Source organism: Chitinophaga rhizophila (assembly GCF_019492185.1).
Lineage (GTDB): Bacteria > Bacteroidota > Bacteroidia > Chitinophagales > Chitinophagaceae > Chitinophaga > Chitinophaga rhizophila.
Window position 1 is genome coordinate 1,095,754 of record NZ_JAICCF010000004.1, and the last position, 115,343, is coordinate 1,211,096.

Annotated in this window: 91 protein-coding genes (1 of these 91 running past the window's edge); 41 read left to right on the plus strand and 50 right to left on the minus strand. The window is 46.7% G+C overall.

Annotated features, from left to right (window positions below; genetic code table 11):
• Positions 1-176, minus strand: the 5' portion of a protein-coding gene (locus K1Y79_RS23865) for a SusC/RagA family TonB-linked outer membrane protein (protein ID WP_236059787.1). The gene continues 3,010 nt to the left of window position 1, outside the view; 176 of the gene's 3,186 nt are visible here — the first part of the coding sequence; it begins with the start codon at positions 174-176; the stop codon falls past the left edge of the window.
• Positions 177-790: 614 nt separating this feature from the next.
• Here K1Y79_RS23865 and K1Y79_RS23870 point away from each other — a divergent pair.
• From K1Y79_RS23870 to K1Y79_RS23885, 4 genes are all read left to right on the plus strand, one after another.
• The gene (locus tag K1Y79_RS23870) at positions 791-1,579 is read left to right on the plus strand and encodes a helix-turn-helix domain-containing protein (protein ID WP_220252707.1); all 789 of its coding nucleotides are present in this window, start codon (positions 791-793) and stop codon (positions 1,577-1,579) included.
• 225 nt (positions 1,580-1,804) lie between these two features.
• Positions 1,805-3,931: a tetratricopeptide repeat-containing sensor histidine kinase gene (locus tag K1Y79_RS23875; protein WP_236059788.1), complete on the plus strand. Its 2,127-nt coding sequence runs from the start codon at positions 1,805-1,807 to the stop codon at positions 3,929-3,931.
• Between the two features lie 177 nt (positions 3,932-4,108).
• Positions 4,109-6,346: a tetratricopeptide repeat-containing sensor histidine kinase gene (locus K1Y79_RS23880; RefSeq protein WP_220252709.1), complete on the plus strand. Its 2,238-nt coding sequence runs from the start codon at positions 4,109-4,111 to the stop codon at positions 6,344-6,346.
• The gene (locus K1Y79_RS23885) at positions 6,346-7,719 is read left to right on the plus strand and encodes a sigma-54-dependent transcriptional regulator (protein WP_220252710.1); all 1,374 of its coding nucleotides are present in this window, start codon (positions 6,346-6,348) and stop codon (positions 7,717-7,719) included. Before K1Y79_RS23880 ends, K1Y79_RS23885 begins: the two co-directional genes overlap by 1 nt.
• Here K1Y79_RS23885 and K1Y79_RS23890 read toward each other — a convergent pair.
• From K1Y79_RS23890 to K1Y79_RS23900, 3 genes are all read right to left on the minus strand, one after another.
• Complete coding sequence (locus tag K1Y79_RS23890) at positions 7,709-9,349, minus strand: sigma 54-interacting transcriptional regulator (RefSeq protein WP_220252711.1); 1,641 nt, start codon at positions 9,347-9,349, stop codon at positions 7,709-7,711. The genes K1Y79_RS23885 and K1Y79_RS23890 overlap by 11 nt on opposite strands.
• Before the next feature lie 187 nt (positions 9,350-9,536).
• On the minus strand, positions 9,537-11,048 hold the full coding sequence (locus K1Y79_RS23895) for an RICIN domain-containing protein (protein WP_220252712.1): 1,512 nt from the start codon (positions 11,046-11,048) through the stop codon (positions 9,537-9,539).
• Positions 11,049-11,079: 31 nt separating this feature from the next.
• Positions 11,080-12,789 (minus strand): RICIN domain-containing protein, encoded by a 1,710-nt coding sequence (locus tag K1Y79_RS23900; protein WP_220252713.1) that lies wholly within the window; start codon positions 12,787-12,789, stop codon positions 11,080-11,082.
• A gap of 353 nt (positions 12,790-13,142) precedes the next feature.
• Here K1Y79_RS23900 and K1Y79_RS23905 point away from each other — a divergent pair, with 353 nt between their 5' ends.
• Positions 13,143-14,543, plus strand: a complete 1,401-nt coding sequence (locus tag K1Y79_RS23905; protein WP_220252714.1) for a sialate O-acetylesterase — start codon at positions 13,143-13,145, stop codon at positions 14,541-14,543.
• 83 nt (positions 14,544-14,626) lie between these two features.
• Here K1Y79_RS23905 and K1Y79_RS23910 read toward each other — a convergent pair whose 3' ends face one another.
• Positions 14,627-15,472: an AraC family transcriptional regulator gene (locus K1Y79_RS23910; protein WP_220252715.1), complete on the minus strand. Its 846-nt coding sequence runs from the start codon at positions 15,470-15,472 to the stop codon at positions 14,627-14,629.
• 41 nt (positions 15,473-15,513) lie between these two features.
• A complete protein-coding gene (locus K1Y79_RS23915; protein WP_236059790.1) occupies positions 15,514-16,458 on the minus strand; it encodes an NADP-dependent oxidoreductase in 945 nt (314 codons plus the stop codon).
• A gap of 538 nt (positions 16,459-16,996) precedes the next feature.
• On the opposite strand from K1Y79_RS23915, the gene K1Y79_RS23920 reads away from it, so the two are divergent.
• The 4 genes from K1Y79_RS23920 to K1Y79_RS23935 all read left to right on the plus strand — a co-directional run bounded on the left by K1Y79_RS23920 (position 16,997) and on the right by K1Y79_RS23935 (position 23,853).
• A complete protein-coding gene (locus K1Y79_RS23920) occupies positions 16,997-17,671 on the plus strand; it encodes a response regulator transcription factor (protein WP_220252716.1) in 675 nt (224 codons plus the stop codon).
• Complete coding sequence (locus tag K1Y79_RS23925) at positions 17,668-18,711, plus strand: sensor histidine kinase (RefSeq protein WP_220252717.1); 1,044 nt, start codon at positions 17,668-17,670, stop codon at positions 18,709-18,711. The genes K1Y79_RS23920 and K1Y79_RS23925 overlap by 4 nt, the downstream gene beginning before the upstream one ends.
• Positions 18,712-18,867: 156 nt before the next feature.
• Positions 18,868-20,112, plus strand: coding sequence for an exonuclease SbcCD subunit D (locus tag K1Y79_RS23930; protein ID WP_220252718.1), 1,245 nt, complete (start codon positions 18,868-18,870; stop codon positions 20,110-20,112).
• Between the two features lie 6 nt (positions 20,113-20,118).
• A complete protein-coding gene (locus tag K1Y79_RS23935; protein WP_220252719.1) occupies positions 20,119-23,853 on the plus strand; it encodes an AAA family ATPase in 3,735 nt (1,244 codons plus the stop codon).
• Here the strand turns inward: K1Y79_RS23935 and K1Y79_RS23940 are convergent.
• The 4 genes from K1Y79_RS23940 to K1Y79_RS23955 form a co-directional block, all read right to left on the minus strand.
• A complete protein-coding gene (locus tag K1Y79_RS23940) occupies positions 23,850-24,794 on the minus strand; it encodes a lysophospholipid acyltransferase family protein (RefSeq protein ID WP_236059791.1) in 945 nt (314 codons plus the stop codon). The genes K1Y79_RS23935 and K1Y79_RS23940 overlap by 4 nt on opposite strands.
• Before the next feature lie 253 nt (positions 24,795-25,047).
• The gene (locus K1Y79_RS23945; RefSeq protein WP_220252720.1) at positions 25,048-25,467 is read right to left on the minus strand and encodes a response regulator; all 420 of its coding nucleotides are present in this window, start codon (positions 25,465-25,467) and stop codon (positions 25,048-25,050) included.
• Positions 25,468-25,592: 125 nt separating this feature from the next.
• On the minus strand, positions 25,593-27,362 hold the full coding sequence (locus tag K1Y79_RS23950; protein ID WP_220252721.1) for a hypothetical protein: 1,770 nt from the start codon (positions 27,360-27,362) through the stop codon (positions 25,593-25,595).
• 29 nt (positions 27,363-27,391) lie between these two features.
• Positions 27,392-27,799 (minus strand): hypothetical protein, encoded by a 408-nt coding sequence (locus K1Y79_RS23955; protein WP_220252722.1) that lies wholly within the window; start codon positions 27,797-27,799, stop codon positions 27,392-27,394.
• 167 nt (positions 27,800-27,966) lie between these two features.
• Here K1Y79_RS23955 and K1Y79_RS23960 point away from each other — a divergent pair, with 167 nt between their 5' ends.
• Entirely contained in the window at positions 27,967-28,440 is a 474-nt protein-coding gene (locus K1Y79_RS23960) for a hypothetical protein (RefSeq protein ID WP_220252723.1), read from the plus strand.
• Positions 28,441-28,449: 9 nt separating this feature from the next.
• Here K1Y79_RS23960 and K1Y79_RS23965 read toward each other — a convergent pair whose 3' ends face one another.
• Entirely contained in the window at positions 28,450-28,938 is a 489-nt protein-coding gene (locus tag K1Y79_RS23965; protein ID WP_220252724.1) for a YdbT family protein, read from the minus strand.
• Between the two features lie 577 nt (positions 28,939-29,515).
• Here K1Y79_RS23965 and K1Y79_RS23970 point away from each other — a divergent pair.
• Genes K1Y79_RS23970 through K1Y79_RS23985 form a run of 4 tightly spaced genes read left to right on the plus strand, consistent with a single transcriptional unit; the run spans position 29,516 to position 32,185 of the window.
• Positions 29,516-30,070: a phage tail protein gene (locus K1Y79_RS23970; protein ID WP_220252725.1), complete on the plus strand. Its 555-nt coding sequence runs from the start codon at positions 29,516-29,518 to the stop codon at positions 30,068-30,070.
• Between the two features lie 40 nt (positions 30,071-30,110).
• A complete protein-coding gene (locus tag K1Y79_RS23975; protein WP_220252726.1) occupies positions 30,111-30,662 on the plus strand; it encodes a phage tail protein in 552 nt (183 codons plus the stop codon).
• 24 nt (positions 30,663-30,686) lie between these two features.
• Positions 30,687-31,265 carry a phage tail protein gene (locus K1Y79_RS23980; protein ID WP_220252727.1) on the plus strand — a complete coding sequence of 193 codons (579 nt, stop codon included), beginning with the start codon at positions 30,687-30,689 and terminating at the stop codon, positions 31,263-31,265.
• A 14-nt stretch (positions 31,266-31,279) separates the two neighbouring features.
• Positions 31,280-32,185 carry a methionyl-tRNA formyltransferase gene (locus tag K1Y79_RS23985; RefSeq protein WP_220252728.1) on the plus strand — a complete coding sequence of 302 codons (906 nt, stop codon included), beginning with the start codon at positions 31,280-31,282 and terminating at the stop codon, positions 32,183-32,185.
• A 2-nt stretch (positions 32,186-32,187) separates the two neighbouring features.
• Here K1Y79_RS23985 and K1Y79_RS29345 read toward each other — a convergent pair whose 3' ends face one another.
• Genes K1Y79_RS29345 through K1Y79_RS24000 form a run of 4 tightly spaced genes read right to left on the minus strand, consistent with a single transcriptional unit; the run spans position 32,188 to position 35,495 of the window.
• Entirely contained in the window at positions 32,188-32,316 is a 129-nt protein-coding gene (locus K1Y79_RS29345) for a hypothetical protein (RefSeq protein WP_262903188.1), read from the minus strand.
• 25 nt (positions 32,317-32,341) lie between these two features.
• Entirely contained in the window at positions 32,342-34,183 is a 1,842-nt protein-coding gene (locus K1Y79_RS23990) for an asparagine synthetase B family protein (protein WP_220252729.1), read from the minus strand.
• Positions 34,184-34,186: 3 nt separating this feature from the next.
• Complete coding sequence (locus tag K1Y79_RS23995) at positions 34,187-34,597, minus strand: lasso peptide biosynthesis B2 protein (protein ID WP_220252730.1); 411 nt, start codon at positions 34,595-34,597, stop codon at positions 34,187-34,189.
• Position 34,598: 1 nt separating this feature from the next.
• Positions 34,599-35,495 carry a P-loop NTPase family protein gene (locus tag K1Y79_RS24000; protein ID WP_220252731.1) on the minus strand — a complete coding sequence of 299 codons (897 nt, stop codon included), beginning with the start codon at positions 35,493-35,495 and terminating at the stop codon, positions 34,599-34,601.
• A 75-nt stretch (positions 35,496-35,570) separates the two neighbouring features.
• On the opposite strand from K1Y79_RS24000, the gene K1Y79_RS24005 reads away from it, so the two are divergent.
• The 8 genes from K1Y79_RS24005 (at position 35,571) to K1Y79_RS24040 (ending at position 50,443) form a co-directional block, all read left to right on the plus strand.
• Positions 35,571-35,870, plus strand: coding sequence for a PqqD family peptide modification chaperone (locus K1Y79_RS24005; RefSeq protein ID WP_220252732.1), 300 nt, complete (start codon positions 35,571-35,573; stop codon positions 35,868-35,870).
• 4 nt (positions 35,871-35,874) lie between these two features.
• On the plus strand, positions 35,875-36,981 hold the full coding sequence (locus K1Y79_RS24010) for a nucleotidyltransferase family protein (RefSeq protein ID WP_220252733.1): 1,107 nt from the start codon (positions 35,875-35,877) through the stop codon (positions 36,979-36,981).
• A gap of 110 nt (positions 36,982-37,091) precedes the next feature.
• Positions 37,092-37,577: a dual specificity protein phosphatase family protein gene (locus K1Y79_RS24015; protein ID WP_220252734.1), complete on the plus strand. Its 486-nt coding sequence runs from the start codon at positions 37,092-37,094 to the stop codon at positions 37,575-37,577.
• Positions 37,578-37,847: 270 nt separating this feature from the next.
• Positions 37,848-38,360 (plus strand): DUF4402 domain-containing protein, encoded by a 513-nt coding sequence (locus K1Y79_RS24020; protein ID WP_220252735.1) that lies wholly within the window; start codon positions 37,848-37,850, stop codon positions 38,358-38,360.
• An 87-nt stretch (positions 38,361-38,447) separates the two neighbouring features.
• On the plus strand, positions 38,448-39,275 hold the full coding sequence (locus tag K1Y79_RS24025) for a fimbrial biogenesis chaperone (protein ID WP_220252736.1): 828 nt from the start codon (positions 38,448-38,450) through the stop codon (positions 39,273-39,275).
• 59 nt (positions 39,276-39,334) lie between these two features.
• Positions 39,335-47,281, plus strand: a complete 7,947-nt coding sequence (locus tag K1Y79_RS24030) for a T9SS type A sorting domain-containing protein (protein WP_220252737.1) — start codon at positions 39,335-39,337, stop codon at positions 47,279-47,281.
• A gap of 8 nt (positions 47,282-47,289) precedes the next feature.
• Complete coding sequence (locus K1Y79_RS24035) at positions 47,290-47,793, plus strand: DUF4402 domain-containing protein (protein ID WP_220252738.1); 504 nt, start codon at positions 47,290-47,292, stop codon at positions 47,791-47,793.
• 7 nt (positions 47,794-47,800) lie between these two features.
• On the plus strand, positions 47,801-50,443 hold the full coding sequence (locus K1Y79_RS24040; protein WP_220252739.1) for a hypothetical protein: 2,643 nt from the start codon (positions 47,801-47,803) through the stop codon (positions 50,441-50,443).
• Here K1Y79_RS24040 and rhaM read toward each other — a convergent pair whose 3' ends face one another.
• From rhaM to K1Y79_RS24105, 13 genes are all read right to left on the minus strand, one after another.
• On the minus strand, positions 50,444-50,755 hold the full coding sequence (gene rhaM / locus K1Y79_RS24045; RefSeq protein WP_220252740.1) for an L-rhamnose mutarotase: 312 nt from the start codon (positions 50,753-50,755) through the stop codon (positions 50,444-50,446). It abuts the gene before it with no gap.
• Between the two features lie 17 nt (positions 50,756-50,772).
• Positions 50,773-51,354: a LutC/YkgG family protein gene (locus K1Y79_RS24050; protein ID WP_220252741.1), complete on the minus strand. Its 582-nt coding sequence runs from the start codon at positions 51,352-51,354 to the stop codon at positions 50,773-50,775.
• Between the two features lie 48 nt (positions 51,355-51,402).
• A complete protein-coding gene (locus K1Y79_RS24055) occupies positions 51,403-52,776 on the minus strand; it encodes a lactate utilization protein B (protein WP_220252742.1) in 1,374 nt (457 codons plus the stop codon).
• Between the two features lie 98 nt (positions 52,777-52,874).
• On the minus strand, positions 52,875-53,615 hold the full coding sequence (locus K1Y79_RS24060) for a (Fe-S)-binding protein (RefSeq protein WP_220252743.1): 741 nt from the start codon (positions 53,613-53,615) through the stop codon (positions 52,875-52,877).
• 5 nt (positions 53,616-53,620) lie between these two features.
• A complete protein-coding gene (locus tag K1Y79_RS24065; protein ID WP_220252744.1) occupies positions 53,621-55,003 on the minus strand; it encodes an FGGY-family carbohydrate kinase in 1,383 nt (460 codons plus the stop codon).
• Between the two features lie 55 nt (positions 55,004-55,058).
• Positions 55,059-56,333, minus strand: a complete 1,275-nt coding sequence (locus K1Y79_RS24070) for a TIM barrel protein (protein ID WP_220252745.1) — start codon at positions 56,331-56,333, stop codon at positions 55,059-55,061.
• 146 nt (positions 56,334-56,479) lie between these two features.
• Positions 56,480-58,603 (minus strand): bifunctional aldolase/short-chain dehydrogenase, encoded by a 2,124-nt coding sequence (locus K1Y79_RS24075; protein ID WP_220252746.1) that lies wholly within the window; start codon positions 58,601-58,603, stop codon positions 56,480-56,482.
• Positions 58,604-58,645: 42 nt separating this feature from the next.
• Complete coding sequence (rhaT, locus tag K1Y79_RS24080) at positions 58,646-59,698, minus strand: L-rhamnose/proton symporter RhaT (protein WP_220252747.1); 1,053 nt, start codon at positions 59,696-59,698, stop codon at positions 58,646-58,648.
• A 156-nt stretch (positions 59,699-59,854) separates the two neighbouring features.
• Entirely contained in the window at positions 59,855-60,454 is a 600-nt protein-coding gene (locus tag K1Y79_RS24085; RefSeq protein WP_220252748.1) for a hypothetical protein, read from the minus strand.
• Between the two features lie 44 nt (positions 60,455-60,498).
• Positions 60,499-62,478, minus strand: a complete 1,980-nt coding sequence (locus tag K1Y79_RS24090; RefSeq protein WP_220252749.1) for a sensor histidine kinase — start codon at positions 62,476-62,478, stop codon at positions 60,499-60,501.
• Between the two features lie 91 nt (positions 62,479-62,569).
• Positions 62,570-62,803: a hypothetical protein gene (locus K1Y79_RS24095; protein ID WP_220252750.1), complete on the minus strand. Its 234-nt coding sequence runs from the start codon at positions 62,801-62,803 to the stop codon at positions 62,570-62,572.
• A gap of 95 nt (positions 62,804-62,898) precedes the next feature.
• Complete coding sequence (locus K1Y79_RS24100) at positions 62,899-65,106, minus strand: helix-turn-helix domain-containing protein (protein WP_220252751.1); 2,208 nt, start codon at positions 65,104-65,106, stop codon at positions 62,899-62,901.
• 53 nt (positions 65,107-65,159) lie between these two features.
• Complete coding sequence (locus K1Y79_RS24105; RefSeq protein WP_220252752.1) at positions 65,160-66,053, minus strand: SAM hydrolase/SAM-dependent halogenase family protein; 894 nt, start codon at positions 66,051-66,053, stop codon at positions 65,160-65,162.
• Between the two features lie 366 nt (positions 66,054-66,419).
• Between K1Y79_RS24105 and K1Y79_RS29200 the strand changes: the two genes are divergently transcribed.
• Together K1Y79_RS29200 and K1Y79_RS24115 are read left to right on the plus strand one after the other, a co-directional pair.
• Positions 66,420-66,554, plus strand: coding sequence for a four-helix bundle copper-binding protein (locus K1Y79_RS29200; protein WP_236059825.1), 135 nt, complete (start codon positions 66,420-66,422; stop codon positions 66,552-66,554).
• Entirely contained in the window at positions 66,554-67,108 is a 555-nt protein-coding gene (locus tag K1Y79_RS24115) for an HD domain-containing protein (RefSeq protein WP_220252754.1), read from the plus strand. Before K1Y79_RS29200 ends, K1Y79_RS24115 begins: the two co-directional genes overlap by 1 nt.
• A 44-nt stretch (positions 67,109-67,152) precedes the next feature.
• Here the strand turns inward: K1Y79_RS24115 and K1Y79_RS24120 are convergent, their stop codons facing one another.
• The 3 genes from K1Y79_RS24120 to K1Y79_RS24130 form a co-directional block, all read right to left on the minus strand.
• On the minus strand, positions 67,153-67,584 hold the full coding sequence (locus K1Y79_RS24120) for a helix-turn-helix domain-containing protein (RefSeq protein WP_220252755.1): 432 nt from the start codon (positions 67,582-67,584) through the stop codon (positions 67,153-67,155).
• The gene (locus tag K1Y79_RS24125; protein WP_220252756.1) at positions 67,577-68,029 is read right to left on the minus strand and encodes a hypothetical protein; all 453 of its coding nucleotides are present in this window, start codon (positions 68,027-68,029) and stop codon (positions 67,577-67,579) included. The genes K1Y79_RS24120 and K1Y79_RS24125 overlap by 8 nt, the downstream gene beginning before the upstream one ends.
• 390 nt (positions 68,030-68,419) lie before the next feature.
• On the minus strand, positions 68,420-70,405 hold the full coding sequence (locus K1Y79_RS24130; protein ID WP_220252757.1) for an alpha-L-arabinofuranosidase C-terminal domain-containing protein: 1,986 nt from the start codon (positions 70,403-70,405) through the stop codon (positions 68,420-68,422).
• 434 nt (positions 70,406-70,839) lie between these two features.
• Here K1Y79_RS24130 and K1Y79_RS24135 point away from each other — a divergent pair, with 434 nt between their 5' ends.
• Positions 70,840-71,508 (plus strand): hypothetical protein, encoded by a 669-nt coding sequence (locus K1Y79_RS24135; protein WP_220252758.1) that lies wholly within the window; start codon positions 70,840-70,842, stop codon positions 71,506-71,508.
• Positions 71,509-71,576: 68 nt separating this feature from the next.
• On the opposite strand, the gene K1Y79_RS24140 is transcribed toward K1Y79_RS24135, so the two are convergent.
• The 5 genes from K1Y79_RS24140 to K1Y79_RS24160 form a co-directional block, all read right to left on the minus strand.
• Positions 71,577-72,119 (minus strand): hypothetical protein, encoded by a 543-nt coding sequence (locus K1Y79_RS24140; RefSeq protein ID WP_236059792.1) that lies wholly within the window; start codon positions 72,117-72,119, stop codon positions 71,577-71,579.
• 69 nt (positions 72,120-72,188) lie between these two features.
• Positions 72,189-72,557, minus strand: a complete 369-nt coding sequence (locus K1Y79_RS24145; RefSeq protein WP_220252759.1) for a hypothetical protein — start codon at positions 72,555-72,557, stop codon at positions 72,189-72,191.
• Between the two features lie 263 nt (positions 72,558-72,820).
• On the minus strand, positions 72,821-73,027 hold the full coding sequence (locus K1Y79_RS24150) for a heavy-metal-associated domain-containing protein (RefSeq protein ID WP_220252760.1): 207 nt from the start codon (positions 73,025-73,027) through the stop codon (positions 72,821-72,823).
• 11 nt (positions 73,028-73,038) lie between these two features.
• Positions 73,039-75,285: a heavy metal translocating P-type ATPase gene (locus K1Y79_RS24155; RefSeq protein ID WP_220252761.1), complete on the minus strand. Its 2,247-nt coding sequence runs from the start codon at positions 75,283-75,285 to the stop codon at positions 73,039-73,041.
• Positions 75,286-75,399: 114 nt separating this feature from the next.
• Positions 75,400-75,963 (minus strand): helix-turn-helix domain-containing protein, encoded by a 564-nt coding sequence (locus tag K1Y79_RS24160; protein WP_220252762.1) that lies wholly within the window; start codon positions 75,961-75,963, stop codon positions 75,400-75,402.
• 138 nt (positions 75,964-76,101) lie between these two features.
• Here K1Y79_RS24160 and K1Y79_RS24165 point away from each other — a divergent pair, with 138 nt between their 5' ends.
• Positions 76,102-76,953: a hypothetical protein gene (locus K1Y79_RS24165; protein ID WP_220252763.1), complete on the plus strand. Its 852-nt coding sequence runs from the start codon at positions 76,102-76,104 to the stop codon at positions 76,951-76,953.
• Between the two features lie 56 nt (positions 76,954-77,009).
• Here the strand turns inward: K1Y79_RS24165 and K1Y79_RS24170 are convergent, their stop codons facing one another.
• The 3 genes from K1Y79_RS24170 to K1Y79_RS24180 form a co-directional block, all read right to left on the minus strand.
• A complete protein-coding gene (locus K1Y79_RS24170) occupies positions 77,010-80,072 on the minus strand; it encodes a response regulator (protein WP_220252764.1) in 3,063 nt (1,020 codons plus the stop codon).
• Between the two features lie 351 nt (positions 80,073-80,423).
• Complete coding sequence (xrtN, locus tag K1Y79_RS24175) at positions 80,424-81,785, minus strand: exosortase N (RefSeq protein WP_262903189.1); 1,362 nt, start codon at positions 81,783-81,785, stop codon at positions 80,424-80,426.
• A 4-nt stretch (positions 81,786-81,789) separates the two neighbouring features.
• Positions 81,790-84,312 carry an XrtN system VIT domain-containing protein gene (locus K1Y79_RS24180; protein WP_220252766.1) on the minus strand — a complete coding sequence of 841 codons (2,523 nt, stop codon included), beginning with the start codon at positions 84,310-84,312 and terminating at the stop codon, positions 81,790-81,792.
• A gap of 217 nt (positions 84,313-84,529) precedes the next feature.
• Here K1Y79_RS24180 and K1Y79_RS24185 point away from each other — a divergent pair, with 217 nt between their 5' ends.
• Genes K1Y79_RS24185 through K1Y79_RS24210 form a run of 6 tightly spaced genes read left to right on the plus strand, consistent with a single transcriptional unit; the run spans position 84,530 to position 90,982 of the window.
• Positions 84,530-84,811, plus strand: coding sequence for a DUF427 domain-containing protein (locus tag K1Y79_RS24185; RefSeq protein ID WP_220252767.1), 282 nt, complete (start codon positions 84,530-84,532; stop codon positions 84,809-84,811).
• A 27-nt stretch (positions 84,812-84,838) separates the two neighbouring features.
• Positions 84,839-86,221: a mercuric reductase gene (locus K1Y79_RS24190; protein ID WP_220252768.1), complete on the plus strand. Its 1,383-nt coding sequence runs from the start codon at positions 84,839-84,841 to the stop codon at positions 86,219-86,221.
• Positions 86,222-86,266: 45 nt separating this feature from the next.
• Positions 86,267-87,253, plus strand: a complete 987-nt coding sequence (locus tag K1Y79_RS24195) for an ABC transporter ATP-binding protein (RefSeq protein ID WP_220252769.1) — start codon at positions 86,267-86,269, stop codon at positions 87,251-87,253.
• The gene (locus K1Y79_RS24200) at positions 87,228-88,796 is read left to right on the plus strand and encodes an ABC transporter permease/substrate-binding protein (RefSeq protein ID WP_220252770.1); all 1,569 of its coding nucleotides are present in this window, start codon (positions 87,228-87,230) and stop codon (positions 88,794-88,796) included. The genes K1Y79_RS24195 and K1Y79_RS24200 overlap by 26 nt, the downstream gene beginning before the upstream one ends.
• Before the next feature lie 12 nt (positions 88,797-88,808).
• Positions 88,809-89,960: an ergothioneine biosynthesis protein EgtB gene (gene egtB / locus K1Y79_RS24205; RefSeq protein ID WP_220252771.1), complete on the plus strand. Its 1,152-nt coding sequence runs from the start codon at positions 88,809-88,811 to the stop codon at positions 89,958-89,960.
• A gap of 29 nt (positions 89,961-89,989) precedes the next feature.
• Positions 89,990-90,982 carry an L-histidine N(alpha)-methyltransferase gene (locus K1Y79_RS24210; RefSeq protein WP_220252772.1) on the plus strand — a complete coding sequence of 331 codons (993 nt, stop codon included), beginning with the start codon at positions 89,990-89,992 and terminating at the stop codon, positions 90,980-90,982.
• Positions 90,983-91,051: 69 nt separating this feature from the next.
• Here the strand turns inward: K1Y79_RS24210 and K1Y79_RS24215 are convergent, their stop codons facing one another.
• On the minus strand, positions 91,052-91,546 hold the full coding sequence (locus K1Y79_RS24215; RefSeq protein ID WP_220252773.1) for a DinB family protein: 495 nt from the start codon (positions 91,544-91,546) through the stop codon (positions 91,052-91,054).
• A 103-nt stretch (positions 91,547-91,649) separates the two neighbouring features.
• On the opposite strand from K1Y79_RS24215, the gene K1Y79_RS24220 reads away from it, so the two are divergent.
• Both K1Y79_RS24220 and fabF read left to right on the plus strand, forming a co-directional pair.
• On the plus strand, positions 91,650-92,219 hold the full coding sequence (locus K1Y79_RS24220; protein ID WP_220252774.1) for a TetR/AcrR family transcriptional regulator: 570 nt from the start codon (positions 91,650-91,652) through the stop codon (positions 92,217-92,219).
• Positions 92,220-92,390: 171 nt separating this feature from the next.
• The gene (gene fabF, locus K1Y79_RS24225; RefSeq protein WP_220252775.1) at positions 92,391-93,647 is read left to right on the plus strand and encodes a beta-ketoacyl-ACP synthase II; all 1,257 of its coding nucleotides are present in this window, start codon (positions 92,391-92,393) and stop codon (positions 93,645-93,647) included.
• 15 nt (positions 93,648-93,662) lie between these two features.
• Here the strand turns inward: fabF and K1Y79_RS24230 are convergent, their stop codons facing one another.
• Positions 93,663-93,890 (minus strand): DUF3820 family protein, encoded by a 228-nt coding sequence (locus tag K1Y79_RS24230; protein WP_220252776.1) that lies wholly within the window; start codon positions 93,888-93,890, stop codon positions 93,663-93,665.
• 409 nt (positions 93,891-94,299) lie between these two features.
• On the opposite strand from K1Y79_RS24230, the gene K1Y79_RS24235 reads away from it, so the two are divergent.
• Positions 94,300-95,454 (plus strand): sensor histidine kinase, encoded by a 1,155-nt coding sequence (locus K1Y79_RS24235; RefSeq protein WP_220252777.1) that lies wholly within the window; start codon positions 94,300-94,302, stop codon positions 95,452-95,454.
• A 16-nt stretch (positions 95,455-95,470) separates the two neighbouring features.
• Positions 95,471-95,887 (plus strand): response regulator, encoded by a 417-nt coding sequence (locus K1Y79_RS24240; RefSeq protein ID WP_220252778.1) that lies wholly within the window; start codon positions 95,471-95,473, stop codon positions 95,885-95,887.
• Between the two features lie 19 nt (positions 95,888-95,906).
• On the opposite strand, the gene K1Y79_RS24245 is transcribed toward K1Y79_RS24240, so the two are convergent.
• The 4 genes from K1Y79_RS24245 to K1Y79_RS24260 form a co-directional block, all read right to left on the minus strand.
• Entirely contained in the window at positions 95,907-97,130 is a 1,224-nt protein-coding gene (locus K1Y79_RS24245; RefSeq protein WP_220252779.1) for a hypothetical protein, read from the minus strand.
• Positions 97,131-97,270: 140 nt separating this feature from the next.
• The gene (locus K1Y79_RS24250) at positions 97,271-97,951 is read right to left on the minus strand and encodes a DUF3823 domain-containing protein (RefSeq protein WP_220252780.1); all 681 of its coding nucleotides are present in this window, start codon (positions 97,949-97,951) and stop codon (positions 97,271-97,273) included.
• A 20-nt stretch (positions 97,952-97,971) separates the two neighbouring features.
• Positions 97,972-99,858: a RagB/SusD family nutrient uptake outer membrane protein gene (locus tag K1Y79_RS24255; protein ID WP_220252781.1), complete on the minus strand. Its 1,887-nt coding sequence runs from the start codon at positions 99,856-99,858 to the stop codon at positions 97,972-97,974.
• 21 nt (positions 99,859-99,879) lie between these two features.
• A complete protein-coding gene (locus K1Y79_RS24260) occupies positions 99,880-103,047 on the minus strand; it encodes a SusC/RagA family TonB-linked outer membrane protein (RefSeq protein ID WP_220252782.1) in 3,168 nt (1,055 codons plus the stop codon).
• Positions 103,048-103,646: 599 nt separating this feature from the next.
• Here K1Y79_RS24260 and K1Y79_RS24265 point away from each other — a divergent pair.
• Complete coding sequence (locus K1Y79_RS24265; RefSeq protein WP_220252783.1) at positions 103,647-104,411, plus strand: hypothetical protein; 765 nt, start codon at positions 103,647-103,649, stop codon at positions 104,409-104,411.
• A 267-nt stretch (positions 104,412-104,678) separates the two neighbouring features.
• On the opposite strand, the gene K1Y79_RS24270 is transcribed toward K1Y79_RS24265, so the two are convergent.
• Positions 104,679-105,101, minus strand: coding sequence for a hypothetical protein (locus K1Y79_RS24270; RefSeq protein ID WP_220252784.1), 423 nt, complete (start codon positions 105,099-105,101; stop codon positions 104,679-104,681).
• A gap of 336 nt (positions 105,102-105,437) precedes the next feature.
• Between K1Y79_RS24270 and K1Y79_RS24275 the strand changes: the two genes are divergently transcribed.
• Positions 105,438-109,694, plus strand: coding sequence for a sugar-binding protein (locus K1Y79_RS24275; protein WP_220252785.1), 4,257 nt, complete (start codon positions 105,438-105,440; stop codon positions 109,692-109,694).
• A gap of 165 nt (positions 109,695-109,859) precedes the next feature.
• On the opposite strand, the gene K1Y79_RS24280 is transcribed toward K1Y79_RS24275, so the two are convergent.
• Positions 109,860-110,252 carry a hypothetical protein gene (locus tag K1Y79_RS24280; RefSeq protein WP_220252786.1) on the minus strand — a complete coding sequence of 131 codons (393 nt, stop codon included), beginning with the start codon at positions 110,250-110,252 and terminating at the stop codon, positions 109,860-109,862.
• Between the two features lie 11 nt (positions 110,253-110,263).
• The gene (locus K1Y79_RS24285) at positions 110,264-110,617 is read right to left on the minus strand and encodes a hypothetical protein (protein ID WP_220252787.1); all 354 of its coding nucleotides are present in this window, start codon (positions 110,615-110,617) and stop codon (positions 110,264-110,266) included.
• A gap of 201 nt (positions 110,618-110,818) precedes the next feature.
• On the opposite strand from K1Y79_RS24285, the gene K1Y79_RS24290 reads away from it, so the two are divergent.
• The gene (locus K1Y79_RS24290; RefSeq protein WP_220252788.1) at positions 110,819-111,715 is read left to right on the plus strand and encodes a LysR family transcriptional regulator; all 897 of its coding nucleotides are present in this window, start codon (positions 110,819-110,821) and stop codon (positions 111,713-111,715) included.
• Positions 111,716-111,793: 78 nt separating this feature from the next.
• Positions 111,794-112,063 carry a hypothetical protein gene (locus K1Y79_RS24295; protein ID WP_220252789.1) on the plus strand — a complete coding sequence of 90 codons (270 nt, stop codon included), beginning with the start codon at positions 111,794-111,796 and terminating at the stop codon, positions 112,061-112,063.
• 5 nt (positions 112,064-112,068) lie between these two features.
• Here K1Y79_RS24295 and K1Y79_RS24300 read toward each other — a convergent pair whose 3' ends face one another.
• A complete protein-coding gene (locus K1Y79_RS24300; RefSeq protein WP_220252790.1) occupies positions 112,069-112,539 on the minus strand; it encodes a hypothetical protein in 471 nt (156 codons plus the stop codon).
• A 2-nt stretch (positions 112,540-112,541) separates the two neighbouring features.
• Positions 112,542-112,922 (minus strand): SRPBCC domain-containing protein, encoded by a 381-nt coding sequence (locus tag K1Y79_RS24305; protein ID WP_236059793.1) that lies wholly within the window; start codon positions 112,920-112,922, stop codon positions 112,542-112,544.
• A gap of 1,238 nt (positions 112,923-114,160) precedes the next feature.
• Between K1Y79_RS24305 and K1Y79_RS24310 the strand changes: the two genes are divergently transcribed.
• The gene (locus K1Y79_RS24310) at positions 114,161-115,060 is read left to right on the plus strand and encodes an IS256 family transposase (protein WP_220252791.1); all 900 of its coding nucleotides are present in this window, start codon (positions 114,161-114,163) and stop codon (positions 115,058-115,060) included.
• The last annotated feature ends 283 nt before the right edge of the window (positions 115,061-115,343 follow it).

The following is a 115,343-nucleotide window of genomic DNA, read 5'->3' on the forward strand; positions in this document are numbered from 1 at the left end:
CCAGACAAGGGCTTCCCTGTCTCATCCAGTACTCTGCCTCTTACCGGCTGGCCGTTCTGGGCATAGGCTGTCGTCAGCATCAGCATTGCGGCTATTGTCAGCAATGCATGAAGCGTCCGTTTCTGTTTGTCTGGAGACAGACAACTCCAAAAAAAAGCTCGTAAAGAAAGCTTCATAACGCGTGGGATTGATAGTTTATAAATGAAAATATGTCAACAGATCTCTATATTGTCAGTTAAACACACATTAAGTATTTCAGTGAGTAGTCCATGCCACCTCCGGGGAACACTGTATTTCATACGGGAATCATGCTGGTGTTGCATTTTATCGATCCTCACCTTCCTAATCAGATGTGAAGTACCTACTAAATTGCCAGATTATTTCGTCTCAGATTATCAATAATTGGTTAATATTTCTCAAATCGCAATCGGTTGCGTAAATTGAGGAAGAATCGTCTTCAATCAGGGCCTGTGACTTGTCAGACTACTGATTGCCAATACATTGCCACGTCAAAAACAACAATATGGAAAACACGTTATAAAACATTGATTATGTTAATCTTACAAACACCCACCTGACTACAGGTATTGCTCCACATTCAACAACACAGGGTATAGTTTCCTATCAGATATAGTACTATCCCACTACTTGCCAGTACCCATCCGTTGGCCGACGGAAACACATGGCAACGATTACCATACAGAAAAGCGCCAAGAGTTGAGCCCACGACTACTGAACAGGAACGCTATACATAGACTGACTACTCACCGCATCTTTTATCTGACCACGTATGCAAGACACACTCTTAATCGTAGATGATGACCAGCACATGCTGCAACTACTCGCTGAAGAACTGGGTAATGATTACCTGATCTTCACCGCAGAAGATGGCCAGCGCGCACTGGAAATCACTGCCAACTATCCGGTACGTATCATCATCGCTGCCGCGATAACTCCCGTTGTAAATGGCTTTGAGCTCTGCCTCCAGCTGAAAAAAAGCCCCCATTATGCCCATATACCCATCATCCTGCTGACAGGCAACAAAGCCATGCAACACCGCCTCGAAGGACTGAAAGCCGGCGCTGATGCCTGTATAGAAAGACCCTTCCCGCAAGAGCTGCTGAAAGTCCAGATTGCCAGTCTGCTGGATAACCGGAAGAAAATTCGCGCCTATTATACGCAACATCCGCTGGCACATATGAGCGTGGCGACTACGAAATATACCTCTGAAGATTTCCTCGCCAGTCTCAATAGCCTGATCCTGGAAAACATAGAAAATACTGCCCTGGATATAGACCTGCTGGCAAAAAAACTGAATATCAGCAGACCAACCCTCTACAGGAAAGTCAAAGCCCTCTCTGACCTGACGCCCAACGAACTGGTCTCGGTCGTAAGACTGAAAAAAGCAGCTGAACTGCTAACAAGTACCGGCTACAAAATATTTGAAGTGGCAATGATGACAGGGTTTAACTCCCAAAGCAGCTTCGGAAAGGCCTTTCTCAAACAATTCCGGATGACGCCCACGGCCTTTCAGCAAATGCGTAAATCAACTGAAATAACCGGCTCTCCGCTTTTATAAGAAAAATAGCCCTTCTTTTGCTATCTTTCCGCCTCGCCGTTAAGTGAACACTGCCACTTTGAGGTAAACGGACGAACTGTGAACATTAATTTCTAAACCAGCATGGGCGGTAACCGCTACTTACTTTTTACGCTTTTCCTGCTTTGCCTTCTTTGCGGGAACTACTATTCAATTGGCCGGACTTTCGATAACGATGACAAAGAAATCGCTGCAATAAGACAACTCATGTCCAGGGGAGAAATGTACCTGGCAAAACCAGGCACTGTACAAGCAGATATGGACAGCGCCATGGCGATCGCCAACCGGATGGAGCAGCTAAGCCGCCATAGAAATACTGCATTGGGTCAAGGGCTGAGTAAATTACTGAGAGCCAGAACGATGGTGCAGAGCGGCCACCCGCAGGATGCCAGGATAATTGCACAACAGGCTGTATCCATCTTTGAAAAACTGAACACTCCCCGGGAGAAAGCAGATGCGCTGATCGAACTGGGTGGAACATATAACAATACTGACGAAGATATACCCGCTAAAATCTCCTGCTACCAGCAGGGTATTGACATCTACCATCGCCTGGGCGACAAAATGAAGGAAGCCTCCATGCTGGAAGTACTGGGCGACATTAACCAGGTAAAGCAGGACTATAACGCCGCCCTCTCCCACCTGCACCAGGCATTAACCATTTACCAGTCCATCGGCTATAAGAAACTACAGGGTGTATACGCCCTCCTGGGCAGTGTACATAATGAAAAGAGCAATTACATCGAAGCGCTTCGCTATAACCTGCTGGCAGTTAAAACCGGCGAAGAACTGGGCGATTCCGGCATGCTGATGTCTACCGTCTACAACCGGCTGGCCATGAGCTATTACAACATCGACTACACCCGGCAGTCTATGGAATATTACCGGAAAGGTATGTACCTCGCCCGGATTAATAAAGATCCAAATGCGATACAGAACTTCCTTTTCAATATCGGTGAGCTGCTGGGTAAAATGGGCCGCTATGAGGAAGCGCTTGATAGTCTGAATGCTGCATATACCCAGTTTCCTGTAGCCGATGCCAACGACGAAGGCTTCTTCATGATGCGGTTTATCAGGATGTACCTCCAGTTGAATGATCACCAGCAAGCAGAGAAGTGTTACCGCAAAATGCTCGGTATATACGGCCAGGTCAATGAACTTATGAGGCAGGAACTCCGTCTTAGCCTGTCTACCTATCTCGTGAAGAAAGGACGCTTTGCAGAGGCAGCCCCCTACCTCGATACCTTCGCTGTTATGGAGCAGACCTACCCTTCTTCTGTACTCAGAAATGCCAGTATAGCCCAGCTGCAATACAAAACTGATTCTGCCCTGGGTAACCTGTCTGCCGCCATCGCACACATGGTCAGGCATAAAACCCTGTCTGACTCTGCCCGTAACCTGGCACAGTCCAGACAACTGGGCCAGCTGCAACTGCAGTTTGAGACTGACCAGAAAGATAAAGACATTAAACTGCTGGTACAACGTAACGAGCTACAGGAAGCTTCCCTCCAAAAAGAAAGGGTGATCCGTTATGTGATCATCGCCGGGGTGATCATTTTAATTGCCTTCCTCGGACTGATTTACAGCAGATACCGGAATAAAAAACGGACGAACATCCAGCTTGAAAAACAGCAAAACGAGATCAACGCCCAGAACGATATGCTGAAAGGGCTGCTCGATGAAAAAGAATGGCTGCTGAAAGAAATACACCACCGCGTAAAGAACAACCTTCAGATCATTATCAGTCTGCTCAACACACAGTCCCAATACCTGAATAACAAAGACGCACTGGCAGCCATCCGTAACAGTCAGCAGCGCATGTACTCCATGTCGCTGATACATCAGCGGCTGTACCAGACTGATAATCTTGGTAAAATCGATATGCACTGGTACATACCTGAGATGATCGGGTATATGAAAGACAGCTTTGAGACTGACCGCAGGATCACTTTTCACCTGGCCTGCGCACCTATAGAACTGGACGTGGCACAGGCAGTTCCCGTAGGACTGATACTCAACGAAGCAGTCAGCAATGCCATTAAATACGCCTTCCCAGGCGGAAGAAAAGGCCATATTGATATTCAGCTGATGCAGACAACAGAAGACTGCTGTGAACTGGTCATTGCTGACAATGGAGCAGGAATACCTCCCGGTATGGACGCCATGGCGACAGCTTCTCTCGGTATGAGCCTGATGCAGGGTCTCAGCATGCAGCTGGACGGTCAGTTCGAGCTGACTGACAACCATCCGGGTGTCCGTATTTCGCTGGCATTCAGGTACCAGAACTTTGCATCAACCGACAGATTACCTACATTTGCCGAAGAAGCATCCTGACCGGTACAGTTCCTCTATTTCTGACGCTTATCATAAAAGCACGAAATATCGTCATAAATCACTCCGCCATATTACGACTATTGAACTGATAATTAACACCTTACAATTTGGTATCTATATTGCCAGGTACTACACTTCGCTACATCTCAGCGCACTGACCAAATTGAATAAAACAGCATGAGCGGCATCCGCTATATACTTTTCATCACTTATCTGCTATTTACGTTCCATGGATGGGCAACCACCTATACCTATTCCTCTGATCAGAAAGCACCCACTGACATCCCGGCTGTACAACGCCTCTGGGAACTGGGAGATAAACTGCTGAATAGTCCACATCCCTCGCCGGCGGCGATAGATAGTGTGATGCTGCTGGGCAGGCAGATAGTGGCGCAGAGCCGGCACCTGCAATACCTGCAGGGAACAGGTCTTGGCAGTTTGCTGATCTCCCGCGCTCATCGTCATAAAGGACTGAATGAGGAAGCTAAACCATTTGCCCGTGAGGCGCTCCGTATCCTGCGCACTGCCGGTACCGACGCGCAGAAAGCCGAAGCCTTTATAGAACTGGGCAACTGTTACAGCAATTCAGAAGCCGATCTCCCTGAGAAAATACATCTGTTTGAGGAAGGTATTGCTGTATGGCGGCAGATCGGCGATACCCTTAAACAAGCTTCGCTCCTGGAATTTACCGGAGATCTGTATCACCTCAAACAGGACTACCGCAACTCACTGGACCGGCTGGAAAAAGCACTCGTCCTATACAAATCCATCGGTCATAAAAACTTACAGGGGGTATATGCGCTGATCGGGGCTGTACACACCGACAACAGCAATTTCGTAGAAGGATTACGCTATAACCTGCTGGCGGTCGAAACCGGTGAACAACTCAAAGATTCCAGCTCACTCATGGCGTCTATCTATAACCGGCTGGCGGTTGCCTATTATGGCATCGACTATAATAAGCAGGCCATGGAGTTCTATCAGAAAGGACTGGCGCTATCCTACAAGAATAATGACGCAGTCTCTATACAGAACTTCCAGATCAATATCGGCGAACTGCTCATCCGGATGAAACAGTACAAACAAGGTCTGGACAGTCTGGATGCCGGTGTATATACGCATCCGCTGACGGATATCTACGACATCAGTTATGTCACCATCCGCTACCTGCGCACCTACCTGTACCTGCATGATTATAAAAACGCTGCCATCCATTACCGCAAGATGCTGGATATCTACAACAGCGGTAAGATCAATGAGCAAGAACGGTCAATATTAAGCGCTTACCTATCTTTGTACCTGGTAGAAACGGGTAATTATACAGCAGCGATTCCCTACCTGGACAAACTAGCCGTACATCAGACGCCTTTCCTCATTACCAACAGCATGGTGGCTCACCTGCGCTTCAGAACAGATTCCGCATTGGGCAACCTTTCTGCTGCCATCAAAGACTTCCAGGTATACAAAGGGCTTGCTGACTCACTCACCAATCTGGCCCAGGCCAGACAACTGGGACAACTGCAACTGCAGTTTGAGACGGACCAGAAAGACAAGGACATCCGGTTGCTGGTGCAGAAAAGCCAGTTACAGGAAGCCTCTCTGCAAAAGGAACGGGTGATCAGGTATTTCATCATCGGCGGTGTCGTAGGACTGATCATCTTCCTCGGGTTGGTATATGCCAGGTACCGCAGTAACAAACGCACCAATATACAGCTGGAAAGTCAGCAGGGCGAGATCAATACCCGTAACGAAACCCTGAAAGGCCTGCTTGAGGAAAAAGAGTGGCTGTTAAAGGAGATCCACCACCGGGTAAAGAACAATTTGCAGATCATTATCAGCCTGCTGAATACCCAATCACAATACCTGAACAATAAAGACGCGCTGGCGGCTATCCGCAACAGCCAGCAACGTATGTATTCGATGTCGCTGATCCACCAGCGGTTGTATCAGACAGAAAATCTTGGGAAAATAGATATGTACTGGTATATTCCCGAAATGATCGGGTATATCAAAGACAGTCTTGAAGCCGACCAGCGTATCAGTTTCTTCATGGAATGCGACGATATAGAGCTGGATGTAGTGGAAGCGGTTCCCATAGGCCTGATCTTGAATGAAGCCGTCAGCAATGCCTTAAAATACGCCTTTCCCGGGGGTAGAAAGGGCAGCATACAGATACGTTTCCAATCACACCCGGCAGGAATGTGCCAGCTGTCAGTGGCAGACAATGGCGTAGGCATTCCTCCAGGTAAAGACATCCTGGCTTCCGCATCCCTCGGTATGAGCCTGATGCAGGGGCTTAGTCAGCAGCTGGATGGCGATTTTGAGCTGACAGACAATCAACCCGGTGTATCTGTAAAGGTCACTTTCAGATGCAGGGAATTTATATCCAACGAACAAACAGACACGCTAACCTGATGAATAGTAAAGGAACCATACTGATAGTTGAAGATGAATTTATCGTTGCTAACGACCTGCGGCTGATGCTCCAGAAAGCAGGATACCTCATATGCGGTATCGCGGCTTCAGTAGTACAGGCCCGCGCACTGATAGAAAAACATCATCCTGACTGGGTGCTGCTCGATATCATCCTCAAGGGCGATCATACAGGTATTGACCTCGGAAAGGAACTGATGGTGAAGAAGATCCCTTTCCTTTACATTTCTGCCAATACCAACCACCGTACGCTGGAAGCGGCTAAACAAACCCAGCCCTATGGTTTCCTGGTAAAACCTTTCCGGGAAAAAGACCTGTTTGTGATGCTGGATATTGCCCGTTACAAACACCAGACTGAAAACGTACGTCTGCAAAGGGAAGCTGCGGTAAAAGCAGATGCCAATTATCTTGACAACATTATCGGTACGAGTCCCCGCACCAAAGAACTAACGGAACAGATCAAAATAGTGGCTCCTTCTGACACTTCTGTGCTAATCAGCGGTGAAAGCGGTACGGGTAAGGAGCTTGTTGCCCAATGCATCCATAAGTTGTCTACCCGGGCCAACCGGCCTATGGTGGTCGTTAACTGTGCTGCCCTTCCCCTTTCCCTGATCGAGACAGAACTGTTCGGTCATGAAAAGGGCGCATTCACCGGCGCAACACAGAAACGTACCGGCAGGTTTGAGCAGGCCGACAAAGGCACGATCTTCCTGGATGAAATCGGGGAAATGCCGCCGGATGCCCAGGTAAAACTGCTACGGGTATTACAGGAAAAAGAGATTGAACGGGTAGGTGGTGAAAGTCCGGTGAAGGTAGATGTGCGTATTATAGCTGCTACTAACCGGCACCTGGAGAAAGAAGTAGCTGAAGGCCGCTTCCGCCTGGACCTCTATTACCGCTTAAGCATATTCCCCCTGGAATTACCTCCGCTCCGCTCCCGGAAAGAAGACATCCATGCGCTGGCCTACCACTTCCTGCGCAAATACGCCCAGAAGAACAACCTGCCAGTTGAAACCATCAGTGAGCATGCCATGCAGACGCTAATGACGTATGACTGGCCCGGAAACATCCGGGAACTGGAACATGTTATAGAAAGACATGTATTGCTGTCAACCGGCAATGCTATCGACGTAATCGACATGCCTTCCGCGTTGATGCGCGAAACGGAAACTTTTCAGTCAGGTAAAATGAAGACCATGGAAGAAGTAGAGCGTGAGCATATTATCAATGCATTAAAGGCAGGCAAAGGGAAAGTATCTGGCCCGGGGGGTGCAGCAGAACTACTTGGTATGCCTGCTCAGACGCTCTATTCCCGTATGAAAAAGTTAGGTATCAAACAGACCTTCAAAGGATAAAAGTGTCATTTTGCGGCATCTCTGGTTCTTCAGAACTGATATAATGTGCTTTTTTGATGCCCAGTTTCTTCATACGCGAGTTCAGCGTAGTAGAAGGCAGTTTCAGTTTTGCCGCGGCTCCGTTAGGTCCGGCAATTCTGCCATTGCATAACCTGAGTACTTTCAGGATGTATTCTTTCTCCATCAGGTTCAGCGGCAGCACGGCAGTACTTTCTGTATCCTTTGCGGCTGATACGGGTACTCCCGGTAGTGGAATCTTGGTAATTACTGGTGTGGTAGTAAGCAACAGTGTCCTTTCCATCAGGTGCTCCAGCTCCCGCACGTTACCTGGCCAGTCGTAATGTACCAGGCTTTCCATTGCTTTGGCGGATATAGTCGGGGCCTGTTTCCTGCTTCTGGCAGCAAAACGTTGCAGGAAATGTGCTGCAAGCGCCGGAATGTCGCTCTTCCGCTGCCGGAGCGCGGGTATCGCTATCGGGAAAACATGTAACCGGTAGTACAGATCACTCCTGAACCGGCCGGCCCGTACTTCTTCTTCCAGGTTCCTGTTGGTTGCCGCTATAATACGCACATTGACCTTTATAGTGCTTTTTCCCCCGATACGTTCTATCTCCTTTTCCTGTAATACCCTGAGCAACTTCGACTGAAATTCCAGCGGTAGTTCGCCTATTTCATCCAGGAACAGGGTACTGTTATCTGCCAGCTCAAACTTGCCGATCCTGCGTTGTGTAGCGCCTGTAAAACTGCCCTTCTCATGACCAAACAACTCACTCTCTATCAGGTTAGGCGGCAAAGCGGCGCAGTTCACCTTAATCATCAGGTGTTCCTTCCGGGGTGAGGCGGCATGGATGGCCCGGGCAAATACCTCCTTGCCGGTGCCTGTCTCGCCCAGCAACAATACCGTTGACTCGGAGGGCGCTACCCGGGATAGTATGTGGATGCGTTCCTGTATCTCTGCCGACCCGCCAATGATGTCTGCAAAGGTATTCTGCAAGCCCTGCTCTTCCTGCAGGTACCTGTTCTCATTCTCCAGGCGCTGTTTGAAACGCTCTATTTCCAGCAGCTGTCGCTCTATTGTCTCATTCGCAAGAATGTTACTGATACCTATTCCCAGCATATCTGCAATCGCCCTTACAAACCTGTCATCCACATTGACAAATGCATTTTTCTTCTCCGTAAACAGGTACAATAAACCTTTAGGCTGATTCCCATTACAGATCCTGACTGCCAGCATCTCGACCACCCCTACGTTAAACCAGCGGTATACATAAGGCGGCACTTTATTTCCTTTCATCACCTTCTGCAGCTCAAATACTACAGGACCTTCTGCTGATAGTACAATATTGAATACGCCATCTTCCACCGGATGGAGATCTGCCATAATAGGCGTCTCTCCCGTCCTGGAACTGATGGTGGATTCCTGGCTGTGAAGAAAAGGTGTATGTGTAGCGCCGTCTTCATTCAACATACAGATAGTATAGTATCTGCTGTTGAACAGTTCCAGCAGCTGGTCTGTGATAACATTCCACAGGTCTTCCCTGCGTCTGGCGGCAGCGATCCGCGTACTCAGTTCCAGTAAAATGGATTGTTCTTTCTCTTTCTGTTCAAGTTGTTCCGAAAACATCTCCATACATGAAAATATTTAGTTCACTGTTAGCAGTGGGAATACTCCCTTTCTGTTCACCCGATTGCGATACACCGGACAAACTTACTCAGAAAACATGATATCCGGTGCATTTCCAGGGCTACCTTTTCCATAAATACAAGGAGGCAGCATCTGTGCAGATGCCACCTCCTGATAATATACTTCGTTTCACTTACAGGCGTTTGAAAGCCCACTGCTGATGAGCACCGCCATTATTGCGATACTGTGCTACTGTCACTCCCGGTGCTGTTGACTGTGCAGGGATCTCCAGCACTTTGCCACTTTGCACACCGGTGATGTAATAGTACCCGTTGGTCACTGCTGACAATATCCATTGCTGGTTGTCGCCGCCGTTATAGTCGTACAGTTGCAGGATTGCAGCATCCGCAAGGGACTGCCCTGTTACATCCAGTGATTTCCCACTCTGTACGCCCACAATCCGGTAACGGTTGTTACCCAGGTAGCTTACCTGCCAGTGCTGGTTCACACCGTTGTTGCCTGTCCACTGCTGTACGGCCGTACCGCTGGCAGTACCCTGGCCTGCGGCATCGAGTACCAGCCCGCTGTTACGGTTTTCAATGCTGTAGGTACCATCCGGTAATGCTTGCGTACCGTGCACATACGGCGCAAGTACGGCTTTGAGCAGTCCGGCGACCTTAATATGACCTGCCTCACTGGGATGCAGGTTATCTGCCAGGTAATCAGACGTGTTCTGACTGATCCAGCCGGCGGTATTCACGTAATGTATCTGCTTATCTCCTGCTGCAATACGTGCTGCTACTGCCGCTTCAGTAGGTATTGCCCGGATGCCGAGGAATGTGCGCATTACGAAGATCTCCGCCTGCGGGAATCTGGTGCGGATGTCCTGCAGCAACTGGAAGTAGACTGCCTGGAACACACTATCTGTATCTTCATAATCACTGTCATTCGTGCCCAGGTTCAACACGATGGCCTGTGGCGTATACCGGCTGAAATCCCAGTTTGGCGAGGATGGGTGATTCGGCGTTTTCAGCTTGAAATACTGCCTGTCCATCGCAACGCCATGTCTGGGACTGCTTACCAGTGCAATACCCGGGTAGGCAATCTGTGTATGTTCTGTGCCCAATGCTTCTGAACAGATCCAGGCATAATCAGACACGTTTGCCTGATCGTCGAGGTAACCGGCCGTAATGGAATCTCCGATGTATTCAATGAGATAAGAGGAAGTATCCGGTTTACTGGTTACCGCACCTGCATCAAGGATCAATCCTTCAAAAGCAAACAGGTAATCATAATCCCGGCCCTGCGCCACACTCAGGGTATGCTGGCCGCTGTGAAGGGCTGCCGGCGTTAAGTCTATCACACCGCCTGTCTGCTTGTATGAGATCCAGGGGCCTCCGTCAATGCTGGCGTAGAAGTTACTGATATTGCCGGTCTTGATTTTCACTGTAGTTCCGGTAAAGTTCACCCGGACGTAAGCGCCACCCCACCAGGAGTTATACCGGGTGCTGTCGCTGAAATCCCAGCGGCCAAAGTATTGGATATTCTCATCCTGCAGGCTGCCATATCCGTTTGCAGGTACTGCTGCTGCTATGTTATCTGCGTTCATCTTCAGAATTGCTTCATTAGCCTCCTTCTTGGCGCATCCGCTCATGAAAAAGGTAAGCAATAGTATGACAAATCCGCTTAGTCTGCGTAACATCATATTATGTTGTGTAGTTTACGGTTCACAATCCTTAAGGGATGCTGATCTGCCATTGCTGATTAGCGCCGCCATTACCACCGTACTGCACGATCTCCATGCCTGCGGTTGTTGAGAATGCAGGTACTTCCAGGTACTTGCCGCTCTGTGCTACCTGGATGGTATAAGTGCCACCTGCAGCAGGAGATATTACAAACTCCTGGTTGCCGGCTGCTGTATAGTCATACAGTTGCAGCGCTGCTCCATCCAGCAATGAGGCTCCTTTTATATCCAGTGATTTTCCGCTTTGCACACCAATAATCTTATAATGATCGCCACCAATGCTGGTGATGGTCCACTGCTGGTTGGTACCACCGCTATAGCCCCATTGCTGTATGCCTGTTTCATTCACCGTACCTTGTCCTTTTGCATCAAGCGCCAGGTTACTGTTACGATTCACGATCTTATAAGTGCCGTTTGCCAGCGGACCATTACCGCCAATGATATGTGGCGTAGGGTGTGTTGCCTGGTAAGGGATCTGTCCTTTGATCATTTTTCCTGCATCATTGACAAGGCGCAGGTAAAAGTCTGCAGATACAGCTACTCCATCCTGGTCCAGATGCACGAAGGTAGTACCGGCAGGAGCCTGTGAGGCATTCTCTGCTACTTTGAAGATAGCAGTACCTTCGTTCACTTCATCAAACATGGCGATGTAAAGACTCTTAGCGCCAACCTGTTTCATTACGGCCACCTGCGCCCACATAAAGTCACCGTGATTACGGGGAATTTCATTCAGCGGACTGTTGGCATTGCTGTTATGGAAAGAGAAGCCAGGATAAGCAATCGGTTGATAATCGATACCGTGTGCTTCGCAATATTCATAGTCGCCTTTGATCCATGGCTCATACGTAGGACCTACCTGCGCAGCTACTGCCCAGGGGGCCAGCATATCAAAAGACTCATACACACTCATGAAGTTATCGCGGGTAAATACGCCTTTCGGTGTACGCCAGTCCATCGGTACACTACCAATCACATAACATCCCTGGCTCTTAAACCAGTTAATGACATCCAGGCACTGTGCAGAATCGCCTGCGCCGGGTATTTTCGCGCCGAGGTATCCCATACCGAATATGCAGATAACAGGCTTACCATTCTGCTTTGCATAGGCAGGAGAAGACAACAGGTTCAGGGTACCTTTGATGGTATTGGTGAAGTCTGCTTTAAGACGGGTCAGCATATCAGCATCACCGGAAATATCGTACATGATATAGAACTTACGGCCGGTAGCTTCTGCAGCGGCACGTACCTTCTGCGCCATACCATCGCGCATGGACTTAAACGGGGGGTCAGACAGTTCACCGGTAAAACGTTGCAGGGCGGCGCAGTCAATACCATTCTCCTGCATCCATCTGAAATGTACATCTACGGTTGACTGATCATACGAAGAGAACATTTTTGCTGGCTGTCCGCCGGGAAGCGCAGGGTATGTCGTCTGATAAGTGGTGGTATACTCCTGCATATAAGGCCACATTTCAAGATTCTGATGTGTCCACCTGTTAACGGCAGAACCGTCGCCTGGTGCGGTGAACCATCCCTGGTAACCTACCGTTACCTTTCCTACTACGTCTCCTACCGGAGAGCCGGCAATCACTGCATCGGCTTTAAGAGACGAATTGTCTAAAGCATTGTCGCTGGTTTCTTTCTTCGTACAACCTGATAAAAGGGCCAGCAATAGCCCCGAGGCGAGAAAGGTTTTCTTCATAAGATAACTGGTTTGTAATGGTTATTAAACTCCGGTGCATGCCGGTATCAGGTGGCCCCCTATTGCAAAAGACAAGCCATCTTCATAAATAATTGCAGCTGAGTAAGTTCGGTATGATGATCAGAAATGTGATTGACGGTATTTCGGGAATTAACGACTATTTTTATGAAATATCATACAGCCCTTATCCGTTAGGGCTTTGCAGGCTGTAATGATAGTAATATTATTTTAATTAAAACAGGTATAATTTTCCGGCCTTACTTTTCCCGGATACAGATGCAGCAAATATGTTTTAAATTGATACCGCTATTGCACATACAGCTATCTACTCATCTAAAAAACGTTATGATAAAATGAACCGTCTATTTACGATGTTATCCCTCCTGGCCGCACCACTTGCGCTGCATGCCACAGTAAAACCACATAGTCTTTTCACGCACCATATGGTGCTGCAGCAGGGAATGCCAGTGCCGGTATGGGGTGAAGCCGCGACCGGAGAAAAAGTAACTGTTTCCTTTAACGGGCAACAGGTCTCGACGGTAGCGCGTGATGGTAAATGGATAGTAAAACTGTCACCTTTACCCTATATCACCAAACCTGCTACCCTGACTATCAGCGGAGAGAATACTGTAACTATCAAAGATGTGCTGGTAGGAGAAGTATGGATATGCAGCGGCCAGTCCAATATGGAGCGGCAACTTGGTCCAAGACCTCCTCAGCCGCCGGTGACAGACTGGGAAAAGGAAAGAGACCAGGCTAACTTTCCGCTGGTAAGAGAATATTATGTACCGTTAAAATACTCGGCAACGCCACTGGATGATGTAAACCAGCAATGGCAGGTCTGTTCTCCGCAGACAGTCAGTGATTTTTCTGCCGTAGGCTATTTCTTCACCAGTGAACTGTATAAGAAGCTGAAGGTACCGGTAGGTTTCATCTTTACAGCCTATGGCGGTACACCTGCGGAAGATTGGACCAGCGCGGAAGCCATGACCAGCAACCCTGCGCTGACCGATTTTGTGCAGCACTATGATCAGATAAAATATAGTTATGTGCCGGCAGGTAAGCTGAAGAACGGCTTGTACAATGGTATGATACATCCCCTGCTGCCTTATGCCGTCAAAGGGGTTGCCTGGTACCAGGGCGAAGCCAATGCAGAACATCCTGCTATTTATCCCGAACTGCTGTCAAATATGATCAGAAACTGGCGTACTGACTTTGCAAGGCCGGATCTGCCCTTCCTGATTGTACAGATCGCGCCGTTTCAGCACATGCCACCTGAGATCCGCGAAGCGCAGCTGAAGGTGGTACAGAAAGTACCGCATACTGCCCTGATCGTCACCACCGATTGCGGAGATGCGAATGATATCCATCCTTCCAATAAACGACCGGTAGGCGAACGACTGGCTATTGCAGCTGCCGGTATGGTCTACAAGCAGCCAGGCGAATATGCAGGGCCGATGTACAAAGGATTTGCTATAAAAGGCAACCAGGTGGTATTACAGTTTACACATACCGGAAAAGGTTTAAAGACAAAGGATGATGCCCCATTGAAAGGATTTACCATTGCAGGAGCAGATAAGCAGTTCCAGCCTGCAACAGCGGTGATTAAAGGTAATACAGTGATTGTATCTGCAGCAGGAATTAAAAAGCCGGTAGCAGTAAGATACGGCTGGTCTAATGTACCGGATGTGAACCTGTACAACAGTGCAGATCTGCCGGCATCGCCATTCCGTACGGACATGGCGGACAAATAAGCCAGGTGCAGGAAAATTAAACGGCGGATCACATACTTGTGCAATCCGCCGTTTTATAATCAACTGATAGCAATACTAATCTTTCAGACGCCCACTTTCGACGTACACGTAGTCTCCGGCGGATAATACTTCCTGATTACCTTTGCCATATGGCTGGCATCAGTAAAGCCCAGTTCATAGGCAATCTCCTTTGCACTCTGATCAGAATGCTGCAACCTGCTCTGCGCCACGTTAACCCTTGACTTCAGGATATATTCCTTCAGGTTCTCACCGGTCTTTTTGCGGAAGTATTCGCTGACATATTTCGGGGACAAATTAAATTGAGCAGCCAGCGACTCCACCCGCAACTTCTCATTATCAAACAGATTGAACTGAATATACTGCAGGATATCATTTACCTGCTTATCGCCTGACTGGTGCTCGCTTTTAAAGGTTTGCTCGAAGTTGCGGCGCAGGATGTTCAGCAAGGCAAACATGTGTGCGCGGATGATAGAATCTGACTGCGCTCGCTTATTCGTATATTCATCATATATACCCCGAATCAGCGAAATCAGCATATGCTTATCTGACGTATTGTGAATGATATCTCCCGGCTGCCGGTTGTAACTGCTGAGTATATAGTGCAGGTGTTGAAACCACTCTGTATAATCCATCATCTGCATGCTGTCTTTCCTGAAAAACAGCGCATTGAAGCGGATAAAGATAAATGTCGCAGGCTCCGCCAGCTCAAACCAATGGCAGTCATACGGTGGCAGGAGAAAAATATTATCCTGCGCAAAGGGTATCAGGCTGTGATTAATACACTGTTTACCACTGCCCTTCTCAATATACACCAGTTCAAAAAAGTTATGCTGATGCGGACGATGCGTCCATTCCGTCAGTTCCTCTCTGGTAACAAAAAACGGCCGCACTGAATTTTCTACCTGCATGTCTTATCATTTTTCCTGGCGTCAAAGTTAGCGTATATTTCCTATGCAATAGTGAGTACAATCTTTCCACGTGTACTGCCACTCTCCTGTTGCTGATGGGCAAGATCCATCTGAGAGAAGTCATAGTGATTGACATAAGGATGTAATACACCTTTTTCCAGCAAATCGGCAATTGCCTGCATATCCTCACCGGATGACTGTACCAGAAAGAAGAAAGCGCGTACGTTCTTTTCTGCCGCCTGTGCAGCAACTTCCGGCTGCACGCCCGTAGGAATGCTCACAATTGCACCACCCGGTTTCACTACAGGAATAGAACGTACTATGTTATCGCCGCCCAATGCATCAAACACCACATCTACGTCTTTAACAATGTCTTCAAATGCATGACTTTTATAGTCGATATGTTCATCCGCGCCAAGTGCCCGTACAAAATCTTTGTTGCCCGCAGAGGAAGTACCAATGACGTGGGCGCCTATATGCCTGGCCAGCTGCACCACAAAATGACCAACCCCGCCTGCTGCTGCATGTACAAGTATCCGCTGACCGGGTTGCAGGTTTACCTGCTGGTACAGGGCCTGGTATGCAGTGAGTGCGGCCAGTGTGGCTGCCGCTGCTTGCTGATGCGTAATGTTAGCCGGCTTCAGCGCCAGATGTGCAGCGGGCGCTGCCACATACTCTGCATACGCCTTTCCATGGCCTGGAAAGTTAACCATGCCAAATACCTCATCGCCGGTTTTAAAAGCAGTTACTGCACTACCAGTGGCGGTGACAACGCCAGAGATATCCCATCCTAGGGTAATAGGGAATGCTGACTTCAGTTTGCCCGCCATGCCTTTCCCCGCACGTGTTTTCGCGTCAACGGGATTGATACTGATAGCGCGTACCTGCACCAACACTTCATCGTCCTTTATTTCCGGGATTGCTACGTCTGTATGGATCAGTTTGTCTGTGCCGCCAAATTCATTTATAATAATCGCTTTCATCATTTTATTGAATATATTTTTTGTTAATAATTACCGATTGCCCTTAAACGGACACAAAGATCATGCATTCTTAGCAGGTAAAGGCGTAGGAAAACAGGTAAGAAAAGTACATTTGAGGGTTTCGCCCTGCCCGTGTAAAGAAAGTGACCGGGGATACATAAAACCCCTACCAGCCTACCCGCATATATAGCCTGTCATAGTTAGCCTCCGCGCCAGGTCTCTATACTTCGGGCGCTCAGATACCCTATGATCAGGCCTTGTTATTCATATTATCAGGCTGCTAGGAGGTCACTAAAAGGTCACTTCAATATCCCCGGGATATTGAGGTGACCTTTTAGTGACCTCTAAGCGAACGGAAAGTGTAAAACACTGAGCGGCGACACGCCCTATCCGGAAGGCGAGGAATAACCTACCGGACACTGGCGGCAAAATGCGCGCTATATTACCTAAAACATTAACTTGCAACAGGATACGCTACAAAAATACATACTGACAGCACGCGTCTTCAGGATGTGTTCAGATTCGCTTAATACATTCGCGGATGAAGATATTGATCATAGAAGACGAGCCATCACTGGCAAAAAGCATCGGCGCCTACCTGGCGGATGAAAGCTATCGTTGTGAGTTTGCGGCAGACTTTCCGCAGGCCCTTGACAAGATCAGCATGTACGATTATGACTGCATACTGCTGGACCTGATGCTGCCGGGTGGCGATGGACTGAGAATACTTGAAGAGATCAAAGCCCTGCAAAAGCAGGACGGCGTCATTATTATCTCCGCCAGGAACTCCCTTGATGACAAGATAAAGGGCCTGCAGATAGGAGCAGATGACTACCTGACCAAACCCTTTCACCTGCCGGAGCTGGTAGCGCGCATTTATTCTGTTATCAGACGGAAACAGTTTGGAAACAGCAATGTTATAGAACAGAATGAACTGAAAATAGACCTTCTGGCCAAAACAGTCACCGTGAATGAGACGAATGTGGTGCTTACCCGGAAAGAATTTGACCTGCTGGTTTACTTCGTCAGCAACAAAAACAAAGTCATTTCTAAAAGCGCTATTGCAGAACATCTCTCCGGTGATGTGGCAGATATGTTTGACAACTACGACTTTATTTACGTACATATCAAAAACCTGAAAAAGAAACTGGCAGAAGCCGGCTGCGACAACTACCTGAAAACATTGTACGGTACCGGTTACAAATGGGAGCTATGAGCAAACTACTGAGCCTTACCATGAAGCGCTTTATGCTGTATGCAGGACTGGTACTCATCGCCAGCATCCCTGTGTATTATTACATGATCAATATGCTGTGGCATCACGAACTGAACGAGCATCATATTGCGCTGACAGCAGCGGCGGGGCGGGAAGACAAGTATCTTATCATAGCCTTCGTGACGCTGCTGACGGTACTTTTCTTTCTCCTGCTCATGATCGGGTTTATACTCCTGAACCGCAGTATATCCAGGAGCCTGTGGCAGCCATTCTATAAAAGCCTGGCGCAGATAAAACATTTTAATCTTGATCAGCAGCAGCCGCTTGCTTTTGAACAGACAGACATTGAGGAATTTGCGGAACTTAACCAAAGCTTAAGTAAGCTCATTGCAGGAAATATTGCCGTGTATAATCAGCAGAAAGAGTTTGCCGACAATGCCTCTCATGAACTGCAAACACCGCTGGCCATCATACAATCCAAACTGGATCTGTTATTGCAGACTAAATTCATGACTGATACACAATATGAACTTATTGAGGAAGCGAACAAGGCGCTTTCCAGAGTAACGCGCATCAACAAGAATCTGCTATTACTGACAAAGATTGAGAACAGTCAGTTTATGGATAAGGAGCACATTGATCTGTCGCTGTTACTGGAGAATACCCTGGTCCTCTTCTCAAATTTCTCTGATGACAAACACCTTTCGTTTGATCAACAGATTAAGCCCGCAGTGTTCATAGAGGGTAATAAGATATTGCTGGAAATATTACTGAATAACCTCATCACCAATACAATCCGGTATACTGCCCCTGGTAACACGATTCTTGTTCAGCTAACGGATAGCAGCCTTACTATGGCAAATCCGGGTACAGCCGGCCTGCAGGAAGAGCAGGTATTTAAACGTTTCGGCGCTACCTCCGTGCAAACGCCCGGTACTGGTTTAGGGCTTTCACTGGTCAAACAGATCTGCAACCGTTACCAGTGGAAAGCAACGTATACCTATGCCGATGGCCGGCACATTTTCACCATCACCTTTTAATATCTCATCCAGCGATCAGTTTTTCCTGACGAATTATTAATTCTTAATCTCCCTCTTGCTGACAATACTTATTTTTGCAGTGACTAACCGGTTGTGCCGCTCATGCAATATGGGTAGCCAACCGGTTAGGTATTTAATTTCTGCAAAAAAGATCTGATGAAAATATTGCATACTGCGGACTGGCATATCGGGCAAACCTTTTATCAGTATGACAGAACGTATGAGCACCAGCAGTTTCTGCACTGGCTGGTCAATACCATTAAGGAAGAAGACATTGAGTTGTTAATTATCAGCGGGGATGTATTTGATGTAGCCAATCCTTCTGCTACTTCCGTAAAATTGTTTTACACCTTTCTCAATAATGCCGTTAAGGCACAACCAGGCCTGCAGATTATTGTAACTGCAGGCAACCATGATTCTGCTGCACGGCTGGAAGCGCCTAAACCGCTGCTGGAATCGTCTGACATACATATTGTAGGCGTCATTGAACGCAGGGAAGATGGGACGATTGACTATGATAAGCTGGTGATTCCGGTAAAGGACCGCAAAGGAGGAATAGCCCTCTGGTGTATGGCCATCCCCTTCCTGCGTATGGGCGATTACCCGGCCGTGGCTGAGAGTGCGGCGCTGTATGCCGACGGCGTGACTGCCCTTTACAGGGAAGCCTACGAATATGCACTTACACGGCAACAACCCGGACAGGGTATTATTGCTATGGCACACCTGCACACCCTGGATGCGGAATTGTCAGATCATGATAAAACAGAAAGGCTGATCATGGGTGGTGTTGAACTGGTACCGGCCCACGCCTTCCATGAAAACATTCTGTATACAGCACTTGGACATATACATAAAGCACAGCGCATCGGTGGAAAAGATAATATCCGGTATAGTGGCAGTCCGTTGCCGATGTCTTTTTCCGAGATGAATTACAGGCATCAGGTCGTTACTTTTGACATCACTGACGGCATACTAAGCCATGTAGCGATGCTGGAAATTCCGTTGACGACAGCCCTCTTACGCGTACCTGCCAAACCACAACCCATTGCAGCCGTGTTGGAAGCGCTGCAGGCGTTACCCGCATCAGCAGCCGCCATCCATACCGCGCCTTACCTCGAAGTGCGGGTATTGCTGGAAGGACCTGAGCCAGCATTACGGCACCAGGTAGAAACCGCACTTGCCGGTAAACATGTACGACTGGCGAGAATTGATGTACGCTATCCTTCTGCGGATGGTGGCGAAACCGAAGAGGCGACCACCGGGACCGAGCAGCTGCAGGAGTTAAGTCCGCTGGACATCTTCAAAAAAGTGTACCGGAAGGATTACAACAACGAAGCGCCGGAAGACCTGGTGAAATTATTCAACCAGGTACTGCAGGACATCACCACAAAAGAGCATTAACAACAGATGAAGATATTAGCCATCCGCTTTAAGAACCTGGCATCACTGGAAGATACCAACGAAATAGACTTTACGAAAGAACCGCTGAGCAAGGCAGGCATCTTCGCTATTACCGGTCCTACAGGTGCTGGCAAATCGACCCTGTTAGACGCATTGTGCCTGGCCTTGTATGCCAGAACGCCGCGTTATCAGCAGGCAAAAGAGACCGGTATTGAGGTACAGGATCTCTCGGGCAATAAGATTAACCAGGGAGATGTGCGTGGCATCCTGCGGGATGGCACAGCCGATGGCTTTGCAGCCGTGTCATTTGCCGGCATTGATGGGAACAACTATAGAGCTACCTGGTCAGTGAAGCGGGCACGCAACAGGGTTGATGGCAACCTGCAATCTGACAATGTGGAGTTGTTTAACCTGACCACCAATACCCCTGTTCCCGGTAAGAAGACGGAGACCCTTAGGGAAATTGAACGGGTGGTGGGGCTTAATTTCGAGCAATTTACCCGGTCGGTACTACTGGCACAGGGCGACTTCACCGCATTTCTGAAAGCAGATAAAGACGCCAAAGCCTCTCTGCTGGAAAAACTGACCGGTACTAATATCTATTCCGCCATATCAGCAGGCATTTTTGAGCACTTTAAACAGGCAGATACTGAGTTAAAAAACCTGCGGCAACAGGTAGCAGGAATTGTTAGTCTCTCTGCCGATGACCACCTGACGCTGACGAACCGGCAGGAGGTCCTGGAAGAAAAGATTGCAGCGCAGCAGACTACCATCGCAGCATTAGAAACAGCTATCAACTGGTACAATACCCTTAGCGTATTGGAACACAGCCGGGAAGACGCCGCCACACATCATGCAGCAGCCATACAGGCGCTGGAAGAGGCAGCGGAACGCATCCGGCACTTTCACCTGGTAGAACGCGTACAGGCAGCCCGCGGACCCGTAGAAGCGCAGAAATCATATGAAGCACAGCTTTCTCTGAAGGCACAGTCCCTGCAGGATATCGAAACCAGGATTGCGCAGACAGCCGAACTTCACCAGCAGGCGACAGCCGCACTGGCCACCGCCAACGCAGCCGTACATCAGGAACAGCAAAACGCTGTGCAGTACCAGCCGGCTATTGACCGGGCCAAAGCCCTTGATACGCTGATCGGTGAAAGAACAATGCAGGTAAAACAGGCAGCGACAGCCGTTACTGCTGCCCAGAACAGGCAGGATCAGCACATGCAGGCCTATGAGCGAAAAGAGCAAGAGATAGAGGCCGTTGTACAGACTATCAGCAAATCAGAGACCTGGCAGCGGGATAACCTGAGCAGAAAGGATATTGCTGAGAATATTACCGAGATCACCCATCACCTGAGTCATGGGGCCAGACTATTACTCCAGCAGCAACAGGAGCAGCAACAACAACAGGAGAATACCGCCTATATCCGCCAGGTGCAGGAACAGCTGACAGCACTGGAAGAGAAGGCTGCCGCCGGACAAACACAGTGTGCAGCGCTGCAAGCCAGATTACAGGAGCAGCACACTATTATGCAGCACATACCGGCAGATACCCTGAAAACCACAGAACAGGACCTGTTGCTCCGCATACGGGAAGCTACGGCCGCCAGCGCACACTGGTCCTTACTGTATAACAACCACAAGGAAAAGGAGCACGTTCACGGTAAACTGGCGGGTTGTCAGCAGGAACTGGCAGCTAAAACAACCGCCCTTCGGCAGCAACAGGAAGCGCTGCTGGCAGCCCAGGCAAAAAAGGAACTGTCAGATAAGCTGCTGCATCAGGCAAGGTTGCAGATAGCGGACAATGTAGCCTCCCTGCGGGAACAACTGGTAACCGGTGAGCCCTGCCCTGTTTGCGGCAGCAAAACGCATCCTTTCTCAGAAGAGAACCCGGTGGCCCATGCCATCCTGCATACCCTGGAAAATGAATATGCAACTGCGCTCAGCGACTATAATACCCTCTTCGGAGAAATAGCCAGTCTGACGCAACTGTGTAAGCGCCTGGAGCAGGACACTGCAGAACTCACCACTACTCTGCAGGAAAGAACAGCAGCAACAGACCTGCTGACGGAGAAGTGGACGTCCTTTTCGCTCGCAGCAGCGAGTGAAGCACTATCTGCCGCAGACAAAGCAGCATGGCTGGAAGAGCAGGTCAGACGTTTGCAGGACAAGCAGCAGCAGGTAACCGCACAGCTACAGACATATGAAGTGGCACGAAGAACAGCCGACACCTTGCGAGCACAGCTGGATGAAAAGCAGCAAAGCCTGGCAGTCATTGCAGATCAGCAGAAAGATAAACAACGGGAAAAGACCAGTAAAGAGGAAGCCCAGGCACGCATCACACAACAGCTGGAGCAGATTGCGGAAAGGCTGCGGAGTATGACAGAAGAGCTGGCCCCGCACTTTAACTCACCGGCATGGGCCGACAACTGGATGGCGAATCCGCAGGACTTTGATCTGAAAATCCGCCGCTTTGCAGAGCAATGGACACAGCACGTCAAAGCCATCAGTGATAATACCCAGCTATTGCGCGAGCAGCAATCAGCCCTGAACGAGATGAGTAAACAGGGACCGGCTATTGCAGCAGAACTGACCGACAGGATCAATACTCATAAAGATCTGCAGGCAGCATTGCAAGCCCTGACTTCAGAACGGCAGACACTCCTCCATGGAGGCTCCGCCGCCGGTTTTGAGCAGCAGCTGAAGCAGGCCATTGAAGCCGCCATTGAACAGCAACGCACGGCTACAGACACTGTCAATGCCCGCAAAGAAGATCTTCGGGCCTATTATGCCAGCCAGGAACAGACCAATACCGACATTACCCAGCTGAAGGATAACATTGCCAGACAACAGCTGGCTATCCAGGAATGGATACAGCAATACGCCGACAATTACGGTCAGCATTTGTCTGCCGGGGAACTGGTAACATTGTTGTCGTACCCTGCTACCTGGATAGATACCGAGCGCAAAGCCATCACAGATATGCAGCATGCGATTGCGACCGCCAAAGCTACCCTGGTGGAGCGGGAAAGACAGGTAAGCCAGCATATGCAGCAACGCACCAGCACACATACGCAAGAAGAGGTCACGACCTTGTACAATGAGGCTAAGCAGCTCCGGGATGAGCTGGTGAAGGAGAAAAACAACATAGACTTCCAGCTGTTACGGGATGCAGAAAACAAGTCAAGAATAGGCGATCTGCAGAAAGATATTGACGCCAAAAGTACGATACATGAAAACTGGAGTAAGCTGAACGAGCTGATTGGCTCTGCCGACGGTAAAAAGTTCAGGCAGATTGCCCAGGAATATACACTGGACATCCTGCTGGGATATGCCAACATGCACCTGGCGATGCTTACCAGCAGGTACAAGCTATTGCGCATACCGGGCAACCTGGGGTTACAGGTATTGGATAAAGATATGGGCGATGAGTTACGGACAGTGTTCTCACTGTCAGGCGGGGAATCTTTTCTGGTGTCGCTTGCGCTCGCACTGGGACTGGCTTCTTTGTCATCCAGCAAAATGAAAGTGGAATCGCTCTTCATTGATGAAGGGTTCGGCGCGTTAGATCCTGACACGCTGAATGTGGCAGTAGACGCATTGGAACGGCTTCACAATCAGGGCCGTAAAGTAGGTGTGATCTCGCATGTGCAGGAGATGACAGAACGTATTCCCACGCAGATTAAGGTTATCAGGATGGCTAATGGCAAAAGCAAAGTGGAGGTAACGGGCAATTAATGCTCTTCCCGCTCCCATTGCCTGTGTGTCCACAGCCAGTATTCCGGTGCATGCATGATATCATGTTCGAGGTACCAGGCAAATGCTTTGGTAATTTCATATGATTCCACGTCAGCAGGTTCCTCTGCGATAAGCGAGAAATATACGTTCCAGCCGTTACCGGTGCTGCGCTTCCTGACAGAAGCATACAGTACCACTGCATCCAGTGACCGGGCCAGGTGTTCAGCGCCGGTGAACAGGCCTGTAGGCTGATGGAGGAAGTCTGTCTGGTACCTGGGCCTTGCTGCGGGCGACTGATCAGCAATGAAGACATACGCATTGGGCTGGTCACGGTTGGATAGCATAAAGCGGGCAGTCTCTCCGGTGGTCAGAAGTCTGATACCAAAACGTGAGCGGATGCGGTATAACAGTCTGTTCAGGAAGTTACTGGAAGTAGGTTTATACACAGCATACACATCAAACGACAGATACCTGGGCAGTATATTCAGACATTCCCAGTTACCATAATGGCCCATCAGGATAACTATATTTCTGCCCTGCTGATGGCAATGTTCCAGTACTTCAGGGTTGTGCAGGTGTATGCGTTGGCGATGTTCCTTTTCCGACATGGATAGCAGCTGTAAGGTTTCCACCAGTAGTTCGCTGAAATGCAGGTAGAATGAGCGTGCAATGGCCTGTATCTGCCGGTAGTCTTTTTCAGGGAAAGAGCGGGACAGATTCTGTATCACCACATCATAGCGGTAGGTAGCCAGTTTATACACTGACCAGTAAACGATTTTCCTTATACCATGGAGGAGCCAGGATGGCAATAAACTTATCAGGTACAGGATAACAAACAGCGGTTCATATACCAGGGAGCGATGTTTAAGCATTCCGTAAACTTTCATCTCCTGGCTGGCATACGCCGATGGTCTTCGGATAGAATCAGCAGCGTTGTACATAGGCATCTTCTTTGGCCTTGAGGGTTTATTATTCAGACGTGTTCGTGAATTAACGCAAATTTAGCACCGAATAATATGGGTTTGCAAATCTTAACTTTTCTTTGCGGCACATGACAATTTACTGTTTTGCTATACTATTGAACCACAGGCATCCATAATAAAACGCACGTATATACTATCCGGAAGACCATTTCCTGCTGATGTGGAAGGATTGCGCAGCCTGTGGAATCTTACCAGTCGCTCATATGTACAATTATTCATTCGGATGCCTGGCAATTACCCAGTATTCCAGTATCACGCGGATCTGTTTCTCTATATCACTGTAGAATGATTTCTTGACGAAGTAACCTTGTACAGTAAGTGCGTACACTTCATCGACAATCTCTTTTGACTCTATAGTGGTCAGGAATACGAAGGGTATACTTTTCTGACGTAGTTCAGGATCTGCATTTATCTGGCGGCGCAGTTCCAGTCCGTTCATCCGCGGCACGTTAATATCCGCCACAATAATCAGTGGTTTTTCCGTCGTGTTTTTAATATATGTGAGCAACTCATCACCTGAATCAAAAAAGCAGACTTCATTTTTCATACCCAGGGTGTCCATAACATTCTGAAATATTTCCCTGTCATCTTCGTCGTCTTCCAATACCAGCAGCGGACCATTCTTTGCCATATCTATATTTTTTTCGGAGTTAAATCTGTTAGTGACAATAAAGGCACATTAGTCATGCCAAAAATAAGAAAAAGGCTTTCCGCCGGAAAGCCTTTTTAAAAAGATGGCATTGTGATAACCTGTTATTATTGAACGCCGTTACCCTTATTACCGAGACTCATGGTAGGTATTGGCAATCTGAATCCGACGAAGATGTAGTTAGCGCCGTAAAAGAGGTTATAGGCCCATCCTACCTGCAGGTAATCGTGCAGTGTGGAAGCTACAATACCCAATCCTAATTCGGGCACATCGTCTTTATCAAAATCCGGCGACGATACATGAAGGCCGAAGTTCAGATCCAGGAGGTTATTGGGCAGGGAAGATGTACGTTTCCATTGTTGGCTCATCCCCAGTATTCCTTTAAACAGCACATTATAATAGGGTGCCATCTGCACATCTTTCTGGATGCTGGTAGTGGTAAGCGGGTGTGCAAAAATCACCCCTACCGTTGCTTCTACATGTGCCAGGATACGATATAGTGTTAATCGATGGGTTTCTTCCCAGAGCGTTCTCTTAGAACCGGTATTAGTGACCTCCATTTTGATAACTACACGATCTCCTGAGGTGCGGTAGCCGGAATACAGAAGGTCTGTGGTTGCTTCAGCCGGTATATTACCTAAAGCCAATGAAAATACTTTATCTGAGAAGCGGAGGGCTAGTTCTGCCAGTCTCCTTTCTTCAGCGCCGAACTGCAACACATCATTGGGGATAACGGTAGTGGCCAGCGCTGAAATTTTGCCGGAAGCAAGCGCCAGGAGGTCAGCACACTGCTGCTGTACGGCCGGTGATGCAGCCGGAATATCTGTACGTAGGGTAGTGAGCAGCCCGTTCAGCTTACTAAATTCACTGTTTAACCCTGTTACGTCTGACTGTAGGCGGGTAAGGAATAATGATAGCGAAAAGTCAGTATTGTCATCCAGTGTCTGATAATATTTTATTTTTTCATTGAGCAGATTCCTGATGACTTCACCCTGTACCAGTACCTGCCTGATATCAGCCACAATCTGCTGATGTTGCAGGGAAGCGGCTACCTTTTCAGCTTCTTTTCTGAAGTCTTCATAGTCAGCCTTCAGCCGTTGCTGAAGAATGTCAGTAAACTGGCGGACGTATTCGCCTTTCAGGATTTCATTGACGTTCATCTCCCGTTGCCTGCTGTCGCGTACCCAACGCTGGATCTGTTCCAACTGGGCTACCTGGTCATCGGTGAGGGTAAACTTCCAGCGTTCTACCTCATAATATTCACCCTGGGGATTATTATCCAATCCGTTAAAATGCAAGGGAGAAGACTGGTTGTTGTGCATCAGCCATCCCCCGATCTGCACGCGAATGTCACTATAAGCCCCGTCATCTGTAAGTTGTTGTTCCAGGTCGCTGATACGTTTGTTCAGTGCATAGGTAATACCGCCCCATATATCTTTAAGATCCTTATAAGACTCAAAGTAATCGCGGGTAGCGGGATCGCGGTCAAAGATAGCCGTGATTTCGCGTGCAACAGCCGAAGTGCGTTGCAGGAAAGCGGGCACACTGTTTTTATCACCGCGCGTGTGCAGGCGTACAGCGTCTTCCATTGCTTTTGACCAGGTGTCTACCTTACCTGTTGCCTCATAGAGTGTGTTCAGGAGGTTGACAGCATCGGGCGGCAGTGGTTTGCCGATACCAGTAGCATTGACCTTGCGGATAAATGCAGCGCGGTCGAAGCGGATAACCAGCTGACTGTTGATGTCAGCATTGTTTTTATTGTCGTATTTATTATTGTTCTGATCAATTTCCCGGATAGTGATGACAGACTGCGCGTAGGCGTTGCAACAGCATATTACAGAAAATAGTACAGCGCATGGCAATGTAAGTAGTCGCATATTAGCATTTCATTAAGGTAAACAGGAACTTAGCCGTTGGCATAAGCCGTCATAACAGCGGTGTGCATGCTGCCACGGCCTTTCATAAAACGGGCACGGGTTACACCTTCTGAGATAATGTTTCTGAATGGGGAGACAGAAAGCAGTACAAAGTTGTGATAGTCGGACGGCTTTACACGGGGGTGCCATTCCATTTTCCGGAGAACAGGCAGCAGGAGTTGCGGTTGGGTAACACGTACGAACATGACCATGTCATACATTCCCATACCGTTACTCCCGATTCCTGATCTGATAAAGTTAGCGGTATCATTGGCTTCAGCAGCCACTTCGTCGTCTCCCAGAATAAGTAGTAGCAGCAGATCAGGTTGATCCAGCAGGTCCTGAAAGACTTTTTGTGCCTCGGCTTCCTCCGCAGGAAGCACTACATAGTTTTGCATTTGCAATCAGTTGAGTGTGCAGTTGGGGAAAAAGTATGAAAATATAGAATAAAACGAGAAATTTAAGCATTGCCAGAAGAAAGTGATAAAACTTGCCGGCGGCAATACCCTTTCAGTAAATTTCCCTACATTTAAGTTATTAACCCTGCATATACGCCATAACGGGTATGTTTAACGCTCAAATCCGTAACAATTCCATGATGACAACTGACGAAGTAATCCAGGCTTTAAATTCCTTCGTGCCTGAAGAGCGCTCTGCTGATGACAACATCTCTTATTTCCACGAACTAATGGAAGCGCTGAAACACGATGCCGACAGAGAAAGAGCAATAGAACCTATTTTCCGGCTGATTGAAAGGCACCCTCACATTGATTATGGTTCTCCGGGGCCATTAGCGCATACGCTGGAATCGTTCCATGAACTGTATCATGAACACCTTTTTGCATCGCTGGACCGGCTTCCTACACCATTGACAGTATGGATGCTCAACCGGTTGACCAACGCCGATCAGAACTACCTGGAACACAAGATGCTGATAGAAAAAATGCATGCGCTGCTGCAACATCCCCGGCTAGACGACCTGACGCGGGGAGCAGTAGAAGACTTTGTAGACTTTCAGGATCATCCCGGCGAAGAGTAGCCCTCCGGATCAGGCCCGGTTGGCCTGAATGCCAAGTTGCCGGAGCTGATGGATCAGCGTATCCGGAAAGGAAGCATTACGGGCAATACGGTACTCATAATACCTGCTGTGTGTCTCTATCAGCAGGAAAGTACTTTTACGTCCATACCCTGCCCTTCTGATAGTTACTTCCTTTATTTGATCCAGCGGAATGACAGTGGTTGTAGCAGACAGTCTGGTAAGCGGCTTCCTGATGATCAGCCGGTCGGTATAAAGGTGAAAGGTATGCGGCGTGAAGAGTATCCAGACGGCAACAGCCAGGAAGAAAACAGCCAGGGTAAGCTGACCACCCCAGGATCCGGACGACATATGAAAGAAGCAGAAGAGGGCAGCTATGATTGATAGTGCGGCGAAGGATATACCAATTAGTATATCTCCAAAATAGACGTCTGTCTCAAGTAAAGGGGTAGACGATCGGTTAGCTGCAATTGCAGACTCGTGGGTTGCAGGTTCGGGCATCGGCAAATAAGGTTATTTCAAATTTAACGAAAAAAAAGGCCATTCCCTATAGGCGGAACGGCCTTTTTCTTTGGACAGAAGCGTCCTCTTCTTTGCAGGGTGTGATACGGGATGTGGGGATGATGCAGAGGGCTGAAGAAAGGGTCAGCCAGCGGGCAAAGATGAGGCTAATTGGCGAAGCAGTAAGTCGCTCCATACAATACATGCCTACTGTGAAAGAAGTACGATGCAGCATATCTTCTTTACCGGCTTCATTGTAGTAAAAAGACTTTCCGGAAATTATCTATACACGAAACAGGTCCGTTGATAGCGGTGATTCAATTGCTGTACGTCTTAAATTATATTTACCGATTTTAATGGGAAATAAAAAGTCTTTTATTTACAGTTTGATTTTTATTTCCGGTTCAGGCTTATTAACTTAGTTTACACTTATCACAGAAATCATACCTGCTAAAGAGTCGAGAATATTTCCCTGAATAATCACCAAGTCCATGAAAAACAGAATGCGCTAACTCCACTTTATTTCTTGTAATCATACATTTTGTAACCTTTATTATTCACCCAAAAATCACCCCTTATGGCAGATGCATATGTAGGCGAAATAAGAGCCTTTGCATTTAATTTTACCCCCTCGGGATGGCTTCCCTGTAATGGAGACCTCTATTCCATCCAGACACATTCCACCTTATTTTCGTTATTGGGCACGTATTACGGCGGCAATGGAAGTACTACTTTCGGTGTCCCTGACCTGCGTGGTGTTGCAGCAATTGGTATCAATGTGCAGAATCCCTCATTCGGTACTCCCGGCATAAAAGGCGGCAGTGAGGGCGTTACACTGACAACCAATACCATACCCGCACACACACACATGATGCAGGCAGTGGTACGTACAGCGCAACCGCAAACGGCAGCCGCTACTCCGACGCCAGGTCCGAATGCCTACCTCACTAATGCGTACACTACAGGTCTCAACAGAGGTATTGTGGTATACTCCAATAATGCAGGAGGTATTGCGCTTAATCCACAAACGATTGGTGTTACTGGTGGCACAACACCACACGAAAACAGAGACCCTTATCTGGCTATGACTTACTGTATATGCGCCGAAGGCGTATACCCTCAACGCCCCTGATTATTCTTCTCATTTACTCACCTTATCTTACCCAACACACATGGAAAATTATCTCGGAGAGATCCGTCTGTTCCCTTATACTCAGATACCCAGAGGCTGGGTGCCCTGTAACGGACAAACGCTTGGCATTGCACAGAACCAGGCACTGTTTGCCCTCTTGGGCGTATACTATGGCGGTAATGGCACCACCAATTTTCTGCTGCCTAACCTCAACGGGCGCACTATAGTAGGCACTGGCCAAAGCACCAGCAGCACTACCTATAATATCGGCCAGGCAGGAGGCGCAGAAACTGTCACGCTGACAACCAGCAATCTTGCAGCACACTCCCACCCGCTTAGAGCAAATGTCTCTTATGACCAGGGTAGCCCTAACACCAATTTCTTCGGTAACGCTAATACGCCTACCAGTCCGACTCAACCTGCGCAGAACACGGGTACCGTTAACCTATACGCCCCTGCCGGCACCGGTCTGGTTAATATGGCACCATGCATCACGAGCACAGGTAACAACCTGCCGCACGAAAACAGGATGCCTTACCTCGCATTGATCTACTGCATCGCTACACAGGGCATTTTCCCATCACGTAACTGATTACTAAACGACAAAACTTATTCTATGGATAATTATATAGGAGAGATCAGATTGTTTGCCGGAAACTTTGCACCTGTAGGGTGGGATGTATGCGACGGCAGACTACTCGCCATTAGTCAGTATGAAGCACTCTTTGTACTGCTGGGTACTCAATATGGCGGAGATGGCATCACTACATTTGCCCTCCCCGACCTTCGTGTGCGGATACCTGTTGGTACAGGGCAAATGAACGGCACTGGCGGAAATGGCAACTATATACTTGGACAGTCAGCCGGCACTCCGAATGTCACATTACTGACAAGCAACCTGCCTGGTCATACACATCCGCTGGTAGCAATAAATACAGCCGCTACAACCGGAGATCCTAACAATAATATGCTGGCTGTCTCCAATGGCAACAACAATACCGGACCGACAGCCTATCCTGACGTGAATCTGTATACCACCCTGCCGCTGCCTGCAGGCGGTACCACTGTACCCAATGCCTTGTTGGATCCGTTGGCGATATCTCCTGCCGGAGGTACACAGCCACATGACAATATGATGCCTTATCTCACGATCAATTACATCATAGCATTATACGGTATATTCCCAAGTAACTAATTGTACTATCATTCATGAAAATAGGCATTATTTCCGGCGGGGATCACTTCCTGCAGCTCGCCTACACACTTGCAAGCCAGCGCTTGCAAGTGTGTATCTTTTTTTCACCTACCGAAGACATTCAGGCACAGCATAAAGTGCAGGCTTTTGCACAATCGTATAGTTTATCTGTTCAGTTAGAAAAAGACACGGCTAACGATGTCTACAACTGGATAGAGCGTATACGTCCGGATGTACTGTTTGTATATGGTTACCGCTATCTGCTGGATGTAAAACGGCTGGCTGCTACACCGGCATTTAACATTCACCCCGGACCATTACCTTCCTTCCGCGGACCATCGCCCGTGTTCTGGCAATTGAAGATGGGACAACCAATGCTAGGTTTTTCCATTCACATACTATCAGACAAGTTTGATGCAGGGCAGGTAGTCTGGGAGCGAACAATACCCGACCAGCCGCATTATCATTACGCAGCAGTTCAACAGGTGTGCAGTCAGTTATGTATAGAAGGAGTGATCAGTATACTGGCAATGCTGAAGCAAGGTATGCCATTGCCCAATGTGCAGACTGTACAACGCATGCACAAGTATTATAAACGGCCTTTGTTAAAGGACGTGATGATTGATTGGAACAGGATGTCTCCGGTAGAAATATGCAACCTGATAAGAGCCTGCAACCCTTGGAATAAGGGAGCCATTACTGTGTTTAATGGCCAGGAGCTGAAGCTGATGGACGGCTCCCTGACAGGTACGCAGACAGATATGCTACCAGGTACTATCCTATGGCAGGATGATAGCTTCCAGATAGCCTGTGCCGGGGGCCGCACAATCAGAACTAATATGCTGTATCTAGCCGATGCGTACCTGCCCGCTTATCACGCCGGCATGTACGGATTACAACATGGCATTAAACTCGGTTAAGGTCAGGTGCTGATTTCAGAAGCAAAGTCAAATCCTGCTTCTCCTGCGCCAAGTGTGACCTCATTGATGGGAAGTACTGTCATGTCCGGGGTCTCCCAGGTAAGTTTCGGTTGAGCTGTTTCGTTTTTCATATTGTGAGATTGGTATTAAATGAAGTTATGAAAACTTATCCTCAAAAACATAACCATTTTTCTGTAGTCGGTCAATAATCGTACTGCATATTGAGGCCTGTGTCATTCTGATCATAGCGAGTTCATCTCCGCCGGCTAAACGTTGCAGGGCCGCCTTTGAGAAATAACGATTAAATGGCAGTGTATTGTCAGCAGCAGCTATCTCTGCTTTCACCCTGGGAATATCCGCTTTAATGCGTGAAAGGAAATCAGGCGCATACATACCTTTATCCCTCCGCCAGCATATCTTATCAGGCAGCAATTCCTGCATAGCATGGCGTAGCAGGCTGCGTTTGTAACCATTGTGGATGAAGGTCTGTTCAGGAATATCCATCATTAACTCGAGGATGTGCCTGTCAAGTAAAGGCACTGCAGAGGATATCCCATATCCCCGGTTGCGCCCTGCAAGTACCGCGGGCAACTGACCTGTACGCCCACTGACAATATTCTCCATCATATAGGTTTGAATATTACGCACTGGTCTGAAGTCGAGCGAGGATTTGTATTGCTGCAAAAAGGCAGGTTGTAAGGCTGTATTTTTAACCATTTTTCGTTGTCTGCCGCGCCACATCCGGTACAAGGCGGCGTGTACAGCAATCTCCCGCTTCATCACCTGCAAAGGGTGTAAATTTTCTTTAGCTACAAACGAGCGGATCATTGTATATACATCTTTTACGCGGCCTTTCATCAACATATTGTAGATCACAGGATGCCCCTGCCAGGACACCCAGTGATCGCCGCCATAGCCGGTGAAGAGCACGCCTGTCTCTTCCTGCTGCGCTGCTTTGAGGATGGCATGGTCCATATAATGAAATGCATTAGGAAAGGTCTCATCATAATTGAAAGCATTGAGTGTATTATCAAGGGGACTACCGTCACTGGCATGGACATACATCTGGATAATATTATTGTAATGTTCGCCCATTATGTCGATATAGACACGCTCATCCTTTCCTGCTGTATTATCGGGTAGAACAGAAGAAAACGCATACAGCGGTCTGTTTTGCTGAGCCAGTTCCTTTGCTAATATAGCAGCGATTGCAGATGAATCGAGTCCGCCGCTTAAGGTTATACCTACCTTACCAGATGCAGGTATTCTATTACGTATGGCAGTATGCATGACTTCGCGCAATGCGGTTGCACATTCATTGAAAGAAGTGAAGGAATATTTACCTGGAGCCGGTTGCCAGTATTTTTTGATGGAGGTTGTTTTGTTTTCCAGCCTCAGATAATTTCCTCCGCATAAGGCATAGACATCTTTTGTAAAGGTAAGTGCAGGCGAACCCTGGCGAAAATGATAGGCGATCAGACTGTCTGCGTTAAAGACGTGTGGCAGTGGCTTTACTGTCAATATTGCATTAAGTGTAGAGCTGAATATGAATACATCAGGTGCATCATAATAGTATAGCGGCCTGAATCCGACATGATCTGTTGCCAGCAGCAACCGTCGTGTCGCCTGTTCCCAGATGCAGAATGCATATTCTCCTTCGAGGTGATGCAAACAGCTACTCCCCCATTTCCGGTATGCGCCCAGCAATAGTTCTTTATCTGTGGCAGATGGATCTGCACCGGTCTGGCGCAATATATACATACGGTTATCAATACGCACATCCGCCGCTACGACCAGGCCATCAGTAATTAAAGGAGCAGCAAGATGATTAGCTGTACTTAAGGCACCAGGATGCCATTGTCCGATGAGGACGTGACCGTCTATCCAGTTTGCGCCGTGGGTGAGTTGCCGCTGATGGAACACATGAGTGATTGTTGTGTCGATGGCAGGAGTAACTGGTTGTCCGCTTTTGTAGATAATACCGAAGATGCCCGTCATGTATCAGTTTTTAAAGCGTGCAATGACCTTATACTGTTCAGTGCCGTTACCACCAGTGATGATGATCCCTTCACTCTCCAACCATGCATGTGCCTTTATAGCATCCCCTGTTTTATTGACGCCAAAGAAGACAATACCAGACATCCGCCGGTAGCGCAGCATGAACTTTCCTGCCAGCGCCTGTTCAAAACATCTGGTACGCCAGGGGGCACAGGCAGCAGCTCTGCTGATAGCCGCCCTGATACGCTGTGAACGGGCAGTGGTCCGAAGAGGAGCTGGCGGTGATGAAGATATGTTCTCTCCCAGGAAAGGAGCGATTTTTCTGAAGGGCATACATATAAGCATCACACGGGCAACGCCAAGGCAACACCAGGCTTCAGCAAACAGACAGGATGCGCGCACAAATTTCTTCATATTAAAATATGGATGTAACAGTAGCTAATAATTCCTCAGGCTCGCAATGCAGAGGTCGCGTAATAAGATGCGTATCAGCCTGCCGTGTCAGGGCGCTGATGGTATTAAAGCAAACACCACGTATAAATGGTTGTCTGAAAAGGGCCGGTTTATAGATATGCTGCACTACTTGCGTGAACGCATTGCTACCAATCAGCCTTTGATGGTCTATAGCCGTCACATCTCCGGTAGCCAGTAAGATGATCCTGTTGACGGGATAAGGCTCTGTATCAAAGTCCTGGTGGAAGAAAATGCCGTATTTCTCTATTCCTGGCATTACGGGAAACGAGCGATCTTCCAACTGCAGGGTCTGCAGCGATTGTTCCCATAGCTTTAACATAGGATAAGCCGCGATACCACTTACCTGTTCATCACCAGGTAACTGCCTAAGTACGGTCACATCATCTGTGAATATGCGATAATGCTTATCCTGCAAACCAGCAAGCGTTGTTGACTTACCTGCCCCTGACCGGCCACAGATCAATGTAAGCGCTCCCGCTTCTACAATTCCGGCAGCATGCAGCGGTACCTGCTTGCGTTGTTGCAAAACACCGGCCATGGCTCCTGCTAAAACAAACATCCGTAATATGCGCTCTTCAATTTTTGCAGTAACTGGCGCAATAATAATCTGTTTACCATGTGCTATATAGTAGGAGGCTATACCGGGTACGGTGAACAGCAGTTCGTAATCATTGAGAGTATAGGTGATATGACCTGTTGAAAATGAAGCCGACGCATGTATAAGTGGAATACTTCCGATAGTGATCGTGACATCCGTATGCGACGAAGTGGCCGGCATCAGCTCAGGGAATTTGATAGAGGAAGTAATGAGTAGGCCAAAGCCCCAATATTTATACATGGATGATGAACTATTTCGGGTCGTGTGATGTTACAAATACTATATACACGCAACTTATCATTAATGTTCAAACATATGTCAGAAAGTGTACAATTGCCCCTATGTAAAGAGACGATCATACGTCGCAACGAGCGCAACTTCCTGGTCAGTCGCGTAGGCGAAGAGGTGGTACTGATGGACGTCCACAACGGGCAATATATAGGTCTCAATGCAATTGGCAGCGTTATCTGGGAAAAGCTGGAACAACCTGTATCTGTTCACGACGTAGTGCATGCATTAACACAGGAATATGCCATCAGCATGCAATTGTGTGAACAGGAAACCCTATTATTCCTTCAAAAGATGATGCAGCACCGCATGCTGATTGTTGACTAACCTTATGCTTAATAACGAAGTCGCTGTAGTATGCCTATGCTGCAGGGTATACCTGCAAACCAGCACCATTTCCGAACTAAAAGCCTTCTTAAGCCTGCATCCCATCCGTTGGAAACAGGTATATCAGCTCTGTGCTATGCATAGAGTAAGACCAGTTGTTTTGCAGGTATTGTGTCAGTTGGCGCAGGAAGTACCAAAGGAAATCTTACAGCTCTTCCGGAATTATTGCCGGGAGTTCCTGTTATTTGCTGCAGATCGTAAAATGGAAGCAGACAGGATTGTTGGATTATTACAGGCACAGGGAATAGCAGCCAGGTTGTATAAAGGGACTGAATGTGCCATGCTGCTTTACCGGGATATTGGCATGCGGGAGTTCACAGACATGGACATTATTATTGAGGATAAACAGCTCCGGGCGGTGACTGACCTGATGCTGGCGGAAGGGTATGAGATGCAGCAGGCAGCTTATTTCAGGCGCTTTCCAACCCGTTACAAACGCCAGCTAAAGGATATTGCATTTGGAAAGCGTTGTCCGCGAGGCAGGCGGTTCAGCTTTGAATTTCACTATCGCCCTACTAAACCGTTGATGCCTGTACAATATACATTCAGCGAATTGCTGGGTCCTGATTACCTAAACCGCAATTACAACAACCAGGATTATTATACCCTGTTACTGCTTAATAATGGGGCCAGCGATTTCTTTCCGCATTTGCGTTCTCTGCTGGATATGGCATTAATCTGGCAAAAAGAGCAAGTTACTCCGCCAGCAGGACTAAAACCCTATGATATCCTTTGGCGACAACTGGCACACACATTACTGGGCTTTGATACCCACCAGCAACCACCGGCCCACAATAATACATACCACTTGCTGCTTCGGCGCTTGCAACAGCCGCAACTACCGGGAAAATATACCTTTTTGCAACAAGCATATGTAAATCTGGCAAATGCAGAAACAGTTAAGGAAAAAAGCCGGCTGCTACAGCAGTATTTACTGTTCCTGCTGCGACCGAATGGGAACGATATCGAAACATACAAGTTACCTTATCCCGCGTATTATTTCACTAAGCCGTTACGGCTGACTTTCAATCTGCTACGCCGCATTGGATAACCTTATAAGCCTGATTTATCCATAGGTATCCCCGGGATGACCATATAAAGCAATTCGCATATGTTCACTGGTTTCTGTATTTTTACTGTGGACAAACCAAAGACACAACTATGTTACAGGTATACAGGAATCTTTATGTAGGGACAAATACTGATTGCCATGACGAGCAGCTGGGATTTGCAACAATTCATGCCTGTAAAGAGCCTTGTCACCGTCAGGCGGTGGGATACAAAGGAAACCTTAAGTCGAGTCATGCTTCTTACCTGATGCACCTGCATGGCGACCGTCATTTGTATCTAAACATGGTAGATATGGACCAGGAATTTCTGCCGCAATATACCCACCCGATTATGGAAAGATGTATGTTATTCATTGACCGCCATATAGCGGACAAAAAGGTGTTGGTACACTGTAACTGGGGTATTTCCCGCTCTCCTTCCATTGCTTTATTATATATGGCCAGAAAAAAAGCCATTAGTGACATCAGTTATGATATGGCCAGAAACGATTTCAGCGCCATTTACCAGGCATATACACCTGGCAACGGTATATCTGCTTACCTTGACAGATATTGGCAAAATCTGCTTTCAATCTGATAATCAGGCGCAATAATGCGCCTTGCGAACTCCACTGTTGACCAAAAAAAGTCATGCATTAAAGAATAGATGACTGCTTTTTTTCTATATTCGTTATGGATTTAGTTAATCCCACCGCCCTAAGCGGTACCTACTGTCTATATAAAATGCAATAAGTAAGCCTGCTGCGCCGGGAACCGCAGCACAATTTATCAACCTCGTCTCTCTCAAATAGGCGTGACAGATCCGTCATGCATACATTTTTACAGTTAACAATCTAAAAAAGCAAAAATGAAAAGAACACGACTGCTTTTCGTTGCTTCGTTTGCCTTGGTATGCGCAGCAACATCAGTGCGGGCACAGGAGACGGCATCGGCCACGGTGACGGCGACTATTGTCACGCCAATCAGCATCACTAAAGATGTTGATATGAACTTCGGCAACGTGGCCGTACAATCCACTACAGGTGGTACCGTAGTGCTTACGCCTGCAGGTACACGCACAACTACCGGCGGCGTAACGCTTCCTACCACAGCCGGAACAGTGACAGCGGCCTCGTTTACTGTAACCGGTACATCCGGCTACACGTATACCATCACTCTGCCCACTACGCCGCTCACTATTACCAGCGGTGCTAACACCATGACCGTTACAGCCTTTACCAGTGACCCTTCAGGTACAGGTACGCTGACAGGCGGTTCGGAAGTGGTGAACGTAGGTGCCACATTAAATGTGAGCGCTGCGCAACCCGCAGGTGTATACGTATCTGATACTCCATTTAGTGTGACTGTAAACTATAATTAACGTCGCACTGATTTCACCCTGGAAGCCCTCCCGGTTGTCAGACATGCCCGGGAGGGGCTGACCGGGTATTCACTTTTAATTGTGTTTATGCGTACTATCCACTTACTGACATTCCTTATAGCCCTTTGCCCCCTGTATGTAGCTGCGCAGGGTAATCTGCTTATTACACCCATGCGGGTTGTCTTCGACGGACAGAAAAAGTTACAGGAGCTTAATCTTGCCAATACCGGCCAGGACACGGCCCGGTATCTGATCTCACTTATTGAAATACGCATGAACAGCAACGGGACATTTGAAAAGATCACTGAACCTGATTCAGGTCAATTGTTCGCCAGTAACTTCCTGCGATTCTTTCCTAAAAGCGTCACCCTTGCTCCCGGTGAAGCACAGCTGGTTAAGGTACAGCTGATAAAATCAGGGCAACTACAGCAGGGCGAATATCGCTCTCACTTTTATTTCAGGGCAGTTCCCGATACCAGAATACAGGGAGAACCTGAAAAGCCAAAAGATTCCGCCAGCATATCGGTAACACTGACACCGATATTTGGTATCAGCATACCAGTGATTATCAGATCAGGCAATACCGATACCAGGGTAAACCTGACAGATATTTCCTTACAGGCCCCTGAAAACGCGCCGGCACAGTTAAACCTGATTGTGCGCCGCTCCGGCAACCATTCTGTGTATGGAGACATCAATGTTGACTATGTATCTGAAAAGGGAAAGATTACCACGGTAGCCAGCGCAAAAGGTCTGGCTATCTACACACCAAATGAGTTCAGACAGTTCCGCATGGAGCTGGACAAAAAAATGGGTATTGACTATCATAACGGTAAGCTGAGAATTTCTTATGCCAGAACCTCAAAAGATGCATTACCGGAACCAATGGCGCAGACAGAATTGCAGCTGCAATAGTTAGTGACAAGGATTATCACGGCATGAGTACGGCATGCCGCAGCACAATAACCAAACGCATGAATACCGACAGAAGATTTACACCCTATTATTTTACAATTCTTATCTTATTGTTAGGTCTGCCGGCAACCGTCTGGTGTCAGACGAGCTGGAGGGGAACGGTAAGTACAGTATGGAATGATGCAAACAACTGGACGGCAGGTATTCCTACCGCCTCTATTGATGCAGTTATCGGTGATGCTGCATTTACCGGCTCGTTTCAGCCTACGATCAGTAGCGTAACAGCAGCCTGCCGAGCACTTACACTTGTTGCGGGTGCTAAAAGTCCAGTACTGACAGTTGCAAAGGGCCTTACCGTATCAGGCACTCTCACCAACGGCAGCGGTTGCACCATTTCACATAGAGGTGTAACCATTACAGTAAAAGGAGATTTCATCAACAATGGTACTTATACCACTACAAGTACTTCTTCCCGCGTAACCATGGCCGGTACTACGCAAAGTATCAGTGGGACAGGCATTTCTTTCAGACGTCTTACCATTAACTCGGGCGCAACAGTAACACCCGCTGTTAGTTTCCCCGTTACAATTGCGCTGTCTGTCAGCGGCAACCTTATCCCTTCCGAAAGTACAACCACACTGATTTCCGGCGCTGGTACGCTCAGTGTTACTGCCACCGGAGTATTACATGTAAGGGGCGCTACGTTCGCCAGCAATTATAGTCTTACCGGCACCAATACATTAAGTGCCGGCAGTACAGTAGACTACAGTGCAACACTGATCAATCAGACAATCCGCAATGATATTACTTATTCGACCTTACGCATTAGTGGCGCGCTTGTTAAAACACTTGCCGGTAACCTGAACCCTCTCAATTCTACCACTAGTACCGCCGGTAGAATTGTAGTGGCTAGTGGAGTGCTTAACCTCTCCTCCTTTACCGCAAACAGGGGCACGACCGTAGCTGGTGGTGCCTTGTCGGTAGCAAATGATGCCACCTTACGCATTGGAGGAACCAACACCTTTCCCAGTAACTTCGCTACGCGCTCATTATCATTGACGAGTACAGTCGAATACAATGGAGCAGCGCAGACCATTTCTGCTGAAACATATGGAAACCTGGTTCTGTCTGGCTCCAGCGGTGCTGTTATAAAGACAATGCCAGCTACAGCATTCACAGTAGCGGGCAATTTCACCACAACTGCAGGAAGCGCGACGAGTCTAGCTGCTACCGCTGGTGCAAATATGATTGTAACGGGCAACACGATTATCGAAACAGCAACGACCTTCAATGCAGGCAGCTTTACATTAGATCTCAGCGGCAACTGGGTGAATAATGGTGTCTTCTCCGGCGGAACAGGAACGGTTAACATGAATGGACCGGGAACGAACATCAGCGGCACAGGCGTACATGGTTTTAATAATCTTAATATCACAGCTACAAATATTTCTGCGACTGCGAATGCAGCGGTCACTGTAGCCGGTAACCTGGCAACGACAGGGCCGGGAGCGTTTACACAGGCAACTGGTGGCACGCTTACCATGACCGGCGCGAGCAAAACAATAACAGGGGCAAGTCTGACTTTCGATAATCTCACAATATCCGGGACCGTCAGTACAACCAGCAGCTTGCTGTTAAACGGCAATCTTGTTGTCAGTGGCACTTTCAATAGCACAGGGGGAACGATTACCATGCAGGGAGCCGCAAAGACTATCTCTGGGGCAGGGACGATTATATTCGGATCCCTGGTCATACCCGGTACAGTCACATCAGCTGTATCATTCTCTGTAAGTACCACTATGGACATCAGCGGCACTTTCAGTGCCAGCGCAGGTACAACAACCTTTACAGGAACCAGCACGCTTAACGGTACGGCCAACCTATTTAACGTTACACTCAATGGAACTTCTCTGCAGTTGTCTACCAATGCAGTGCTGGGCATTGCAAATACGTTTACCGTAACAGCCGGTACGCTTAATGTCACATCCACTCCACCTAATACCGTAAATTTCAACGGCACCGCAGCACAGACGATCAACGCACTAACCTATAACAGATTATTACTTTCCGGAGGCAGTGTAAAAACGGCAGCGGGAGCTATTACAACCAGCTATTTTACGCTAGGCGCTAATACAACGTTCAATGCAGGTGCATTCACACATACCGTACTGCTGGACTTTATAAACAGCGGTACATTCAATGCAGGCACAGGTACATTTGCTTTTACAGGCGCAAATATTTCTACTATTACAGGCATTACCACTTTTAACATTCTTACGCTTAATAAAAATGCACAGTCTACCCAGGTGAACCTGAACAATGATGTCAATGCAGCTACAATCAATATGACATCAGGCACGATGAATACCGGTGTAAATGTGGTTAACATGACTGTAGACAGAACCGGACCGGGGATCATTTTAGGTAATATCCGCCGTACACAGTCATTTGGCCTGGGAGGCGTTTATGCATTTGAAAGCCCTAATACCACACTTACGATACTTGGCCTGCCGCTGACCGGATCTATTACTGTTTCAGTGGCAATCGGCCCTATTAATGACTTCCCGCAGGGTAGCGCTATCAATCGTGTTTATACTATTAATACCGGTCTGACAGTGGGGCTGACTACTGTCAGATTACACTACGAAGATGCAGAGCTGAATGGTAATAATGAATCTACCATGGGACTATGGTATTACAGCCTGGGTAGCTGGGGATCAGCTGGAAAGTCAGGTAACAGCACAACAGCTAATTATGTAGAAGTTGGTGGGCGGTTAGCTATTAATGGTCGCTGGACGATATCTGACAACTCGAATGTCGTTCGCTGGAATGGGTCGGTAAGTAATGAATGGACAAACGCCAACAACTGGACAGTGGTGCAGGGTAGCCCATCGCGCCCACCGGGAGTGAATGATATCGTAGAAATAGGGACATCGGCTTTTACCAATCAGCCAGTTATCAGTACGGCAGTTGCCGTTAAAGCAATCTCTCTTGGCAGTACACAGGCCGTTAACCTCTCCCTAGCATCGGGTGGCAGTCTGACTACGCAGGGTAACATTGCAGGCAGATGGTCAGGCAATGCAACTCATACTATCAATACAGGTGCACAAACATTGACCGTCAACGGAGATTTGCCGCTTAGCGACGGAACTTCCGGACGTGCCATTAACCTCAACATTGGCTCCGGCACCGTGACAGTTGGCGGATCCGTCACACAGACTGGAGGAGCAGCAGTTGTGTTTTCTGGTGCAGGCACGTTGAATATCGGTAGCAACTATGACTATTCAAATGGGACATTTACAGCTGGTAATGGTACTGTTAATTATAATGGAAGCGGAGCGCAAACAGTGGCAGGGCTGGCTTATTACAATCTGCAGATCGGTAAGAGTGCAGGTGACGCGCTGTTAAGCGGCGAGGCAAGCGCCAGCGGAAGTCTGAATATAACTGGCGGCGCTTTGACCATGAATGGTAACACAACTGTAACAGGTGATCTGAATATATCTCCAGGAGCAACATTGAATAGTGGTACCATCGGGCTAAACGTGGGAGGCAACTGGAATAATAGCGGTACATTCTCTTCATCCGGTGGTACAGTCACACTAAACGGCTCAGGTATACAAACCGTTTCAGCTACTACTTTTAATAATCTCGTTATCAGCAGCGGAGGAACAGTGACCCTTGCAGGGAATAGCCCAATAAATGGCAATCTAAGTGTCAATAGCGGCATTCTGAACCTGTCAACCTTCAGCGCCAATAGGGCATCAGCTGGGGGTACCTTTTCGCTGGCAAACGGAGCTACGCTACAAGTAGGAGGAACGAACAACTTCCCATCAGGGTATTCTACCTACACACTTGGTAACACCAGTACTACCAACTATAATGGTTCAGTAGCACAGGCAGTAGCGGGCGTTGCGTATGGCAACCTGGTCTTTAATAATAACGGAACGAAAACACTCGCTGCGACATGCATCGTAAATGGCGATCTAACCATCAACAGTGGCGCTACTTTTAGTGGAGCGGCTAACACGATCAATCTGTTCGGCAACTGGAACAACAGTGGAACCTATACTCCTGCCAGCAGCACAGTGACGCTGAACGGTAGTAATAAAACAATTACAGGTAATACCACCTTTAACAGGCTAACTGCCTACGGCAGCTATATAGTAAATGGAAGCGATATTACGTACAATGGGCTACTGACTATTGCTAATGGCGGTTCGTATAATGGTGGCAGCGGTACGGCAATAGTAAATGGAGACCTGACAAATAATGGCTCGCTTACCAGTAACGGAGTAACTACATTTACTGGTACAACCCTACAAACTATCCGCTTCGTCAACGCCCTTGTATCCAACTCAAGTGGAGTGATCAATTTCAATGGCACTGTGCCTCCGGTACTCAACTCTACCAGCACGCCAACCTACGCTACCCTGAATATCAACAACACAGGCGGTGTCAGTGCAAGTGTAGGATGGATTGTACAAATTGCATTTAATATCAGCAATGGTGCAACGTTCAACGGGGGCATATCTACACATAATGTATTTGGCTCGTTTACTAACAACGGTACGGTTACCAGTAGCGGAACTATGAACTTTACTCCTACAGCACCACAGACAGTCAGGCTCACGGGAACCGCATTTACCAGTACAGGAACCGTACAATTTGGCGGTAGCGGTGCATTGAGTGTTACCGGCGCCCCTACAGCACTAAATAACGTCCTGATCACCAATACTACTGGCGTAACACCTTCGGCAAACTGGCTGGTGAACGGAGACTTTATGATTGCCAACAATGCAATATTCAATGCAGGTAGTTATACTTATACTATTGCAGGCGACCTGGAAAGTAATGGTACGCTGAACGGCGGTACATCCACCTTCACACTGACTGCTGCAGATGCACAATTGACCGGTAGTCCTAGCACTACTTTTTACGACCTGACCATCACCGGGTTCACAACAGCATTATCAGATTATGGTGTAGGTCGCAACTTTACAAATAATGGCACTTATGACGGCACGGTAGGCGCTTTGAATATGGTTGGCAACTTACCCGGTACCATCTCAGGGGCAGCAACTTCATTCAACCTGGCGCAGGTAACTATACAGAAAGATCCAGGTACCACTGCATTTTTAGGAAAAGCAATAACAGCCGTAGAAGATATTACTGTGTTTACTGGCACATTAGATGCAGCAGGTTTCGCAATTACACCTACAGCAACAGCTTCCCTGACTATTGAGGATAACGCGCGACTCATTCTACGCGGTACGCAAACACTACCTACATTCAGCTCGTTCACAGTAGATACCTTCAGTACTGTTGAATATGGCGGCAGCACGCAAGCTGTTTCAGCCGCTACCAGTTACGGTAACCTGGTGATATCATCTTCTGGCACAAAGACGGCATCTGCGATATTAAAAATACTCAATGACTTTACATTGTCTGCGGGCACCTTTGTACAAGGCAGTTTTACAGATACCCTGGGCGGTAACTGGACAATGAGCGGAGGCACTTACAACAATACGGGGGCTACAATATACCTAAATGGTGCAGGCACACAAACCATTACCTCCACCGGCGCATTTAATAACCTTACCGTGAACAAAGCTACAGGTATAGTCTCCCTGGGATCCAACATTACGGTTAATAGTGTACTCAACTTTATTCTGAATAAGATTGTTACGGGCGCTACATTTGCTGTAATTCAGCCTACAACCGGCGTCGTTACAGGTGCTTCTCAGTCCACCGGGTGGGTTGTTGGACGGCTGCAGAAGGCATTTCCAACAGGCAGTGCGGTCCGGAACTTTGAAGTAGGAGATATTGTATACTACAGTCCGGCCTCCATCGCTTTCGGAAATGTAACCGTGTCTGGCAGCATACTGGTTGGAGTGACACCAACAGATCACCCGAATGTAGCTACCTCGCCACTCAATCCAAACAGAAGTGTAAACAGATACTGGTCATTTACAAATAACGGTGCTAATTTCAATTCCGCAACTGTGACCATGACATGGAATGCTACAGATGTAGATCCAGGATCCAATACCAGCAACTTCAAAGTATCCAGTTATAACGGCAGTACCTGGGCCACACCGGCATTTGCCAATCCGCTGCCTACATCCATTCAGGCTACAGGTTTAACAAATCTGAATGTTGCGCTGGCTATAGGACAACTAATCGCAGACAATACCTGGACAGGCGCAGTAAATGTTAACTGGTACGTGAGCGGCAATTGGTCTAATAATAGCATACCGGTAACCACGACCAATGCTACCATACCCAGTGGACTGACCAACTATCCTCAAATAAGTACTGGAACCGCCACAACTAATAATCTTATTATTCAGAACGGGGCGTCTGTTACGGTGAATGGCGGCATTCTTCAGATATACGGCGCTATTACAAACACCGGGAGCTTTACTGCAAGTAACGGTAGCATTGAGATGACAGGAACTGCAGCACAGATAATACCTGCAAATACATTTACAGGCAATACTGTTCTTAATCTAACTACCAACAATGTAGCAGGAGTTACCTTGCTTGGTCCACTGAATATTTCGGGAGTACTAAAGGCTAATATTGGCTTATTCGCAACAGGCGCAAATCTCACTTTGTTGTCCACCGCTGCACGCACTGCTCTCATAGATGGCAGTGGTAACGGATCTGTATTGGGCACCGTGACCATTCAACGTTACCGTCCTACGAGCTTCGGGTATACTTATTTTAGCTCTCCATTCAGCGCGGCTACAGTCAGCGAGTTCTCAGATGATATCAATCTTAATGCCCCATTCCCAAATTTCTACCGTTATATTGAAAACCGTGCATCTTCGGGCTGGGTATCTTACACTTCGATAGTAGGTATACTTACGCCAATGGTTGGTTATGCTGGTAATCTCGGCGTTGGTTCCTCTCCTGTCACTATTGATATGACAGGAGTAGTAAACAATGGTACAATGACTGCGCCTACACCTACTAACAATAATCAGCCATATACACAAGGATTCAACCTGGTGGGTAACCCCTACCCTTCTCCGATTGACTGGGACGCAACGAATGGCTGGACGCGAACCAATATTGACGACGCCATCTACTTCTTCAATGCGGGCAGTACCAATCAATATACAGGCACATATAGTTCATATATCAATGGTGTATCCAGCGATGGGATCGCCAACAATATCATCCCGACCATGCAGGGATTCTTTATACATGTGACTGACGGGACCTACCCAATAGCAGGTCTATTACGCGTTACAAACGCAGCAAGGGTAAATAACCTGACGCCGAGTTTCCGAAGAGAACGACCATTGACAGAACCATTGCTGAGACTAACTGCCGCCTACGCAGATGAAGGACATCCGGCAGATCCGGCTGTTATCTACTTTGATGATAGCTATTCCAAAGAATTTGAACCTGATATTGACGCGCTGAAGATGCTAAATACAGATGAATTTGTCCCAAGTTTGTACATCATGGCAGGAAAGCAGCGTCAATCTATCTCCGCCTGGCCGAATAGTATAGACAGCACAGAGATGATACCATTAGGCATAACAACAGGTAAAGAAGGCTACGTCAGTTTCTCATTACCGTTGATGGAAAGAATGCCTGCAGACAGACATTTCTATTTATATGATAAAGAAGCAGATATTACTCACGATCTGCATCAGGCTACACCTTATCGCCTCTTCCTTCGTAAGGGCAGTTTCGATAACCGTTTCTTCCTGGTACTGAAAGCAGGCGAGGGTACAATACCTTCTGGCGAACAGCCTTTTTATCATGCTTATAGTACGGGTAGCAATCTGTTTGCACAATTTGATAAAGTTCCGGGAGAAAAATGTACGATCACTGTCAGCAATATATCGGGACAAGTACTTCTGCAAAAAGATTTTACCGGCAATGGACGGTATTTGCTGGGATCACAATACAGTAGCGGAATTTACATTATCACTTTCTCCGCTAACAGGCATAAGATATCTAAGAAAGTGTTTATTGCTCACCAATAAAACGATGAATGAAATTTATCAAACATAGCTATCATCTGCTTTACCTCGCTTTGCTGCTGATCACATCAGCAGTATACGCACAGGAACAACCGCCCAGACCTATCACTGTATACGTGAATCCAGCCCAAGGATTGATTTTCGGAGCATTCTTCCAGGGAGTAACCGGTGGTACCGTAATTCTTTACCCCGATGGTTCCCGGTCTGTTACTGGCAGTATTGTACAGGCAAACCTGGGATATCCCTTTTCCCCTGCCATATTTGAAGTAGATGCGAATCCCGGGACGCTCATTTCGATATTGAACGGCCCTGACGTAACACTCACCGGTAGTAACGGGGGGACTTTATCATTACATATAGGTACGTCCAGTACAGGCTCCCCATTTATAGCAACGGCAACGCCTCCAGCCCGCACAATCGTGCGTATAGGAGGTACTCTTACCGTAGGACCACCACCGGCGAATCCTGCAGGCAATTACAGCGGCGTGTTTTCGGTCACATTCATCCAGGAATAAAAGTTTAATGACAGGCATTACTATCCATACCATCCCATTGTTGCGGCAATACTGTAAAGCGGTTTTTACGCTGCTGCTGGCCGCCTGTGTACTTCCCCTCTACGCGAACGATAATGAAGGTGATAATGACGAAGATCCTAAGTATGATGAAACCTCTATCATGGTCGTATTACAGGGAATAGGCGGCGCTGAGATACCTGCGGTAATACGAGAAGAAGTCGCGTATCTCTCAGTTACAGACGTATTCAATTTTCTGAAGATACGCAACGTCCCTTCTGAGTCAATGGACTCCATTTCAGGCTTCTTCATTACCCAGGATGCAGGCTTCCTGATAGACAAGAAAAATAATCAGATCCGTTTTCGGGAGAAGTTATTTAATCTTGGACCAGACGACCTCGTAAAGATGGAAACAGGGCTTTATCTGCGAACAGACTATTTTACCAAGGTGTTTGAATTGGGTTGTAACTTTAACTTTCGCAGCCTATCTGTTAAAGTGGATTCCCGAGTTGAACTACCTGCTATCCGAGAAATGCGGCAGCAATTGATGTACCGCAACCTCAACAAGCTGAAGGGAAATATCGAAGCTGACACTACTATTGGCAGAAGTAAGCAGTTGTTTAAGTTTGGTATGGCCGACTGGTCTGTCGTATCCACCCAAAGACTACAAAGCGTTAATGACACCTGGCTTAACTTGACTATGGGAGGCACATTCGCAGGTGGAGAGGCCACAGTATCCCTTAACTACAACAACTACGCGCGACAACAACTCAAACCGTTGCATCCAGACAGTAATATTGTGCACCCTTTTGACCAGCGGCAGCAATATTACCGTCTCCGCTTTGTAAATAATGACCGCCCATGGCTCCGGCAAATTATAGCAGGCAAAATATTTACGCCGACCATTTCATCTCTTTTTGCGCCGGTAGTTGGTGTGCAAGTGACCAACGCCCCTACAACTTATCGCCGTTCTTATGGCACTTATACACTTAGCAACTTCACTGATCCGGGATGGACTGTTGAATTGTATATCAATAACGCACTAGTGGACTACACTGTAGCGGATGCCGCTGGGTTCTATACCTTTCAGGTGCCATTGGTTTATGGTAACTCACAAATCAGATTGCGCTTTTATGGTCCATGGGGCGAAGAGCGCTTCCTGGAAGAAAACATAAGCATTCCTTTTAACTTTATTCCAGCCGGGCAGTTTGAATATACGGCTAGTGCAGGCGTTGCTGAAGACACCGTGAACAGTAAATTAGGACGTGTACATGCCAACTATGGCGTTACTAATACAATTACCGTCGGCGCTGGTATAGAGTATCTTTCTTCCATCAGGAAGGCCAATACCATGCCATTTATTACTGCTTCCATGCGCATAGTATCAAACCTCCTGTTTTCCGGGGAATATACATATGGCGTAAGAAGTAGAGGTATTGTAAGCTACCGTAGCAAGACTAACCTGCAGGCAGAAGTAAGTTATACAAGGTACAAAAAAGGCCAGACAGCCATTATCTATAACTGGTTAGAGCAACGGAAAGCAGTGGTATCTAAGCCTTTTATGACCAAAAACTTCTCATTATTTACCAGACTTACGTTGGATCAGATAATCCTACCTAATTCTTATTACACAACTACTGAATGGCTAATGTCAGGGGCGGTGTATAAAGTAGGTACCAGCCTGTCAACCTTCGCTATCTTTATTAAAGATGAAAATCCTTTCGTGTATAGTAATCTTGCACTTACTTTCCGTATACCCGGCAACATTCTGTTGACCCCACAGGCACAGTATGAATACAATAGTAACAGGTTCATGGCGGTGCGCTGCGAAGCGGGTAAATATCTTTTCAGAAACGGATACCTGAACGTCTCCTATGAAAAGAACTATCGTAACAATATTACCAACTACGGTATTGGTCTGAGGTACGACTTTTCTTTCACACAAATCGGATTTTCACTCTGGAGAAATAACAATCTCACTACATTCGTTGAATCTGCCCGCGGTAGTATTATACACGATGGTAACTCTGGCTATTCAGGCGTCAATAACCGATCAAGTGTCGGATCCGGTGGTGTGGTACTTGTACCATTCCTGGACTTGAATAACAACGAGAAATTTGACAAAGGCGAGCCAAGAGTAGAAGGATTACAATTAAAATATAATGGTGGAAGAATGATTCGCAGTCTGAGAGATACCAGTATATGCATACTAGACCTTGAGCCTTACTCTGCTTACCTTTTTGAAATGGAAACTAAAGGTTTTGAAAGCGTCTCCTGGCAGATTATCAAGCCCGCAGTAAGAGTCACTATTGAACCCAATCAGCTACGTCGAATAGATATCCCGGTCAGCGTAATGGGCGAAGTTGGCGGGTCGGTTTACCTGCAACAAGACTCCTTACTAAAGGAACAGGGAGGTATCAAAATCTGCATTTATAAATCAGACAGTACACTGGTAAAATGTGTTCTGACAGAATCAGACGGATACTTCAACTATATGGGATTGCCGCCTGGTGATTACATCATTCAGCCAGACCGCGCTCAAATGAAAAAGCTAAAGCTGAAACCACAGCAGCCGGCATATGACCTTCATATCAGTAGAAAAAGAGAAGGAGATGTAATAGACGATATACAGTTTATTCTGGAAAGAAAATAGCTAGTCCATATGGAATACCTGATCCAATGGCTTGGTGACAGGAGAATTATCTTCGTTGGTTTCCATAATGTCGGCCATATAGGCCCACCAACGTTGCACTATTGGTAATGCACCGAGATCCTGTGAGGACTGCATACCGGATTGCTGTTGTACGCCGAATAGCGTGTTTGTCTCTTCATCCAGAAAGATGGTGTAATCACTTACTCCATTATCCTTTAGCAATGCCCGCAATTCTGGCCACAGCTGATCATGGCGTTTACGGTATTCTTCTTTACAGCCCGGCTTAAGCTGCATTTTGAAAGCAATTTTCATAACATGGATTTATAAGATTATCCGATCATAAAAACAGTCAGACTTTTTGCACCGTGTGCACCAAGTACCAATGATTGCTCAATGTCGGCTGTTTTGGAGGGCCCGGCAATAAAGGCACCGAATCCTGTAGTCGGCGCTCCGATATAAGCGTAGGCATCGTGCATAGTGGGTAAGATCTTATCCTTATTGATCACAATCGCAAGATGCTGTGTGATAAACGGCAATACCCTAACTTCAATTTCACTTTCCGTTACCCAGATAGCGCCATTTTCAGCCACTCCAAATTGTCCAGGAATAATTGCCAGATCAACATGCTCCAGCTGCCGGCCATCCCCTTCCTGCCATTGCGTAGCTGCACCGGCAAAGTATGCCGGGTTAATAGTCACCACTTTAGACACATCTGTATAATGTTCTGCAACAAGCGGCTGTATTTCGTCAAATGAAGTTATTTCAAAAACCTGTCCGCCAAGGGCCTCAACAACTTTCCTGAAAGCTTCGGGATCTCCAGGACCAGCATGACTGAAACCAGCCAGATCTGGCAATACCTGTGTAGCAGGCTGATTCTTTTTTATAGCGGCAAGTATCGCTTCGCGAGACATAGTAAAAATTACGAGTTAAGCTGTTGTAAATAGTAGGTAGACAACTGTTTATTGCCTGTTCTTCTTATACCAATCAGCAAATGATTGTTTCGGCGCTTCGGGCATTTCCCGCTGTTTGTACCAGGGATTCATGCCATTGTTCACGACAGCAGGGAAGGTACGCATTACCCAACGCCCTACGCCTCCGGCAGTTTTATAGAGTCCTGGCTTTGACAATACGATATTCATAGCATGCATACCTGCTGCTTTTGTCTTCTTAGTATGTCCTTCTTTAGTAAGTACCTGCCTCCATTTGTACAGTTGCTGGTGGATATCGATCTTCACCGGACACACATTTGAGCAGGAACCACATAGCGTAGAGGCGAAAGGAAGATCTGCATAATCCTTCATATCAAGATTAGGTGCAAGAATTGATCCTATGGGTCCGGCAATAGCATTATGGTAGCTATGTCCACCACTACGGCGATACACAGGACAAGTATTCATACATGCGCCGCAACGGATACATTTCAATGAGTTACGGAAGTCCTCTCTTCCCAGCTGACGACTACGACCATTGTCAACCAGGACAATATGTACCTGTTGTCCGGCTTTGGGCTTACGGAAATGACTGCTATAAGTAGTGATAGGCTGGCCGGTAGCACTTCTTGCCAGCAAACGCAGAAATACACCAAGGTGTTTACGTTCAGGGATGATCTTTTCAATTCCCATGCACGCAATATGTACATCTGCCAGGTGAGCGCCCATATCGGCGTTTCCCTCATTAGTACAGACGACCATTTCCCCCGTCTCTGCCACAGCAAAGTTCACCCCGGTTATTGCTACTCTTGATTGAATAAATTCTTTCCTGAGATGCAGCCTGGCAGCTGCTGTAAGAAACTTGGGATCTGCATTACCTGCAGGGGTACCCAGATGTTCATGGAAAAGATCTCCGATTTCTTCTTTCTTCTTATGGATACAGGGCAACACAATATGACTGGGCGGCTCCTTGGCTAGCTGCACAATACGCTCTCCCAGATCAGTATCCACTACCTCAATCCCATGCTCTGCGAGATACGGATTGAGATGACATTCTTCTGTAAGCATTGATTTGCTCTTCACTATCCGTTTCACTCCCTGCTGCTGCAGCAATTGCAATACAATCCTGTTATGTTCAGCAGCATCTGCTGCCCAATGTACTACAGCGCCATTAGCAATCGCATTTTTCTCGAACGCAAGTAGATAGTCGTGCAGGTTTCCAAGTACGTTATGCTTGATCTGCGAAGCTGCTTCGCGTAGCTCCTCCCACTCTGGCAACGTCCAGGCCATTTTATCCCTTTTCTGACGTACCCACCACAGTGTTTCGTCATGCCAGTTCACACGAGGTTCGTTATTATTAAAGGCCTCAGCGAGGACAGAATGTTCTTTATGTTTTTGTTCCATTAAAAACAATTAGGTATCAGGTATCTGCGATCAACATTGCTAACCAGTAGATAAACAGCTAAGCAGAAATGCATGATACCATATTCCGGATTTATATTCTAGTTAATTCCTGCGTTCAGAATTTCTGCAATGTGCAAGACCTTTATATGGCTGTGCTGTCTTCTCAGAATACCTTCCAGGTGCATCAGGCAGCTCACATCGTTGCCAGTAATGTACTCTGCACCATTGTTGACATGATCAGCAATACGATCCTTTCCCATCTTGACAGAGACAGCTTCCTCAAAAACGCAGAATGTACCGCCAAATCCGCAGCACTCATCTGTACGTTTAAGGTCAATCAGTTCCAACCCTTCTACCATCTGAAGAAGCTGCTGAGGTTTGGAAAAGGGAGCAGCTACCAGTTCACTCATCTGAGAAAGTCCTAATCCACGTTGGCCGTGGCAGCTCTGGTGAATACCAACCTTATGCGGAAACCTGGCTGGCAGATTTTCCACTTTCAGCACGTCAGTAAGAAATTCAGACAACTCGTAAATGCGCTGACGGATATGGGTTGCGGCAACCTCTTTATGATCTACATGCAGGTGATCTTTGATATGCAGTACGCAGCTGCCGGAAGGTGCAACGATGTAATCAAAGCCCTGGAAATGATCTACAAAAAGTTCATTACAACCAGCGGTTAAATGTTCAAATCCGGAATTGGCCATGGGTTGCCCACAACAGGTCTGACCCTGCGGGTATACCACTTCACAGCCCAGCTTCTCCAGTAAGGATAACGTGGCGATGCCCACCTGCGGATAAAACTGGTCTATGTAACATGGTATGAATAGTCCTACTTTCATTTTGTTCAAATATAAATCGAGCCGTGGCTATAATGTCTCATCTCTACAAGGTCGGCCGGCAATGGCTGTGTATTCCAGTGCCGGTGGATAGCAAGGGCGGCTCCTACTGCCGTAGCCTGGGCTACTGATGCAGCGTACACCTCCATATGCGGGAAGGCTGCTGCCAGCAGATGCATATACACCGTGTTCCTGCTGAAACCACCGTCCACAAAGATGCGTTTCACCGGCGTGCCTGTGATTACCAGGGATGCAGAAAATTGCTGTTGTTCCATGATATCCATCAGTAAACGGTGATAAGCAATCTCATAGCTGGTAAATTCAGTCAATGACCTTTTTGCAAAGCGGGAAGACTGCAACAAGCCCATACCAGGTACAGGTGTTTCCTGTTGCGGAGATACCGCCAGCAACTGAGCAAATATAGCTGGGTCAAATACGACTTGCTGGTAGTAATTTACCGGTGTTTGATAATATTCTGCCAGCCTTTTGACCTGCTGCTCATGTTCGTTGCCCGCAAAGAGTCTCGCAGCCTTTACCGGACGATTTTCATATGTTAAGTAACAAAGACAGTCAGAGGTAAGTTCACCAGGGGTCAACGGACCATCATTAAACGGATTCAGGGTAATGCACCAGGTACCCGTCGATATGAGTACAAATGGTTCGGAAAAGCTAGATAAATAGGGTATCAGGGCAGCAGAGCTATCATGCAGGCCAATACCGGAGACATAATTTCCACCTTCAACCATCGCAGGTAGTACCCTGTTACCTGGAAATACCGGAGCCAGCTTCTCTGACAATCCTTCCCGTGTTACCCATTTGTGGTAACGTTGACCGGTGAAATCCCAGAGCATAGTATGACAACCAATACTTGTGATATCTGACAAGGGTTGGCCTGTGATCAGAAAGCTGATATACTGTGGCAGATGTAGTGCATACCTGATTTTTGCAAACAGCTCCGGTTGCTGCTGCTGGATTCTGTATAACTGCAAACCGGCATTAAGACTTCCCAATGCAGGGGAAGCAGTTTCACTGCACAATTGCTGAATACCGCCATAGGCCGCTCCCAAAGTTTCCTGCATTCCTTCCGGATATGCCTTCAGATAATTATAGAGTGGTGCCAATACATGTCCTTCTTCAGCCAGATAGACCATGCTGGCACCATAGGTACTAAAATTAAACGCTACAACGGTATAGCCAGGTAATTGTAGCAATTCCTGCAAGCTTTCTTTGACCCACTGAGTTAACAAATCAATGTTTTCACAGGGATCTCCATCCTCATCCTGTATCTCAGGAAAGGAAGTCCCGCTTTCTCTGACAATGCGGTAGTGCTCATCAATCAGGAAAATTTTTTTATTCGTCTTACCAATATCCAGGATAGCAATACAACGCATGGAAAACTAAGAATTAGCTATTAAGAATTAAGAGTGACGGTGCAGGTATTGAACCTTACAATCCTGTCGCAACTGTCTTCAGACCTCTTTCCCGGATCAGTTGTTCCCTCACCTTATATTCCCTGTAAAATGCTACTGGCTGTAGGACACCGCCTGCCTGCAGACGGGCCTGTGCTACCAGTGGACGTACATCTGTGCGGTAAGCAGATTGTAGTATTTCCTGCGCTGCAACAGCATCATTATTCAGTTGCGCTGCCTGTAATGCCTTGGTATCTACCAGCAATGCCTGGGCATAGGCAATCATAATAGCTTCAACTGACTGCAAAAGGTCTTCTAGCGGATCTTTTACATTGTGAGAGGCGTCAATCATCCAGCCCAGATCAGTGGCATGATTCATACCACGGGCATCCATGCCTTCCACCAGCTCATTAAAGATCAGGAAAAGCTGGTAGGGATTGATGCTGCCTACCGTCAGGTCATCGTCGCCATACTTTGAATCATTGAAATGGAAACCAGCCAGCTTGCCCTCCATCAGCAGCAATGACACTATCTGCTCAATGTTGGCATTGGGCAAATGGTGCCCCAGGTCCACAAGCGTAAAGGCTTTCGGACCAAGCTTATTGGCAAATAAGAGGGACTGTCCCCAGTCGCCGATGGTGGTAGAATAGAAATTAGGTTCAAACGCTTTATACTCGATGTATAACTTCCATGCGTCAGGTAGCGCTGTATAAATTTCCTGTAAGCTGTCCAGCGTACGTTTAAAAGCACCTCTGAAGTTCAGCTGTCCGGGGAAACAGGATCCATCAGCCAACCACAGGCTGAGTGCATTGGAGCCCAGATCCATACCATATTTTATCACTTCGATATTGTGTTCAACTGCTTGCTTGCGTACGCCTTTATCGGTATGGTGCAGAGAACCGAACTTATAACTGTGGGCCTGATCCTCCTGATCCTGGAATGTATTGCTATTTACTGCATCGAAACGGATATCATGCTGTGCAGCCAATGCTTTAATACTGGCGGCATTGTCTGGAATATCCCATGGGATATGTAATGATACGGCACCACTGCTGCGGTTCAGTGCATGCAGCACTCCTATGTCTGAGATTTTTTCTTCAAGATTGCGAGGCTCTCCTCCTCCGGAGAACCGGCCAAAACGAGTACCACCTGTACCAAGTGCCCAACTGGGAATCGCTACCTGGAAATCCTGCAACTTCTGTATAACATCCTGTAAATCAATAACACTCTCTGCAACATGTTCAAAATTTCGCTCATGCGCCCGGATATGTGCGTCATTAAAAGCAGCAATCTGGAATTTTTCTATATTCATAACGGGTGGTTTGGGTCAGTGGTAAATTAGGAAAAGTTTTTCTTACGTGACTGCTCTGCCGATCATTGCAACACATGCCTTGCCAGCCTAAGCCAGCGGCATGTGTTGTCTCAATGATCAGGGTATGTAACTGAAGAACTTATTGGCTATCGTACAAATGCAGCCGCAACGCCACCGTCCACGTTAATTACGTTGCCGGTTGATTTTCCGAGTAATCCTCCGGTTACTGCAAAACAGGCGTTGGCAATGTCTTCTGGTAAGATAACCTGGTTCAGTAGCGTGCGTTTGGCATAATATCCAGGTAACTCCTCGACTGTGATACCATAGGCTTTAGCCCGGCCCGCAGCCCAGTCACCTTCCCAAATTTTGCTGTCGGCAATTACCGCATCAGGATTAATTACGTTCACACGGATACCATCCTTGCCCAATTCTGCGGCATTCAGACGACTCAGATGCAACTGTGCAGCCTTTGCGGATCCGTAACCTGCATTATTGGGGCCACTCATCAATGCATTTTTGCTGACGATATTGATAACATCGCCTCCAAGATCCTGCTTGCGCATGACTTCAACACCCAGCTGCGTTACCATAAACTGGCCCTTCACCAGTACATCATACAACAGGTCCCAATCCTTTTCTGTATGTGCTTCAATAGGTTTGGAGATAGAAAGACCGGCGCAATTCACTACCATGTCTACTCCCCCAAACGCCAGACTTGCTACATCGAATGCAGCACGTATATCAGTACTCTTCGTTACGTCGAGTATGGCTGTTGCGAAAACATCCCCCCCGTATTGCTTTGCAAATTCTTCCCGGGCGGCCTGCAGCCTGCCAGCGTCATTGTCATTGATTACTACACAAGCTCCCTCATCAGCAAACTTTTTAGCTATAGCCTTTCCTATACCACCGGCACTTCCTGTAATCAGCGCGATACGGCCTGACAATGCTTTCGGCTTCGGCATACGTTGCAGCTTCGCCTCTTCAAGCAACCAGTATTCAATATCGAATGCCTCCTGTCTTGGCAAAGCGGTATATTCCGAAATAGCTTCCGCGCCTTTCATTACGTTGATCGCATTAGTATAAAACTCCGCGGCTACTCTGGCGGTCTGTTTATCTTTAGAAAAGGTAAACATGCCTATACCCGGATATAGGATGACTACCGGGTTAGGGTCACGCAAAGCAGGGCTATTGGGATGCCGGCAGGTATTATAGTAGGAAGTATACATTTCCCTATATGCCGCAAATAATGGTTCCAACTGCTGCTTTACCGCTACTGCATCGTCCAGTGAAGCCTCAGGGTCCAACGGCAATACCAGGGGACTAATCTTCGTGCGTAGGAAGTGGTCCGGACAGCTGGTACCTAACGGTGCCAGCCTGTCAAGATCTTTGGAGTTAATGAACTCCAGCACACGCGGATCATCAGTAAAATGACCAACCATACGTGTATGTGCAGAACACAGTCCGCGAAGTACAGGCGCAAGTGCAGCTGCCTGCTTTTTACGTACATCTGCCGCTGGAGAAGTGATGCGGGGGCCTCCAAATACCGGTCCTTTCTTGTTATAATGTTCTTCCAGGTAAGCGGCACAGCGCTCAATCACTTCCAGGGTGTTGATATAACTTTCATATGCTGTATCTCCCCAGGTGAACAATCCATGTGAACCCAGCATAATACCACGGATACCAGGATTCTCCTGCAGGCATTGTCTCAATTGCAGGCCTAAGTCAAAGCCTGGGCGCTGCCAGGGTACCCAACCAATTGTACCTTCAAATAACTCTTCAGTAATACGTTTGCCATCCTTTGCTGCAGCAATCGCAATCGCTGCATCGGGATGAAGGTGATCTATATGTTTAAACGGCAGAAAACCGTGTAATGGCGTATCAATAGATGGAGCCTTGGAACTCAGATCAAAAATACAGTGATTGAACAGTTCCACCATCTCATCTTCGTGTTCAATACCTCTGTAGATGTTTTCCAGGCTATGCAGTCTGTCTACATATAAGGCAGCAAGTCCGCTACGTTTCAGTGTTCCAAGATCTCCCCCCGAACCTTTTACCCACATGACTTCCGTTTGTTTACCAGTAAGCGGATCTTTGGCCATTACCTTACAGGATGTATTACCACCGCCATAATTGGTTAGGCGCAGATCAGCGCCCAGCAGGTTGGAACGGTAAATCAGCAACGCCACTTCGTCTCCTGCAAGTGCGGCAGCTTTCTGCTCATCCCAGAGATAGCTTACGTGTTTGAAATTTGTTAAGGAAGAAACCGACATATTTTGTTATTTAAATTAATTACAATGCTGTACTCTTTTTTGTTAGAATGAATTACCATAACCTACGAGGAGAACAGATAACATAATGGTTACGACCCCCATCAGTATTGTACCAAATGTTTTACGGCTCACGCCTTTCCATTCCCTCAGTGTTATTCCCCAAAGACTGGATATCAGAATGATGAATGCCATATGTAGTATCCAGGAACTGGCTCCATTACCAAGTTTACTTTCACCCATGCCGTAGAAAAAGAACTGAAAGAACCAGGTTGTGCCAGCCAATGCTGCAAAAAAGTAGTTGCCCGCCAGTGGTGTATCTTTATTGACATAATCGCCAAATGTCTTATTCCGTACATTTAGCACAAGGCACCAAAGGAGGTTAGTAGTTAAGCCTCCCCACAGCAGCACCACGAAAATCACATTATTCTGGAATAACGGATTGCTTCCCTGTTCTACTGCAATCGCAGCCATCGGCTTACCTGCTTCAATACCAAAATTGAAACAGGCGCTTAGTATACCAGAAACTGTTGCCACAATCAGTCCCTTACGCAGATTAAATTCCTGTATGCTTTGCTTCTTCTGATCTTCTGATAATTCACGCTCCTTCAATACGCCGGCAACACCACATATTGCAATACCGATCAGACATACTGCCACACCTGCCAGTACCAGTAAGCCGCCGGTGCTTTGTATCATGCTGGTGAACGTACCTTCTGTATCATTGGTAAATATATCCCTGTAAATAGGGGGTATCATAGAGCCACAGGCAGAAGTATACCCCAGTGTAACAGACATTCCCAGAGACATCCCCAGGTATCGCATTGCTAGTCCGAACGTGAGACCTCCTATACCCCACAACAATCCCATAAAGTAGGTCCAGAATATAGTCGTGCTATCTGTCGCGCTGATGATGCTTAGGAAATCAGGTACAGTGATCCAGGCTGCCAGAAAAGGCACTATCAGCCATGAAAAGAAGCCACCAACAATCCAGTAACTTTCCCATGCCCATTTTTTAACTTTCTTGAACGGAATATAAAAACTGCCGGAAGCAAAACCTCCGATAAAATGAAAGAATACGCCTAAAATAGCTTGCATAAATAGTGGAATTGTTTGTTTTAATCGTGGAATCTTTCAAATTTAAACAAACACCATGGGGCAACTATCCTACACACTCCTACTGGGGTTAAAATAGAAAAAGGCCAGTCTTAGGGAAAGACCAGCCTTTATTTTCCTTGTATAAATATCTTATAATCAGTAGGTTACTTTTACATCAGCAATCACATATTCTGTGGTCATTGACTTAACCTTTATAATACCCTTCTTTGCAAAACCATTCTGGAAGAATATCAGCCGGGGCAGATCTGCTCTGGCAAAGCTCTCATTATCGGTTTTCACTATCAGCTTTTTGATAATTGACGCATGTGTGATCGTATCAAAAGAATTTACACTCAATGTATCTTCAGGTACCAGGTTACGTACCAACGTTGTCAGGGTACCTGGTATTCTCAGATCAACGGTTTCATCATTCGCACTCGCAAAAAACATGGAGTTTGTACCGAAGTTGTTGAAAAAGATATCGATGTACTTACCAAGGGTATCTGGAATGTCGTTATCCATGTATACTTTCCCTTTGAAAGAAGAAAACGTACGACCATAGACTTCGCTGCCCGGAGTAAGTGAAAATTTCAGATCCGTAAAGGTAACTACACTATCAGCGGTGTTTCCGCCGGATCCGGATCCGGGTAAATTGGTCGAATCAACCGGATTTGTTGTTCCACCGCCAACGCCAGACTCTTTTGTACAAGCTGCGAAAGCCAGCGCTATTACTGCCATCAGGAAATATCTTCTCATAGGATAGGATCAGTTATTTCCAGCAAAAATATAAAAAAATATAATCAAGTGTATGCCGGTAATATAACTGTAAAGGTCGCTCCCTGTTTTTCTTCTGATTCTGCGAAGATGATACCATGATGTGCAATCACGATTTTCTGGCACAAGGCAAGTCCAATGCCGCTTCCCTCATATTCGCCCCTGCCATGCAACCGCTGGAAGATCACAAATATTTTGCGGGCATACGTGGGCGCAAACCCGATACCATTGTCCTGAACCTTAATTTCGCAATAGGGTGTACCATTCTGCAGCTGCGGATGAGCAGCGACTTCCTGCACATCCATCATACGGGAGGTCAGATTGATCACTGGCGGCACATCTGACTTACTGAATTTCAACGCATTACTTAACAGATTCTGGAATAGTTGCGTCATATGCAGCGGTATAGCCACCACTTTGCACAGATTGTCATAATTGATGGTTGCTCCCTTCTGCTGAACTACAACGTCCAGGTCTGCAACGACCTGCTCCAGTACCTTCCTTAAGTCTACCTGCTCAAAAAGGTGATCCTGACGGGATACCCTGGAAAATGCCAGCAGATCCTGTATCAAGGTTGTCATGCGGGTTGCGGCATTCCTGATAATACCCAGGTTACGTACGCCGGTCTCATTCAGTTCGTTAGCATATTTGTCCTGTAGCAGGGCGGAGAACATGTTAATCTTCCTGAGGGGCTCCTGCAGATCATGACTGGCCACATAGGCAAACTGTTCAAGGTTCTGATTTACAATGTTCAGGTCAATATTGGCCTTCTTCAGTTCAGCGGTTCTTTGTTCGACCTGCCGTTCCAGTTCCTGCTCATTATCAACCATTCGTTGATGCAGTGCCTTCTCCTCACGCAGATCCCTTGAAATAGTAGCCCTTCCCTGAGAAGCACCTGTCAGCGGATCATATACCAGCATTGTAGTGGCAAGAACCGGTATCGCTTCCCCGGTTTTAAAGTGCCGGTAGGATATCTCTCCCATCCACATTCCTTTGGTGAACAGGTCTACATTTACTTCATCTCTGAGCCGGGCTGTATCTCCCGGCATCAGGTAGTGGCTGTTATGCTGACGCGCCTCTTCCAATGTATCCAGTCCTACCATTTTCAAACCTGCCGCGTTCACGTAGGACACATGTCCCTCCTCATCCGACAGGCTGACAAAGTCACGACTGTTTTCAAGCAGCGCCAGTAGCTTCTGTTGTTCCTTCTTCGCCTCCAGTTCGGGACGCAGGTCGCGCAGGGATGCCCCATGACCGATAAAGCTATTGTTCCTCGGGTCCTTTATAGCAGTGTAATCTGCGTGAAATGGGATCGTTTCTTTGGTAGTATAGTGCGTCAGGTACAAACGGCCGGTCCATTTACGACCCGTCTTCAGTGCTGGCAACACGTTATTGATAAAAGACTGATAATGTTCAGGACTATAAAGATCGCTATCCTCCAATTGGGATATGTCAAGATCCTGAGGTATTCCGAGGAGCTTTCTACCTGATGGATTGATATAAAACAGGCGGCCGTCAATATCTGACGCTGCCATGCAATCTAAACTACTTTCTGCCAGGGAAAATAACATCGCCTGTCTTTCCCTGTTCTTCCGCTGTTTGGTGATGTCCTGTGCTGTACCGGCAAAACGGTAAGCAGTTCCCTCCTCATTAAAATAAGCCTGCCCGATACACCTCAGCCAGCGTAATTTACTATCGGCCGCACCAATAGTACGAAATTCTACATCGTACCTGCCATTCGTTTCATTCGCAAGTGCCTTGGCTACCGCAGTCTCTACCAGCTGCTTATCCTCCGGATGAACATAGGTCAACACGTTTTCGTATGTAGTGTGGTTGCCAGCGGGGAATCCATATAACTCCCGGCATCTGTCATCCCATATGACCTGGTGATTAATGGGGTCCATATCCCATGTTCCAAGACCCGCAGAATGTAACGCAAAGCGCACCCACTCCTGGTATTCCTCCCGGTATTTGCCCGGATCTACTCCCTTATCTTTTTGTTCCATGCAGTATAACAGACGAATTTTAATGACCTCCTTCGGCAGAAGCACAATAATCCGCAATATCTGTAAATACTGCGTAAATGTCAGCCGGTTTTCAGGAAATATTTCGGGGTGTTCGTTCAAACATCTCTGCAAGCGGCTCATAAAAGCGAAAACTGTCTTCCGCATGCGCCGTCATTGTTGCTGCAACGATCTCATTTACATCATAATTACCAGCGAGCTTAAGCATACGCTGCTTTACCCTTCCAGGTGTACCGGCAATCATCGCTCCCCTATGCGCCGTTATCCCTGGATAGATCGCTTCCAGCAAGCAAAAATTCTCTGCCACCTTTAGGGTACTATGATTAGACTACATGACTTCTCCTGATAGTGGCAGCATATACCGGGTAGCTGCTGCCAGCCTGGCTATCAGGATATCAGTAACTACTCCATAGTCTTACGGTAATGCGCTTGCACTGCCCGGATTTCTGCCCAGGTGACCTCCTCTCCCAGCCTGGCTTTAACCGGCCCTGACGCTGTAACACCCAGTTCTTTTATAAGGGGTAATATCTTGGAAATCTTCCTTTCATCAACGAAACGATTGATCTGCAGTTCGTCATGTGCCACACAGTCTGCCAGATGACTTTCGACTGTACTCATCGCCAATCCTCTCTCTGCCGCAATTTCTGCCAACGTCTTTCCTGTAAGGAATAACTCCAGCGAACCTCTTCTGCTATCTCCGGCTTCACGCGTTTTCTTCGCTGGCTTTTCCTTCGTGTTCTCCTCCAGGGCAGGCTTTCTCAATGTCTCATAATCCGGCAGCCCTTCGTTGAACTTCAACTGACCATAACTAGCGTCTGCAAAGAGCTGTAGCCTGTTCCACAGGAAATGTTCCAGCCCTGATAACTGCAACACATATTTCTTGACTTTTGCAATACCTTTCACCAGGTCCCGCTCTCTCCGTACCTGTTGAATGAACCCTTCATATATTTCATTGGTAAAATATGCTACCGCCTTACCCATCCGTTCTTTCAATAACGTAGTATTTCCGGTCTGTATCACATCTTTCAACAAGGGATCCAGTTGCTGGCGGAATTTCAATCCTACTTCGTGCAATTGTGCTGCGCGCTGTTGCAGGTTACGGCTTAGGGTGAGGGCACTGTCCATTCCTGTCATTTTCTTATCCCGAAGCCATGCGGCATGTACATGAAACTCAGCCAGCATTTTTTCTGCACTGAATAACTTCAGCAACTGATCTGCCCAGAATACCAGCCGCTCTCCTTCGAGTAGCAACTCGAGTTCTTCTTCTTTGTGAAAGCCGGAAGAAAACTGCTGCACCTGCTGGTCTGTGCGGATAGCGCCGGGATGAATACGTGAATGTAATACCAGTCCATCCAGCGAGGTACACCTGCTCAATGCCACATATACCTGCCCCGGGGCAAATGCATTACCTGCATCTATTATTGCCTTTTCAAATGTCAGCCCCTGGCTTTTATGTATAGTAATGGCCCAGGCCAATCTTATCGGATATTGCTTGAAACTCCCCAGTTCTTCCTCATCTACCGTCTCATCTGTTTTATTCCAGGAATAGCGGATGTTGCGCCAGGTTTCTTTCTCCAGTACCAATGTATCGTCGCCACCTGCCAGTTTCACCACAATCTTATCATCCGGTAATATTTCAGTAACAGTAGCCAGTTTGCCATTAAAATACCTGCGGGGTTCTGCTACATCATTTTTGATGAACATTACCTGTGCGCCCTCCTTAATACGTAACTCCATATCCGTAGGTAGTGCCTTGTCACTGAAATCTCCGGTAATCTCGCCGGTGAACGTGAATATCTTTCCTGGCATGGCGGCCAACCGCGCATTATTAATGTCATCTGCACGCCGGTTATGAGTGGTCAGTACAATGTACTGCTCATCTACCCCGGTAAAATGGGGAAGATAACGCTGATTCAGTACTTCCAGGTCATCCCAGTCAAGGGTGCTATTCCGTACACCGTTCAGCAGGTTGATGAAAGTAGCCTCGTTCTGCCGGTATATCTTATTCAGTTCAATAAACAAGGGATTTGTTTGCCGCATCACCCTGGCATGGAAGAAAAAGACACTTTCATAGTGGTCTTTCAGAAACTGCCATTGATCTTCTGGCATGACTGGTGGCAGCTGATACAGGTCTCCGATATACAATACCTGCACGCCGCCGAAAGGTAAAAGAGGCTGCCCTCTGAAGTGCCTCAGAATCGCGTCGATAGCGTCGAGCGTATCTGCACGTACCATACTCACTTCATCTATAATCAGCAGCTCCATCTCACGAAGGAGTTCCTTTTTATCATGATTAAAGCGGATGTTACGAAAGAGGGCATGTGTATCAGTCACTCCATTATCTACTCCGAAAAGATGTGCTCCGGAAGGAACATATGGTCCGAAAGGCAATTGAAAAAATGAGTGCATGGTCACCCCTCCGGCATTAATAGCTGCAACGCCTGTAGGCGCTACTACCACCGTATTTTTTGCAGTATGCTCTTTTATATATTTCAGGAAAGTTGTTTTTCCTGTTCCGGCTTTACCAGTAAGGAAAATATGGCGGTTGGTATGATTGATAAAGTCTGCCGCCAGATGAAACATCGTATTTGTAGTATCCGGTTGTGGCATCTGAAATTTGTAAGATTAAGAAAAATTAAGCGGTAAATGTAAGTAAAATTCGTCTACTGACGAACGACGGTTACTGTCCATGCAGGCCCGCTTTTCACATGATATCGCGCTGCAAAATCACCCATATTCACTGCAAATGATACGTTTAGCAGGCTATTCAGATATAACAGTTCTTTTCCCTCCTGCACTGCCGCAAATGTATTAACGTACGGCATAACACCGCTAAATACTACCTGATCTGCATTACGGATCACGACCTGCAGCTGATCCCCGGGTTTAACCTGTAATTTTGCAAATGTATGCTGGTCAATATTGGTCCAGACATTTCCATACTGCGCATCCAGCACAGGGATGTTTCCCTTTAATGTATCTCCGGCAATTACGGGTTGCTGAAATGATATACTTACCACAGTATCCGGTAACCGTCGTCCTACCTGCTCAAAAGTGATCTTGCCGGCTGCCAGTTTTCCGCCGGTATAAGCATACACATCCCTCCCGTGGAATGTGTAAGAAGCGCCGGAGTTCTTCCTGCGATTAACGGCTTCATCGATCTCTCTGACTTCTGCTATACCCAACTGCCTGGCTACCAGCGTTAACGTCCCATTGTCCGGCGTTACGAAAAAATGCCCCGTTCTGGTCTTCAGTACTACTGATTTTCTTTCGGAGCCTACTCCGGGATCTACAACAGAAACAAACACAGTACCTTCCGGCCAGTAAGGAGCCGTTTGCTGCAGGCGATAAGCTGCCTCCCATATGTTATATGCTGGTATTTCGTGTGTAATGTCAAACATAGGGATATCTGCCGACAGACCATACACCACTCCTTTCATTTCGGCCACTGCGCCGTCCTTCAGACCAAAGTCCGTCTGAAACACCAGCGCTCTTCGTTGTCCGAAGCCCGAAAGAGCAACTAAAAGCAAACAATGGAAAATAAAAACATGTTTCATCGGCGCAAATTAGCAAATTCTCCCAGAATATCCCGCCAGAACGCTGCTATCGTACCGGTGCTACATCCGTTGCCGTCAGCAACAGCACACCCCGGCAGTATTGTACGATATTTGAAGTAATTAGCTCAGACATATAGTTTTTAACCACCAATAGTGATCAATATGACAAACGGCTATCACTTTTACCAGGAATGTATCGATATGTGCCAGCGCTGTGCAGCAATATGTAACCATTGTGCTGCCTCCTGTACGGAAGCAGACGATGTCACTATGATGGCACGTTGCATCAGGCTGAGTATGGAATGCGCCACTGCCTGTCAGGCTACTGCTCAATTAATGAGCGTTGGCAGTTCCTACGCTATACAAATGTGTTCAATTTGTGCCGATATTTGCGAAGCATGCGCAGCAGAATGCAGCAAACATGACAATCCGCATTGCCGGGAATGTGCTGACACCTGTACACAGTGTGCTGAAGCATGCCGTAAACTCCTTATTGCATAATGAACCTATTGACTCAGATCGAGGACTTTGCCCGCCAGGCACATGGCAGCCAGCGCAGGAAATTTGCCGATGAACCTTACATTCACCATCCTGTCAGAGTGATGAAGATCTGCCAGGAATTTACTTCAGCTCTTCCGGTACTATCTGCGGCGTTGCTGCACGACGTACTGGAAGACACTGAGGTGCCCCGTGATCAGTTGTCTGATTTCCTGCATCAGGTAATGCCTTCCGCAGATGCCATCAGAACGCTGGAACTCACCATCGAGCTCACTGACATCTATATAAAACGAGACTTCCCTCAACTGAACAGACGTAAACGTAAGCAAAAGGAAGCGGAGCGCCTCAGCCAGATCAGTTCTGAAGGACAAACAGTTAAATATGCTGATATCATTGATAATGCAAATGATATCCTAACTGCTGATGCAGACTTTGTTCCGGTCTTCTTACATGAGTGCAGAAGACTGCTACATGTAATGTCTGCAGGCGATCCGGTACTCAGACAACGTGCACAGGAAATAGTCGAAAAGCAGCTGGCCGTACATAAAAGAAGTTAATGTAAGAAGCAAGATGCCTGACGCCAGGACATTTCCTGGTGGTACTAGTTCTTCTTCAGGATAAGTGGTAATGACAGCATTTGTCCCGACTTCATCCTATGAAACAAAGCACGCAGGCCATTCACCTCAGTATCCTTTACTGGTGTGATACTACCAAGTGGGACTACGGTGGCATAAAGATGATGCAACAGACCATTCATCTGACGCCGGTATCTGCCCCTGGGAATTTCAAGTACCTTTATGCCTAATGCTATGTTAATCTTGGCGATAGTTTCAACATCAAAATTATAAGTACCACGCATCCATTTACTGATCTCAGAAGCAGGCATACCAAGTGCAGCTGCCAGCTCATTTTGGGACATCCCTTTCATCTCCAGAACGGCCTCTATCCTGTCTATAATGTCAAAACTAATAGTAGCGCGCTCCTGTGCATGGGGAGGTACCGCCTGCATCGCGTCTTCGAAAATCTCACTCATAACAATCGCCAATTTTAAACGCTAAATCACCTTCCAGCCTTCTGTTAGAAATCTTCAGCGCTCCGGCCGTAATACGTGCGGTAATCTGTTCACTTACTGCGCGTATCAACTCAAAATGAAAAAGACACTCCTCCATGTATTGCGCTTTCAGGCTTGTCTTCATACAACCATTACCAAGAATGACAATCTCCTTGGTTATCCTGCTGCAATAAAGCCTTAATTCACCTGAAGCATATGGCGGAGACAGGGCTTCTGGGAATCTCTCCCTCGGAAAATACCTGGCGTCAGCGCCCCGCGTCATTCCCATTTCCCTGATCGCTGCCATAATGTTATCATAGTCAGTGGCATAATCCGGCTTATTGAATCTTGTTACAAACTTTTCGACTTCACATAGCTCGTCGCCATCAATATAAAGTGAATAGTACGTAACCCTATTCATCTTCATGACAGGCTTTAATTGGCATTTAAGACATTTCACTTTACAGGTAGATTCAGCTTTAATAAATAGACAATGGCATCTTGTAGAAAATACCAATGTACGTTCCCCTCACTCCTTGCAGACATAGTAGCTATGAAACAATAAAAACGCGCTGATAACACAAAGTGTATCTATCATCAATGGTGTGTATGCAACAACAAGTATTTTCAGCAATAAAGGGGAAAATCCGTGCTCGAAGAAAGCCGGCTAACAAACATGTGTAACAACAGCAAAATACACTTTTTTTCTAATGCCAAAACTATTTCACAAATTTTTAGGCTTTTTCAAAACCTTCCAGTAACAGGAAGCCCGCCGCAATATATGCAACGGGCTTTCCTGACCTTAAATATACATCCGTTACTTATATGGTATCGTGATTACATTGAGCGAGTTTGCACCTACTGAAACCGGTACATTATTTTTAGTCGCCTTTAGCTTATTTTCAACTGGGGCCACTACTGCAGGCGCATCCAGTGTATTAATATCTGTTTTGTTAGCTGCGGTCAGCACTTGATGCGTAACAGGGCCTGCCGACGTAGCAGCACCTTCCAGCGCTACCTTATAGTCGATTGCCTTATCAGTAGCATTCACAACTTTCAATAAGATCTTCTTGGACGTTTTATCAATTGTCGCACTGGCATAGATTCCATCCTGACCTGTCAGTGTTTTACCGTTTGCGGTTACGCTTACGGTATGTGTACCTCTGCTATTAGCAAATAACTTCTGCACATAATAATTAGGTGTACCTACTGAGCGTAGATTATCAAACCAGATCAGGTCCGGACGCCATTGCCATGCATCCACATGTGCCAGCAGAGGTGCATAGGAAGCCATCTGAACGATATCTGCGTTCCTTTCCAGGCCTGTCATAAACGCGGCTTCCGCCAATGCGCTTTCCCATGTATTCCGTCCTTCCGCAGTATCCGTTTCTTTCTGTCCTTTCGGCGTTTTTATATGTGCAGCATATTCTCCTGCAAAGATCTTCGGACCTTTCCTTTCATAATTGTCATAACGCCCGGCGTTCTTCAGGAACCATTCCGGCGGCATATAATAATGCTCATCTACCAGATCTGCTTTGGAAGGCTTGAGCTTTGACCATAGATAGTCAAATCTGTCACCGCTTGAAAAAGGGCCTACACTGGACACCAGCTTTATTTCCGGATGCTTTGTTTTCAGTACTTCTTCAAAGCGCTGATAGCGGGCTATATACTGGCTATCCCACTGCTCGTTACCTACTCCCAGGAACTGGAGGTTAAAAGGAGCCGGATGGCCCATATCTGCCCTTAGCTGCCCCCATTTCGTAGATGTAGCGCCATTAGCAAATTCAATCAGATCCAACGCGTCCTGGATATAGACCGCAACGTCTTCATCTGCCGCCACTTCTCCGGTATTGAACTGGCAGGCCATGCCACAGTTAATAATTGGTAACGGTGCAGCACCAAGATCTTCAGATAACTGAAAGTATTCATAAAAACCAAGTCCGTAGCTCTGGAAATAGTCTCCGGGTGCACGATGTGCAAACTCCGTATTCCAGCGATTTACTATCAGCGTACGATCTTCCACTTTTCCGACTGTTTTTTTCCATTGGTATCTGTTTGCCAGATCACGGCCTTCTACTATACAACCACCCGGAAATCTGACAAAACCCGGATGCAGGTCGGCCAGGAGCTGTACCAGATCATTACGCAGACCACCAGGACGTTGCTTCCAGGTATCCTGCGGAAATAACGATACCATATCTATATCCAGTGTACCATTACCAGAGAAAAGGAGCTGTACGCCACCCTTTGTCACTGTACGGTCAGCAGTTACTGTGGCAACATACTTTTTCCAGTCTTTACCCGTAACAGCAGGAATAGTTGTCTCTCCGATACGCTCCCCTTTCTCGTCCACCAATACGAGCCTCGCAGGTGTTTGTCCGCCGGTACTGCGTGCAAGAAAAGAGAAATTATACTGCATTCCTTTTTTATACCCAATTCCTCTGAATCCTTCGTTGAACAGGCCATAGCTTCCGCTGCCGGCGCTGATAGTCAGGTGAGCATACCTCGGATTCGCCGCATGACCTGTTTCCCTATTTACGATCAGCACATTTCCGGTACCTTCCTTACGTACCTCCTTCCACCCCATCATAGGGACAGTAAACTCAAATGAACGGTTTTTAATCAGCTCGGCATAGATACCGCCGTCTGCAGAAAAGTTAATGTCTTCAAAAAAGATCCCCCACATCGTAGGCTGTACTTCCGATTGCGGTCCATTCATTTTAAGCGTCAGTGTCTGAGAAAAAGACAGGTGCCCTGTCATCAGCAGCAATGCCGTGGCGACAATATTTCTTAATCGTTTCATAACGGGATTTAAAACTACAATATACGACTTAAATTCAATATACGCAAGATTTATAGATACTTTTTGTGTTACAATGACATTTATTTTAAACTGCGTGCATAATGCAGTTTTCTGACATGTTGAATGTTAAAAAAACTATAAGAGGAGATTCCAGTATCAACATCAAAAATTGTGAAAGCGTATACCCGGTGTTGTTACCCGGCGTCTACATTGTTAGGAGAAATCCGACTTACTTTCTTCAGTAAAGTTTAATCAGCGAAGAAAAAATGAAAAATTTAGAACATTATACAAAATATTAATAATCAATGTTTTACTAAGATATAAATTCACTTTAACATTTCATTAGATGATTCTCGCAGGATTTTGGTTGAAATGTAATCAACCATCTTTTATTGAGATCTTTTAAATTTTTTAACCAGTTAAATTGAAAAACCATGAAAAAGCAATTATTGAGATTTGGCCTCGTGGCTGGCCTGGGAGCATTCGCTTTTAGTCAGACAAATGCAGTAAATGCAATGGTAACCAAAGCAGACACTGCAAACTTTGCGCTTGACACTGCTAACTTTGCCTTAGATACGGCAAACATTGCACCAGACACCGCCAATTTTGCGATGGACACAGCTAACTTCAAATTTGACACCGCCAACTTCCGCATGGATACGGCAAATTTCAAAATGGACACGGCGAACTTCAAAGCAGACAAGGCTAATTTCTCACCAGACACAGCCAACTTCAAGCTGGACACTGCTAACTTCATGCGTGTAGCAGATACCGCCAACTTCGTAAGTGACACGGCTGCCTTCGGCAAGGACACTGTCAGCTTTTCAAAAGACACTGCACTTCTGAGAGACACGGCCAGCTTTGCTTTTAAAGCAGACACCGCAACATTCAGAGCAGCAGACACAGTAGCGATTAAAGCAGACACTGCTACTACCAAAGACACGCTCAGTTTTGCAGCAAAACTTGATTCAGCGACAGCCGCAGCCGATACTTCCGCTGCTAAACGCGACACCGCAGTAATCAAAAAAGATACTGCCGCCAACGTACCGGCTGATACTTCCGCAGCGAAGAAATCCAAAGCCGTAAAAGTGAACAAAAAATAATTACAGGTTGAATAAAAAAGGCCTTCCGAACATCGGAAGGCCTTTTTTATGGCAACAACTTTTGAGCTTTAGAAATGATAACTGGCTTTCAAACCAAAGAAACCGCTGTTTCCTTCCTTGAACCAGATTTCATACTTACCTTCTACGTCGAGCCCCAGTAGACGAATACCAATCCCTGGCGCAAAGATACCTGCGGTACCCTTGTATGCTTCCGCATCCCCGCCTACAAAAGTGGCAGTACCACCTTCAGCTTTCACATACAGCAACGGGAAACCAAACTTGTATTTCAAACCTACTCTTACCGGCAAAGCCTTAATAGATTCAGCTTTTGTAGACAGCTGATTACCTTGCCCATCCGTGACAGTATACGTTCTGCCGGGAAAATACATAAAACCAGCTGAACCAGTCACTCCCAGCCCCATAATCAGCTTGATGTCAGCATTCAGACCACCGCCAAATCCGGAATTATGCGTGTCCTTAAAGTCGCCAACAGGGGCGCCTATTTCAGCATAAGGACCAATGCTGAAGCCTTTTAACTGTGCATTCGCCTTACTGGCAAACATACAGGTTGCAGCCATGAAAAGGCCAGCAGTAGACAAGGTCTTTAACATAGAGGATATTTTAAAATTTCGACAAATGTAAGTAATTCAGCATAAATCAAACAAAGCACATCTCAAGCGTTATTGTGGCTTCACCTTGAACACAGTGTCCACACGCAGGCTATCCCGGGGAGTCGTATTAACTGTCGCTCCTGACTGTGACTTTGCTGGTGTTGTTGTACCTCCCGCCTGCGGAGAGGCCGCATTCGGTTCCCCGGTCGGATAGCCCATCCCGGCCATCTCTTTGCGGGACTTCTTATCAAAAAGATACTGCGGATTCTTTTCCTTCCGTAATCCCTCTTCAAAACGATATTCTGCTCCCATCCTCGGAGCGGGATCGTAACCGCGATTGGTTCTGCAGGCCCCAAAAATGAAAATACCTGCCAGCATACAAGAGGAGATAGTCCTGCTGGCAGGTTGTTTAAATTTATTCCAGGTAGAGTTTAACATATTTCCTGGGTTTACTGTCCGGTTAAATAACAATACATGTGTACAATTATTATACCGGGATACTCCCGGCCGCTTGCCGCCCGGCCTTCATTCATCTTACATTCATCCTACGTTCATCCTACGTTCATGAACGTAGGATGAACGTAAGATGATGAAGATCAAAGCGACATTAATAGTCACTCATTGGAGATCTGACAACTGAACCAGGCATAACCGGTAGCAGTATTATCCCTTTTCAGGACTAAACCGTCTGCTAACTCCCCTCAAAATTGCTCGGCTTTGAAACCTGCTTGCTTCACAGCCTCGATGACCTTATCTGCTGTCACCGCTCCGTTTGAAATTGTCAATACCTTTTCTGGTACCGCTGTATCTACCTTCCAGCTGTGTTCACCTACTACTGCATTCAGAAACGGTGTTACTGTGGTAATACATCCGCCACACTTAATATTTGTCTTAAACTGTTGTTCCATATTTTATTCAATTAAAGTTTTGACCATTTTAACCGTAAACTATTACCCACTACAGATACTGAACTTAACGCCATTGCCGCCCCGGCAATCATCGGGTTGAGTAGAAATCCGTTGATGGGGTATAAAATACCCGCAGCGAGTGGTATGCCGATCAGGTTGTAGATAAATGCCCAGAAAAGATTCTGGCGGATTGTGCGCACTGTCGCACGAGATAACTGCAATGCTTTCGGTATCACATTCAGATCTGATGTAATCAGCGTAATCTTAGCCACATCCATGGCAATATCAGTTCCCTTACCCATGGCAATACTGACATCTGCCTGGGCTAATGCATGACTGTCATTGATACCATCACCTGCCATTGCCACTACCCGCCCCTCCTGCTGCAACGCTTTGACAAACGCCGCTTTCTCTGCTGGCAACACGCCCGCTTTAAAGTGGCTGATGCCTGTCTGACGGGCAACCGCAGCTGCTGTATGCTCATGATCGCCAGTCAGCATATACACTGTGATACCTCGCGCCTGTAGTGTAGCCACTGCTGCGGCTGAGGTCTCTTTTATCTGATCCTCTACGGCATAAATAGCCAGCACATGCCCATTTCCAGCAAAGGCCACTACTGTTCTCGCAGCTGTCTGCCACTCATTGATTGTCTTTACCAGGGTCGCATCTGGCACAATACCATTGGCTTGTAGTAACGCCAGATTACCGGCCATATATCTCACACTTTCATAATCTGCCTGAATACCCTTGCCTGTGATGCTTTCTATTGCCGAAAGCTGTATTGCGGGCAGCGCAATAACACCCTTATTCGTTAACTCTTTCACAATAGCTGCTGCAAGCGGATGCTCAGATTGCTGTTCCATTGTCAGCAGTATACTAGATAAGTTATTTTTTTCATCGTCACCTGTCAGCCAAACACTATCCGTCACTACCGGCTTACCTACAGTGATGGTACCTGTCTTATCGAGTACCAGCGCATTTACCTTATGCGCCAGTTCCAGACTTTCTGCATCCCTGATCAGCATGTTGTGCGCTGCGCCCTTCCCTACACCTACCATAATTGCGGTAGGCGTAGCCAATCCTAATGCGCATGGACAGGCAATAACCAGAACTGTTACTGCTGCCAGCAATCCATGTGTAAATGCATTCTCTCCACCTACCACCATCCAGATCACGAATGTGAGCAGGGCTATACCCATAACAACCGGTACAAAGATACCGGCTACCTTATCTACCAGTTGTTGCACCGGCGCTCTGCTACCCTGCGCCTCTCTGACCATGCGGATGATCTGCGCCAGCACGGTTTCGCCACCTACCTTCTCTGCGGTGAAATGGAAGCTACCCTGCTGATTAATCGTGCCTGCAAACACCGCAGTGCCTGACTCTTTCAATACTGGTACCGGTTCGCCGGTAATCATACTCTCGTCTACCCAGGAACTGCCGCTATTCACCATCCCGTCTACCGGTATGCGGGCTCCGGGTTTAACGAGTAATACATCACCTTTCTGAACATTCTGTAAAGGTATTTCTTTCACTCCCGTGCCACCTGCCTCTATGAGAAACGCCTTTGCCGGCTGCAATCCCACAAGTTTCTTCAAAGCAGTAGATGTATTCGATTTTGCTTTTTCTTCCAGCAACCGGCCTAATGAAATAAATGCAATAATTACCGCTGCTGCTTCATAGTATACATGCGGATGCAAGCCCCTGGCATGCCAGTAAGATGGCCATACGGTGTTAAATAGACTAAACAACCAGGCAATACCGGTACTAAGCGCAACAAGCGTATCCATATTAGCCTTACGATGAGTACTCTGTTTCCAGGCATTTATAAAGAATTGCCGGCCTAAATAAAAAATCACGGGTGTTGACAATAGCAGCATTACCCAATTAGCATAGGGCATGTTCATAAAAAACATTCCGATTATTACCACCGGAACCGACAATAATAAGGCGGCGATGGTGCGCTGCTTCAAAACTTTATAATGGCTTATCTGCGCCTGTTCCTGCACCTGCTCCCTATTGCCCTCCTCTATTACCAGATCATAACCGATGCTACGGATAACATCACGCAAACCTTCAGGCGTAATACTGCCTGCATCATAGGTAACATGGGCGGTCTGATCAGGATAGTTGACTGCCGCTTCGTGTACGCCTGCAGTAGATTGCAGCATAGATGTAACACTTGCCGCGCAGGAAGCACAGCTCATTTCGAGTACAGGAAAAATTTCTTTTATGATATGTCCGTTTGTCGTCGCCATATTGCCCAAGCTTTTCGCAAAGCTACTGCGACGTGAGAGGTAGATTGTTATAGAATAAGGGGAATAATGTATAAAATTATGACTTTTACCTTCAGCATGTCATTTGGATGACAACTATACTTTGTCCAATGGCTTTCTGTCATTGTGTTTCAGCTGCCTGTAACCGGAAGGAGTCATCCCGGTAATCTTCTTGAACTGCTGGGACAAGTGCTGTACACTGCTATATCCCATATTAAAGGCAATTTCACTGAGATTCATCTCGTCATATTGCAGCAACTCCTTCACTCTTTCTATTCGCTGAAGGATCACATATTTTTCGATGGTCAATCCTTCCGTCGATGAAAACAATGTCGAAAGGTAATGATAGTCAACGTTCAAAGCTTCCTGTAGTACAACAGACAATTTGGTATTCAGGACGTCATTATCGCTGCCATGAATGAGCCTGATAATCGTTGTTTTAATCTTCTCAATCAATGTGGTTTTCTTATCATCAAGTAATTCAAAACCAAGTTCATGCAGCTGTTGACCAAGCACACTCAGTTGCTCAGGAGCAGGTGCCTGTTCCAATTCCACATCCCCCAGCTCGATCCGTGAGTAAGGTATCTTCAACTTTTCCAATTCCTGCTGCACCACCAGAATACAGCGGTTACAGACCATATTTTTTATAAACAGATGCATGAATCCCATTTGAAGTGACAAAGTTAGCTGATAAAATGAAGACTACCTCAATCAGGTAAAAACGCGCAGACAACAGTTTCCCGTAATTAGACAAGCAGAAGCTTTAAAACAGGTATATATTTATTAATTTTAACGATCATGAAAAATCATTCATACTTTTTGTTAGCGCTGGCACTTGCCGGTTGCGTAGAGAACAAACAACAGGAGCAACAGGCTGACAATACCGTTCAGCAGGCAGAAAAACCAGCTGTAACCAAGCCTTCGAAAGCGCCTGCTACCCCGGCAGTTAAACACCCCCTCCCTGAGAAGATAGTACGTGAAAGGGCTTCGGGAACAGTAACGCTGCTGGATGCCGCTAACGGTAAGCCGGTTGCTGAGGTCAATGACAACGTAGAACTTGAAGCAGGTATTCCTGAAAAAGGATGGTCTGCCACGCTGGTGACTACGGAACTGACAGCTAACCAGGAAGAAGGTCAGATATTGAAGAAAGGTACTCCTATTATTGCGGATGGTAAAACTGTCGGCAAATTATTAAAGGACGTAGAAATTGAAATGACTTATAAAAATGATAAAGGCGTTCATACAGGCGTATTCCATGCGGCGGTTCAGCAAAGTAGTATTAAGCCTGCATCTGTTATTGAGAATGCATTAGCAGCTTATCTGAAGCAGCATCCTGAACGTACGAAGTCTGATATGCAGTCTTTTATCAAACAGTTCCAACTGGAAGCCCTGGACAATAGCGCGCCGTTCAAAGAATACTATAATTACGAGAGCGCTGCAGACGATCCCTCTCCCGGATTCCGTACTGTACTTGTATTCCATAAAGATAAGCTGATAGGTATAGTTGATTCCCGTAAAATACAGCTGGAAGGTGTAAAACATACGCAGCTGGATCGTGGGTACAATGGTTATTTCTTTCCTGATACGGAAGAAGGTTTAAAAAAGAAGTACATAACAAAGTTCAATCAATTTGTTAACTCCGCAGACTAAACATCAAAAAGGATCAGGAATGAGCGTCGTGCCCCTTCCTGATCCCTTATTGACAATTATTTGTTGAGGTGTGCATAGTAAGTGATCTGCTCTTCCATCATCCGCACCACCAGCCCTGCTTCTGCCTGCATTTCTGCTATCAGCTGACTGAATTGCGGTTCACGTCTAACCGTTAAGGTATCCATCTGGTCTGCTATTCTGGCTAATTTTCCAAGGCCGATAATCTGAGAAGTACCCCTGATCTTATGGCCTATACGATTAATCCTCCTGATGTCTACCGTAGCAGCTGCCGCCTGGAGGTCTGTAACGGCCGTTTTTAGTTCATCAATGGTAAGTTTCAGCAATTGCTGCAGTACAGCGGTATCCTCACCCATCAGATAGTTTTCGAGGGTACTTATATTAAAATGTTCTTCTTTCACAGATTGTTCTGTCACTGTTGATGAAGTATCTTCTTTAATTACAACTGTCAGCCATTTACGGAAGAGCTCCAGTAACTTTTCCTGGATAAGCGGTTTGGCAATAAAGTCGTTCATGCCGGCATTGATACATTTTTCTCTTTCTCCTTTCAGGTTGCCAGCTGTCAATGCTATGATGGGAATACGTTGGGCCCCTTTGATTTCACGGATGCTGGCAGTCGCTTCATACCCATTCATAAGGGGCATCTGTATATCCATCAGGATCAGGTCAGGAAGTTGCGCACGGCAGATGCGGATAGCCTCAATACCATCCTGTGCCTCATAAATTCGTGCATCATGGGCAATACGTTTCACCACAGTGGTCGCCAGCAGCATATTGATAGGGTTATCTTCCACAATAAGGATATTCAACCGTCCGCCAATCCACTGATCGGATTTCTGTACCACTTGCTGACGAAATTTCTTTTCATTTTTCAGTAATAGTGAGAGACTATTATATAATTCATGAATCTTGATAGGCTTCACCATCCGATGCCCGATACGCAGCTGTTCGCACGCGGCAATGATCTTTTCATCGTCAGAGGAACTATGTAAGAGAATGATACCTTGTTCGTAGGGAAGCACACCAAAATGATTTCTAATCCTTCTTACCGTATCCAGTCCGTCCATATAAGGCATGTGATAGTCCATCAGTATTACATCATAACGATAATTCTGCGCCAGTAGCTCCAGTGCTTCAAATCCGCTGCGGGCCTCGGTACAGGAGATGCCTTTGTCTGACAACATATCCTTTAAGATACGGCGGTTATTATCATTATCATCCACTATCAACACCTCATTGATGTGCTGCAGACTATTCCAATCATCGGGAGCCGCATCCATCGTGGCCAGTATAATATCAAAATAGAAGGTGCTGCCAGCTCCGACCTGGCTATCAATATGCAGTTCGCTGCCCATCAGGTCCAGTAACTTGTTAGAGATGGTAAGACCGAGTCCTGTACCTCCATATTTCTTAGTAGTAGAGGCATCTTCCTGACGGAATGCTTCAAATATCTTCACCCGTTTTTCCGGCTTGATACCAATGCCAGTGTCTCTGACTGCAAAACGTACGCTGGCCTTGTCTTCATCAAGCATTTGCAGTAATTCAACCTTTAGTTCTATTTCTCCGTTACCGGTAAATTTAACAGCGTTCCCCAGGAGATTAATAAGGACCTGCTTGAGTCTGACCTCATCAAACCAGGCAAAGCGTGGTAATTCTGAAGAGACATTAAGCAACATCTCCAAACCTTTGTGCTGCGCCTGAAAACTAACAATATCGCTTACCTGACTGCTGAACTCATACAGGTCATATTTATCAATGTCTAATTCCAGTTTACCTGATTCTATCTTAGAGAAGTCGAGAATATCATTGATGATACTTAGAAGTGCGTTAGCCGATTGATTAACGATAGAAAGGTACTGATGCTGCGTTTCGTTGAGAGATGTCTTCAGAACAAGTTCTGTAAAGCCGATCACACCATTAAGCGGTGTTCTGATTTCATGGCTCATATTGGCCAGAAACTCTGACTTTGCCATATTGGCTTGCTCTGCTAATAGTTTGGCAGCTGCCAGACTTGACTTCTGAGAGATCAGCTCCCGTTCTGCTTCTTTTGTCGGAGTAATATCCTGGAATGTGCCATACAATCGCCTGATACTGCCATTTTCAAACTCTGCATTCCCGATAGCCCGTACCCATAATTCTTTACCAGCCGCAGTAATAATCTGTAGTTCCAGGTCCCAGGAACGTCCGGATTCAACAATATCCCGAAGTGCGGCAGTGATCTTCTCCCTGCTAACACCTTCTTTATAAAAGGCAATAGCAGATGCCAGCGTTGGCTGGAATGAAGGAGGTACATCGTGAATCTCTTTGGTAACAGCCGACCAGAACAGCTCCTTTGTTACAAGATCCGCTTCCCATCCTCCGATGCGCGATAGCTGGCTGGTGCGTTCTAATATTTCACGTGTACGTTTAAGGTCTCTTTCCAATACCTGCCTCTCCGTTACATCAACAGCATTGCCGATGACATAAGATTCTCCTTTTATATTACGGAATAGCACATTATTGTACAACACCGATCCCATTGTTCCATCCTTGTGGATGTTGGTCATTAGTCCGTGTGCCTTACCTTCAGTATGGATCCTTCGCAGATAGTGCCGTACCTCACTGTGATACTTGGCGGGAACGATATCAAACAAGGTCATACCCGTCATTTCCCGGCAGCTGTATCCCAGCATAGTAGCACTCGCATTATTGACGGTTAACAGCACACCATCGAGGTCATGCGTACACATCAGGCCGTGGGAATGTTCAAAGAAAGCGCGGAAATTACGCTCGCTGTCCAGCAATTCCTCGTAATGATAGTGATCGGAGATATGAGTAATGATTTCTGATACCAGTAATGTAATGGCTTTTTCCTGGCGGGCATCCAGCTCGCGGAGACGGCTATCGGAGAGAGACAGCGTACCAATCAACTGACCCTGATTGTGACGCAGATCGTAGACGCGAAGGAACTTCGCTTCATCTGGAGTTGTAGGAATACCGTAGGCAATGACAACGGATTGCTGTTGTTCATCACTGACAGAGATCGTTGCTACCTGTACATCGCAAATCAGCGCGGCTAATTCAGTTAATCTACTTAATTCCTTTTGTAGTATTGCATTCAAACACTAAATACTTTTCACTGTGGATGATAGATACACTTTTAATTTCCTGAATGTTTCTGTCGCAAAAGCCCCTTCTGTGTAGAGTTGTGAAGATACATAATTCTTCCCAACACGAAGTTTTAGGAGCAAGGAATTTAAGTGCCTTAGTAGGAGAATCACCCTGAAAGAGGCTTTAGAAAAGCCTTTGACTTAATAGAAGAAGAAGGTAGCTTATAGAAGAACCCGCTATCGAAATAAGATCTATCGCTGATCTACACAGTAATGAATCACATTAGTATTTTAGTTCTGTAACAAAAGGGATTTTCAAGAGAATTACTGGCAGGGCTGTATAGTCACTGATGGCTACTTTAGTTACAGATAAACAGACAATAATCTTTTATCCAGCATCTCTCTGACGGCAAGCTGCAATTGTTCCTCTGTTGCAGCAGTTACATTCACCAGCGAATAGGGATGTGCGCCAAAAAGCACATCCCATCGCCACTGCAGCTGGCTGTTGGTAATTACTAACCCGTTATCATACCACCAGGCAGTATACAATACAGCTTGCTCCTGTTGCAGCAAGGCTGTATAGATTGTATGTTCATTTACCGGCTGCTGCTGCACCTTGTGGAAATTATAACCACTCCCCTTCCAGCAAATCATAGGATGATGTTCTGTATAATAACTGGCGGGGATATGCTTGATATAAACGAGTAAACTATCGCTTTGCAAGCGGATGATATTGCCGGGCATTGGCGTAACATTAAACCCTGCAAGAGCAGGTGCATGCGGTGGGACTACATTATCCGGCCCTTGCTGGTATCTGATGACACAGGCAGTCAGTATACATAAAGGCAGCAGTGTATTCAATGCAAACATCTTAACAGCAGATCGCAACACATACCGGCGTCTGTGTAACTGCAAAGGTTGTCCATACCGGCTAACGGTCCACCGGGTCAGGTATACAGCCGGCACAATTACATACAATCCCAGGCACATCATGCCCGCCATGTCATGCATAAAAGTATCCGGCATAATATGCAGCCATACAAGAAAAACAATACGCAATAGATTTGAGAAAATGTTCAGCAGCAAAAAGATTCCCAGCAAAGGCAGCAAGCGTTTCAGCGGAAGCGTCTTTCTCTCCCGGCGCTGATATAAGCCCACCAGCATAATACCGCACAGCAAAGACGTAACCATCATCTGCAAGCCCATACATGCAGGATCTACCGAGAAGCCTGTGCCATTATGAACAATCATATTACCTTGCACGGTTACCTGTTCTCCCATCACAGCTATCGCTGCCCCCGCCCATTGGGTGAGTTGCAAACGTAGCGGGAAACTGAACACATTCATGACATATTCAAATAGCGGAGACATAACGATGAACACGCACACCGGCAGGGCATTGACCCTGCCGTAAAAGGTCTCAGCAAGGAAGAATAATCCCCCGACTACAGCAATAAACAACAGCGTTTTGGCAGGCATCACCAGGTATATCATGGTCGCAAACGATGCTACCAGCAAAAAGCGCAAACTTCCTTTTTCAGCTGCGTTGAAGGTGGTTACCATACACAGCGCTACGATACCTAATATAGTACCTGGGCCGCTCCAGATGATATACTGTTGTAAGCCAAAGTAAAGAACGGCCATGTAACATAGTACAGCAGCCAATGGCCAGCATCTACCAAGGTGCAGAAGCCTGATCGAAAATTTATAGAGTTGTTGCGTCATGCTTTCAGGCAATACGTTTGGGGAAAGATGGTCTGTACTTCAGGTAGATAATCAGCAATACTGCGCCTGCAATGAGCAGCCATTCGTGAGGTTCAGGAACAGCGCCGTTATTATTAAGTGCAGCATTCTTCAGATTATCATTACTATCTTTGATGTTGAAGCGGTCATAGTCCTGCTGTGTTTCCAGTACAATCAGGCTTGACAGTGGCGTAACGATATGGGCCTTTCTTGCTTCCTCCACCAGTTCACTGGATGTGTCGCCACCCGTAAGCAGATGCGGGCCCATTCCCTGCATAATATGGTTATAGGCAAATAAACGTTGCAGGTGATCAGGTGCAGTAGATGGCGCATAGCCATTATTAGCAGTAATGACCATATCGGCTGCTTCTATAACTACCTGCTGATCATTTTCGATGTTCACCGGAAACTGATATGTATCCAGCAGCGTTTTTAGTGCTGCAAGATCTCCCTGGTCGTAACGGAAGGTACGGCATTCTTTGAGCGTGCGGAGATACGGAGACAATTCACCCCCCAGGTTGAAAAGCATTACCGCATGCCGGTTTTCCATCCAGTTCTTCATATGTACTACAAAATCTGACGCTCCTATGTCACTGATACGGGGAGAAGCTTTGACGCTTTTGGTAATTACAAGCGCCGTTTCAGGGTCAGGCAATAGATGAAAGGGGAAAAAGCTGAAGCGCTGCGCAGCCAGTTGCTGAAAAATCGCTGACTGATTGCTGGCCGTCAGCTGATGGAAACTATTGCCAGCATATACCCAAACAGGTTGTTGAGGCAGCATAGACAGAAGGGTACCCACTTCGTTACTGTGCCATGTCTGGTTAATATCGAGATAGACCGCCGTTACATTGGAAGCGCCCATTTCCCTACGGTAAGGCATTGCAGTGTACATCCTGCCTTCATTGCTGAATACCTGATGTTTCAGTCCTTCGTCGAGCAGTGAAAGCTGCCATTCTTCATTATATCTGCCATCATGGGACAAATTATTCCGGGATGTTTTACTAAATACAGGAGAAAAGTTCAGATCAGCAGGCGGTGTCTCAAAGCTGATGGATGTTTTTTCACGTGCACGACTAACAGAGGGACCATCAAAGTCAATGTTGCGGTATACCAGTTTACCATGTTCATAAGACAGCGGGGCGGTGATACCTAGTTTGAACTGTCTTTCTTCTCCACCTATCACGGGGAATACACGCACAGCAACCAGGTTGCCTTCACGCCAGTGTACAACGGAAGGGTCTCTGCGTTCATAGCCTACAATGGCAGTGTAAGCGCTATCAGCTTTACCCTTGGTAGTAAGGATGCCTTTCTCTTCACGGCCGTCTATCCAAAGGGAAAGCGACGATACTACAGCGCCTTCTGGCAGGTGAAACTTATAGATAGCTTCCTGCTGACTGATCCGGCCGTCTCCGTCTTCATTTTTCACATTGATTATCTTCTCAGTGTAGGCAGTGCGTAAACGCGGCCATATATGCGTGAAGGTTTGTACATGTGTGGTGACAAGATCCTGGTCAGACCAGAGATGCACTTCATCATCAGCATGCTCGTTATCCATTGCATTCAGGAGCAATCCGCGGTCTTCCCAGGAGAGATCCGAAGTACCGGCAACGAAAGCGGCTATCATTACCAGGGGGTCGTGCATGATCTGAAACCTGCTTATGCTGCTGCGTCTGCCAACAAAACGATCCTTTGAATCAGGTACAACGTAGGCAGCGTCACTGGTTAGTACCTGCTGGGTTATGGGACCAGGAGACACCTTTTGCAGGACGTTCACCCACCCTGGTAATCCATTATCAGCATCTTTCTTATGATATATCTTATCTATTCCCACAACGTTTACACGCCAGATAAGTGTATAGACAATGGCTATCAGCATAGTAACGCCGATGCCGGAGAAGAAGGCGATGGTGAAGGCGCGACTACCGCCTTTATGCCTGTTATACAAACGAATAGTGTAAAGAAAAAATAAGTGCGGCAAGATGGCGTGCAGGGACAAACCGAAGAAAAAGAAGGCGAACATACCGATGATAGCCAACATGCCTATATAAATGGAGAGATAAAGAAATACACACAGGGATGCGCCCAATAGGAAAAACATACCCAGCCGCACGGGCAGGGGAAAAAACCGTTGGTAGGCAAATGCGGCACAATTGGCAGCGATGATAAAAAGGTACACAGAGAACCAGGTTACGGACTCAGGGAATACCTGTACAGACCTGTTCAGCGCAAATGCGCCTACCTGAAAAAGCAGCAGGAACAGTATGATGAGCGGTAGTCCACCTCTCCCTCTTTTCATACGGCCACTGAACAATAGTGCCAGGAAATAGACACAGGTTAGGAAGTGATTTCCAAAAAACAAGTTCAGGTAATAACTGTCTTTTGCGAAGGGTGACAATTCGGGGATGAAGAATAATATGAGTGACAATGCAAGGAATGTAACACCCAGACTGTAGGTCGGGTCCTGTAGCCTGCTTTTGAGAATCCTCACGGGTATAAGTTGTTTTTCCATAGAAATAAAGTACTTTGAATTACAAAGAACATCCTGCTAAAAAAAGGCCTGTAGGCCGTTACATGACGTTGTATTCACTTTGAAAGACAAAGTAAGTAAAAGAATATGAACCTGACAAATTCCATTTCAAAAAAAAGTACTAACTTCTGATTTACCATACACAACCCGGTGGTATAATATTTGGTCCTGTAATTATAACTTATTAAACGACAACACGATGAAAGCAATCTGGCAGAATGAGGTCATTGCGGAAAGCGATAAAACAGTGGTAGTCGAAAATAATCATTATTTCCCTCCCACATCCGTGAAACTGGGCTTGCTGAATCCTTCCAGAACCCATACTTTCTGCGGTTGGAAGGGGGAAGCCTCTTATTACGATGTAAACATCAAAGGTAAAATTAACCATGATGCTGCCTGGTACTACCCTGCGCCCATGCAGGCCGCTGAAAACATCAAAGGTTACATCGCTTTCTGGAAAGGAGTAGAAGTCGTCGATTAAGGAAATCGTTAAAACAAAAGCTGAGTTATGAGAAATTTTGATGCAATTGTCATTGGCTCCGGCCAAGGTGGTGTTCCTTTGGCTAAAAAACTGGCTAAAGCTGGCTGGCAGACAGCCATCATAGAGAAAAGATGGATCGGTGGGACCTGTATCAACGACGGCTGTACGCCGACCAAATCAATGATAGCCTGCGGGGCCGCAGCCCACGTCATTGCCAACAGCCAGGAATGGGGCATCAGTGTCAGTTATTACAGTGTGGACCTTGGAAAAATTGTTGCCAGGAAGAATAAGGTAGTAGAATCTTTCAGGGATGGCGCTGCAAAAGGATTGGAAAAAACGGAAGGGCTGACGGTTATTTACGGGGAAGCTACCTTCAGCGGTCCGAAAACAGTAAAAGTTGCATCAAAAGATGGTGGCGAAGAAGAAATGACCGCCACTCATATTTTCCTCAATACCGGTACATTACCTAAAATACCTTCTATTCCTGGTCTTGATACCGTCCCCTATCTTACCAATACTTCCATTATGGAACTAACTAAGCTACCCTCCCATCTGATGATCATGGGTAGCGGTTATATCGGGTTGGAGTTTGGTCAGCTATTCCGCAGATTGGGGTGCCAGGTAACAATTATAGACAAAGGCAAGCAGCTCTTAAAACATGAGGATGAAGATGTTGCTGCCGCTGTCAGAAAAATAATGGAGAACTCCGGTGTTACCTTACACACCGGCGCTGACATTCAGAAAGCGGAACAATCAGGCGATACCATCAGTCTACAGTTTACTGCTAACGGACAGAATATGACCATCACCGGCTCACACCTGCTGGTGGCATCAGGCCGTACGCCGCAATCCAAGTCTTTACTGCCTGAGAATACAGGATTGGAACTGGATGAAAAAGGTTATGTAAAAGTGAATGAAAAGCTGGAAACAAACGTTCGGGGTATTTATGCATTAGGAGATGTGAAGGGAGGTCCGGCGTTTACCCATATTTCGTACAACGATCACCTTGTTTTATACAAGAATCTTATTAACAAAGAGGATACATCTATTCGTAACAGACCCTTACCTTACTGCATGTTTACGGACCCTCAGCTGGGACGTGTTGGTATGACAGAGAAAGAGGCAAAAGAAGCAGGTTATAAAGTAAAAGTTGCCTGCCTGGATATGTCGCGTGTAGCAAGGGCTATAGAGACGGGCCATACACAGGGATTTATGAAAGCGGTAGTTAATGCTGATGACGATAAATTACTGGGAGTTGCTATCTTGGGCCCTGAAGGAGGAGAAGTGATGTCTGTATTACAAATGGCGATGCTCGGTGGTATGACCGCTACCCAATTAAGGGAAATGATATTCGCACATCCGTTATATTCAGAATCTATCAATAACCTCTTCATGATGCTTGATAAATAATGAGTTGCACAATGTGCGGATTAAAATCCTCAATGAATCCCAACCATGATAAAGCTTGAACATGTCAACAAATCTTTCCATAACGGCAAGCCGGCAGTCAGTGATATTTCCCTGGACGTAAATACAGGCGAGACACTCGTATTGCTGGGAACAAGTGGTAGTGGAAAGACAACCACTCTGCGGATGATCAATAGGTTAATTGCACCTGACAGTGGGCAGATATATGTGAATGGAATGAATGTAAATACACACGAAATAACTTCACTCCGCCGTACAATTGGATATGTGTTGCAGGATAATGGTCTGTTTCCCCATTACACAGTTGCAGAAAATATAGGCATTGTGCCTGCTTTACTCAAATGGGATAAAAAACGCATAGATGATCGTATCCGCACATTGATGCAAAAATTACATCTTCCTCCCGGTGAATATTACAACGCCTATCCGCAGCAACTTAGCGGTGGGCAACAACAAAGAGTGGGACTTGCCCGTGCACTTGCTGCTGATCCTCCGGTATTACTGATGGATGAACCATTTGGTGCACTGGATCCGGTAACACGGGCCAGTGTCAGAAAAGAATTTCGCTCTCTGGATGAGATTAACAATAAGACAGTCATTATGGTCACCCATGATGTGCAGGAAGCGTTTGAGCTGGGCGACAGAATATGCCTGATGGATAACGGGATGGTACAACAGACCGGTACGCCGGCAGCACTGCTCTTCTCTCCTGCAAATGACTTTGTACGAGCTTTCTTTGATGATCAGCGCTTACTATTGGAGCTAAAAGCAGTACGATTGGCAGACGTACGCCCCTGGCTGGATACAAATACACCTCCTTCAACAGCTGACACAGCCGTGCTGCAAGAGGAGACATCCTGCTGGCAGGCCATGGAACAGCTGACTATGCTATCTTCCCTGAACTATACCAACCGGGGCAACCTGATTAGCATTGATACCAGTGGATTGATGCATGCCTTTACACAATACAAGCAAACTATCAGCAGCAATGGAAGATCAACCGGGCTTTCCTGAATTTATACAGCAACAGGCCGGCAAACTGCTGGAGCAAACGTTGCAGCATATCGGACTTACCTTTATTTCTTTACTCATAGCTGTACTCATTGGCGTGCCCTTAGGCATTCTGATTACACGCAGGAAAAAACTGGCAGGCTTTGTTCTGGGCGTGGCAGGCATATTACAGACCATTCCCAGTATTGCATTGCTGGGGTTTATGATACCCCTGTTAGGCATCGGAGCTAAACCTGCTATCGTGGCACTATTTCTATATGCCCTCCTGCCCATTATCAGAAATACCTATACTGGCATACTACAGGTTGATCCTACGGTCATAGATGCCGCTACAGGTATGGGCATGAATCAGCAGCAACTGTTATTCAAAGTACAGCTACCACTAGCCATGCCGGTACTGCTCGCCGGCATCCGTACGGCAACAGTGATCAATGTGGGCGTTGCCACACTGGCAGCATATATTGCTGCCGGCGGACTGGGAGAGTTCATCTTCGGAGGAATAGCGCTCAACAATACAAACATGATACTGGCAGGCGCCATTCCGGCAGCACTACTAGCTATCATCTTCGACGCGGCTGTTGCCAGACTGCAAAAGCTGAGGATACGCAGTGTCAAAAAGACATTGTACATTTTACCGTTTCTGTTGATCATATTATCGGCTTTTTACCTGCTACCCACTGCTTATGGTAGTAGCCTGGTTGCGGGATTTACACCCGAATTTATGGGACGCAAAGACGGCAACCTGGGATTGAAACAGGTATATGGCCTCAATATCCGTACGGTCGTGATCAGCGATATGATCATGTACAAAGCGGCTTACGAGAAAAACCTGGATGTGATCAGTGGCAGCAGTACCGATGGCAGGGTAAAAGCATTTGACCTGCTGGTATTGGAGGATGACAAACATATATTTCCCCCCTATTATGCAGCCCCTATTGTAAGACAGGCAACGCTGGACAAGTATCCGGAACTGGGTCCGGCACTAAACAAACTATCTGGTATAATTAATGATAGTATAATGACTGAGCTGAACTACAGGGTGGACCATCTGAAACAAGATCCTGCTGTTGTAGCCAGTGAATTTTTGAAAGCTAAAGGATTATTACACACAGCAAAACAAGGTACTAAGGGAAAGGTTGTCATAGGGGCAAAGATATTTGGTGATGGCTATATCCTGGCCAATATGTACAAACTACTGGTCAATGGTTACACAGAACTGGAAGCGGTTACCAAAACCGGCCTCGGAGGCACCAAGATATGTTTTGACGCCCTTACCAATGGCCAGATAGATCTTTATCCTGAATATACTGGGACAGGTTTACTGGTAATCCTGCAGACTGACAAATCTGTCGTAGATACCATCATCGCTGACAAGCAGAAAGTATATGACTATGTATCTACACAATTCATGCAGCGATACCAGATCAGGTGGCTACCTCCTATCGGATTTAACAACACTTACGCATTAATGATGCGCAGAAAACAGGCTGCTGACCTGCATATCAAATCTATATCAGATCTAAAGGAATATTTACAGCATCAATAACCACGATGGTATATGCAATTGAAAAATGATTTTAACACGGTGCGGAAAAGGTCCATGCATATCTGCGCGCCGCTGAAAACCGAAGATTATGTGGTTCAGCCAGTGGTAGATGTGAGTCCGCCGAAATGGCATCTCGGACATACTACCTGGTTTTTCGAGACATTTCTGCTGAAGCCGCACTTTGCTGGTTATAAGGAATTTGATCCGAACTACAATTTTGTGTTCAATAGCTACTACGAAACGGTAGGCGCACGCGTTATCCGAACAGACAGAGGTAACCTGAGCCGTCCGGCTGTTGAAGATGTAATGCGCTACCGCGAATACGTAGACAAAGCCATGCAGGCATTCCTCGATACAGAGATATCAGCGGAACTGGCATCGCTGGTTGTACTGGGACTGAATCATGAAGAGCAACACCAGGAACTGCTATATACAGATATCAAGTATATTCTGGGCCATAACCCACTGATGCCGGCTTATTCTGAGACGCCGGTACATGCCTACACTATCGAAGAAACAGATACACCATTCCTGACAATGCAGGGCGGGCTGTATGACATCGGTTTTAAAGGAACCGGATTCTGTTTTGATAATGAGCTGGGCAGGCATACAGTATACCTTCAGGAATATCAGATTGCTACAGAACCGGTGACAAATGGGGAATACCTGGAATTTATGAATGCCGGCGGGTATACAGACTTCCGACACTGGCATGCTGAAGGCTGGGACTGGGTAAAAACAAATGAAGTAAAGGCACCCCTGTACTGGCATCATGTTGATGGCAAATGGCAGCATTACACCTGGCAAGGGTTACAACCAGTCAATGAACAGGAGCCGGTATGCCATATCAGTTACTATGAAGCTACCGCTTATGCTGCCTGGAAAGGCCTGCGACTGCCAACAGAATTTGAATGGGAAGCAGCGTCGGCACAGTTTTCCTGGGGACAACGGTGGGAATGGACAGAGAGCGCATATCTTCCGTACCCTGGATTCGTAAAAGCACCTGGTGCAATCGGTGAATACAATGGTAAGTTCATGGTCAGTCAGATGGTATTACGTGGCGGATCTGAAGTAACACCGCCTAACCATAGCCGTCCTACATACCGTAATTTCTTTCATCCTTCATTGCGATGGCAGTTTACCGGTATCAGACTGGCAAAGTAAATTAATCTCATTACTCTAATCATAACATTATGGCCACCACCTCTGTAATGCATACGGTATTAGTTCCTGTAAAACAGGACCAGCAGGAGATCTTTTTTCAGGATGTGATCCGCGGACTCAGTGCAAAAAACAAGTACCTGGACTCCAAATATTTCTATGATGCGGAGGGCGACCGCCTTTTCCAGGAGATCATGGGTTGCCATGAATATTACCCGACGAACTGCGAGATGGAAATCCTGCAGGAACAGTCGGCATTGATATGTGAGACCATCCTGGCCCATACCAACCGGTTTGACGTAGTGGAACTGGGCGCAGGAGATGCCACCAAATCCATTCACCTGCTCAGGGAATTGCTGAATACCGGAAAAGACTTCACTTATTACCCCGTGGATATTTCAGGTAACGTCATCTCCCAGCTGGAACAGTCATTACCTGCCCAGCTGCCGGCACTGAAAGTACACGGTCTGCACGGGGAATATTTTGATATGCTACAGAAAGCCAACGTGCTTTCTGCTAAAAATAAGGTGATACTCTGCATGGGAGGAAACATCGGTAACTTCACGCCACCAGAGGCCAGGAAGTTCTGCCGCCGCCTCAGAAGTTATCTGCAGCCAGGAGATCTGCTGATGATCGGGTTTGACCTGAAGAAACACCCGCAGATTATACTGGACGCCTATAATGATGCCGCAGGTATTACCAGGAGCTTCAACCTGAACCTGTTACATCGTATTAACCGGGAGCTGGGTGCAAACTTTGACATAGCCAGGTTTGACCACTATGCTACATATGACCCGGGAACAGGTGCTTGTAAAAGCTACCTGGTCAGCCTGGAAGAACAGGATGTGACTATCGGTAGTCAAACCTTTCATTTCGGCCTGCATGAGTCCATTTACATGGAGATATCCCAGAAGTACGACCTGGAATCAGCAGAACAACTGGGTACACAATCGGGCTTTGAGACCGTCGGCAACTTCTTCGACAAGAAGAAATGGTTCGTTGATACCATGTGGTTGTCTATATAACAGCATATTGTGGCATCAGGAATGAAGAAATGAACAGTCATGTCTTTCATCATTCCTGATGCCTGATTGTTAGCTGCTTTTCCATGCCTTCAGCAGCCTTCTTATCACAATAATCTCCCCTGTGTGATAACTGGTATGATCTGCTATCAATAGTGCTTCCCTGAACAGATGCTGGCCATCGCCATGAGCAAATGGCGTATACAGATCGGCATCCGGCGCTTTCAGCAGCGCAATAAATTCCTGTAAATCACTTTTAATCTGCGCCAGACTATTCTTCCAGGTAGCATCATCTGCAGGCGCTGTTTCCTTTGGCCAATACCCTTCCGGCCATTGTGGCGAAGTGTGCTTCGCATCGCGGGAGAACTCAAGTATGTCCCATTGCGTAATGCGGATATGCTCAACCAGTTGCCAGATGCTATATGGTACGCCCTCGGGTACTATGCCTCTCTTATCTGCGGGCAGGTCTTTTACCGCGTCATCAAATGTAGCATGTGCGTTCCCTTTGGTGAGCAGTTGCTCCAATGTCTTGATAACCTCTTTGTCATGAGTCCTGTCTGTAGCCATATCAAAAGATTTTAGGGTGATGGTAAATAGTGCCTTACGCACTAAAAAGATGCCAGTTGAAATAATTTGTTTACTTACTTACAAGTAAGTAACTTTGACTCCTATGCAGGATACTAAAGAAAGGATAATAGGGCTGGCAGACCAGCTGATAAAAACAAAAGGATTTAACGCCTTTAGTTATAAGGATATCTCTGATCCGCTGGAGATAAAAAACGCTGCCATACACTATTATTTCCCTACTAAAACAGACCTGGGAGTTGCCGTCATTGATACTGAGATTGAACGGTTTAAAAGCCATACGGCTAAATGGAGCAACATGCCGGAAGACAAACAACTGAAGCAGTTATTTGAAACCTTCAGCAGAAAACACAAAGAAGGACTGGTATGCCTGATGGGCACATTATCTCCTGACTATAAAACCTTCCCGGAACCACTACAGGAGAAAGTCGCAGCCATGTCTGCCGCCTTTGCTGAATGGACAGCCCAATGCCTTGAAAACGGGCGCAAGAAAGCAATATTCTTTTTTGATGGCGACCCTTATGACAGGGCGCTGTTGGTACTCAGCAACCTACTGGCCTCTCTGCTGATGAGCAGAGTGATGGGCGTCAGGACTTTCGGGAAGATCACCGGGCAATTATTTAAAGACCTAACTACAGCTCACAAACAGGAATAATCACGCAGGGAGCCGGGGCGCTACGGCCAGGACCAGCAACTGTACCATATATGACCAGTACAGTGCCTGTCTACCGCACTGGCTCTTACCTGGTTGATACAATATACTTTTCATGCGGCTTACTGATTGCCAACAGGCAGTTGGAAGGCCCTTACTTTTAATTTTATATTTATGACACATACACTTAAAAGAGTTGTCATCACAGGACTGGGCGCACTGACGCCTATTGGTAATAACGTCAGTGATTTCTGGAATAACCTGGTTGCCGGTAAAAGCGGCGCAGCACGTATCACGAAGTTCAACCCTGAAGCATTCAGGACACAATTCGCCTGCCAATTAAAAGAGTATGATCCGGCGAAATGGCTGGACCGGAACGATATACGAAAGACAGATCCCTTTACACAATATGCACTCGTTGCAGCACAACAGGCAGTAACTGACGCCAGACTGGATTTCTCTGCTATGGACCCGTTTGACAGCGGTGTGATCTGGGGATCAGGACAAGGCGGTATGCAGACGTTTGAGGAGCAGGTGAAAGAGTATACCACTGGCAATTATGTCCCGCGCTTTAACCCCTTCTTTGTACCGAAGCTCATTGCAAACATGGCTTCCGGCATGATCTCAATCCGCTTTGGTCTGATGGGCATCAACTACACGACTGTATCTGCCTGTTCTACTTCCAATACAGCCATTATGGATGCACTTAATTACATCCGGTTAGGCAAGGCCAAGGTGATTATTACCGGTGGATCTGAAGCGCCAATTACGGAAGCTTCTGTAGGTGGCTTCTGTGCCATGAAGGCCATGTCTACCCGCAATGATGACCCGGCAACAGCATCGAGGCCATTTGATATAGAAAGAGACGGTTTTGTGATGGGAGAAGGCGCTGCTGCCTTAGTACTGGAAGAGTATGAACACGCAGTGGCCAGAGGAGCGCACATTTATGCCGAAGTAGCCGGAGCGGCGATGACTGCCGACGCCTATCATATGACGGCTACACACCCTCAGGGTCTGGGGGCTTTACATGCCATGAAGATGGCATTAAAAGACGGCGGACTGGAACCCGCTGATGTAGATTACCTGAATGCACACGCCACCTCTACTCCTGTAGGAGATCTGAGTGAACTGGCGGCTATCAGAAGCCTGTTTGGCGAAACACCTGCTCACCTGCATATCAGCGCTACCAAATCAATGACCGGCCATTTGTTAGGGGCTGCCGGCGCGATAGAAGCCATTGCCGCTGTTTTGAGTATACAGCATGGTATCATCCCTCCTACTATCAATACTACACAGCCGGATCCGGCTATACCTGCCGGATTACAGATCGTATTGAAAGATGCAATTGAGAAAAAAGTACGGGTGGCCATGAGCAATACCTTTGGCTTTGGAGGCCATAACGGCATTGTGGTATTCAAAGAAGCAAAATAGTACGATAACTATTCATTATTTCCCTTTAAGGGGAGTGAGCAGCCCCGTAAGGCCGTTCAATTTGATCTCATATACTGTTGCCAGCAGCATACCCAGTTTACCGTCAGGAAACCCCTTCCGATGGAACCACTCCAGGTAAGATACAGGCAGGTCGCACAACAGCACATCCTTATACTTACCGAAAGGCATCTTCATTGTCACCAGCTGCTGAAATATTTCCCTGTCAGGTTGAGCAAATTCCATGAGTTATTGATTTAAAGTGGGTTCGATGCGCAAAGATAGGGGCAAAAGAACCGTGGCAATAAAAAAAAACAGACATTTTTTTTCATTCTGCAATCCGGAATATTATAACATACGTATGTACGAACATCAATTAGAATATTTATATATCTATTGAATCCAGGATATTCCTGGGGGGGACAATATATTTTAAAGGGACGATAATATGATGTGTTTGTAATTGGCTTGCCAGATGGCATAGCTGGTAAATACTTTCACCTATACTTATATAACTTCTTTCGTTTTGTATTTCTTTTTGCAGGTTTGTAGACATTATTGATTAAACATCCCCCCAAAAGAGTGGTTATTTCAGACATCCGGTTACAGCCCTCAACGGCTGTAACCTTTTTATTTGAGGCAAGGAGAGCAGAACATGAACAGGCGCAGAGCATTACGTAAACGGCTGCATGACGCAGAGCGACAGTTACATTTGGCGAGGTTGGAGCTAAAGCAGACCCGGGACAGCTATCAGAACATGGTAGAGGAGGTAAATGACTATGCCATTCTTATGATAGCTATTGATGGTACTATTCTGAATTGGAACAAAGGCGTAGAAAAAATCAAAGGATATACTGCCGGAGAAGTGATAGGAAAAGACTTCCGCATATTTTATACTGCGAAAGACCGGGCGGCAAAAGTACCAGAACAGCTCCTGGCAGCAGCAGTAGCTGATGGGCGGGTACAACATGAAGGATGGCGGCTACGGAAAGATGGAACACTTTTCTGGAGCAATGTAACCATCACCGCGATGCACAACCGGGCCGGCGAAGTAACCGGTTTCCTGAAAATCACACATGATCTTACGGAAAGACGTCTGGCTGAAGAAAATCGTCGTATATATACAGAGAAGCTGGAAATAAAGAACAGTGAACTCGAACAATTCACCTATATCGCGTCCCACGACTTACAGGAGCCTTTACGCTCAATCAGCAGCCTGGCGCAAATGATTGTAGAACAGTATGCAGGGAAGATAGATGAACATGCGGACGCCTACCTGCGTTTTATTACACAGTCAGTGAACCGAATGAGTCAGCTGATTAAAGGACTACTGGACTATTCCCGTCTTGGTAAAGCAGAACAGGATCCGCATGTTGACTGTAATGAAATTGTAGCGACCGTACTGGAGGATCTGCAATCTTCCATGCGCGAGAGCCAGGCAATTATTACGGTAGCGCATCTGCCAATACTAAGCGCCTATCCGATGGAACTAAAACTATTATTCCAGAACCTGCTGAGCAATGCGATGAAGTTCCGGCATAAAGACCGGCAGCTATACATAGACGTGACAGCATGCCTGACTGATGAAGGATGGTTGTTTGAGATACGTGACAATGGCATCGGGATAGAGCCCCGTTTTGGTGACAAGATATTTGAGATATTCCAGCGACTACATAGTAAAGCAGCATACGAAGGTACCGGTATAGGACTCGCACACTGTAAGAAGATTGTAGCCATGCATAATGGCCGTATCTGGGTAGATTCCATACCCGGAAAAGGCAGCAGATTCAAGTTTATTATTTCCGCATAACCAACCACCAACCAGTATGAAAAGAAAACTTAGCTCCATTCTGCTTATTGAGGATGACGAAGCGACTAACTTCATTAGTCAGATGGTCATCAAACGGCTTGACTGTGCCGAACATGTACATGTATCATGGAATGGCGCTGACGCACTGGATTATCTGAAGAACTGTGTACAGCCTTCCTGCAGTCTGCAACCAGACCTGATATTGCTGGATATTAATATGCCCGGACTGAATGGATGGGAATTTCTCGACGAATACCAGAAACTGCAAGCAGCAGGAAAAGAGGATACAGTAGTAGTAATGCTGACAACCTCTCTCAATCCGGAAGATAAAAACCGTGCTACCAGCAATCCAAGCGTAACTGCTTTTAAGAACAAACCACTCACACCATCTATTATGGAAGAAATTCTGTCACAATACTTTTCCCGGCAATAGTCAGTGTCACAGGCAATTACTACAACCAGCCCCGCTCCTTCCAGGAATCAATTAACGGGTTACTAACGCCGCAAGCGCGTAATACATCTTCAAAGTCCTCCATTTCCACTCCCCAGTCCACTGCATAGGCTGCAAATTCCTCTCCAACAGGGATACGGCCAAACAGCTTCTCCGTGGTTAATATATGCGCTACTTTACGTAGCATCAGTGTGCCCATTTCCCACTTTTCTTCTCTGCTGATGATCTTCATCAACTGCGTATATGGCCGCTCAAACTGATTACGCTCAATCTCAAGATAAGCATGATCCAGCTCCGTAGCCAGGAAAATAAGATCAAAGATATCCTCATCCGGGTGCAGGCGCGATATTCTTCTGGTAAAAGCCACTGAGCGCGGCGACAAAGCGGGCGTATAACTATCCGCATAGTGATAACTCAGCTCCAGTAGTGAAAGCGGCTTCTCTACGTCCTGCGTGATCAATGTATCAACAACTGCTACAGCCATCTGTTCGGCTACTACATTTATCAGTGCATACACATCCAGGTTCTTTGCCGGCTGCACATATGTAAGCTCACTTTCTCCTGAATCGAATACTTTCCTGATCTCGTCCAGTACTCCCTTTTCATCATAACTGTATATATGGTCATAGCAGTACTCACCAGCTCCAGGTGTAATAGCCAGGCACTGGCCTCCTACTATACGACCATCTTCCCGCTCATACTGCTCGATGGTGCAGAACAGGGAATGCTCATAACTCAGGATACTGCAAATCTTCTCTTCTGCCGTCATATCCAGGTAGTCTTCACTAATGCCTCTCCCGTTCACAGTTAAAGACTGATACACAATCTTCTCTCCTTGTTCATTGAACTGTATACGCTTGATACCAGAAGGTATTTTTGTATCTGTATTGTACTCAATATACTCGACCCATTCCTTGCCATAAGTATAGTAACCTTGCCAGAAAACGTTGTTAAGGGGCTGTCCGTAAGAGGTATAACATGGTAAGCCATCCGCTGACAATCCATAGAAATGGTAATCTCCCAGCTCCCGCACATTGGCTACGGGAAACACTTTATCCTCCGGATGCAGGAAAGAAGGTGTGCCATAGTCATCAAGATCATATCTGAAACCAGGGATATACTTTTCTGAGGTAACGTTATTTTTATATTGCTGCAACAGTTCAAATTCGGTAAATGCTTTCTTCCATCGGGATAATAGGTTTTCCTTCAATATTTCAAGGTACATTCGCGACATTTTGATAAAAGTAATATTTAAAACCAAAAGAACATACTTTGTTTCTTCGATTGGTTTACAGGATATTACAAAGCGCGCCCGAAAGGTAATACCTTGCGGGCGCGCATAACTTATCTGCTTATGACTCCTTCCTACTCAATCTTAACCGGCTGTGAGTATATCTGCTCTGCAACCCCCGCTGTACGAACACTTACACGGGCATAGAAAGCTGCCTGCCCGGCAAGTCCTGCAGGTATATTCATTGTGATTGTTACCGGGGCTGTGAGGTCAGGTATATTACCGGCACTCACCACTGCTGATCCCTGGTTATTTACTGCATCTACAATATTGGTACGGCCAACGAATAAAGACACAGACTCTAATGCCCGTCCATCAGCGATCCGTTGAATAGAGAACGTGGCTTTTACTTCGGTAGTTCCTGATTTCTCAATGGTGTTATTCCTTACCAGGAAATAAGGCTGTACCGGCACATCTACAACAGTATTACCCTGCACTTTCACGTCGATGGTATCTGTATTATCTACCCATGGACCGTTGCCGCGCAAGCGTACCAGTTTGTAATCGCCATCAAACAAAGAGGCTGAGTAAGCCCCGTCCTGTGCCACATACACGCGGATCTTTGAAAACAGCTCGAACCCGGACTGCCACAGTTCCAGCTGCACACCATTAGAACGAAGGCCTACAGCTTCCTTGTCGTACACCACCCTTCCGGACAGGAGAGCTGCCGGTTTCTCAAAGTTGTCTTTCTTACATCCAATCATCAGCATAAATAGCAATAGTGCTGGCATATATAGCGATAATATTCTGTTCATGTCAGTTTGTTTTAAGCAGGTTAATGGAACGGATTATTGATGATCTTGGGGTTGTTATTGAGCACGCCCTGGTTGATCTGGGTGTAATAGTTGCCCAACTGGAAGAAGCGCGGTGCCCTGATACGGGGTGCAACCATCTTTACAAATACATACTTGCCATCGCGGGCAGCATCTCCCGGCCGGATCACGCGGTATGGATATAAAGCATATACCATTGCATCCGGGTTGGACACATTCCCATTCCATACTTTGTCTGCCAGTCTCCAGCGCTTCAGATCCCACAGGCGGTGATCTTCAAAGGCCAGTTCTACCCTGCGTTCATTCTGAATACGTTCAATGCTTAATGTCGTCAGACTGTTCACACCGAAACCAGCCCTCTCTCTTAAAGCGTTGATATATGTCAGCGCCTCTCCTGTTAATCCCAGTTCAAAAGCGGCTTCTCCTGCATTAAGATAGATCTCTCCCAGACGGAACCATACCCACCATACATCACTTTGTACACCGCGGGTACTGGTCTTATCATTCGGGTCGATATACTTACGGAGATAGAAACCCGTATTAGATACTTCCTGGATGGATCTGTGGGGGCCGGAAGTACCTGTCAGCAGTTTTCCATCCGTATAAGTCGTACCAAGATCGCTGCCTTCTACTACATCGTAAGCATTGCGGCCGGCATTCCATACCATTACGCCCGCCTGTATGGAGACAGACAAACTCTTGAAAGAAGAACCCGGATAAATGATCGTACCATACAGGCGTGCGTCTTTATCCGCAAAGATATCCGCTACATTGTTATAGTAGATGTAGTCAGTATTAGCGGCATTACGCGTTCTGAGCGCCCCATTACTGCCATCCTTATACTCAAAGCTTTCTACCAGGTTCAGTGAAGGCGCTATAGAGGAAGAACCAAGGTTATCCTCCCTGATGCCACGTGCAATGTTATCATAAGAAAACCAATGCTTCCGTGTAGGTAACAAATAGTCCTTTACAAAGATCACTTCCTTGTTATTTGCCTTTTTAGTGACTGCCTCATAGAAGTTCTCTCCTGCGTCAGGGTTGTTCTTGTAAAGGGTATACGGACCTCCATTGATGATCTCTTTGGATGCTTCAAGGGCCTTCTGGTAGTAGCTATTTGCCATTGAGGCAGGTATACCTACTTCTCCTCCAGGCAGCGTAATCGGAGCAGGCATCAGGCTATTATATTTCGCCAGCGAACCAGCATATAACATAGCCCTGCTTTTAAGCGCAAGTGCGGTATACTTGTTGGCACGGGTAGTGCTGCCGGCATTACCCAGCACATCTTTGATAGCGTCTACTTCAGCAGCAATGAAATCATATACCTCTGACTCTTTCGCACGCGGAGTCTGCAGGTTGGTCACATTACCGGAATAGTCATAGATAAGCTGTGTAGTTACCAGTGGTACACCGCCCATTCTCTTCACCAGGTCAAAATAATTAAGCGCACGCAGGAACCGCAACTCGGCGATATATTGCCGCTTGGCGGTTTCTGTCAGCGAGACGCCGTATTTTTCAATGTTCTCCAATGCCAGATTAATGTCTCTGATATAAGTGTAGTTCCAGAGATACCAGCTGCCAAATCCATAGGAAGTGATGTTATTACGGCCATCTTCATTGGATTGTCCGCTCCACATAGCTTCATCGTAGTTGGCCATATTACGCCACTGGAACAGTCTTCCATCGGCTCCGTCATTCACATCACCCAGCCCTGTTTCAGATGGGATCCTGTCATAGAAGTTAGCGAGCAAGGCTACAATCTGTTTGGTATCGTTCCAGACCTGTTCATCTGTCAGGATTGTGCGTGGTTCCCTGTCCAGCCAGTCTTTCATACAGCTGGTGAGCAGTAAGATACCTGTTGCCATCAGGCAGGATATATATATTCGTTTCATGATTGCTACGATTAAGATGGGTTAAAAGGATACGTTAAAGCCAAAGTTGTACAAGCGTTGCTGGGGATATACCAGTCCGTTGGTAGAACTGATCTCCGGGTCAATCTCATACTCTTTCACATTATCCAGGGAGAAGAGGTTGGTACCATTGACATACACACGTACGGCAGAGAGACCGATACGCTTTACGAAATCACGGGAGAAGCTATATCCCAGCTCAAGATTTTTCAGCCTGATATATCTCACATTGGTAATCCAGAAATCGTTTACAGCGTAGTTAACATGGGTCGTATTGTCTTTTCTGATAGCCGGATATTTACCACTGATCCACCTGCTGGATGGATTGTATGGATCTTCTCTGTGCCAGCGGTCGGTCAGCATATAGGCCGGAGACGAACCGTTATTCTGGAATGGGTAACGTAACTCCCAGTCACGCAGGTAAGACTGCATGGTGGCCCCTGCAAAGTCAAAGCGCAGAGAGATACCTTTCCAGGCTACGCTGCCGTTGATACCAAAGCTGACGTATGGCTGAGCGCCCTGCGCATAACCGATAGGCCGCTGATCCATCCCATTGATGATCTTATCGCCATTCACATCCTCATACATAAAATCGCCTGGTAAAATAGTTCTGTTACCCTGACCATCGTTATCTACACCGTAGTCCCTGATCTGCTCTTCAGATTCAAAACGGCCGAGTACATGGTATCCCCAGGTAACATTAGACCAGCGGTCTTCAATTGAGTTCCGGTATTTATCCCATGCGTTACCAAAGCGGGGTTTGTAGGTACTGATACTTCTCAGCCGGGCAAAGGTTCCATTGACACCGATGGAGTAATTCACATCGCCTGTTTTCCCGATGTAAGTAATCATACCTTCTATACCACGGGTAGCGTCGGCATTGAGGTTAGCATTTGGTAATGAATACCCTACTTCGCTGGGCAGCAACACGTCATAACGGGCAGCGGGCAAACCTGAGCGGCGACGTTCAAATACGTCTATCTGTCCGGAGACGCTGTTGTTAAACATCGTAAAGTCAATACCGGCATTCACCGACTTATTCTTCACCCATGAAAGCTCAGTCACCGGTAAGCCACGCGGGCGCAAGCCTATTACATAACTGCCGTTCATCACAGCACCTCCCTGGTTGAAGTTATAGCCGGCCATGTAGTCAAATGCATTCGGCGGATTACCATTAGAGAAGCCGATCTCACTACCGGTCTCTCCATAAGAAGCGCGTAGTTTCAGATCATTCAATACATTACCGAAACGTCCTTTGAGCCAGGGTTCTTCAGAGACCCTCCATCCGAGAGATACACCCGGGAAGAAGCCCCAGCGTTTACCGCGTGCATACAGGTAGGAACCATCATATCTACCCAATAATTCTATCAGGTATTTTGACTTATAATCATAGTTGATCCTGCCGATGTAACCAGCTCTTGCTTCCAGGTTCCATTCGTCAGAGAGGTAGTCCTGTTCCACCAGGTATTGTACCGGCACATAGTTATTCGTAGGAATAGTATGTACCACATAGTAAGAGTTGTCGTAGTCTGACAGCTCATAGGCGGCTACAGCGGAGACATTGTGTGCACCAAACTTACGTGCATAGCTCATCTGGAATTGGGCATAACGGGATATTACATTACGTTTATGCCGCTCGCGCCAGGGGTTCTGGTTACCAAAGCCGGGTTCAGTATAATAGGTATCTGTCGCAGCATCATACTTATATGCGTTCCAGGTATATTCAAAACCATCAAACTCTTCGTTCAGGTAGTTATAAGAATAGATGCCTTTGATACTCAGACCGAAATCAAAGTCATACTGCGCGTTCAGATTCACATTCATTCCCCTCCACCATTCGTCTACATAACCGGTGATATCGTCTCTGTAGGTAACGGGGTTTACATTGACATTATGGGTCTGGTTGATGTAGCGGGGGTTGTCATTCGCATAGGGGCTCTCAGTTGGCCACATACTGAATATACTAAGCAGGGGATTAAAATAATCGTCCAGGCCGGGAACGCCTACATTATGCCGTTTTTCAAGGCGCCCACTGATCTGTGTACCAACTTTCAGTCCTTTGGCCAGACTGGCTTCCATGTTAGCCTGCAGGTTGGTACGCTCGAATGTAAAGTCTTTGATCAATGCATCCTGGCTGAGGTGACTGACAGACATATAATAGCTGGAGCGCTGGGAACCACCGGATGCATTAGCGCTGACATAGTACTGTGGCACATTGGGCCGCAGCACTTCTTTGTAGTAGTCGTAGCTCTTGTACCCTTTTTCCGTACCGGCCTCCCATTTGGCCAGTTCGCCGGGGGTGTACAGCAGCGAGGGGTCACGGTTCAGATTCTGCTCGGACTCAACAAGTGCACGTACGTACTGTCCGGCGTTGGCAGGGTAAGGATAGCGGGTAAAGTTCTGAAAGCCATAGTAACCGGAAAGGTTGATACTGGGGCGTTCATTCTTCTTACCTTTTTTGGTGGTGACGAGTACCACGCCGTTACTTGCGCGCAGACCGTAGATAGATGCAGAAGCATCCTTGAGGATAGTAATATTTTCAATATCGTCGAGGCCGAGGTTATTGAAAATATCCTGTCCGGAGCCGGTGGTAAATCCGAAGCCAGTAGTTGCGGTACTACCTGTGTAGGGCACCCCATCAATTACATAAAGGGGCGTACCGAGGTTGCGGATCTGGATGTTGGTACCGTTACCCGGGCGGGAATCTGTGGCACGGGCGGTAATACCCGGCATTTTACCCACAAGAGCGGCCGAGGTGGTACTGGCAGGCGTCCTGACCAGGTCTTCGGATTTGAGGGTGCTGACAGCGCCGGTGACAGACGCCTTTCGTTGGGTACCGTATCCTACTACGACGATATCGGTAAGATTACTGGCCTGAGAGGCGACGGTGACCTGTAATTTTGTTTCTCTTCCTAATAGTACTTCCCTGGGCTGGAAGCCAACGATGCTAACGTAGAGCATTGTGCCGGGCGTGGCCTGAATAGTAAAGGAACCATCATTTTTAGTAACCACTCCTTTGTTGCCATTTCTCACTGCTACTGTCGCTCCGGGGATGGGGATACCGGATGAATCTGTTACTGTTCCTGAATAAGTGACTGGGTTAGCCTGCTGCGAAAAACCCTGGGTACAGGTTAATAGCAGCAATGCTACGATTGCGTAGAGCGTTTTCATAACGTTGGGTTTTGTTGTGTTTTCGAGGTTTGCTAATTACACTAAAGGCCTATACCGGTCAGTACTCCCGGCGTTTTTCATGCTAACGGTGAAATTCAGGATGAATATAGTATAATTGTCAACATTACAGTTATTTATTTCAGAGTTTTTTAGGAGGATACCGGTGACAGTTCTGCTGCAGTGAGTTTCCTGAAATCAGCAGGGAGTTGCCGGTAGCGGGTAACGGACAATAATGATGACGGATAATATCCTGTCCGGGAAGGCCGTCATGTTCGTCTTATATGACGCGGAACAGGGCTATCGGCCTGGAAGAATGATGGTAGTTGGAGGCCAGTCATAGGGTGCGTATAAGCCCCGATGCCGGGTAAAAATAAACGTCAACGGATTACGGAATAGGCTGCCGGTATTGTGTTTCAGCAATGTAATTTCGATATCAACTAACATTATCCGTAACTAGGTTTGCGATTAACTAATGTTGTTCGTTTGCAGCACAGAAAGTATCTAATATGATTCCTTGCTCCTTTGGATATACTCAATCTATGTTTCCGTAACAGCTCACCAGGTTGTAGTAATTTGAGTCATCATCAAATACAAATAGTATGGCAAAGCAAACATCATTGATCACCTTTACCGGCAGGTTATCACAAATGGTCGGTTATCGCCGTGGAGGGAGGTACTTTCTGCGAAGTATACCCGCCGTAGTGAGGCAGACAGCCGCAACCCGTAACGCCGCGCTGCGGTTTGGCATAGCAAGTAAACAAAGTGCCCTGATAAGAAGCGCCTTCAAACCAATATTGGATGTATGTTGTGACACCAGTCATATTAACCGGCTTAATAAAGTGCTGATACAGGCCGGCAGGCAGCAGGTAACAGCAGTGCAGGGATTCCGGTTCAACCAGTATACCGGGATTGACCGTTTTCTGCCAACAGCGCCGGTATTGTCGGCAGAGAAAGCCTTACATATTCCTGCGCAGGTCGTTGCGAAAGTAAAAGGGGTAGATAGCCTGGAAGTGAAAATAATAACAGCATTGATCAGCTTTGGATTAAACAAAGTAGTCGGCACGAGTACAACAAGTATGACCGTAAAGGCAGGCGCACGCTTTGAAGGCGCGACGATACCTGTAGATATCTGCGGTACAGGCACACTGGTTGTTGTAATGCAGATACGGGCAATGTACCAGGGGCAGGTAGTATCCGAAGGGCAATATGCAGCCGCAGATATTGTAGCAGTTGCGCCTGTGAATACTGCCCGCCTGCATTATCCGCAGGAATTAGGGCAACCTCCGGTAGCCATGCCATACTATCCGCAGCAACACCAGGCAAAGCTCAGAGCAGCCTATCACCTGTTAGTACAGAGAGAATAACCTGCTCCTGCCTGCTGCTTGTATACTGATGATACGACTATACCATTGATATATATACCGTTTACCTACATCCGATAGTGATTTTACCGCAGTGATATACCGCGTATGTATCCCTATTATCTTCACTGACCACTTCAAATCTTTACACAGCACTTTCCTTACATACCATCCGGAGGTAACCGCTCCGGTACAGGTCCACGTTTACAACTAACGGAGTAGGTTGTTACATCTTTTCTAAAAGTGGTATGCAGGGAAGGCATCTTTGCATCAAACTACCCCGTTACCGAGTTTCAGTTTCTCCAGCCTTACGATCAATTTACGGAAGTCGGCCTCTTCAAAACCGTTAGCCGCCGGCACCTGGTGGGCGCATCTCTTACCTACAAAGACGTTTAAAATGGCATCAGCCGGTTTATTGGTCGAGCCTGCGTAGATAATTTCCAGCGTTACCAGCTGAATATCTTTGGTAATCGTCCTTTTGATAAAGTATTTGTACCACACGATGCGGATTTTGTCCTTTCCTAAAGTGACCGTATAAGTGAATGGTTTTGCGCCAACGACAAACAGGGATAATCCTTTAAAAATTAACAGTATAGACAAGCCGTAGCCGAGGAATGCCATTGCTGCATAGAAGAGAAGCCATAGTCCGATTAAAACATAACCGATCTGGGAAAAACGCGCTTTGAGCTCCATAATATAGGGATAGGTAATATGGCGCTAAATTAAACAAATTTATCCCTTAAAAAAGAGGGCGGAAAGCCTCATTTTTTATCGGGCTCTGGCAGTCATCGGCATTGCAGAGTGGCTATATCATGTAAGTTGCTGATATATTCACAGCACTTTGACATCCAATACATTACCGATCTATCTACCTGTTTTAGTGCCGGTATTTTCTATATTTTCTTCATACAACTTGCCCGTTTCAGCCGACTTATCTTCCTTTGGTACTACCACGGATGAAAACTATTACCACGTTGTTGAAAATGAGTCGCCCCTGGCAATTACACTTGTCTCCAAATACCTACAATAATGAGAAAACCCGTTTCTTTTCCCTCGAAAGCGGTATATGCCGCTTCCATTACGCAGGTACATCCTGCCCGGCTGGGACGCCGTAGCCCATTGCGCTGCTGGCAGTTCCTTCTATATTGTATGCTGTTACTGATGCAAAGTAAATACGTTGCTGCGCAGAGCGATGGTTTACCGCGAGGTGCGTACCAGTTACCTTACATCCGTTATGAAGCTGAGAATGCGGCACTTGAAGGAGGCGCTGCTTTACAGCAATCACCCCAGTTTATCCAGACACAAATTGCGTCTGAAGCCTCTGACCAGAAATACGTCAGTCTGCCAAGCAATGGCGCGAGTGTTGAATGGAGTCTTACCCAGGCAGCACAGGGTATTAACCTGCGTTTCACCCTACCGGATGATAACACCGGCGCAGGTAGAACGGGTTCGCTGGGACTCTATGTGAATGGCGTTAAGGTGCGCACGATCAATTTGTCTTCCTATTGGGCTTACCAGTATTTTCCTGCGGCAGATCCCGTACAGACGCCAGGCGGAAAGACGTTTATGCGTTTTGACGAAGTACATTTCCGGCTGGACGCCCCTCTTAATGCCGGCGACAAACTGAGTATCCGTAAAGATCACAATGATGCGCTGAGATATGGTGTTGACTACGTCGAACTGGAAGCGGTGCCTGCGGCATTACCCAAACCTGCAAATTTTCTGTCGGTAACCGATTATGGGGCCGTAGCCAATGACCAGACGGATGATTTCGCTGCGTTTAATGCCTGTATAGCGGCAGCAGCTGCGCAGGGGAAACATGTGTACATTCCCGCAGGCCGCTTCCTGTTAAGCGATAAAGTGGCGTTGAATGTCAGTAACATGAAAATTCAGGGCGCAGGCATCTGGTATACGGAAGTGTATTTCTCGACAGATAAGCAATTTTACGGTGGATTTATGGGCCGCGCCAGCAATGTGGAGATCTCTCATTTTACGCTTAGTACAATCAACAATGACCGCCTGAAGTATGATGAAGCCAATCCGCGATTGCCCGGTGAAATGTATAAAACCTACAAGGGTTTTATGGGTACTTATGGCACCGGCTCGCGTATACATGATATCTGGGTGGAGCACTTTGAGTGCGGTTTCTGGATAGCAGGTTACGATCCTCCCTACCCTATTGATATTACCAGGGACCTGGTAATATCCAGGTGCAGGATCCGAAATAACTATGCAGATGGCGTGAATTTCTGTCAGGGAACATCTAATTCGGTGGTGGAGCAGTCGAGCGTGAGGAATAATGGCGACGACGGACTGGCAGTATGGCCGGCCAACGTAGCGGGCAATAATGCCACTTGCCGGAATAACATTTTCAGGTATAACACTATTGAAAACAACTGGCGCGCAGGTAGTATTGCTATATTCGGCGGCACCGGGCATGAAGTGCATCATAATCTGATCAAAGATGGCGTGGGCGGATCGGCTATCCGGTTTACCAATGACTTCCCCGGATTTACATTTGAGTATCCGGGAGACCTGATTAAGGTATATGAGAATACGATGATAGGCTGCGGCACCAGCTATGACCTGTGGGATCAGAAGCGGGGAGCTATCGAGTTCTATGCCGGTGGCAGCGGAATCTTTAACATGCAGTTTGACAATAACACCATCCTGCGCTCTCAGCGCGACGGGATACAGATCTACGGCAATAATCTGCATCACCTGGTATTCAATAATACTACTATTGATGGTACAGGGCTGGACCCGGTAGTCAGGGATGTACCGTCGGATGTTTATGGGGGCTTCGGGCTTTACGTGCAGGCAGGATCTACCACGGCAACGTTCAATAACCTTACAGTAACGAATGCGGAATCCGGCGCTTATCTGAATCGTAACACCAATTTCCAACTGATTATCCAGAACATCAATATTCCCGTATCGGGGGTAAGCATTAAACCCGGTAATGATACCACATTGACGCAGGGGCAGACATTGCAGCTCTCTGCCGATATTATACCCTCGGATGCCACCAACAAAAACGTGACATGGAGCAGCTCAAATACCGCAGTAGCGACCGTAGATGCCACAGGAAAAGTAGCCGCAGCAGGCATTGGCACCGCAACAATTACCGCAACGACAGCAAGCGGGAATTTCACCGCTACACGGAAAGTGACAATACTGCCTGGTGTAAATGTGGTGGCGACTTTACCGAATGCCTCAGAAAATGGCACAGCAGGAAGATTTACCGTAAGTACCTCCTCCCTGTCACAGCAGATCAGTGTGAGGTATACCGTAACAGGAAGCGCGACAGCGGGTGATTATACCGCATTGCCAGCGTTGACAGGCAACATTATATTAACCCCGGCACAACCATCCGCAGTGATTAATATTACCCCTGTGAATGACGCGATCTTTGAAGGCCCTGAGACGATCCGGCTGACATTGCTCCCGGATGCAGCTTATAAACTGGGCGGAGACACCATTGCTACGATCACGATAGCAGACAATGACAACCCGCCTTGTATATCGCCGGTCATAGCACAGGTAGTGGGCACAGCGCCGGTGATAGACAATACAATTGACGCTGCATGGGCCATTGCACCCGTAAGGAATATCAGCAATGTGGTATTGGGCAATCTGCCGCCGGACTATGCAGGTAAATGGCGGGCGCTGTATGACAATACCAACCTCTACTTGCTGGTAGAGGTCAATGACGCTACGCGGATATCAGATTCAGGAGCCAGCTGGTGGGAAGATGATGTCGTGGAAATCTTTCTGGATGGCGACAACAGCAAAGGCAGTGCGTATGATGGTTCCAATGACTTTCAGCTGGGTTTCCGTTGGAATGACAATGTGATACATACGGGCGCTAATTCAGTCAGCCGAACAGCAGGAATCAATTTCAGGCAATATGCGACCACAGCGGGATACAACCTGGAAGTCGCGATACCGTGGAGTACGATTGGCAGTACGCCATCCGTAGGAAAAGCTATCGGACTTGACATACAGATTGACGACGATGATAATAACGGCACGCGCGATGCACAGGTGACGTCATTTGCTACCAACACTACTGCATTTACCAATCCCGCTGTATTCGGCACAGTATACCTGACAATGTGCAGCGGGCCGCAGAATCAGCCGCCGGTAGCCAATGCCGGCGCAGATATTACGCTTGCAGCGAATAGTACATCCGTGCGTTTGCAGGGTAGCGGGTCAGATCCTGAAGGCAATGCAGTGACGTATAATTGGACTAAGGTGAGCGGTCCGGCAGCAACGATTAGTAACACAGCAATAGCGACACCACTTATCACCGGATTGACCAATGGCAGTACCTATGTATTTCAACTGACCGTCAGCGACGGAACACTGACATCCAGCGACCAGGTACAGGTTAGAGTGGGTAGTGTGATTGATCCTGACCAACCGGGTACCATATTGGCACGTCCAGCCAGCGGAGCGATTACAGTAAATGGCAGTCTGAGTGAAAGCAGCTGGAACCTGTCACAAAGCATCAGTAAAGTGACCACCGGTTCACCAAACAACACCGCTACGTTTGGGATATTATGGGATGCGAACAACCTGTATATAGGCGTGAGGGTATTGGACGGAGCGTTGCATGCAGACTCGCCTGACCCGTGGGATAATGACGCCGTAGAGGTCTTTATTGACGCGAACAATAATAAGGGAGCAACGTTTGACGGCAGGGACAATCAGTTTATTAAGGCATACAACAATAGCGGCTTGTTCAGCAAGGTAGCTGTTACAGGCGTACAGCATGCGTATGCCGCTATTGCCGGTGGATATACCATTGAGATGGCAATACCATGGTCACAGCTGGGAATTACACCAGCAGCGGGAATGGCGCTTGGCTTTGACGTAGCCTATGACGATGATGATAATGGTGGGGCGAGAGATGGTCAGGCGGTATGGTTTGGAACATTGTTTAATTATGAGAATACGGCAGGTTATGGTACAGTAGTACTGGCGAATAATGCGCCGGAAGCGGTAACCGCCGCAGTCGGACAAGAATCGGGGCATAAGGAGCAGGAAATGATGGTGCAGATACTACCTAATCCGGCAATAGACGGTCAAACGAAGATCAGGATCAGCCATTACAGCGGGGAGGGACATTTGTTCATTTACGACCTAAACGGCCAGCAGGTGTATGCCGCGAAGGCGCAGCCGGAAATGAGGCTGTATCTTCCGCAGCTACCAAAGGGTGTATATGTGTTGAAGTTGGTATATGGAAGTAAGGTAGTAACAAAGAAACTACTGTTGCAGTAGCGAAGTAATGTAGGAAATCAGGACGCCTGTTCCGTTGCGGGAGCAGACGTTATTTTATGAGTATGGAAAACGCCAAAGATGCCAGGGCAATAGCCGTAGCATCTGAAGCGGGAGGTTAACGAAACAGGAAAGGCCGGAGGCATAGGGATAGTGACAGACCGCGGATTACATTTCCGTTTTTGGCATCAGCGTCAGGGCATGTGTCTTTTCTCTCGCCTTTCTTCTACCACGAAAGAACAGGTAAAGGTTCAGGAAGAGCATGAGACCGAGGTTGATGCAGAAACCACCTATTTTGGTACTCAGCGCTTCGAGCATGTCCCGGTTACCAATGACATCGTAACCGATTTCCATGATCCAGAAAGCGAAGCCCAGGTTAATGAGGTAGAAGCCTGTTTCAAAAAGTTTGTTGGTAGCTATGGCGATTTCACTTTTCCCCTGAAAGATATCGAGCATAAACACTTTGCTGTTTTTGAATAAAGTGTGTGCAACGTACCAGGTCAGGAAGATGACTACAGGCAGGTAAACGAGGTAAGCGATGAAGTTGACAGACTTTTCCATACTACAATTTTTTAAGGGTGAAGGATTGATTGATTGCGTTTTCCGATGAAATAGATGACCAGCATGTTGATGTAGTGCATGACAGCCAGGGTTGTGACTATCTTACCCGTCATCACCGTGATGGAGACCAGCAGGTCAGTCCAGGTAAGAATCGTATCCCAGGTGCTGATCATTAAGGCGGCATAGCCGAGATTAACCAGGTAGTATCCGACGAGCAGTATGCGGTTGATAGCATCTGTCAGGGATACATCCTGATGTACCAGTTCCATGATAAATATTCTACCGTTACGAAAAAAGAGAAGGCCAACACGCACAGTTATCAGGTAGGTAATCAGGAGATAGATGATGTAAGCGAGTGTGTTCATACCGGGTACATTTTAGTTGACTGGTAGAAGGTTGCTTTGATAGGACAAACCTAGGCATTTATAATTGAACTTTCAAAATATTCTGAAAGTTTATACAAACAAATCTTATAACTAACTGAGAATGTTTGAGATAATTTGGGGCGTTGTAATCATTTTGGAGCGGACGGGTATTTTGAATACCTTGGAAACAAATATTCACCTATGTTATCGACCCGGCATCAGGTATTTATGGAGGTAGCGCGCGAGCGGAGTTTTTCAAAGGCCAGCGAGGTATTGTTTATCTCGCAGCCGGCAGTGAGTAATCATATCAAAAGTCTGGAAGAACAGTACCAAACGAAACTATTCGAGCGGAAGGGGCTGCATATCGAACTGACAGAGGCGGGTCAGCTGTTATACAAGCGTTTACTCACTGTCAAAATGATACAGCAGGAGACAGAGTTTGACCTCTCTGTGATGAAGGACAAGCTGCAGGCGTCGGGCATGCTGAACCTGGGCGCGAGTACGACGGCAGCATTATACATTCTTCCGCGAGTGATGTCGGCATTTAACCAGGAGTATCCGCGCGTAGAAATTTCTTTGCTGAACAGGAATAGTGAGATTGTGCTGGACGCACTGCTCAACAAAGAGATTAACATCGGCGTGACGGAAGAAAAGGGAAAGCTTAGTAATGTCACTTATCAGCCCTTTCTGAAGGATCAGATTGTGGCGGTATGCAGTCATAACAATCCACTGGTACGTAAGAAAGAATACCCTGTAAAAGAGATTCTGAACATGCCATTGGCAATCCGGGAACGGGGCAGCGGGACTTTGGAGGCAATTAAGCAGGGCCTCAAGAAAAGCAGGATCGGGCTGGATGATCTGAAAATAAATGTACGTCTCGGCGGTACGGAAGCGTTAAAGAACTTCCTGGTAGAATCCGGCTGTGTTGGTTTTCTATCTACAAGGTCTATTGTCAAGGAGTTACAATTAGGAGAGCTGGCAATTTTACAGTTTGAAGGTCTGCGTATTGAGCGCAGTTTTTACTTTATCCAGCGTAAAGGAGAGACAAGTGAACTGAATAAGCGCTTCATCAAATTAGCGAAATCCATCTATAACTAAATCTTATGGATCATAAGATTTCCATATGGCTTTGATTATAGCCTAAGGCATACATTTGTTGGACAAACAAGTGACTATATGAACATCCTTTTTTATTACGAAGAGCTATATAATACCACCACAGAAAGATTGAAAGCCCTGGCTGGTCTATCCCTTCAGCACAAAAACAACCTGTTACGCCAGATGAAGGAGCATACCCCTACCTTCCTTACCACCAGTTCAGACATTGAAACGCTGGCCAGGAACGCAGTTGCGTCGCTGGGAACGATGTTGTGTCCGGAGGCTGCTGCAGAGTATGCCGGCATGAGTAAGTTACTGGAGATGGATATGTCTGAAAGTGCTGAGTAACCTGTTTATAAGCTTTCCAGCTGCCGCTGGTAGTCATATTGCAGATCTTCGTGTTGCTGTGCGATGGCTTTCTCGATCTTTTTCACCTGCTGCAAATAGAGTTTAGTAAGTGCCACGCTGTCTCCTATCTTAAAGCCGCCCTTCTTCACTTTAGTACAGAAATAGAGTAACAATTCCACTTCAGCCTGTTTCGAGCCGGTGTACTTGACATGTTTGTTAGTCGTGCGCAGGATCTTGCGTAGATGCTTCTTTACAAAATAGGCATGCTGCTTCGGAGCGTCATCAAAAGCCGCATCCATCTCCTGCTTAACGGCTTCGATATAAGCCTGCAAATCGTGCGACTCAAACAGCAGATAATTCAGCAGCTCCTTATTCTCTTTTTTGAACTTTGCCAGACGCAGGCATAATTCCACCAGCTGTGCCGGTGGAACCTCCTGCAACTCTTTCTTCAGTTCGCTGACAGTTGCGGCCTTCATCACTATTCGGTATAAAAGTCTATCAGCGCTCCAAAATAACTGTCATTCCAGCCGCCTACGATGTCATCGTATGCCTCATCAGGAATGTTGGTATGTCTCAGTTCTACGTCAGTTCCTTTCTTATTTGGATGGAGTTTAATCGTGACAATGGAAGGTTCTTCCTGTTCGCCGAAGTACCATTCCTGCACAATCATCTTATCCTCTTCAAACTCCAGGTTCATCCCCACAATGCTTTCGTCCCAAAGGGCGAACTCAGTACCCGGCTCGGTAGACATTTCGGCAGGCTCGCCGGTCCACAGGCGGATCGTGTTAGGATTAGTCAAGGCCTTGTACAAATCTTCCGGCGGTGCCGGGACGATGAAATGTTTCTTATAGTCTTTCATGGGGGCAAAAGTAGGGAAATTAAAGGAGAGGTGTAGGGGGCATTTGTGGAGAGGGTGTGCGCGGTACGGGGTGCTAAAGGAAATCCAGATGTGGCGTTTCAAGGGCTAGTAGGCGTATTTAAAAGTCAGGTTGTTATACTGTCCGCAGCTATACTCTTAGCAGTATTACTCCCAGCGCTTTATAACAACAAACCGGAGTATGAGGGAGACAGGCTATTCTGACCATGTACTAGAAATCAAAATGAGCACTTAAATAACGATTTCTACAATTTATACTTCGAGCGACAGAAAAGCAGCTGGACGACACACGACCAGCTGCTTCAAATATTATCCGACTGTCTTATCTTATCAGACTGAACCACCACTCATTATGATTTGTAAGCAATAATTAATAACTGCAAAAACGATAGGCTTAGTAAAACACCAAACTGTCATCCAAGACATGACCTGTATCATCCTCCACATATTTAACTAATATTTGATTCGATTTATCCCATAAAGTTAAGGCGATCTCCAAGGAATACTGCTCGGTGTTGCGCTGAGAAAAGACAACCTTATATTCATTTGATTTTCAAAAACCTCATAACAACTTTTCCAAGTAAACGGCCCGATAAAAATCACTCTGTTTGCAAATTTATTGGTGATGCTTATACGCCATAACGGCAGTATCTGAACCTTAGTTTCATCTAATATAACACTCTCACAATTATCATTTTCTTTACATAATTTGAAAGAATCTGTTTCCAAATAGTACCATCCTGCAATGATTCTACCATCATGAAAATCTTTAAATGCTATAACTCTTCCGCTTAGCAACCATAAAATTAGCAGAGGTAACAACATTGATACCCTTCGCATACTAAATTTCATAAATATTAGTACCGTTAAAAATAAATATCCGACTAAAGAAAATACAGAAAACATATGATTAACATCTGAGATACTAGACAAATACATGGCACTTTCTTTTGTAAACAATATTTTTTATATCCTTTGCAAAAGAAAATGAGAACTCTTAAAAGACCCTTCTATGCTTAGACGGTTAAACGATATCGCGAAGTTTCCTGAACAAGGTAGTGTAAAATTCTTTGTGTAAGTATATATTCAACTGTATCGAGTTAATACCACCAGCAGGGGGAGTGAAGTGAGGCGTAGCGTAGCGGAGCCGAACGAAACGACACCTGCTGGGTACGGCGGCTGGATTTGCCCCGATATTTTTTAACTTTGAATACAGTACCATGGACAAACAAGAACCACAATTCTCAAAAGAGTTTTTCAAGCAGTTTAAGAGTAAAGAAGAGTTTCAATCCTTTTTTAATAGCCTGTTTAAGCAGGGTGTGGAGGAGATGTTGAAAGCTGAACTTGACGAACACCTCGGTTATGAAAAACATAGCCCTGAGGGCCGTAACTCTGGAAACAGCCGAAATGGATCCTACAAAAAGAAGGTAAAGACAGAAACCCTTGGAGACCTTGCGCTTAATATTCCCCGTGACCGCAACAGTGAAAATGATGGATTGAAAGAGGTGTTAGGTATGTGGATGGCAGAAACTGAATCTGCCTCATTCTGGATGAGCGTTTTAACTGATTTAAAGGCTCGTGGTGTAGAGAACATATTAATTGCCTGCACTGATAACTTAAAAGGCTTTACAGATGCTATAAAAGGCGTATTCCCACAAACAATTACTCAGCTTTGCATTGTCCATCAGATACGTAATAGCTGTAAATATGTGGTATGGAAGGACAGGAAAGAGTTTTGTGCTGATCTGAAGGAAGTTTATGGAGCACCTAATCGCGCAGCTGCAGAGCATGCGCTAGCCGCTTGTTCTGATAAGTGGGGAGCCAAATACAGACATGCAATCCAATCCTGGGAGAACAACTGGGAGAATCTTACCAGCTACTTTGACTTCCCCATGGAGATCCGCAAAATCATGTATACCACAAATACCATCGAAAATCTTAACAGGGGCATCCGTAAATATACTAAGACCAAAGTTCAATTTACGGACGATGCATCAGCTCAAAAGGCCGTTTACCTGGCTATAATGAACATTGAAAAGAAATGGAGCATGCCGCTCCATAACTGGGGGCTGGTGCTCCATCAATATATTACTATCTTTGAAAACAGATGTCGAATTTGATCAGTTGACTATGTGTTTACACAATATATTTTATAGTCTCTTCATTTATTTTTGATACAGCCTCAAAACCTTATTCTTCAACTAATTATCAACTTGTATCTGACATTCCATGAAATTGAAAGAAAACTCCCAACCGGGATTCCCAAATCCACATAATAGCACCATTTCAAAAGAATAACCAGATCCTGATTCCGCTAGATCTACATGGTGGCTGGCCACATCTACGCCATGTGTTATTAATCCAGCAAACTCGGAACTCCTCCAATTCGATATATCAGAGAAA

What these genes read in the sequence shown, in the direction of transcription:
- K1Y79_RS23870 (WP_220252707.1), top strand. Translation starts at nt 791, where the DNA reads ATGCAAGACACACTCTTAATCGTAGATGATGACCAGCACATGCTGCAA.
- K1Y79_RS23875 (WP_236059788.1), top strand. Translation starts at nt 1,805, where the DNA reads ATGTCCAGGGGAGAAATGTACCTGGCAAAACCAGGCACTGTACAAGCA.
- K1Y79_RS23880 (WP_220252709.1), top strand. Translation starts at nt 4,109, where the DNA reads ATGAGCGGCATCCGCTATATACTTTTCATCACTTATCTGCTATTTACG.
- K1Y79_RS23885 (WP_220252710.1), top strand. Translation starts at nt 6,346, where the DNA reads ATGAATAGTAAAGGAACCATACTGATAGTTGAAGATGAATTTATCGTT.
- K1Y79_RS23890 (WP_220252711.1), bottom strand. Translation starts at nt 9,349, where the DNA reads ATGGAGATGTTTTCGGAACAACTTGAACAGAAAGAGAAAGAACAATCC.
- K1Y79_RS23895 (WP_220252712.1), bottom strand. Translation starts at nt 11,048, where the DNA reads ATGATGTTACGCAGACTAAGCGGATTTGTCATACTATTGCTTACCTTT.
- K1Y79_RS23900 (WP_220252713.1), bottom strand. Translation starts at nt 12,789, where the DNA reads ATGAAGAAAACCTTTCTCGCCTCGGGGCTATTGCTGGCCCTTTTATCA.
- K1Y79_RS23905 (WP_220252714.1), top strand. Translation starts at nt 13,143, where the DNA reads ATGAACCGTCTATTTACGATGTTATCCCTCCTGGCCGCACCACTTGCG.
- K1Y79_RS23910 (WP_220252715.1), bottom strand. Translation starts at nt 15,472, where the DNA reads ATGCAGGTAGAAAATTCAGTGCGGCCGTTTTTTGTTACCAGAGAGGAA.
- K1Y79_RS23915 (WP_236059790.1), bottom strand. Translation starts at nt 16,458, where the DNA reads ATGATGAAAGCGATTATTATAAATGAATTTGGCGGCACAGACAAACTG.
- K1Y79_RS23920 (WP_220252716.1), top strand. Translation starts at nt 16,997, where the DNA reads ATGAAGATATTGATCATAGAAGACGAGCCATCACTGGCAAAAAGCATC.
- K1Y79_RS23925 (WP_220252717.1), top strand. Translation starts at nt 17,668, where the DNA reads ATGAGCAAACTACTGAGCCTTACCATGAAGCGCTTTATGCTGTATGCA.
- K1Y79_RS23930 (WP_220252718.1), top strand. Translation starts at nt 18,868, where the DNA reads ATGAAAATATTGCATACTGCGGACTGGCATATCGGGCAAACCTTTTAT.
- K1Y79_RS23935 (WP_220252719.1), top strand. Translation starts at nt 20,119, where the DNA reads ATGAAGATATTAGCCATCCGCTTTAAGAACCTGGCATCACTGGAAGAT.
- K1Y79_RS23940 (WP_236059791.1), bottom strand. Translation starts at nt 24,794, where the DNA reads ATGTACAACGCTGCTGATTCTATCCGAAGACCATCGGCGTATGCCAGC.
- K1Y79_RS23945 (WP_220252720.1), bottom strand. Translation starts at nt 25,467, where the DNA reads ATGGCAAAGAATGGTCCGCTGCTGGTATTGGAAGACGACGAAGATGAC.
- K1Y79_RS23950 (WP_220252721.1), bottom strand. Translation starts at nt 27,362, where the DNA reads ATGCGACTACTTACATTGCCATGCGCTGTACTATTTTCTGTAATATGC.
- K1Y79_RS23955 (WP_220252722.1), bottom strand. Translation starts at nt 27,799, where the DNA reads ATGCAAAACTATGTAGTGCTTCCTGCGGAGGAAGCCGAGGCACAAAAA.
- K1Y79_RS23960 (WP_220252723.1), top strand. Translation starts at nt 27,967, where the DNA reads ATGTTTAACGCTCAAATCCGTAACAATTCCATGATGACAACTGACGAA.
- K1Y79_RS23965 (WP_220252724.1), bottom strand. Translation starts at nt 28,938, where the DNA reads ATGCCCGAACCTGCAACCCACGAGTCTGCAATTGCAGCTAACCGATCG.
- K1Y79_RS23970 (WP_220252725.1), top strand. Translation starts at nt 29,516, where the DNA reads ATGGCAGATGCATATGTAGGCGAAATAAGAGCCTTTGCATTTAATTTT.
- K1Y79_RS23975 (WP_220252726.1), top strand. Translation starts at nt 30,111, where the DNA reads ATGGAAAATTATCTCGGAGAGATCCGTCTGTTCCCTTATACTCAGATA.
- K1Y79_RS23980 (WP_220252727.1), top strand. Translation starts at nt 30,687, where the DNA reads ATGGATAATTATATAGGAGAGATCAGATTGTTTGCCGGAAACTTTGCA.
- K1Y79_RS23985 (WP_220252728.1), top strand. Translation starts at nt 31,280, where the DNA reads ATGAAAATAGGCATTATTTCCGGCGGGGATCACTTCCTGCAGCTCGCC.
- K1Y79_RS29345 (WP_262903188.1), bottom strand. Translation starts at nt 32,316, where the DNA reads ATGAAAAACGAAACAGCTCAACCGAAACTTACCTGGGAGACCCCGGAC.
- K1Y79_RS23990 (WP_220252729.1), bottom strand. Translation starts at nt 34,183, where the DNA reads ATGACGGGCATCTTCGGTATTATCTACAAAAGCGGACAACCAGTTACT.
- K1Y79_RS23995 (WP_220252730.1), bottom strand. Translation starts at nt 34,597, where the DNA reads ATGAAGAAATTTGTGCGCGCATCCTGTCTGTTTGCTGAAGCCTGGTGT.
- K1Y79_RS24000 (WP_220252731.1), bottom strand. Translation starts at nt 35,495, where the DNA reads ATGTATAAATATTGGGGCTTTGGCCTACTCATTACTTCCTCTATCAAA.
- K1Y79_RS24005 (WP_220252732.1), top strand. Translation starts at nt 35,571, where the DNA reads ATGTCAGAAAGTGTACAATTGCCCCTATGTAAAGAGACGATCATACGT.
- K1Y79_RS24010 (WP_220252733.1), top strand. Translation starts at nt 35,875, where the DNA reads ATGCTTAATAACGAAGTCGCTGTAGTATGCCTATGCTGCAGGGTATAC.
- K1Y79_RS24015 (WP_220252734.1), top strand. Translation starts at nt 37,092, where the DNA reads ATGTTACAGGTATACAGGAATCTTTATGTAGGGACAAATACTGATTGC.
- K1Y79_RS24020 (WP_220252735.1), top strand. Translation starts at nt 37,848, where the DNA reads ATGAAAAGAACACGACTGCTTTTCGTTGCTTCGTTTGCCTTGGTATGC.
- K1Y79_RS24025 (WP_220252736.1), top strand. Translation starts at nt 38,448, where the DNA reads ATGCGTACTATCCACTTACTGACATTCCTTATAGCCCTTTGCCCCCTG.
- K1Y79_RS24030 (WP_220252737.1), top strand. Translation starts at nt 39,335, where the DNA reads ATGAATACCGACAGAAGATTTACACCCTATTATTTTACAATTCTTATC.
- K1Y79_RS24035 (WP_220252738.1), top strand. Translation starts at nt 47,290, where the DNA reads ATGAAATTTATCAAACATAGCTATCATCTGCTTTACCTCGCTTTGCTG.
- K1Y79_RS24040 (WP_220252739.1), top strand. Translation starts at nt 47,801, where the DNA reads ATGACAGGCATTACTATCCATACCATCCCATTGTTGCGGCAATACTGT.
- rhaM (WP_220252740.1), bottom strand. Translation starts at nt 50,755, where the DNA reads ATGAAAATTGCTTTCAAAATGCAGCTTAAGCCGGGCTGTAAAGAAGAA.
- K1Y79_RS24050 (WP_220252741.1), bottom strand. Translation starts at nt 51,354, where the DNA reads ATGTCTCGCGAAGCGATACTTGCCGCTATAAAAAAGAATCAGCCTGCT.
- K1Y79_RS24055 (WP_220252742.1), bottom strand. Translation starts at nt 52,776, where the DNA reads ATGGAACAAAAACATAAAGAACATTCTGTCCTCGCTGAGGCCTTTAAT.
- K1Y79_RS24060 (WP_220252743.1), bottom strand. Translation starts at nt 53,615, where the DNA reads ATGAAAGTAGGACTATTCATACCATGTTACATAGACCAGTTTTATCCG.
- K1Y79_RS24065 (WP_220252744.1), bottom strand. Translation starts at nt 55,003, where the DNA reads ATGCGTTGTATTGCTATCCTGGATATTGGTAAGACGAATAAAAAAATT.
- K1Y79_RS24070 (WP_220252745.1), bottom strand. Translation starts at nt 56,333, where the DNA reads ATGAATATAGAAAAATTCCAGATTGCTGCTTTTAATGACGCACATATC.
- K1Y79_RS24075 (WP_220252746.1), bottom strand. Translation starts at nt 58,603, where the DNA reads ATGTCGGTTTCTTCCTTAACAAATTTCAAACACGTAAGCTATCTCTGG.
- rhaT (WP_220252747.1), bottom strand. Translation starts at nt 59,698, where the DNA reads ATGCAAGCTATTTTAGGCGTATTCTTTCATTTTATCGGAGGTTTTGCT.
- K1Y79_RS24085 (WP_220252748.1), bottom strand. Translation starts at nt 60,454, where the DNA reads ATGAGAAGATATTTCCTGATGGCAGTAATAGCGCTGGCTTTCGCAGCT.
- K1Y79_RS24090 (WP_220252749.1), bottom strand. Translation starts at nt 62,478, where the DNA reads ATGGAACAAAAAGATAAGGGAGTAGATCCGGGCAAATACCGGGAGGAA.
- K1Y79_RS24100 (WP_220252751.1), bottom strand. Translation starts at nt 65,106, where the DNA reads ATGCCACAACCGGATACTACAAATACGATGTTTCATCTGGCGGCAGAC.
- K1Y79_RS24105 (WP_220252752.1), bottom strand. Translation starts at nt 66,053, where the DNA reads ATGAAACATGTTTTTATTTTCCATTGTTTGCTTTTAGTTGCTCTTTCG.
- K1Y79_RS29200 (WP_236059825.1), top strand. Translation starts at nt 66,420, where the DNA reads ATGTGTTCAATTTGTGCCGATATTTGCGAAGCATGCGCAGCAGAATGC.
- K1Y79_RS24115 (WP_220252754.1), top strand. Translation starts at nt 66,554, where the DNA reads ATGAACCTATTGACTCAGATCGAGGACTTTGCCCGCCAGGCACATGGC.
- K1Y79_RS24120 (WP_220252755.1), bottom strand. Translation starts at nt 67,584, where the DNA reads ATGAGTGAGATTTTCGAAGACGCGATGCAGGCGGTACCTCCCCATGCA.
- K1Y79_RS24125 (WP_220252756.1), bottom strand. Translation starts at nt 68,029, where the DNA reads ATGAAGATGAATAGGGTTACGTACTATTCACTTTATATTGATGGCGAC.
- K1Y79_RS24130 (WP_220252757.1), bottom strand. Translation starts at nt 70,405, where the DNA reads ATGAAACGATTAAGAAATATTGTCGCCACGGCATTGCTGCTGATGACA.
- K1Y79_RS24135 (WP_220252758.1), top strand. Translation starts at nt 70,840, where the DNA reads ATGAAAAAGCAATTATTGAGATTTGGCCTCGTGGCTGGCCTGGGAGCA.
- K1Y79_RS24140 (WP_236059792.1), bottom strand. Translation starts at nt 72,119, where the DNA reads ATGTTAAAGACCTTGTCTACTGCTGGCCTTTTCATGGCTGCAACCTGT.
- K1Y79_RS24145 (WP_220252759.1), bottom strand. Translation starts at nt 72,557, where the DNA reads ATGTTAAACTCTACCTGGAATAAATTTAAACAACCTGCCAGCAGGACT.
- K1Y79_RS24150 (WP_220252760.1), bottom strand. Translation starts at nt 73,027, where the DNA reads ATGGAACAACAGTTTAAGACAAATATTAAGTGTGGCGGATGTATTACC.
- K1Y79_RS24155 (WP_220252761.1), bottom strand. Translation starts at nt 75,285, where the DNA reads ATGGCGACGACAAACGGACATATCATAAAAGAAATTTTTCCTGTACTC.
- K1Y79_RS24160 (WP_220252762.1), bottom strand. Translation starts at nt 75,963, where the DNA reads ATGCATCTGTTTATAAAAAATATGGTCTGTAACCGCTGTATTCTGGTG.
- K1Y79_RS24165 (WP_220252763.1), top strand. Translation starts at nt 76,102, where the DNA reads ATGAAAAATCATTCATACTTTTTGTTAGCGCTGGCACTTGCCGGTTGC.
- xrtN (WP_262903189.1), bottom strand. Translation starts at nt 81,785, where the DNA reads ATGACGCAACAACTCTATAAATTTTCGATCAGGCTTCTGCACCTTGGT.
- K1Y79_RS24180 (WP_220252766.1), bottom strand. Translation starts at nt 84,312, where the DNA reads ATGGAAAAACAACTTATACCCGTGAGGATTCTCAAAAGCAGGCTACAG.
- K1Y79_RS24185 (WP_220252767.1), top strand. Translation starts at nt 84,530, where the DNA reads ATGAAAGCAATCTGGCAGAATGAGGTCATTGCGGAAAGCGATAAAACA.
- K1Y79_RS24190 (WP_220252768.1), top strand. Translation starts at nt 84,839, where the DNA reads ATGAGAAATTTTGATGCAATTGTCATTGGCTCCGGCCAAGGTGGTGTT.
- K1Y79_RS24195 (WP_220252769.1), top strand. Translation starts at nt 86,267, where the DNA reads ATGATAAAGCTTGAACATGTCAACAAATCTTTCCATAACGGCAAGCCG.
- K1Y79_RS24200 (WP_220252770.1), top strand. Translation starts at nt 87,228, where the DNA reads ATGGAAGATCAACCGGGCTTTCCTGAATTTATACAGCAACAGGCCGGC.
- egtB (WP_220252771.1), top strand. Translation starts at nt 88,809, where the DNA reads ATGCAATTGAAAAATGATTTTAACACGGTGCGGAAAAGGTCCATGCAT.
- K1Y79_RS24210 (WP_220252772.1), top strand. Translation starts at nt 89,990, where the DNA reads ATGGCCACCACCTCTGTAATGCATACGGTATTAGTTCCTGTAAAACAG.
- K1Y79_RS24215 (WP_220252773.1), bottom strand. Translation starts at nt 91,546, where the DNA reads ATGGCTACAGACAGGACTCATGACAAAGAGGTTATCAAGACATTGGAG.
- K1Y79_RS24220 (WP_220252774.1), top strand. Translation starts at nt 91,650, where the DNA reads ATGCAGGATACTAAAGAAAGGATAATAGGGCTGGCAGACCAGCTGATA.
- fabF (WP_220252775.1), top strand. Translation starts at nt 92,391, where the DNA reads ATGACACATACACTTAAAAGAGTTGTCATCACAGGACTGGGCGCACTG.
- K1Y79_RS24230 (WP_220252776.1), bottom strand. Translation starts at nt 93,890, where the DNA reads ATGGAATTTGCTCAACCTGACAGGGAAATATTTCAGCAGCTGGTGACA.
- K1Y79_RS24235 (WP_220252777.1), top strand. Translation starts at nt 94,300, where the DNA reads ATGAACAGGCGCAGAGCATTACGTAAACGGCTGCATGACGCAGAGCGA.
- K1Y79_RS24240 (WP_220252778.1), top strand. Translation starts at nt 95,471, where the DNA reads ATGAAAAGAAAACTTAGCTCCATTCTGCTTATTGAGGATGACGAAGCG.
- K1Y79_RS24245 (WP_220252779.1), bottom strand. Translation starts at nt 97,130, where the DNA reads ATGTACCTTGAAATATTGAAGGAAAACCTATTATCCCGATGGAAGAAA.
- K1Y79_RS24250 (WP_220252780.1), bottom strand. Translation starts at nt 97,951, where the DNA reads ATGAACAGAATATTATCGCTATATATGCCAGCACTATTGCTATTTATG.
- K1Y79_RS24255 (WP_220252781.1), bottom strand. Translation starts at nt 99,858, where the DNA reads ATGAAACGAATATATATATCCTGCCTGATGGCAACAGGTATCTTACTG.
- K1Y79_RS24260 (WP_220252782.1), bottom strand. Translation starts at nt 103,047, where the DNA reads ATGAAAACGCTCTACGCAATCGTAGCATTGCTGCTATTAACCTGTACC.
- K1Y79_RS24265 (WP_220252783.1), top strand. Translation starts at nt 103,647, where the DNA reads ATGGCAAAGCAAACATCATTGATCACCTTTACCGGCAGGTTATCACAA.
- K1Y79_RS24270 (WP_220252784.1), bottom strand. Translation starts at nt 105,101, where the DNA reads ATGGAGCTCAAAGCGCGTTTTTCCCAGATCGGTTATGTTTTAATCGGA.
- K1Y79_RS24275 (WP_220252785.1), top strand. Translation starts at nt 105,438, where the DNA reads ATGAGAAAACCCGTTTCTTTTCCCTCGAAAGCGGTATATGCCGCTTCC.
- K1Y79_RS24280 (WP_220252786.1), bottom strand. Translation starts at nt 110,252, where the DNA reads ATGGAAAAGTCTGTCAACTTCATCGCTTACCTCGTTTACCTGCCTGTA.
- K1Y79_RS24285 (WP_220252787.1), bottom strand. Translation starts at nt 110,617, where the DNA reads ATGAACACACTCGCTTACATCATCTATCTCCTGATTACCTACCTGATA.
- K1Y79_RS24290 (WP_220252788.1), top strand. Translation starts at nt 110,819, where the DNA reads ATGTTATCGACCCGGCATCAGGTATTTATGGAGGTAGCGCGCGAGCGG.
- K1Y79_RS24295 (WP_220252789.1), top strand. Translation starts at nt 111,794, where the DNA reads ATGAACATCCTTTTTTATTACGAAGAGCTATATAATACCACCACAGAA.
- K1Y79_RS24300 (WP_220252790.1), bottom strand. Translation starts at nt 112,539, where the DNA reads ATGAAGGCCGCAACTGTCAGCGAACTGAAGAAAGAGTTGCAGGAGGTT.
- K1Y79_RS24305 (WP_236059793.1), bottom strand. Translation starts at nt 112,922, where the DNA reads ATGAAAGACTATAAGAAACATTTCATCGTCCCGGCACCGCCGGAAGAT.
- K1Y79_RS24310 (WP_220252791.1), top strand. Translation starts at nt 114,161, where the DNA reads ATGGACAAACAAGAACCACAATTCTCAAAAGAGTTTTTCAAGCAGTTT.